The organism is Myxosarcina sp. GI1(2024) (assembly GCF_053543375.1).
Map to the genome: position 1 here is coordinate 483,426 of NZ_JBKGTY010000001.1, position 115,343 is coordinate 598,768.

The window sequence follows — 115,343 nt, forward strand, 5'->3', positions numbered from 1 at the left end:
GCATGAAACAGGCAGAACTCTGACCCAGCTAAAACCCAGAGCCATTCTTTGACTCCTTTAACTGAGCAGGGGGTTTCGTCACAATGTAGAGGAGGATGCTCTGAATTAATCGACTTTTTCAACCCTTCAACACTGTTGATACTCGCTTGTTGTACTCGTTCGTTCATTGGTGGCAACTAAAGTTCCCCTACTAATTTCTATTGCTCCCAGTTCCCACAACAGTTCTTGCTGTTTAGCATAGGACATATGAGCATAGTTTCCCAGCCAGGAAAGTAACCCCTGTAGTCTGACTCCCAAGTCTTGACCTGGAATCATTGTGGGAGACCGTCGAGCTGCCTCTATTGCTCCACACTTGCCGCATTGACAGTGATGACGTTGGTACTCTACGACTTGTATCGGTTTTGCCACCAACTGGGCTACCTGTTGAGTATCTACTCGTACCCCCTTAGTCTTCCATTGTTGATTTCCACAGTTGGAGCAGATGGTCGGTTTCAATACTTCGTAGCGGTCTACACGCCCAAATCCTTTTCTCGTCTTCCCTTGATGTCCTGGTTGTCCTCCTGGTTTTCTTTTTGTCTCTTTTTTGGCTTCTTCCAACCCTACTTCTGGTTTTCTCTCGCTTTTTTTCAGCAAGTCAGTTGAAGGGGGTTTCGATGAGGTTTGGCTGTCGAGGTTGAGGCTCTGTTCCAGTTGTTCTATTCTTTTTTCTAGCTTCTCAATCAGCTTTTGTTGGGTAGTCACGATTTCTGCCAGTTTCTCATTGGACAACTGGCGCAGTTCTTCGGCTTTGAAGGGGTGATTAGCTTCGCTCATTATTGGCTACTTTAATCTCTTTTTCCTTTTTGTCAACCCTGATACCTGAATCCTTACGACAAAACGATAAGATATACCTGTACGAAAAGCTTCTAACGGTACTTAAACAATTTAAACAGACAAAATAAGATAGAATACCTTTGCTGATTAACTTTAACATTATTCTAAAGCCCGATCGCACTTTATGAAAGAAACTACTCCCGCAGCCATGCCTCCCTGTTTCGATAGATGAGATGGTGTCAAAAGTTTGATGATTTACTGAGAACTAAAGCGCAAAAAAGGGAATTCAGACATTATTTAGGAGGATTATTAGGGGAAAGTGAGCGAAAAAATGTATCTCAAATGGCTAAAGACGCAGTAGAGGTCACATACCACAAATTACACCATTTCTTAACTGAAGCAACTTGGTCAGCGAACAAGATAAATGAACGTCGCTTAGAAGTGATGAACAAGTGTAATCAAACGAGAATCAGTAAGGGATTTAGTCTAATTGTTGATGACTCTGGGCATAGAAAAAGTGGTAACTTTACCGCAGCAGTAGGTCGTCAATATATTGGGGAAATTGGGAAAACAGATAATGGCAATGTTGTAGTAACAACTCATCTATATGATGGCCAAAAAAGCTTACCTTTAGACATAGAACTATATCAACATGGTAATTCGTTGCCCGAAGGAAAGAAAGACAGAGAATTCAAGAAAAAACCCACCTTAGCCTTAGAATTAATCGATAAAAGTTTGAAGAGGGGATATCGACCAGGACTAGTATTAATAGATTCGTCCTATGGTAACAACACAACTGTTTTACTCGAACTGGAAAAAAAGAAATTAAAGTATATAGGAGGAATCGCTAAAAATCGTAATATTTTGGTTAAAACTCCATCAAATCAATTAGAAAAAATCAGAGTAGATGAATATGCTCAATGGTTATCTGATGAGGAATTTAAGGAGATTCAAATCCAGGGTGAAAAACCTAGAACCGTCTGGGTAGCAATAATAGAAGCAGAAATATCAAGGCTAGAAGGAATCAGAAAAATAGCTATCGTCATGAGTGCACCAATCTTTGAAGATGCTGAAGATATTGACTACTTACTCACAAATGTTGAGGGAGAAATAGTAACCGAGCAATGGATAGTTCAAACTTATGCTCAGAGAAACTGGATAGAAGTTTTCTATCGAGAAGCCAAGGGATGGTTAGGATTAAAAGAGTATCAAGTTAGAGATAAGAAGAGTTTGGAAAGACATTTTATTCTAGTTTTTTGTGCCTATACTTTTATCCTTTGGCATAAGCTTACTGGAGGTTTAAGAAGACGTTGGGCGAACAAACCTTTGGAGACATTTCCTGAAGCATTAGAAGCTTTTCGTACAGGTATATCTTATCGTTTTGTCCAATGGTTGAACCAAAATCGCGACGTATTCGTAGCTTATAAAGCTAGTTTGGGCTTTGTTTGGTCTTGATTTTTGTTTAAGTACCGTTAATTAACAATGCAGGTATCTATCCAGATGAAGGAGTAAATATTCTCACTATCGAGCGCGAGTTATTAGATTTAACCTTCAATACCAATACCTTTGGGGCAATTCGGATGGTGCAGACATTTTTACCGCTCTTAGAAAAATCCACCGATGCCAGGGTAATTAACGTTTCTAGTGGTTATGGTGCGTTAGATGGACGGCAATTACAGGTAAATGGTGGCAAGGAACTTTTGTAACCACTATTCCTCATGCTTATTTAATTGTGAAAGCGGTTAATAGCCCTGCAGTAAAGTTAATCTTTGATACCTTTCAAGTGCAGATGGAAACTGGCAGTGTTATCGAAAACATCGATCGTGTCTGGGATGAAATTGCTATTTTTCAAATTGCCGATGCACCCTAGCGAACAGAACCGACCAGCGGAGAAATGAATTACGCAGCTATCCTCAAACATATTGAATCTAAAGGATATGACGGACTAATCGAGATGGAACATTCTATTTCGCAGTCAGGAGAATCGGGAGAAAAGAAAGTTATAGAAATTTACGATGGTTTCAAGAAGCTGTAGAAAAGTAAAAATAAACTACAACTTAAACAACCCAAATTTCGAGCATCCGGTCACAATCTTAATCACTCGTAGTCCCCGTCAAGGTAGCCAGAGAGAATTTGAACGAGCTTTATCGGATACTATCGATGCTGCGCTACATTTCCCTGGCTGACGGGGTGACAACCCTGTGAGAAGTCAGACAGTGTAGGGAACAGAGACAACCTATGGTAAAAAAGATTCGGTCAGTTATTGAGAATCCGACCGAACCCTAAAAAATGTTAAACCAATTGTACCGCAATCATCTTTCACGTTATCTGAGTGATGACCAACTAATTACTTTGGAAGTGCTGGTATACCTTATCCAGACCTACAAACAAGTAAAGATAGAAAGACTAGCTGCATACTTCCCTTTACCAATTAAATATGAGAGCCGTCGTCGCCGAATCCAAAGGTTTTTGAAGTCCTCAGCTTTATCAGTTTCGTTAGTCTGGTTTCCCATAGTCAAAGAAGTAGTTCAAAAGAAATTCTTGCCAGACCAGACAATTTATCTAGTCTTAGATAGAACTCAATGGCAAGATAAAAATCTGTTCATGGTTGGAGTAGTGATGGCGAAAAGAGCTTTGCCTATATACTGGCAGTTTCTAGAGAAGAAAGGAGCCAGTAACTTCGCTCAACAAAAAGCCATATTACGTCCAGTATTGAAGCTGTTTAAACAACACCAAATCGTTATTTTAGGAGACAGAGAATTCCAGAGTGTTGAACTAGCTAAGTGGCTGACCCAGCAGCAGGTCTACTTTGTGCTTCGACAGAGAAAGAGTACGAAGATAATGGTAACTCAATTAGGTTTTACTCCCTTAAAAGACCTAGACGTTAATCCAGGAGACCAACGGTTTTATCAAGAAACTAAAGTCACTCAACTGCATCAAGTTTCGGGGATTTATTTAGGGGTCTATTGGCGACGTATTTACCGAGGCATGGGGGCAAAGGAACCCTGGTATCTGCTGACAAATTTACCCAATTTACCTGAAGCTGTCAAAGCCTATAAAAAGCGCGTAGGGATTGAGGCGATGTTTAAAGATTGCAAGTCAGGTGGCTACAATCTCGAGGGGTCGCAAGCTCAGATTGAACGCCTTACTCGTCTAGTTTTGCTCATCGCCATTGCTTACACTCACTCGGTGTTCAAAGGACATACTCTTAGCCTTCGAGGTCAGTCTAAATACATCGGTCGCCATCGAAAAATTAAACAATCTTTGACTCGCAACAGCTACTTTTGGCTTGGTTTATATGGTAGTAGCTGGCTGGTTTCATTTACCTTGATGAAGGAATGGATAAACAAATTGATGTGGCTCAATCTCAATAAGCTGCCTTTTTACCAGAGGGGTCTACGAGCTATGTTTATTATCCAGCAATCTTTCTAGCTCCCTTGTCACCCCTTCAGTTTCCCTGGTCATCTTGGCGTAACTGTCCTCAAGCCACAAAGAGGCGAATCAAACGATTATCAAATTATAGTCAAATTTGCTTCTGATGCAGACTATCAAAGATGGTGTCGCTCGCATGAAGCCGCTCATTGGTTTGAGATCTTCAAACGTTTAGAAGAGAAACCGCCTAATCTGGAAATAATGAGGGGGTTGGAAACTTGGTTTGCCGTCAATAGTTCTGCATCTCAACCAATAATTCCTCCTCCTCGTTATAAAATGGCGATCGTTACTTGGATAGCAATTTTTGTCTTGATTGTCATAATTAATTTGCTTTTCGGAAGTTTTTTAGCTTCTTTACCAATGCTGCTGCGTAGCCTGGTTCTTACGGTTGGATTGGTTGGTTTAATGACTTATATTGTCATGCCTCGAATGACTCGATTGTTTAGCTGGTGGTTATATCCCAAGAAACATTTATCCTAATTACCTAACCTACAACTCCTAATAATCATCATTGACCTAACCTCTTTCTCGCTCCACGTACAGACCCAAGCTGTTTGAATGCCATATCTGTAAACAAACACCACCAGTAATATAAAGTCCCTTGTTTCCAGTTCCCATACCCACAAAGCGCACGATACCAAAAGCTATCAGTGCCTTAATAATCACTGGCATAATCACCACATACTAAACGCGATTTCGACACATATTTTTATCTCTCAAATCAAGCTTGACTGAACACGGGTTCGGATAAAAGCGATAAGATCGAAGTAGAAATAAACTAGGGGGAAAAGCAAATTCTAAAACTTTAGAAATTAGAACTGAATTGAACGAGACCGATTCAGTTAATCAAAATGAGTGAGAAGAAGGTAGCATCATGTTGAAAAACCAACCGAAAAAACCATCCCGTAAAAATGGTGTAGATGCGATCGCCAATTCCATTCCAGATCCTTGGTCAATTCCAAACCAAGGGCACAAAAAAGCTCGGGAGTCAAAAATCATTCCTGAAGCTTGGCAGTTACCCATAGAAACTCATCTGTCGCTCTGCCCAGCAGGAATTCTGGGAGCACCGAGTTTGGCTAGTCATCAACTTACAAGTGAAGAAATCATCCTAGAAGATGAACTCAAGCTTAAAACTATTGCTCGCAGCCTAATCGAACAGCTCGAAAAAGCTTTAGCTTTAATCTACTGGGTAAAAACCACAAAAGCGCTCGAGTTGTAATTGACAAAGATCGTCATCCTAAATCTAGGAAAATAGAGACAGCTATGCTTTGACGAACCGACGTAATTCAAAGATGATGTCAAGTTTAGAATCGCTTCTAGGAAACAACTTTGAAGAAATCGAACATACTGCTGATTGGGCTTATCGAGTTAGGGGGAAAAATTTAGCGAAGTTGTTTGTTCGAGCAGCGGTGGGGCTTTATACTCTGGTCGGAATGCAGTTGGTATCGGGAAAACGAATAAGGCGATCGATTCAACTTAAAGCCATCGACCGTGAAAGTCTCTTGGTTGCATGGTTAAATGAATTGCTTTATTTCCATGAAAGCGAAGGTTTGGGGTTCGAGTCACTAGAAATCCAACACCTCAATGCAACTAGCCTACAGGCAAAAGTTACTGGCGCGTCTACTCAGCAATGGCTCAAAGATATCAAGGCAGTAACCTATCACAATTTAGCAATTCACGAGATAGAATCGGGGTTGGAAGTCACGTTAGTATTAGATGTATAAAAGAAAAAAGTAGTTAGAAACATCGTTTGACTTTGCCCCACTAAACATAGCAGGAGGAGGGGCAATGGAAATAAGAAAACAAGATTTACAACGCATTAACGATTATATCTGGGCAATTCCCACATCTTTTCATCCAGAGATGAATGTATCCGTCTGGATCTTTGCCGATGAAGAACTATTGGAAGAGGCTCTGGGGGATTTATCTCTTACCCAAGGAGTCAACGTTGCCCGTTTGCCTGGTTTGGTGGGTCATGTAGCAATTATGCCCGATGTTCACCAAGGATATGGTATGCCTATAGGCGGCGTAATCGCTGCCAAAGTACCAGAGGGAATTATTTCCCCAGGGGCAGTCGGCTACGATATTAACTGTGGTGTCAGGGTTTTAACCTCGTCTATTGAATATCAAAGTGCTATCCCCTATTTAAACGATCTAGCTAGCACCTTATATCGCAATTGTCCTAGTGGAGTAGGAAAAGGCGGTAGTCTGCCACTATCTGTTGAAGAATTCGATCGCGTCTGTCGTCAAGGAGCGCGTTGGGCATTAACCCAAGGATATGCCACTCCAGAAGACTTAGAGCGCACCGAGGAATTTGGCTGCCTAGAAGGAGCAGACCCAGAGCAAGCCAGTCAAAGAGCCAAACAAAGAGGAAAAGGACAATTAGGAACTTTAGGAGCGGGCAATCACTTTCTGGAGGTAGATGTAGTTGAGGAGGTGTTCGATCCTAAAGTAGCAGCCGTGATGAGCTTAGAGCCTGGGTGTCTTGCCGTACAGATTCACTGCGGTTCTCGTGGGTTCGGACACCAAATTTGTACTGACTACGTTCACGATTTTCAGTGGGCAGTAATTAACTATGGCATCAAGTTAGCCGATCGCGAATTAGTCTGCGCTCCTTTTGATTCTCCTGAAGGACAGGCATACCTAGCAGCCATGAAAGCGGCGGCGAACTATGCTTTTGCCAACCGACAAGCATTAGCCTATCATGCTCGTCGCAGTTTCCAAGAGGTATTTGGTACTCAAGCAGGAGCGGAACCATTACGCCAAGTTTATGATATTGCCCACAACATGGCGAAGATTGAAACCCACGAAATTGAGGGCAAAGAACAGACCGTTTGCGTCCATCGTAAAGGAGCGACGCGAGCCTTTGGAGCGGGATTTGCAGGACTCCCAGTCGAATACCGTCCTTTGGGTCAACCCGTTCTGGTTCCAGGTTCGATGGGAACTGAAAGTTGGATTCTCTTGGGTACGAAAGCCAACGAAGAACTAACTTTTGGTTCGAGCTGTCACGGTGCGGGACGGGTAATGAGTCGTCGTCAGGCAAAACGCATCATCAGAGGCGATCGCCTGAGAGCCGAACTCGAACATCAAGGAGTTAATATCCGCGCTGGTTCAATGTCTGGACTAGCAGAGGAAGCTCCCCAAGCTTATAAAAATGTCAGTCGAGTAGTGGAAACAGTGAGCCAAGCTGGTATTGCTCATAAAGTTGCCCGTTTGTGCCCTATAGTGGTGGTGAAAGGCTGAAGAAGGTGTGTGTGAAGGCGCAAACCAGAACAAAGCATTGCCGATTTGAAGTATGAAACCAAAAAGTTATCCGTTCGTAGCTTTTAGCTGTTAGCTTCTTACGCGGTCCTACAAGGTCGGGAGACCCGACCCCTATCCCACGAGCTTTTCAGTCGAGCTGCTCGACCGTGAAAACGCTCGAACTATATCTTTATAAAGCAATGCCAAAAATCAATCAAGAGTAAGGAGGAGAGTATCATGCTTACCAAACAAAAAAATCGACATTTTCACATCTTTGACTATTTTCTAGATGGACAGTTTCTCAAGTGGGAAGAATGCCAGGGCGATTTGCCAGTCTGTGGACAATCTTGGATAGTCAATCTTGAAAATGGGACTAAAGTAGTGACTCAAGTCGTCGAAATTGAGCAAATTAGTGAAACCGAACACAGAATCTTGCTCAGTTCTCGTTAAGCGAGGAAATTACCAATACATCCCCTCCTTACCCTTTAAAGCGATGGGTAAAAAGATTGCAACAGGTGCGCCTACTGGCAGGGCAGCAAAAAGACTGAGTGAGATGACGGTAATTTGAGCTAAGACTTTACAACGCTTATTAAAATTCGACCCCAGTATCCCAGTATCATGGGTTTCAAGCGCGATGCCGACAAACCTTTAGAGTGCGATGCGATCGTAGTCGATGAATGCAGCACGGTCGATCTGTTTATGGCTCATTCGCTGCTAAAAGCCATACCCGAAGACGCTTTCATGCTAATGGTTGGGAATATCGATCGTTATACTAATTCCACGATATTGGCTCTGCCAGTGCGCGACGCAATCGCTATGTAGTGCTCCAAGTATAGTATTTTCCCTTTCAATACGAGTCATGTAAGTTTTGCTAACTAAATGGTCACAATCATTATTTATTTATAATAAAGCGGCGATAAACTTTCCATCCATCGGTTACGTACCACAAGATTAGATTGCCATCGACAAATTAATTTCCACAAGGGTTCCAAGATTTGAGCAGAACCTGTTCCTAACACCCGAGCTAGAATCCCTAATTTCCAGCGATCGACGGTTGTCCAAATCCAGATTTTGTTTTGTCTTGGTGCGCGTTTCCTTGCAGAGGAAACCTCCGCGGATTCGCACCGCTTTTTGTACCGACATGGGTTTGTAACTCATCGATTTCAGTGATTTCTGGAATTTCTTCAACTTCAGGGCTATTGGGTAATGCGATCGCGCTTTTCTCGACCCATCTAACTACAGTATTAGGATTCACTCTCGTGATTCTTTCTATGGCTCTAAACCCCAAAGCGTTAACATACATTTTCAGACAATTTTCTTTCACCGATGAAGGATATGCTCTTTGAGAATAGATACTTTCTGAAGATATACGAGCAAGACTGATAACCGTAAGGTTTTTTATCCAACGATAACTATTAAAGTATGCTTTAATATGCCAGTTCCACTTGACTGCTGAACAATTCTGGTATCTGTACCCAAAAGGGCTATTTCTATTAGAGATAGACTAGGAGAATATGAGGCTAAGATCTCAATAGTGTTCTTGCCGATCGCCAAATAGGGAGATAAATCAAACCGATCGTCGTTGATGTTTAATTGTTTAATTACTTTCCCATTTACTAGTATTTGACCAGTCAGTTGAGTGGCTGAGCTTTTAATACTGAGAATATAAGGCTGTTCGAGATTCTTTGGATCGATATTGACACTCGCTTGTTGGTATGAACTATTCTGAGTAGACCTGCCGTAGCTTCGATTATGGTACCGCCGACCAGCAATGGTCGAGCTCCTGCTACTTTTTCTACTACTAGAACTATTAAAGTTTCTCATCTTTGTTTTCTCCTTACTTTTAGAAAAAAAAGATTAGCCTGATAATTGCAAATTAATTATAATACTTTAGTGGTTTTTATATCCTGACTCTTTTTAGTCTAGGAGGAATCGAGATAATTAAGTTAACCTCTAAATAAAATCTCGAAAAGCTTGCCGATTATCCTCCTAAACTTTGATTCTATAAAACTACCCTAACTATACTAGAAGCACGACCGAAGATTCTATTTTCATCTACAAAAGCATCCGATACAGTGAATACTGTAGATCTACTAGAATCGCCTAGTGTTCCAGTTATGTCTACCGTAGCTGTTGCATCTGCGTTGACTTCTGCAGAACCAGCAAGACCGCCGCGACTCTCAGGTCCGCGGCGACCACCAGAAAGATTGGCTTCTTCGCTAGGATTGATTTCGGCAAATAATGGTTCTTGATTAGACATGGTTGTCTCCTAAAATTGTGTTGTTGAATTAAACCTGAAACAGATGCTCTATTTGAGATAACGGTGCCGTCGAGTCAGAGGCTCATTGCCGCGAAGACTTGGGAACTTGTGGGACAAGACTCGACTTGTCGACAGTTCAATCATTCACGATTAATTATCTCGACTCGACAACAACCGAGAGAGCAAAAGGACTTAATTTATCCGGCAGCACTAGCGATCGAGCTAGAAGTAGAAGAGGAACGCACACCCTCGACCACAAAAGCATCAGTGAAGGTTTGGGTAAAAGTGTTCAGACCAACTGCATCGGCGATCGCATCAGCACGAGCGTCGTTAATTCCACGGCGACCACCAGAAAGATTGGCTTCTTCGCTAGGATTGATTTCGGCAAATAATGGTTCTTGATTAGACATGGTTGTCTCCTAAAATTGTGTTGTTGAATTAAACCTGAAACAGATGCTCTATTTGAGATAACGGTGCCGTCGAGTCAGAGGCTCATTGCCGCGAAGACTTGGGAACTTGTGGGACAAGACTCGACTTGTCGACAGTTCAATCATTCACGATTAATTATCTCGACTCGACAACAACCGAGAGAGCAAAAGGACTTAATTTATCCGGCAGCACTAGCGATCGAGCTAGAAGTAGAAGAGGAACGCACACCCTCGACCACAAAAGCATCAGTGAAGGTTTGAGTAAAAGTGTTCAGACCGATCGCATCTGCGGTAGCATCAGCAAATGCAAGGTTAACGCCAGGAGGGCGACCGCGGCGGCGACCACCAGAAAGATTGGCTTCTTCGCTAGGATTGATTTCGGCAAATAATGGTTCTTGATTAGACATGGTTGTCTCCTAAAATTGTGTTGTTGAATTAAACCTGAAACAGATGCTCTATTTGAGATAACGGTGCCGTCGAGTCAGAGGCTCATTGCCGCGAAGACTTGGGAACTTGTGGGACAAGACTCGACTTGTCGACAGTTCAATCATTCACGATTAATTATCTCGACTCGACAACAACCGAGAGAGCAAAAGGACTTAATTTATCCGGCAGCACTAGCGATCGAGCTAGAAGTAGAAGAGGAACGCACACCCTCGACCACAAAAGCATCAGTGAAGGTTTGGGTAAAAGTGTTCAGACCAACTGCATCGGCGATCGCATCAGCACGAGCGTCGTTAATTCCACGGCGACCACCAGAAAGATTGGCTTCTTCGCTAGGATTGATTTCGGCAAATAATGGTTCTTGATTAGACATGGTTGTCTCCTAAAATTGTGTTGTTGAATTGAACCTGAAATAAAATTGTAAGTTCAAGTTTGCTTTCGTCAGCTTGAAGACGATTGAGAGTACTTCGGGAAAATAGGGAATCTTCCGTTTCATCTCGACTTGACTGCTGACATTTTCTAGATATGTCGGTTCTCGATCTTTTATGCAAAATCAAATTAGAAATTATTTAAAATTTCTCTCCCCAAATACTCGAGCTTGACTATTGCAGCGTTAGCACTAGCTTCTTGCCTAATTTTATTCACCCATCACCAAAGAAATTAATTTAGGAGCGATCTCAGATAGGGGTAAGATAAAATCTACTATGCCCGTCTTTATTGCTGCATCGGGCATTCCAAAATAATCCGAAGTAGCTCGATCTTGGGCGATAACCTTGCCACCCATTTTGTGAATTGTCTGTACTCCACTGATGCCGTCCTCACCAGTTCCCGTGAGTACTACTGCGATCGCTTTTTGACCATAACTGGCGGCTACAGAGTTGAAGAGTAAATCTGCTGAAGGGCGCACGAAATGAACTAGTTTAGTTTGACTCAGAGAGACTATTTTATTAGCACTAATTAGTAAATGGTAGTTGGGTGGGGCGATATAAACGGTTCCTGCTTCTAAGCGCTCTCCTTCTACTGCTTGTTTCACCGTCAATGAAATGCGCCGCTTGAGAATATCTGCCATATATGAGCGGCTGTGGCGATCGAGATGCTGGACGATTACTACACTAGCAGGAAAATCAGTAGGTAGCTCTGAAAGGACTCTTTGGATAGCACTTAATCCACCTGCCGAAGCTGCGATCGCAATAATTTCAAATCCAGTGTAGTTCATTATAATATATACATATATATATAGAATACCTATTTATTGTCTCTGGCTATCAATTTTTTCGAAGCAAAAACTAAGTAAAAACTAGCCAATTGTATAGCGGTTTGCGATCGAGACTATTGTTTACAACAAAATGCAGCTAGGTTGTTACAGAATTTAAACTTATCTGAAATTTTGCCGATTTGGGATCGTAGCATGAGGTAAACTAGCTTTGATTCGATAAAGAATACGATAACTAAATAATACAATAGACTAGGAGTCGATCTTCTCATGTCACATAGCGTCAAAATTTATGATACTTGTATTGGCTGCACCCAATGCGTGAGAGCTTGTCCTACCGATGTACTAGAAATGGTACCTTGGGACGGTTGTAAAGCAGGTCAAATTGCTGCTTCTCCTCGCACTGAAGATTGCGTTGGCTGTAAACGCTGCGAAACTGCCTGTCCAACAGACTTTTTGAGCATTCGCGTTTACTTAGGCGCAGAAACTACCCGCAGTATGGGACTGGCATACTAGAAAATTATCTGCACATCATATTAATTAAACTAATTTTATCGATTGAGTGTCGTTTTAGCGATCGGTCTAACTGTTATCCAGCGATCGCGCTACCGAACGGCACTATTTTTTATTACCATCGAATTAAGGCAATAGCGATAAGAGAGCATCGGCAACGGGGAAGTTTTGTCAGCCGAGGTACGCCAGATGCCGAGATGGGGAGAAGCAATTAAGTTAGAATTGTTGTCCCCTTGCTCCCTCCAGCCTCTTACCTTCCACGAGCCTTCTACCTTGCTACCAATGATGCCCAGACGCTGGTTACGAAAATTTTTAGTTATTACTCCCGTTATCTTGGGGTTGTGGTTAATTTTAGAATTAGCTGCTCGCATCTTTGCAGAAATTCTCTGGTTTGAAAAAGCTAATTATCTCTCGGTACTATTTATTAAATGGCAAACTCAAGGTGGTTTATGGCTGGTATTTAGTTGTATTTCCCTGGTATTCCTCTGGGGCAATCTCTGGCTGACTAAAAATTTGCAATGGCGTTGGCTAGCTCAAAAAAAATGGTATGAGAACGGCATTTCCTATACGGATCGCGATTCACGGATGCTAATTGGTGAGTTGGAGAGTACTCCTAGCTATCGCTCTTATTTAGCTAATTCTTCCTACGATAATTCAGTTACAAAAACTAACACGCCGAAATTCAGGCTCCCGGTACTGATAGCTTTAGCGGTAATCGGTGCTGTAGCGATCACCTCAATTACGATTTATTACAGCGATATGGCTCTGGCAGTCTGGCAGTCTAGCTACCGTTTGCCCAAAATTGCTGTCGTTCTCAGACCGCCAACAGATGTTTCTCTTTGGCAAAGTTTGTCTGGCTTTATCTGGGAGTATCTCAAACAGTTGAGCCTAATTATAGTTATCGCTGCGTTGTTAATTTGGCAAAATAAATATCTAAGTTGGGCGAGTGCGGCGATAATTAGCCCGATCTTTGGGTTTATCTGGGCGGGAAATTGGATGTCATTACTCAAGTTTTTTCAGCCCACGCCGTTTAATTACTTAGATCCGCAATTTTATCGCGATATTGGTTTCTATATTTTTCGATTTCCTTTGTGGCAGATACTGGAAACATGGCTGCTGGGTCTATTTGCTTTTGGTTTATTTACCTGTTTTTTAACTTATGTCTTATCGGGTAACAGTCTTTCTGAAGGTCAATTTCCCGGTTTTTCCCGTCCGCAACTGCGCCATCTATCTTTCTTGGCGGCGGGATTAATGCTCAGTCTGGCATTTCATCACTGGCTCAATCGCTACCGCTTACTGTATGCTTCTAGGGGAGCAGTCTATGGAGCGGGTTATACAGATATTCAAATTCAGCTACCGGTAGAAACAATGCTGACTGTAGTATCTGTGGCGACCGCCATCTGGTTTCTAATTAAAGCATTTACGGGCTACTCACTGCCCAAAATCCTCAAACAGAGATATTCTAAAATAATTTTAATTGCGATTCCCTTTGCAACTTATTTGTTAATCGTACTTTTTGGCAACTTGGGAAGCGTGTTCGTCCAAAGAGTGGTAGTTCAACCCAATGAATTAGATGCAGAACGTCCCTATATCGAACGCAGCATCGCTCTAACCCGACAAGGTTTTAACCTCAATGCCATTGAAGCCAGAACTTTTAATCCCCAAGGAGGCTTAACTGCCGAAGATATTGAAGAAAACGATCTGACCATTGAAAATATTCGTCTTTGGGATACTCGTCCCATTCTCCAGACCAATCGTCAGCTACAGCGAATCCGACCCTACTATCAGTTCCCCGATGCCGATATCGATCGCTACTTCTTTGAAGAAAGAGATCTCGAAACTGGTGGAATTATTGATGAATACAAACAACAGGTAATTATTGCCGCGAGAGAATTAGATTACGAAACGGTGCCCGATCGCGCCAAAACCTGGGTTAATAAACACTTAGTTTACACTCACGGTTATGGCTTTACCATGTCTCCAGTCAATGAAGTAGATGAAGGAGGATTGCCGTTTTATTTCGTTCGAGATATCGGCACCGATACTGAAGAAGAAGGGGAATTAACCGTAGCAAGCGAAGCGATCGAGGAAAATATTCCCATCGGCAAACCCCGCATCTATTACGGCGAATTAACTAACCCCTACGTCATGACCTCTACTGAAGTTAGAGAACTAGACTATCCCAGCGGTGAAGACAACGTCTATAACACCTATGACGGTAGTGGCGGCATTCCTCTCAATAACTACGGCAAGCGGTTGCTCTTTGCCCAATATCTCAAAGATTGGCAGATGTTGTTTACCCGCAACTTTACCCCCGAGACTCGCTTATTATTCCGCCGCAATATCCGACAGCGAGTTAAAGCGATCGCGCCTTTTCTCAACTTCGATCGCGATCCCTATTTAGTAGTAGCAGAAACCGACAACCCCGAAGACGAAAGTGAAGACAATTATCTTTACTGGATTATCGATGCCTATACTACCAGCGATCGCTATCCTTACTCCGATCCAGGGGAAAATGCTTTTAACTATATTCGCAACTCGGTCAAGGTTGTAGTCGATGCCTATAACGGCAATGTTGACTTTTATGTTGCCGAACCTAGCGATCCGATTATCCGAACTTGGGAGCGAGTGTTTCCCGACTTACTCAAACCTTTAAGTGCGATGCCACCGGATTTACGCCGTCATATCCGCTATCCTGAAGATTTCTTCGCCATTCAGTCAGAAAGACTGTTAACCTACCATATGGAAGATCCCAGAGTATTTTACAATCGAGAAGACCAGTGGCAAATTCCCCAAGAAATTTACGGTACGGAAGCTCAAGCAATTAACCCCTACTATCTAATTATGAAGCTTCCCACCGCTACTAATGAAGAATTTATCTTACTGCATCCCTACACCCCTATAAGTCGTCCCAATTTAATTGCTTGGTTGGCAGCTCGTTCTGATGGTGAGAACTACGGACGCTTGTTACTCTATAAGTTCCCCAAACAAAGGCTAGTTTACGGACCCAATCAAATTGAAGCTTTAATCAACCAGGATCCGGTAATTTCCCAACAAATTTCGCTCTGGAACCGCGAAGGATCCCGCGTCATTCAAGGTAATTTGTTGATTATTCCCATCGAACAGTCTTTGCTCTATGTCGAACCGCTATACATCGAAGCCGAAAGAAACAGTTTGCCCATCTTAGCTAGAGTAATCGTAGTTTATCAAAATCAAATTGTCATGGCAGAAACGCTAGAAGGGGCATTAGATGCGATCTTTACCCAAACCGACTCTGAGGGAACGATTATTCGACCTTTCAACGAGCTAGCTCCTACCGCACCGGAGGTAGAAGAAGTAGAGTAGACTTCTGGCACGAGCTTATTAGTGACTATTTTAGTAGTAGTATTAAATTAAATTTTTACCAATCATCATCAAAGCGAAGGCTTTCAGCTTCAGCTTGTAATTCTTGAAAGTAGTCACTTTGAGTAATTTGAGCTACATCTTTTTCTCGTTTGTTTTGGTCGATTTCGATTCTCAAATCTTGTAGTTGTTTTTGGAGTTGCTCTTCCTGTCGTTTGCGATCGCTGATATCGCGGACAATTCCTTCGTAATAAAGTAAATTACCTTGAGAATCGGATACAGCTCTGGTATCTTCTTCAATCCAAATAACAGTTTTATCCCGACGATAAACTAGATCTTGCCAGTTTTTAACCTCTCCATTTCGTCGCCGCAATTGAAATTCAAATTGCTTTCGTCGCTGGGCATCTACATAAACTTGACTGCTAATATCGCCAATACGATCGATCATTTCTTCTGGAGAATCATAGCCCAAAATTCTCGCCATAGCAGGATTGAGGCTGATATATTTACCTTCTGGCGTAGATTGAAAAATACCCTCAAGGGCGTTTTCAAAAATTCCCCGATATTTTTCTTCAGCAATACGTAAAGCCTCTCGTGCCTGTTTGGTTTCGGTAATGTCAAAAATTGCTCCGTCAATATATAATATAAAGGTTGGTTTTGGGAATTAAAAACTCCTCTACCTTGCTCGTAAACCCATTTTAAATCGCCATTTTGATGAATGATGCGGTATTCAATCGTAAATGGTTCTTTGTTGTCTAAAGCTCGGTCGATTGTTTGTCGAACTAATTGGCGATCTTGGGCATAAACTAAGCTGGTATAGTTTCTAGTTCGATTATCGAGCAACTCTGAGGCTGGATAAACAGCAATTTCGGAGATTGCATCGCTAATAAACTGTATCGTCCAGTTAGCATCGCAACGACAACGATAAATTGCTCCAGGAATATTAAAGACTAGATTGCGAAACTTGGCTTCACTGAGCTTTAAAGCCTTTTTAGCTTGCTGGCTTTCGCTGATGTCAATACCTACCGAAACTACTGCTTCGCCACTGCTGTATTTTTGTGCGGCTAGGAGATAATACTGCCGCCGCTGGTTGATTTGTAGTTCGATTACTTGGGAAATAGTGTCTGTATCGCTAGCGAGAAACTGACGGATAAATTGTGCTAGGCGATCGCTTCCCCGCAAAAAGCCGACTTCTTTGCCTACCAATGCCTCTGGAGATACATTCCAATCCTCTGCTAAATGGCGATTAACTCCAACAAAAGTAGCGTCCGAATCAATCCAGGCGATCGCTCCGGGAACTGCATCTAAAACTGCTTCTAATTGCTCTTTCGATTGAGCCAATTCTTGAGAATTTTGCCGTAAGTTTTTCATTGCCAATGTCAGTCCGGCAATACCGACAGCGGATAATCCTCCTAACATGACAAAGGTGTCTCTCAGACTATTTCTGGTTTCAAGTTTAAAAGCACCTAAAGGTTGAGTAACTTCAAAAATACCTCTTACATCACCAATTTTCCAGTCAGTTTTGGGTGTACCTGGATAGGTGTTGTGACAAGATACGCAGCTTGGTTTGAGGATATCGGCTTCTGCATATTTGAGAACGGGAAGTCCTGCAACTTTTTCGATTCGATAGAATGGGCGATCGGGGTTATCGCGCAGCTGATTTAGTGCTTCCCACTCAAAGCTGTTTTGTGGTCCTCCCTCATCCTTGCGCCAGGGAAAAGGATAATCGCTATAAAGTCGTATTGACATCCCTGGATTTTTGTCGCGAATTTGACGACTGAGTTCTAGTAGATAGGTAGCGGGAAGTGGTATGGCATCTTCACGACTGACGTAATCGTGAGTAACAGTCACGTTTTCAATCTCATCTACATGATTGACAGCTTCGGAATTATAGACAGATCTCGCTTCTTTAATAATTTCAGCTGACAAAGCCGCGTTTTGTAGTGCCTGAGACACGATTAAGTTGTCAGAAAGTCGCGATATATTAGCTAGTACGCCAATAATTCCCAGACAAAACAAGACTGTTAGAACCGTAATAGTTTTATTGGCAAATAAATCGACCAACTGTCGCCAGACTCTCGAAACAAAAAACATAATTTCAACTCAAGAGAATAGTGAGATGGATGAATCGGGATCTAGGAAAAATGGAAAAAATGATAAGTCAGTTGTTAGTTATACTCTCTAGTCTTCCCGTCTCCGCATCACTCACTCGCACGAAATAAGTTAGTGTTTGCGGGAGTGATCGCCGAGCAATTTCAAGTCATCAGCGTATAACATAACCAACCGATCTTATCTCTTATCACCAGGCATCTACACCATTACCACCTTCAAGCCATTCATTTAAATTCCGCTTCGGCGAAGCCACGTTGAATAAGTGCAAACCAAAGTCTTTAGAGATGTCTTGACAGACTTTGATACCTCTATAGCTATTGCCTTTAGCATCTAATGGAGGAGAAAAAGTTCCTATACCTAATTTCTTGGGAACGACTGCGGTAATTCCGCCACCGACACCGCTTTTAGCAGGTATTCCTACTTTGTAGGTCCATTCTCCTGAATAGTCGTACATCCCGCAGGTAAGCATAACGCTGATGACATCCTGTACGTAATGTTCGTCGATCGCCCGAACTCCCGTAACGGGATTGATACCCCCATTAGCTAGAGTAGCTGCCATCATTGCCAGATCGCGACCGTTTACCATAATCGAACACTGCTGAAAATAGAGGTCTAGAGTTTCTTCGATGCGGTCTGTTACCATACCGAAGTTGAACATCAAATAGGCGATCGCTCTATTTCTATTTCCCGTGGCTTTTTCAGACAAAAATACTGGAACGTTGACATCCAATTCTCTTCCCGTATAGCGGTTAAACATATCGAGGATGCGTTTGAGTCTTTCAGTAGCATCATTACCCTTAATTAAATCGGTAGTGGCGATCGCGCCTGCATTAACCATCGGGTTGTAAGGACGGTTAGTTGCTTCATCGAGAACGATTGAGTTAAAGGCTTCTCCTGTAGATTCGACGCTTACTTTGGAATTAACGTATTCTCTTCCGTTGTCTTCTAATGCCAAACCATAAACGAAGGCTTTAGAAATAGACTGAATAGTAAATAATTTATCGCAATCTCCTACTTCAAATTTCACGACCATCAACCGTCACCACGCAGATACCAAACCATTCGGGTTTAGCTATTGCCAATTCAGGGATATAATCGGCTACCGCACCATGTTTTAGCGTTTGATATTTTTCATGTAAATCTAATAAATAAGACCGAAATGGTGAGGCTGCTGCTTGAATCGAATTAGCCAGGGAAGTTAAATCGTCGTTTGCCATATTTACCTATTTAAAATTTATCTAGAAAACTGTTGGTAAGATCGACGATCGATCGCTGAGGATTAATGATTAATTATCTTGTCTGCTACTTTTCTAAATTCTTGAGACAGAGGATGTTCGGGATATTTGACACAGAAAACTCCCTCACTAGCTAGCTGCATGATGTCTTCTGATAAGGGAAAAATCCCCGCTACTGGCGCACCATAGGTTTCTTCGACTTTTTGCTTGAGCGCGTCCCGATTTATACTGCTGAGTACTTTATTAATGGTTAGCAGCATTCGGCGTACTTTTAACTGCTTAGCTACATCGATCGCTACTGCGGTTCCCTGATAGTCTTGTTTGTCTGGACGCAGAACTACAATCAAAACATGAGAAATCGCGATCGACAAAAAGGTTTCTTTTGATAAGCCAGGATGAGTATCGACGAATAAATAATCTAATTGTAATTTCTTAACTAGTTTACGAAAGCCATCGTTGAGTAATTTGACATTGTATCCCTGCTTGAGGATTCTCGCGATGTCGTTGGCTTTAATACTTGCAGGAACTAAATAAATCTTGCCGTCATCTTTAATACCTACATTATCACTAACATCATAAGCAGCATCATGTATGTCGGCTTGACCCCAAAGATAACTGTTTAAACTATGCTCGATTTGTTCTGGTTCGAGTCCAAACAACATATGTATCCCCGGAGAAGGTACATCCGTATCGACGATGCCCACTCGGTTTCCCTGTTGGGCAACAGTAGTAGCTAAATTAGCTGTAAAGTTGGATTTTCCCGTTCCCCCTCGATATGAATGTATTGAGATCACTTGTGGCATATGAATTTTTTGTCAATTTGCTTATAATTAATTTCAGTAAAAGACTTTATGGTTAAAAACATTTGTAGCAAGTCGAACATATTTAGAAATATTTAACATAATTCTCAATTTCACAATGCTCGAGTCATGTGAAATGGAAGCAACTCAACCAAGTCGTAGGCAGAGATCGCAGGGGAGTTAATCTAATAATGGTTACGTCTAATGTGAATTAAAATTAGCCTTGCTAGATCGAGGTTTTCGCCAATTTTGTAAAAAAAACATTCCGATCGTTTTAAAGAAACTGCAAGCTTTCAGCATCTAATTCATAACAAGGATTGGAGTGCGATCGAAGCAATAAGCAACCTCTCAACAAAGCCAAAAACATGCTACTTTTTACTTTTATAACTGGTTAATGTTTATTTCCTTTATAGAAGTTATAGGTATGATGTTCGGCAAAAATACCGTCGAGATAAACTCGGCTACAGATTCGAACGTCATCTGGCTCGATCGCTCGTTCGCCGTTCCAATGTTGCAGCATAAATAGCGACAAAGAAACGTTAAATACCTTGTTGAGATCCCAATAGGGATGACTATCTAAATATCTCGACAAGGATTGATGCAGTTCTGAATTGATTTCTGCTACTACGCTAATAGGTTGTTTTTTATTCATTCGATCGTTTCTCAGTAAAATTCTTAATTACAAACAACAGTAAAATCTAGGCTAAAAATTAAATATATTATTGACCTTATATCTCTAATGCAAACTAATATTTATATTTAAAAATATAATTAATTATGGCAAACAGTTATCAATTTGAAGACAAACAAGTCGATCCTCCAAAGTATAAAGTCAAATCGCTCTCTCTCTTTTATTTTCCCAATTTAGATTATTTTTGTCAATAGGTAAAAACTCGATTTATTTTTAGGGATTGCAACTCGGAGGAATCCTTATTACAATTGCTTTTGAGAAGATTATTGAATCGTGAAAAAGCATTTTTTGCTCTTAAAATACTCGTTTTTTTTATGGTATGCAAGGCAGTTTTTTTGAGCTCATTGTCTTGCAGCAATCGAGCAAAAAATTGCCTTGCAGCTTAAAAAACTGTTGAAAACTTGTGGATAAACTTTTGATAAATATTTTAAAAACCCATTGAAACTATTACCAAATTTAAGCTTGACTTTTTTAAAAAATAACCATTTAGTTGATATAAGAATTTGTATGTTGTCCTTGACTAAATTTGCAAGTTTATTTGTGGTATATTTCGACCCGATGAACGGTATAAACTGGCAAGCAATACCAAATTTGTGGCGATTTCAATCTAGGCAAGGGGAGGCTCCAGCAAGCAACTCTTTCCAATTAAACTTATATTTAGATACGAGCGAAATTTTTCTCAGAGCGAACTAAATTGAAAATGCACTTAATACTCTACAGCAAACCAGGTTGTCATCTCTGTGAGGGGTTACAAGAAAAACTAGAACGAGTTGAAAATCTCGACCTCCAGCTAGAAGTACGAGACATTACCACTAACGAAAACTGGTTTGCGGCATACCAATACCAAATTCCCGTACTCTGCCAAAAACTACCTCAAGGAGAAAAACCCTTACCTCGTGTGTCTCCCCGCACCTCAGTATCGAGGTTAGAGCAAATGCTACAGAAATTTTTAATCATTTAAGCAATTTTTAATCATTTAAGCGAGAAAAAATCTCCACAATACAATGTAGCTAAGTCCAAAATCTATCGCCTTTATTACTAAAGACAAAATCAATGAAGCTGCGGGAACTACTAGCAAAGATCGATCTATTACCCGACGAACATTTAGCATTAGATCGAAAAGTGACGGGAATTAGTACTAATTCTCACGCCTGTCGTCCAGGAGATTTATTTGTCGGTATGCCCGGCACCAGAGTTGATGGTGGGGAATTCTGGCAAAGCGCGATCGATAGCGGGGCGATCGCGGCAATCATTACTCCCCAAGCTGCCGCCAAACAGCCACCGACTGCCAATGCTTGCATCATTCAAGCCGAAGATCCCATCGCTGCTGCTGGCGCGATCGCTGCTGCTTTTTATGACTATCCCGCCCAGAAATTAAACTTGGTAGGCATAACCGGAACCAATGGCAAGACTACCACGACTCACCTGATCGAATACTTTTTGTTGCAGGCAAAACGTCCTACTGCCCTATTTGGTACTCTTTACACTCGCTGGCAAGATTATCGACAAACGGCGATCCACACCACACCTTTTGCCGTCGAGTTACAGTCACTCTTGGCTAAAGCAGTAGCGGCGGGCAATGAATATGCGGTGATGGAAGTTAGTTCTCACGCTTTATCTCAGAGTAGAGTTAGCGGTTGTAAATTTAAAGTCGCCGTATTTACCAATCTCACTCAAGATCATCTGGACTATCATCCAGATATGGAAGCCTACTTTCAAGCCAAATCTTTGCTTTTCAGTCCAGAATATTTGCAAGGAAAAGCAATTATAAATCTAGATGATGTTTACGGACGGCGTTTACTCGAGCGACTAGATAAACCTTGGAGTTACAGCGTCAATAACTCAGAAGCAGATCTCTATTTGAGTGAGTTGAACTATCAGCCTACTGGTGTAAGCGGTATTTTACATACTCCTGTAGGAGAAGTTTCATTTGATTCTCCTCTAGTAGGACAGTTTAATTTAGCCAATCTTTTGGCGGCTGTCGGCACGGTGTTGCATCTCGGCGTAAGCTTGCCGATTATTTCTGCAACTCTGCCTCAGTTTGAAGGAGTACCAGGCAGAATGGAAAGAATTCAAATTTCCTCCACACAAGATATCAGCGTCATTGTCGATTACGCCCACACCCCAGACAGTTTGGAAAATTTACTTAAAGCTGCCCGTCCTTTTATTAGCGGCAAAATGATTTGCGTATTTGGCTGTGGCGGCGATCGCGATCGCACCAAACGCCCGCTGATGGGCAAAATTGCGGCACAACTTGCCGATGTGGCGGTAGTAACTTCCGACAATCCCCGCACGGAAAATCCTCAAAGAATTTTAGACGATGTGGTAGCTGGAATTCCCGATACAGTCAGCCCGATGGTCATTGGAGATCGCGCCACTGCGATTCACACAGCAATTGCTAATGCCCAGCCAGGAGATGGAGTGTTAATTGCTGGCAAAGGACATGAAGACTATCAAATCTTAGGAACGGAAAAAATTCATTTTGACGATCGCCAACAGGCTAGAGAAGCTTTGAAGGCACGTTTGGAAGGTTAATATGAAGGTTAATATGAAGGTTAATATATTGTAGGGGATTTTATCATTAAATATCCCCTACTGCTGTCCTTACCCCTCTTCATCCGTATTGAGAATCTTGGGAACGCGGAAATATTCTCCTTGGGGTTCTGGTGCGGCTTTAATTAAAGCTTCTTTGTCGGCAAAAGGAGCTAGCTTGTCGGGGCGAGTAATATTGCTGGTTTTAATCGCTCTCGTAGTGGGTGGTACGTTCTCGGTATCTAACTCGCTCAACTGGTCGAAGTATTCTAAAATATCGTTGAGTTGCGTAGTAAACTGTTCTTCTTCTTCATCAGTAATTGACAATCTGGCCAAATTAGCCACTTTTTTTACTTCTTGGCGATCGATTTTCATTGGTCAATTGTTAATGGTTAGTGGTTAGTGGTTGCTCTTGAATAAAATATTGGCTAAATCATCACCTAAGACTCAAAGGTTAAAAACTTGCCGTTCTCTACTTTCTAGTGGCTAGTGCCTAGAGCCTAGTGTCTTCTTATTAAAAGAACACGTCCATTTCCGATCGCCCCGTAGTCTTGAGCCAGTTTTGTGCTTCCATATAGTTATTAGGGGCAAGGCGAACTGCTTGCTTCCAGTACTCTGCTGCTTTATCGTAAAAAGCTTCGGCTTCGTCAATGTTTCCTGCTTCTTTGGCTTTATCTCCTTGATGGTGGTAAATTACCGCCACATTATTGAGAGACTGAGGCATTCGGGGATTGAGTTCGATTGATTGGTTATATAGCTCTAGAGCTTTATCTAATTCGCCGTTGCTTGCATAAATCAAGCCCATATTATAGAGAATATAGCTGCGATCGTTGGGATCTTCTTCTAAAGTGAGAGCCTCTTGATAATTTTCTAACGCTTCGGCATATTCACCATCAGCTTGTGCCGACATTCCATCGCGATAGTAGGCAAATGCTTCTTTAGCTTTCTTATTAGCTGGCAGAGCTTTCAGAATGATATCTGCCATAACTGTAAAAGTTTTATCGATAAAATTATCGTTTCTCTGGCTACGTGGCATAGTTAAATAATTAAGTTATAAAAATGGCTGAAGTAATTTTACTGTTTCGATCCTATCGTTATCGGCACGAAAGAATAGCAATTGTTAGCTTAACTTAAACAATCAAATCAACCTAATTCACAGGTTATATCGCCGGCTTTTTGAGAGAAACGCAGATTTTCCTCATAGTCTACGGGACAATCGATCACTGCCGGCACTTCAGATGCTAATGCTTCTTTCAAAATGGGCACTAGTTCGGCAGCAGATTCAACTCGATAGCCTTTTAAACCCATACTTTCGGCAAACTTAACAAAGTCAGGGTTGCTAAAATCCACAAAAGCGGGATGACCGAATTGACTGATTTGTTTCCATTCAATCAAACCGTATCCATTGTCGTTAAAAATCAGAGTTACGAAAGGAGTTTTAGCTCTCAAAGCTGTTTCCAATTCCTGACAGTTCATCATAAATCCCCCATCTCCGGTAACCGCTACCACTTTTTTATCGGGGTGCACCAACTTAGCGGCAACTGCACCAGGAATTGCAATCCCCATCGCAGCAAAACCGTTGGAGATAATACAGGTATTAGGACAATCAGAGTGATAATGTCGCGCCATCCACATTTTGTGTGCCCCGACATCGGAGATCGCGATATCCGAAGCTCCCATTACCTGACGCAAATCGTAAATAATCTTTTGAGGTTTAATCGGAAATCCAGTATCTTCAGAATAGCGTTCGTAATCCTCGCGAATTTGGGGACGCAATCTCACTGCCGAAGGTGTCGGTTTTCCTTGGCGATCGCAACGTTTCATGATGTCCGTCAGGGAATCGGAAATATCGCCAAAAACTTCAACGATCGGAATATAGCTACTGTCGATTTCGGCAGGAGTCACGCCAATATGAATGATGGGAATCTTGCCCTCGGGATTCCATTTTTTCGGGGAATATTCAATCAAATCGTAACCGACGGCAATGACTAAATCGGTATCGTCAAAAGCACAGCTAATCAAATCTCGCTGTTGCAATCCTACCGTCCACAAGGATAGAGGATGAGTATAGGAAATTGCTCCTTTACCCATAAACGTATTGGCAACGGGAATATTTAACTGCGTGGCAAATTCGGTCAAGGCTTCGCTGGCATTAGCCCGAATCGCCCCATTACCAGCCAAAATTAAAGGATTTTTCGCTTTAGAAATTGCTGCCGCTGCCGCATTGATGCTGCGATAGGAAGCATAAGTTCTTTCGCGATCGTCGATGCGTAATGGCTCTCCCGTAACTTTCATTGCCGCAATATTTTCGGGCAGATCGATATGAACTGCACCGGGCTTTTCAGTTTGAGCGATTTTAAAAGCTTTGCGAATAATTTCTGGGGTGTTATTAGGACGAACGATTTGAGTATTCCACTTGGTTACAGGAGCAAACATCGCTACCAAATCGAGATATTGATGGGATTCGATATGCATCCGATCCGTACCTACTTGTCCCGTAATTGCGACCAGGGGCGCACCGTCTAAATTGGCATCTGCTACACCAGTCATCAAATTGGTCGCCCCGGGACCCAAAGTAGAAAGACAAACCCCTGCTTTTCCCGTCAGGCGACCATAGACATCAGCCATGAAAGCCGCTCCCTGTTCGTGACGGGTGGTAATAAATTGAATTGGCGAATTGATTAAAGCTTCGAGAATGTGGAGATTTTCTTCTCCCGGTAAACCAAAGACGTACTCTACTCCTTCATTCTCCAAACATCGAACTAATATTTCTGCGGCATTGTATTCTCCCACGATCGTTCTCCCAAACTTATCCCTGTTTGTCACCCTGTACTTCTGTAGATTCTAGACACCTTACACGAGAGTAGCAACCCGAATTTGATTTCGGTTTTGTTAGTTGCCGGTGGTTTCTCAAACTTGTCTAGCATCACCACCTTTTGTGCTACTGAGACCTTACAAGCACCTGAAGTAAAACAACTCGCTATTTCTTATTTGCTACTTCTGTTTCTAGTCTCGATCTCCTATTTCTATTATCTCTCTTCCGCCAAAAATTGCCTCTTCGTGTCGATAGTATTTGAATTCGAGCAGATTATGAAAAGGGTCTTCTAAAAAAAAGGTTCGATGTTCGGTTAATTTTTCAGGGAAACGCAGCTTGGGTTCTTCATAAAAAGTGAGTTGTCTATCTCTGGCTCGCTCCAAGAGCCCCTGCCACTCAGATTCTGTAGGTAGGATCAAGCCCAAATGTCTGGGATAAATCCCTGCTTGCTGAGTCAATGGTTGTTTGGTTACATGAGCGACAACTTGAGTGCCGTAAAAATTAAAAATTACTGCATTTTTGTTCTCACGACCAACCTGACAATTCAATCCATCTCGATAAAATTGTTTGGCTAAAGATACATCATTAATAGGAATAGCAAGGTGAAAGATGGGTCGCTCGATTGTCACTGCAAATACTCCATAACTCGGTCATCTGGATCGATTCTAGATAAATCAGACTCTGCAAGCTAAAAATATTGCCTTGAAATCATGATTTAGATCGGTAAAATACAGAGGTATTTAATAATTTTAGTGAAAGATCGTATGAAGCAACGAGGAGTAGCGGTTTGGTTTACTGGATTTAGTGGTGCGGGCAAAACCACTATTGCTACAGCCCTGACTGAAAAATTAAAGTCTCAGGGTTATCAAATTGAAGTTTTAGATGGCGATGAAATTCGCGAAAATTTGACTAAAGGATTGGGATTTTCTAAAGAAGATCGAGATACTAATATCCGTCGTATTGGTTTTGTAGCCAAATTGCTAGCTCGCAATGGAGTAATCGTACTAGTTCCCGCAATTTCTCCCTACAAAGCGATTAGAGACGAAATGAGACAGCAAATCGGGGATTTTGTTGAAGTATTCGTTAATGCTCCCCTAGATGTTTGTGAAAAACGCGATGTCAAGGGACTTTATAAAAAAGTACGTGCCGGACAAATCAAGCAGTTTACTGGAGTCGACGATCCTTATGAACCTCCAACCAATCCTGAAGTTGAGTGTCGAACCGATCTAGAAGATTTGTCGGAAAGTGTCGGTAAAATATACGGTAAACTCCAAGCAATGGGTTATATCTCTTGAATACATAGAGAGAGCAAAATCGTTCGATCGCTGGGTTATTAGACTATAGTGATTTTTGCCAAATTAAGCTAGGGCTAGTAACCCTATTTTCTCACTACTTTCTATCTATATGAACGAGTTATCTTTGCCACCACGTCAAATTCTTAGTTTGCAAGGGCAACGCGATCGCCTCTATGGCGAGGTGATTCAGGCGATCGCCCGACGAGATCTTTATTGGTTCAGACCGTTATTTTTAATCGAGGATGTTACTAGTAAGACTGAAAATATAATCGATTGTAGGCTTATCGATTTACGGTACAGTAGCGATCTACTCTTGCCACAAAACTGGTTTGCCAGTTGTTTTGAAACAGAAATAATTCCTTTACTCGCTAAACTCTACAGCCACAATTGTTTTCCAGCCGAATCCGTAAATCGTGGTTATTTACATAATTTTATTCACTCTCTCTGCCAGAGAAATCGCCAAACTGAGATTTAATCGTTTTACGCGCTTATTTTGGGATAATTTTGGCTCGCTTATCAAATTTTTTACTTTTATTATTTATATTTTGCTAGCCTAACCGACCGAATTAAAGCAGGGCAAACTTTTGTAATTGGAGATACAACAAATTTTTAGCTTGCGAGCATAATTTTAAGTAATAGCTCAGAAGAATTGAGTTTAATTGAGCGATCGAGACTAAATATTTCGGTATTTATCCCGATATTAGTTTTAAAAAAACCGATCGTATACTTAGAGTAATTTCAATCCGATCGATGCTAAAGATCGGGAATTCTCTTGGAGAATAATTTGGTGACTTTTGTTACTTTAAACTAGATCTAAAGCTAATTTGTTAAAAGATTGAGGCTGAAGTTAATCGGGTCTTCATGTTTGAATTAAGTTTTGGTAAACATTAGTGGTAATCGCGAGAAACACGTTATACTACAAAATGTTATTTTAACGATCGAGCTAGAACATTAAGTAATATCTAGGGTGGTACAAATAGATTATGAACAACACAAAACTATATACTGAATTCGCTACTTTTCAACCACAAGGATATCTCAGCGCGGCTAATGCTAAAGAATTTTCGGAGCGATTGACGGTTTCTATTAGAGCTTCAATGCACTCTACTTTTCTTATCGACATGTCCCATGTGGAATTTCTCGATAGCGCAGCGTTAGTGGCTATAATCGAAGCTTTTCGTTTGTGCCAAAGTTTGGGCAGAAGGTTGGCTATTTGTTCGGTCGCTCCTTCAGTAAAAATGGTGTTTGAGTTGACTCAGCTAGATAAAATCGTCGAAATTTTTGAAAACCGCAGCAGTTTTGAAGCGGCAATAAATTAAATAAAATTAGATAGCAGACTTTAGCAAGAGCCAAAATGAGTGCTGCAAAGTTAGAGTAACCTTAGCTATAGTAAGAAAACTAGGAGTGTTGCTCGTTATATAGATTGCAGGAGAAGTTCATTTTGACCTTTGTCTCTCAAAGTTCTGCTAATAAAATGACAGAAGCTAGTTCGTTACCCGCTCGAGATGGTGGCGAGATAACTTTAGATGGAAATATAGCTAAACCGGCTCGTTATTTGGGTAACGAACTAGGAGCAAGGCACAAGCCCTGGAAGGATGCCGAAGTACGCTGGGTACTGACCTATCCCGAGATTTATGAAGTAGGTGCTTCTAATTTAGGACATATTATTCTTTACAATATCATCAACGCTCAGCCCCAGCAATTGTGCGATCGCACTTACTTACCCGCACCAGATTTAGCTGCTAAGTTGCGCTCGTCCAATAAATCTTTATTTGCTCTCGAATCTCAACGCCCTTTACGAGACTTCGATATTTTGGGTTTTAGTCTCAGCTACGAACTGGGAGCGACAAATATTTTAGAAATGCTAGATTTAGCGGCAATCCCTCTAACTTGGCGTGAAAGAGCTGGAGGAGACTATCCGCTAATCTTTGCCGGGGGACAAACCGCAACTTCCAATCCCGAACCCTATGCCGACTTTTTTGACTTTATCGCCTTGGGAGACGGAGAGGAACTATTACCAGAAATTGGCTTGGTCATCAGAGAAGGCAAAGCCGCAGGCTTGAGTAAGGCAGAATTATTATTAGATTTGGCGCAAGTTCCGGGGATATACGTTCCCAGGTTCTACGAAATGGCAGCAAACGGTTCGGTATATCCCTCGCACCCCGAAGTTCCTCCCAGAATTCTACGTCGAATAGCAACACCGATCCCCGCTTATTCTGTTGGTTTAGTCCCCTACATTCAAACGGTACACGATCGCTTGACGGTAGAAATTAGAAGGGGCTGTACTCGTGGCTGTCGCTTTTGTCAGCCAGGAATGTTAACTCGCCCTGCTACCGATGTCGAACCAGAACAGGTAGTAGAGGCGATTGAAACAGGAATGCGGGCGACGGGATACAACGAGTTTTCCTTACTTTCTCTCAGTTGTTCCGACTATTTGGCGTTACCGGCAGTGGGTATGGAAATCAAAAACCGCCTGCAACGGGAAAATATTTCCCTTTCCCTACCCAGTCAGCGAGTCGATCGCTTCGACGAAAACATCGCCAATATTATCGGTGGCTTGCGTCAGTCGGGTTTGACTTTTGCTCCCGAAGCGGGAACGCAACGGATGCGAGACGTAGTTAATAAAGGCTTGACCAACGAAGAACTACTTAGAGGAGTTAAAACCGCCGTCGAGCAGGGCTGGAACAAAATCAAACTCTACTTTATGATTGGTTTACCCGGGGAAACCGATGTAGATGTCATCGGTATTGCCGATACCGTGCGCTGGCTGCGTCGCGAATGCAGTCAAATTGGCAAAAAAAGGCTTAATTTTAACATCACTATCTCTAATTTTACCCCCAAACCCCACACTCCCTTTCAATGGCACTCGGTTTCTACGAGTGAATTTCAACGCAAGCAGGAATTACTGCGTCGTGAATTCAAACGGATTAAAGGCACCAAGATAAACTATACTGATGTTCGCATCTCGGCAATGGAAGATTTTGTCGGTCGTGGCGATCGCCGCCTCTCGGCTGTAGTGCGTCGTGCCTGGGAACTAGGAGCGGGAATGGATTCCTGGTGGGAAAACTTAGATAAAGCTTATGGTGCCTGGGAAAAAGCGATCGCTGAATCTGGTTTGACTTGGAAATACCGTCAGGTAGAAAACGGCGAGTGGAATGTCTTCGATACTGACAGAGAGAAACTCGGAGCATCACCCCAGGATGCTACCAATGCACCTTTACCCTGGGATCATCTCAATACGGGGATCGACAAACAATGGCTCAAAGAAGATTTAAACCGCGCTTTAGAAGCAGCTACCGTTCCCGACTGTGCGTTTGAAGGCTGTTCCCACTGTGGAGTTTGCGGCACCGATTTCGGACATAACATTGTCATTCCTCCCCTACCCATACCAGAATTTAAAGGACATTTTCAACCCATCCAAAAGCGCGAACAGAGAATTAGAGTCTGGTTTGGCAAACAAGGGGATATGGCATTGGTCAGTCATCTCGATCTGGTTAGGTTGTTCGATCGCGCTATACGACGGGCAGCTTTGCCGATTTCTTTTACTGGTGGTTATCATCCAGGACCGAGAATTTCCATTGCCAATGCTCTATCATTAGGTATTACCAGCAGTGGGGAAATTGTCGATTTCGAATTGACGGAAGACTTAGAACTGGCAGAATTTCGCAATCGCTTGGCAGCACAACTACCGGATAATATTCCGATCTATGCAGTCGAAGAAATCGGACTTAAAGTTAAAGCGGCGACGCAACTTTTAGATCGAGCAGAATATCTAATAACAGTAGAGACTGAAGCAGATAATTTTACACAAGATAATTGGCAACAGTGGCTTGCCGCAGTGGAAAATAGCCAGGAGATTTTCTGGGAAAAAACCACCAAATCGGGGAAAAAACAGCAGATTAACTTACGCGATCGCCTGTTTACTCTCAGTCTAGAATCCGATCGTAGCAATTCTGCCGTGCTGCGCTTTATTGGTAGCTGTCGCAACGATGGGACGAATTTAAGCCCCGAAAATCTAGCTTATATGCTCGAACGAGTAACCCACAAAGAATTTCAGATCCTCAAGGTTCATCGTCAGAAATTAATTTTGAAGGACTAAAATTAATCCAGACGCGATTTATATAGGTTTGAGATAAAAATGGTAAAAACGGCATCAACTATGTTGCCTTTGGGCACCAGCGCGCCAGAATTCGAACTGCAAGATGTGGTTTCTGGTCAAAAGATTTCTTTAGATACCTTTGCCGATGCTGAAGCTTTATTGGTGATGTTTATCTGTCAGCATTGTCCTTTTGTCAAGCACGTCAAAGAAGAAATAGCCCAAATTGGTAAAGATTACAGCGATCGCCCGTTGGGGATCGTGGCAATCAGTGCTAACGATGTGGAGAATTACCCCGACGATTCTCCCGAACACTTACTCAAAATGGCCAAGGAATTAGACCTTAACTTTCCCTTTTGCTATGACGAAACTCAGGAGGTAGCCAAAACTTACACTGCTGCCTGTACTCCCGATTTCTTTCTGTTTGATGGCGATAAAAAATTAGTCTATCGCGGACAATTAGATGATAGCCGCCCCAGCACTGACATTCCGGTAACTGGTAAAGATCTGCGGGGTGCGATCGATGCAGTCTTAGCAGGCAAACCAGTAGATCCCAATCAAAAACCCAGCATCGGTTGCAACATTAAATGGAAACCTGGTAACGAACCCGATTACTTCGGATAAACCAGCCCCAAGTTGGTGTAAGACGTGGCTATGGCTTCAGTCCTACTAAACGCTCAATCTTAAGTCCTCAGTGTATAGTTTAGTAGGTCTGAATTCCCGCGTTTGCCTTCCATATGAAATACTTGGATGTTTGCTACAGATGATGGCCATTACTCATTTGGCGATCGCCTGAAGAAGTCACACGAATGCTCGAAAACAAAACGAGCACCCGCTTAGCAGGTGCGAGGTTTCTTAAATAAAGACCAACTATCTATTAGGCAGCTTTTTCCGTAGCAGGGTAAACGCTTACTTTTCGTTGTCCTCTGGTTCTATATTCAAACTTGACGATGCCGTTTATCAAAGAGAATAAGGTATCGTCTTTGCCGCGACCGACATTATTACCAGGATGATATTTGGTTCCTCTCTGACGAACTAAAATGCTGCCGGCAGTTACTTCTTGACCGCCATAGCGTTTGACACCCAGTCGCTTAGAATTAGAATCGCGACCGTTTCGGGTACTACCAGTTCCTTTCTTGTGAGCCATTTGATTCTCCTTGATTATTTAATCGATCTTTTTGATATTTTATTACTCTGCCCCAGTTTCTACAGGTTCTGCGGGGGGGTCCGCTGGTTCCGATGCAGTCTCGCTTACTGTTACCGCTTCGCTTTCGGCAGCTGCGATCGCCTCACCATTGAGATTAATCGAATTAATCATCAAACGCGTTAATTCTTGGCGGTGTCCGCGTTTTTTGCGAGTTTTCTTTTTGGGCTGCATTTTGTAGACAATTACTTTTTTGCCCCGCCGATGACGCATGACCGTACCTTCGACTGTAGCACCTTCGATATAAGGTTGACCGACGGTTACGTCCTCACCATTATGTATTAATAAAACTTTGTCTATAGTATAATTTGAGTCTGGTTCTACGGGCAGCAGATTGATGTCGTAAAAACGACCTGGTTCGACCCACATTTGTTTGCCGCCTGCTTCAATAATTGCGTAAGTCATTGGTTTGTCTAATGATAATGTTGCCGTAAGGGTAGCCAAGATTTAAAAAATAGGATCGAAACTTGGCTTTTTTTAAGATTCACCCGATCCGAGCAGTCGTCGATCGCCGCTCTCAGGTTGCTCCGCCTCAAGATGACCGAGCACCTTTGACGCACAATCTCTAATTATACATCAAATTACGATTTCAGTTTTTATATTTTAGCCGTCTTTAACGAGGTACAGGAACTAAGATTTTTTTTATTTTTATGTATTTTCCTTTTCTAACCACAGAGTTACGGGACCGTCATTTTCGATTTTAACCTCCATCATCGCACCGAATTTACCAGTCGCTACCTTTAAGCCACTTTGTTTTAGTTTAGCCACAAAGCGATCGTATAAATTCTTGGCGATCGCCGGAGATGCCGAACCGCTAAACGAAGGACGGCGACCCTTACCACAATCACCATAGAGAGTAAACTGGCTGACTACCAGTATTTCTCCCTGAATGTCCAAAACCGAATTTGACCACTTGCCGTTCTCTGAATTTTCAGAAAACAAACGTAGTTCTAAACATTTACGACTCATCCAATCGAGTTCGACATCGGTATCGGTGGAGGCAATTGCTACAAGTAAATTTAAACCTCTACCAATTTCGCCGATAATTTGTCCGTCAATGCTAACGGAAGAAGACTTAACTCTTTGAATAATTACGCGCATCAAATCAACTTGCGATTGAGGTTAGCAATCTAGGAAAAGCAAACAAAGTATCGGAGGTAGAGTGGGAACTACTAACTCCAAACTACTGGTTTTGTTTTACTGTCCAAATCCCTTACCGCGATCGCTACTAGGCAGACAAAGACAGTTTTCAATTTGTTGGCGTAGGGTATCGTGGTCTAAGTTTTGACCGATTAAAACCAACTGATTTTTCTTGTCTCCCTGCCATTCTTCATCCTCGATGCTAAATCTCTTACCGCTTAAATGAAAAATATGGCGTTTGGGACTCTCATCAAACCACAAGATCCCTTTAGCGCGAAACACATTTTGAGACAATTGGTTATCTAAGAAGTACTGAAATTTTCTAATCGCTAGAGGTTTGTCAAATTGCAGTGACAGAGAAGTAAAACCATCATTGTCTAAGTGATGAGAACGATCGTGGTGTCCGTGGTCGTGATGGTCGTGGTCATGGTCATGGTCATGATGGTGGTGTTCGTGGTCATGATGTTCTGACTCTGCTTCGGCGAAATACTTATCCGACTCGAACAAACCAACGCTCAAAATTAAAGGTAAAGCCACCTGAGATTTTTGAGTACGCAATATTCTCGCGTCGTTTTTTAAATCTCTCAGTCTGACTTCTAAAGCGTCTACGTCTGCTTCTTCAACTAAATCTGTCTTGTTGAGTACAATCACATCGCCATATTGAATTTGGCTTTGAGCAGCTTGAGAATTAAATAAATCGAGACTGAAATTGGCGCAGTCTACCATAGTGACGATCGAGTCCAAACGAGTCATATCTCGCAATTCCGTACCTAAAAAAGTTAGTGCCACGGGCAGCGGATCGGCAAGTCCCGTAGTTTCCACCACTAAGTAGTCAATTTTTTCATCTCGTTCGAGAATTTTATAAACGGCGTTGACCAAATCTTCATTAATGGTGCAGCAAATACAGCCGTTATTTAGTTCGACCATGTTGTCATCGGTGGTAACGATTAATTCGTTGTCAATGCCGATTTCGCCAAACTCATTGACCAACACGGCAGTTTTCAGCCCCTCTTGATTAGTTAGAATGTGGTTGAGAAGGGTTGTTTTGCCGCTACCGAGAAATCCGGTAATGATGGTGACGGGTAAACCGCGTTTGGGTGCATCCATGCTAGAGGATTGAGGAGTTTGAGTATTAACAGAGGTCATAGCGATCGCTTCTAACTAGACTATCTTAAAATAAATAACAATAGTTTTTTGTATCCACATTATTATTACGTATTTACGATACAGTTTTGCCGATAATTGCTATGGCTGAGGCAGTTGGATGATAATAAAAAATCAGCAAAATTTATCCTTCGATTAATACGCTATAATTCAATCTGCCCCTGTGCTGTAGAAGTAGCAAACGCTCTAAGTAACAAGAAGTACGCTCGCTTTTAGTCAGTAAAAAATAATCAGCCTTATCGATAGTAATTTATTTTAATTTAAAGTTTTAGCGATCGATTACAATGACAGCCAATCAGTTCCCAGACGACCGACCCAACAAATCTAATTTAGACGAAATTCGCGCCACCAGAATTGAAAAGCTACAGCAATTAAAAGATTTGGGATTAAATCCATATGCCTACAAGTGGGACATAACCCATCATGCTGCGGAGTTACAGAAAAAATATGCCGATTTAGCCGCCGGAGAAGAAGTTGACGATGAAGTGGCGATCGCCGGTAGAATTGTCGCACGACGGGTATTTGGCAAGCTAGCCTTTTTCGAACTACAGGATGAAACGGATAAAATTCAGCTTTACCTCGACAAGAAACGTATTAATAACACTATGTCCGATCTGGTAGGTGCTTTCAATCATCTTAAAAAGCTATCAGATACGGGAGATATTTTAGGTGTTAAAGGAACGATTAAAAGAACTGAAAAAGGGGAACTTTCAGTATACGTCAGTGAGTTTGCCATCTTAACTAAATCTTTATTGCCTTTACCAGATAAGTGGGCTGGTTTGACCGATACTGAAAAACGCTATCGCCAGCGATATGTCGATCTGATTGCCAATCCCCAGGTAAGACAGACTTTTCGTCTGCGAGCTAAAATTACCGCTGCTATTCGTCGCTATTTAGAAACTAGAGATTTTTTAGAAATCGAAACTCCAGTCTTACAAAGTGAAGCTGGTGGTGCCGATGCTCGTCCTTTTGTTACCTATCACAATACCTTAGAGATGGATTTATATCTCCGTATTGCTACGGAATTACATCTCAAAAGATTGATCGTAGGTGGTTTCGAGAAAGTATTCGAACTAGGCAGAATCTTTCGTAATGAAGGGGTTTCTACACGCCACAACCCAGAATTCACCTCGATCGAAGTCTATCAGGCATACGCCGACTACAATGACATGATGGCATTGACTGAAAACTTAATTAGTTTCGTTGCCGAAGAAGTTTTAGGAACGACGAAAGTCAATTATCAAAGAGGGACAATCGATCTTACTACTCCCTGGCCTAGAGTTACCATGCACGAGTTAGTTAAAGAGGAGACGGGTATTGATTTTAGTAGTTTTACTGACTTTGAAGCGGCAAAAACAGCAGCCCAAGAGGCAGGAATTGCAGTACCATCAGACTTTAACAGCATCGGTCAGCTACTCAATGAAGCTTTCGAGCAAAAAGTAGAAGAAACCTTAATTCAACCAATTTTTGTAGTTGACTATCCCGTAGAAATATCGCCTTTAGCCAAACCTCACCGTAGTAAACCGGGTTTAGTAGAAAGATTTGAATTATTTATCGTCGGCAGAGAAATTGCCAATAGTTTTTCTGAGTTAACCGATCCTTTAGATCAAAGACAGAGACTAGAAGCCCAAGCAGCCAAAAAAGCAGCAGGAGATTTAGAAGCTCATGATGTAGACGAAGACTTTTTAGCCGCCTTGGAATATGGGATGCCTCCTACTGGCGGTTTGGGTATTGGTATAGACCGCTTGGTAATGTTGTTGGCAGATTCTCCTAGCATTCGGGATGTAATTGCTTTTCCTTTACTTAAATCTCAGAGCGAAGCGATTAAATCTTTTGATTACGATGAGAATAACCAAATTCTGAAAATTGTCTTTGCTAACGGCAGTGTCTACAAGTATCTCGATGTTCCTCAATCAATTTATCAAGAATTAAAGCAAACTTCCTCTATCGGACAATATTTTAATTCTCAGATTAAAAATAAGTTTGGATTCGATCGCGAGGTTTAAAGCAATTTAATTTCTCGCTCGCGTCAGTTGACAAGATTACTCAGAGGATATCTGAAAAGTTTTCAGGTATTCTCTTAGATTGATTTTGCCAGCAGCAGTATTTTCATTTAAATACAAGAAAGTTAACACTCGGTAATTAACTAAGTGATGTTTGCTACGATCGCAAAAGTCCTTTGTCATGGCAAATACGAAAAATGGCTCTGAAAATTGTCAAAAATTATGATACTAGCTTAAATCTCAAGCCAGAAGCTAGAAATATTCTCTTTAGCCTACTCACCAATGAGACCTTTATTGAGCAGATTACTCAAAGTCTGAAAGAAAACGCAATTGAGTTTACCAATCTGTTATTTCAACCCGTACCTTACAGCCAGCGAACTCCTAAAGGAATGCCCGTCGAGTATGAAAGGTATCATGCTTCAGACGATTACATAATCATCAACGTTCCTCCCAGCTTCATGTTTCAAGCTAAGATTTTTCAACCCAATCGTCTCTGTGCGATCTACCGCAAAGTCAAATAAACCTGGAGTTTTTAGCTTTTGGAGTTAAATATAAGATTAGGCTCTTACTAATTGAAAAATTCCGCTAAGTTCAACCAGCTACAGGAAAGTTAGAAGTAAATCTGGATCGATTATTGTTTTATGACTGCACCAACGGTAAGTCCATCTCTGTCTGATTTGGAATACATAGAATACTTAGATGGCAACGGTAGAATTAACCAAGAGTTGCAAAAAACCATCGGCGTATACGCGATCTTCGACCGCCACAAACAATTACAGTTTGTTGGTTTTTCCCGAGATATCTATCTCAGTCTCAAACAGCATTTAGTCCGTCAACCCCAAACCTGCTATTGGTTGAAAGTAAAAGCGATCGATCGCCTCAGTCGCAAAGTACTCGAAGAAATCGTCGCCGCTTGGATCGCCGAGAATGGTGCAACTCCAATGGGCAATGGAGAAGCCAAAGCCATTTGGACTCAGCCCATTGATACCAAACCAAATATGACAGAGGAAGAAAAGGCACAATATCAGGAAAATGACGAACTGGGACGGGCTAAAATTCTAAAACGGGTAGCTAGACGGGTTGAAGCTGAGGTTAAGCAGCGCTTGAGCGAGCGTGGAGTTACAATGGATATCCGTTTTAATCCCAAACTAAAGGAACGAGGTTTACTCGATCTAAAGTGATAATCATTTAGTCGTCTGCGATGGAACTATTATCTACAATAACCATTGCCATCTATAAACACATGAAAGCTGGACTTCTGAATAACCGCTATCGCATTTTTAAAACTCTCGGTAGAGGAGGGTTTGGCGAGACTTATTTGGCTGAAGATACTCATATGCCATCGAGACGAAAATGCGTCCTCAAACAGCTCAAGCCAGTGGTCAACGAGCCACAAATTCCTCTGTGGATGAAACAAAGGTTCCAACGAGAAGCGGCTATTCTAGAAGAATTAGGGGAAGAAAATCGCCAGATCCCCAGGCTTTACGCCTATTTTTCCGAAGCAGACAAATTTTATCTAGTTCAAGAATGGATTGAAGGAGTAACCTTAGACGAGTATTGGCAACGAGAAGGTAATTTACACCGAGAAGAAGTCAGACAAATTTTGTCGCAGCTTTTACCCGTACTCGATTATATTCACAGTCGCCGCATCATTCATCGAGATATCAAACCAGAAAACATTATTCTCAAAGGTAAAACTCCTTTTCTGATCGATTTTGGTGCAGTCAAAGAAGCAATGGTAACTGCAGTCGAGCGCAGTTCTAGTAGCATTTACTCTGCTTCTATCGGTACTCCCGGCTATATGCCCTCAGAACAAGCTGCAGGTCGTCCGGTTTACTCCAGCGATTTGTACGCTCTGGGACTGACTGCCATTTTTCTACTGACTGGTAAATCTCCTCAGGATTTAGATACCGATCCCCGTACTGGAGAAATAATCTGGCAAGAATACGCTACCGATCTCGATGAAGAACTAATTGCCGTACTCAACCGCGCCATTCGTTTCCATCCCCGAGATCGCTTTGCTAGTGCCAGAGAAATGCTAGCCGCTTTGCAGCCTGCAGCTCCAACTGGCAAGATTACCAGTCCTACTCTGAGAGTTGCTCCTGCCCATACTGGTGGTAGTGTAGGGGTTCCTGCTCAAAACCAGAGTCATACTGTAGGTATAGACCTTCCCAAGCGCAAAACATCTGGCAAGAGCAACTGGTTAGTTGGTGTCTTCTGGTTTATTCTAATTACCGTAGGAGTAGCAGTCGGTACCTTCTCGGTAGGATTTTTCGCTATCTCTAGCTGGTGGCGATCGCGTCCCGCAGCGACATCACGAGTAGAAGTAGAACCAGCAGATACCGAACCAATTCTCTTTCCTCCTCTAGAGGATCTCGAAACAGAAACAGAAGCAGAACCGGAAGCAGAAAGCGAGGAAGCGAAGGCGAGAGAGGAGATGGAGTCTGGAGAAACGGAACAAGAGACAGAAGAATTGGCGGAAACTCCAGAAAACAATTTAGAAAGACCTAAAATAAGCAAAAATAAATCCAAACCGCCAGAAGTAGTAGTCGATCTTCAACCAAAACCAGCAATCAACGTTCCCATCCCGACGACGGGAACATCTGAAAGTCAACTAGTCAGTACCTTGGGAGAACCAACTTTTCAAGAGCAAGACCGACGGGGTAAAAAAGGCAGTCAAGTTTTAGTTTATCGCGACATCGTCCCCGATCGTGTCAATCTCAGCTATCGCTCCGATAGTACGGGCAAAATACATCAAACTGACATTACCTTAAATCAGGAGTTAAGTTTAGGTGCAATGCAGGAAACTCTGGCTCAACTCTTGGGCGGTCAAGCACCTGCAGGTGTCAAAGATAAGCTTAGAAGCGTGTATTCACGTCAAACCGACTTGACTTCCTTTACTGTAGGCAATCGTAGCGGACAAATCAGACGGGATTCTAAAGATCGGGTAAATATTTCAGTCTGGGAGACAAGAGCTTAGCCAGCAGTCAAGACAGCAAAAGTTCCTAAAATTATTAACCTAGAGCTATTGGAACTTGGAACTCTACCATAGCGCAGTAGGTAGTTAGTTAAATGCTTTGAAGTCTTTGTTTGAGTATGATAGTTGAAAAGATCGCAATAATTACCCCCTAGGATGAAGGATCGCTTAAACTCCACTCCCAACGTTGATTTGGATAATACCCAAGAAAAAACAACAGAAAATGGCAAAACAGATTCAGCAGAGCGAGACTCTCAATCTGTTTCATTAGTCAAATCGGAATCATCAACAGCTTCCTCAAGCGATCGCCAAACCCCTAAAAAAATCGTCGTTCCCGCTCCCACTAACAAATTGCGCTTTACCCAATCGCAATTAATTTTAATTTCCATCGCGATCATGGGAGTTGGCTTGTGGCTGAATCTTGCTTGGCTGGGACTAACTGGGGCGATCGCTGCTTTATTGTTTTCTTTGAGTGTAGTTCTCAACTCGGTTCGAGATTGGATTCTCAAATTTTTAAATCCTCAAGAAAGAAAAGCGATCTTGGCATTTATTGGCTTTACTGCCGCTCTTGCCGGATTATTGAACTATCTCGGTGTCTATCGTAGAGTCGGAGATTGGTTGACCCGATTCAAATATGACGAATTTGGTTCTTGGGCAGAATGGATCGGCGCTTTAGGACAAATATCCATTGCGATTCTTGCCGTATATGTCGCCTGGGCGCAATATGTAATTTCCAAAGATTTAACCATTCAGCAAAATCGCATTACTCAACAGCAAACTATCGACGCTTATTTTCAGGGAATTTCCGATTTGACTCTTAATGACGAAGGGTTGTTAGAAGATTGGCCTCAAGAAAGAGCGATCGCCGAAGGCAGAACGGCTTCAATTTTTTCCAGTGTTGATGAAAGTGGAAAAGCTAAAATAATTCGTTTTTTATCCCAATCTCGCCTGTTGACTCCTCTAAAACGGGATAATCGCCTAGGGAGAGCGATGCTAGACGGAAGTGGTGGCTACTCTGAAGACCGCCCCTACGGAATTAGAGTAATTGATTTGGGGGTGATGTTAGCTGGAGCGAGTCTGATCGGTCAAGATTTACGCTGGACGGATTTAAGCGATGCCAACATGGTCAGAGCCAATCTCAGTCATTGCGATCTGGTCAAAGCTAATCTAGCCCGTACCGTACTATACGAAGCTAATTTGGCAGGTGCCGACCTCAAAGGCACTCGTCTATATTATGGCGAACTAGAAACTGCTACTCCCCGCAGCATTAAAGCATCACCTAACTACGAAACTGGAGAAAATACGGGAGTAGTAATCGAAAAAGCCAATCTTTCAGGAGTTAAAAGACTCAGCGCCGAACAAAGATATTATTTTTGTGCCTGGGGTGGAGAAAAAACTAGAGCAACGATCCCTGGAGGTTGTGAAGGAATTCCTAATAAACTAGGTAGATAAAAAGAGTAGAAAACTAATACTTACGACGTACCGTAATCCGTTCGAGACGATTATCTTCGGCAGCACTAACAATAAAATCGAGGTTATCGTAGTGAAGCCTCTCCCCTTGAACGGGAATTTTTTGCCATTGATAGAGTAAAAAACCGCCCAAAGTATGATATTCCTCTGCCGTAGGTAGATTTAGCTGTAGCTGTTCGTTAACTTCCTCTAAATTCATCTGTGCGGGAACGATAAAAGTATTTTCATCGATTTTAATCGGAGCATCTGTGAGTGTTGCTGCCGGAGCTCCTACGTTACCGATAATTTCGTCGATCATGTCTTGTAGAGTAATTAATCCAGACGTACCGCCAAATTCGTCCACAACAATGACCATTTTTTGGTACGAGCGCTGCATTAATGGCAACAATTCGTACAAAGAAGTAGATTCAGAGATAAAGCTAACTGGTTCGACCCAAGATTCAATAGTCGAATCTTCGATTGAGTGACTTTTTGCCAGAGAAGCGGCTAAATTTTTATAATCGATGATGCCGCGTATATCGTCTAAGGATTCGCCGATAGCGGGATAGCGAGAATATCCTTTAATAGCTACTGTCTGGAGCAATTCCCTAATAGTAGTATCGACAGTTAAAAACTGGATATCGGGACGGGGAATCATCACTTTGACGGCGGTATCTTCTCTAAATTCAAAGACGTTTTTAATTATCTGCCTTTCTTGAGCTTCCAAACCGATAGATTCTCGCTCGGTGGCAATGATTAACTGCAATTCTTCAGAGGTTAGTTGGTGATACCATCCCTGTCCATTATATTCGATGCCACCCAGACGTAAAAACCAGCGAGTCGACCAATTCAAAATGGCAATAAAAGGTCTAAAAATTCGGGCAATTACCAAGCTGGGCGGACCGAAAAACCGTGCTAACTGTTCGGGATAAAGTAAAGCGACGGATTTGGGGCAAAGTTCTCCCAAAACTATCTGGAGATAGGTTAAAAGTAAAAAAGCGATCGGAACGGCAAAAGAATGGGCGATCGCTTCAGACAATCCCAGTGGCAATGCTAAATTGCGAATTATCGAGGCGATTGAAACCGCCATCGTTCTCTCTCCCACCCACCCCAAAGCCAAGCTAGAAAGAGTAATACCTAATTGGGTAGTAGATAGCAAGCGCTCGATGCTTCTTTGTAGGGATTGAACGGTCTGCGCTTGAATGTCTCCGTCTTTGACTAATTGACTGATGCGCGATCGTCTGACAGAGACAATGGAAAATTCTGCGGTAACGAAGAAAGCATTAATCGCGATTAATAGGAAAACACCAAAAAAAGTAAGAAAAAAACTGCGATCGACCATCGATTAATTAGCGATTGAAAAAATTACTCGTACCACTAACATCAGACTTCTCATACAAGATTCATCATTAACTACCTTAAACCCGAGGGCAAAAGTAAACAAAAAAGCGGTTTCGTTGCTCATTCTGGCATGAGGTCAAACAAATATTCTCAGCATGGTTCCAAGTAACACAATAGTTGTCTATCTACCAATGGGAATGTTATTTAATTGTAGTTTTATTTCGCGTTCGGGATAGTCAGTCAAGGTCAATGATATCTTTTTGCTATTTTCTAGCAAAGCTGAGGGAATTCTCAGCTTACCCCGATAATTTTGACTGTCGGCTGGTAGTTCTGATGGTAAACCTTCGGGTATGGCACTCAGAGGTAGGTGGTGCTCGTCTCTAATATCGATAAAGCTATACAAAAAGCGAACTGAGTGGGAATTTTGATTTTTAAGTTGTAATTCTAGTAATAAAGAGTCTGCTTCATATAGAGCATTAGATACCATTAAAGTTACTCCTCGAGATTGAGTAGTTAAAGGAGTAAAATTAGCAATATTTACCGCTTTTGGATTAAATTCGATTAGTTCGGCAGATTCAGCGGTTTGAGATTGCTCCTCTTCCTTATTTTTTCGCTCTTGTGGATGAGTGCGATTGTAAACCTCTGTTAATATTTCTTTTTCTGCAATCAAATTTAACCCTTTATGATTTCCCAGGGGCTTTTCATCTCGAACTCGAGCTTCAGACTGAATGTCTGGCTGAGTTACGACTTTAAGTGCTTCTCGTCCCATAAGATATCCCACATAAGCACTAGCGACACTAGCACTTAGCATCAGGGAAAAAAAAGTCAGGGTTAGTAGCAATGTTTTTTTGGGCTTCATCAGAGCATCAACTTTCTACAAGAGCGATCGGTTTTGTCAAAATTACTGTATTTATCTAATATAGTGATTGGAAGAGAAAAAAAGTACCAGGGTTGGCCGAGCGGTTGAGGCAACGAACTCATAATTCGTGCTAGGCAGGTTCAACTCCTGCACCCTGGATGAGATTTACAAGTAGTTAAAAATAATCGCAACAGTTTATTCCATCTCGACAAACTCGATTAAATCTATTAAAGATGTTTCATAAGGACTGGGGAGATCTGGGGTTCTGAGAGGCATTCCTACCCCCACCTGCTGTTGAAGAGCATCTCGATATAGATTATCTACTGCTTTGCCATCTAGAAGAATTTGAGTTTCGGGAAATCGGTTAAAACCAAAAATAGTATTTAATTGTCCGAGAATACCGCTTTCATAAAAGGCATTTTTTGCATGGGCAAAATAAGCTGCTCTGAAAGCTTGCTCTAGAGAAATAGGTTTCTCGATCGCAGTCGTTTCGGTTTCTGTTTGAGCCCTGACTTCTAGTGAAAATAGACTGGCAAGACTAGCTATCGCCAAGATTTTAGTCAATTTAGTAAACTTAATAAACATTAGAATTAGATAATTTCTGTAAACTTCTGCTCGATCCTAGCCGAAGATCGAACGAAAGCCCACTATATAAATCTTATTGAATGAATCTAGATAAAGTAAAATCAACCTCATCCCTTTTAAGTGTCGATCGCCAGCGTTTACGTCAAATTTTATTAGAATTGCTCGTCAAATATGCCTATACTGAAGGTGATTTCGTTCTCTCTTCAGGAGTGCGGAGTTCTTATTATATTAATGGCAAACAGGTCACTCTCAGAGCTGAAGGAGCCTTAGTTATCGGTCGTCTTTTGTTGCCTCTCTTACCGGCAGATACAGCCGCAGTTGCCGGCTTGACTTTGGGAGCCGATCCAATTGTCACTGCAGTCAGCCTAGTTTCGGCGATCGAAAATCGTCCCCTTCCTGCTTTAATCGTTCGCAAACAAGCTAAAGGGCATGGAACCCAAGCCTATATTGAAGGCTGTCAACTGCCCGAAGGAGCGAAAGTAGTCGTTCTTGAAGATGTAGTCACTACGGGAGGCTCTGCTCTTACTGCTGTAGAAAGGTTGCAGGCGGCTGGTTATCGAGTAGAACGAATTATCGCTCTAGTCGATCGCGAGCAGGGAGGAAAAGAATTGTATAAATCTAAAGAAATTGCTTTTCAGGCTATTTTTTCAATCTCAGAAATACAACAATACTCTACTTAAAATTACTTTACTTTTTGTGATGTTTTATACCAAAATTATTAGTTAAGCTGGAAATGCAATAGTAATAGATTATTTTTTTGAATTTATGAATTCTATATCTTCTAGTCCTTCGAAACAAATTAATTGGCAAGCAATCGTAATGTTTGCCTTAGGTTTCTGGCTCAGTGCGAGTTTAGTTTTTGATTGTTTAATTATCCCTGGATTACTATCGACAGGTATGATGAATGAATCTGGTTTTGCTGGTGCTAGCTATATAATTTTTGGTTCGTTCAATCATATCGAATTACTCTGCGCTGCAATAGTTTTGGCTGGATGTTTGGTATTTCGCTATGGCGATCGCTCGATAGTTCACATTCCCAACAGAGGTATTTTTCTAGCGGTTACTTTATTCATCATTGCTTTAGTTTACACTTACAATCTCACTCCTCACATCAGCGCGATGGGATTATCTTTGAATCAATTTGAAACTGCTCGAGCCGCTTCTAGTTCTATGGCTTCGATGCACGTAACTTATTGGATTTTAGAGGTAGTCAAACTGGTTTGTGGTGCTACTTTATTACGTAGTTTTTATCGTAACTCTTGCAGTCTGCGTTAGTAGATAGTGGTAAAAATAAATAATTGTTTGTTTTGGGGCGTGGGATTTACCGTGCCCCTATTTTGCGTGCGATTTTTCTCTGACAGATGTACCAAAAATAAACCGTAAGATTAATCAAACCAATCAATTTAGTACCATCTTCTAACATAGCCCGAACACCCCGACCACCAAGAGGAACGAGATCGCTCGCACTAGAAAACCCAAACAGCAAACAGGCAATTAATAAGGGAACGTAAGGAGTTTTTTTAATCGTATGGCGAAATACACTAGCAGTAATAATCAGGATCGAGCCATAAATGGAATAAACCGCAATCTCAACTATCAGATAAGCATTAAAAAAAGCGCAGAGTATCAAAGTTAGACGGAAACGATCGTCAAAATAGAACAAAGCCATTAACAAAGCACTAAAAGATAGAAATAGTTTAAACCTGTAATCCGAACGGGGCAATAAAGCAATAGTAAAGCTACAAATGGCAATCGCCATACACCACATAATTTCTGAAATACTAGTTAACCACCCTAAATAAAAAATACCAATATTAAAAGGATCGCTAAATAAGTTTTCGACACCCTGTCCTTTACTGCGAACTTTGGCATAGATGCTGAGAAGCCCCAAAAAGACAATCGTGAAAAAATTCAACCGAATTAATAGGGGAATGCGAGCAAAATCCTGACGGCTTTTACGAAACCAGGAGACAACAATAGGAAAGTGGGTGAATATGTGGTGATTCATCGAGCGTTTTTAAGCTCGATCCTAATATTTCAACTAGATAAATGACAACTTAAATTAAAGTCCAAAGTCACAGGATATTATAAACTTAATTTTTCCCCGATGTCGATCGCCAAATAAATTCCTATGAACCTCAAACGCTTTGTCTCTCTGGTCATCAGCGTCGCTATTTTACTAATCATTTACTCGCAAATAGATTTTGCCAACTTGCTAAAAGTTTTTCAAAATTGCGATCGCCTGTGGCTGACGATCGGTTTGGCGATGGTAATACCCATAACCCTATTTACCTCCTGGCGACTACAACAGTTGATGCCTAAAGGTACGAGTTTGGAGTTCGTCGAAGCCAACCGTTTGATTCTCGGTGCGAGCGTTCTCAACGCGGTTTTGCCTTCTAAAATAGGAGATATTGCCAAAGCCTATTTTATGTGCGATCGCCACAATCTAAGTGCGACATTGGCTTTAGCTATTTCTATCTTCGAAAAAGCTTGCGATCTACTCTCTTTATTGTTCTGGTGCGTCTTTGGTTTACTTCTCTATCCCAATAAGGATAGTTTGTTTGGGGCGATGACTTTGGTGGTAGGAACTGGACTAATTTTGGGCTTACTATTATTGGGTTCGCTAAAGTTTGCCAACCTATTTTTCAATCTCTTTACCACGAGAACTCCCAAATCTATCGGTCAAAAGTTAGAGCAAATGCAGGCTTCTTGGCAACAGATGCACGATTATTTTTGGAGCGATAAAAGACAGTTATCGATCGTTACCCTAACCTCTATTTTCATTTGGTTTTTACATCTACTGCAAATTTGGCTATTTATCATCGCTCTCAAAGCTCAGACACCGTTTATTGTAAGTCTGGCTCTTTCACCTCTATCAATTTTAGCGGGGTTACTACCTTTAACCTTTGCGGGGATAGGTACTCGCGATGCGGCTCTAATTTATTTTTATCGAGATTACTTTAGTGAAGCGACAGGAGCAGCATTGGGTTTGTTGTGTACTTCCCGTTATTTTATCCCCGCCTTAATTGGTTTGCCTTTTTTGGGACAAATGTTGGCAGCACTGAAAAAAGCTAAGAAGTTAAAGGTCGAAAGTTAAGGGAAAGTGGTGTAGGCAGTTTCTAAAATAATTTTGCTATAGAGATTTTTGGATTAAAAAAAATAGCTGCTTCAACCAGAAGCAGCTACCGAAAAGCGAATTAACGATTAATTAGTAATCGAAGTCACCACCAGCAGGAACGGCAGGCTTATCTTTTTCTGGTTTGTCTACAACGATACATTCTGTAGTTAGAACCATTCCGGCGATCGAAGCTGCGTTTTGTAAAGCAGAGCGAGTTACTTTAGCAGGATCGACAATACCAGCATCGAACATATTGACGTACTCGTTAGTAGCAGCATTAAAACCGATGTTGATGTCTTTTTCCTTAACTCGTTCGGCTACTACCGCACCATTTAAACCGGCGTTTTCAGCAATTCTTTTTAGAGGTGCCGTTAGAGCGCGAGCGACGATAGTTGCACCAGTTAGGGCTTCGTCTTTGAGGTTGGCATTTGCCCACTCTTCTAAGCCATTAGTCAGATGAGCCAAAGTAGTACCGCCACCGGGAACGATGCCTTCTTCAACCGCAGCTTTGGTAGCGTTGATCGCGTCTTCTAGGCGAAGTTTGCGGTCTTTCATTTCAGTTTCGGTAGCCGCACCGACTTTAATTACTGCTACGCCACCACTCAGTTTAGCCAAACGCTCTTGCAGTTTTTCTTGGTCATAAGAAGATTCGGTTTCTTCAATTTGACGGCGAATTTGATGACAGCGAGTTTTAACTGCTTGTTCATTACCTTCGGCGACGATAGTGGTGTTGTCTTTGGTCATGGTAATGCGACGAGCTTTACCAAGCATCTCGACTTTGGTGCTTTCTAGCTTTAATCCCGCATCTTCGGAGATAACCTGACCGCCAGTTAATACGGCAATGTCTTCTAGCATTTGTTTGCGGCGATCGCCAAAACCGGGAGCTTTAACTGCAGTAACATTGAGTACCCCCCGTAGACGGTTGACGACGAGAGTTGCTAGAGCTTCTTTTTCGATGTCTTCGGCAATAATTACCAAGGGTTTGCCCTGACGCGCTACCTGTTCGAGGATGGGAACGAGGTCTTGAACCAGGGTGATTTTCTTATCGGTAATTAAGATAAAGGGCTCGTCAAAAATTGCTTCCATGCGTTCGCTATCGGTAACGAAATAGGGAGAAATATAGCCCTTGTCGAAACGCATCCCTTCGGTGATTTCTAATTCGGTAAACATGGATTTTCCTTCTTCTAAGGAAATAACTCCTTCCTTACCGACTTTATCCATTGCTTCAGCGATCATTTGTCCGACTTCTTCGTCGTTACCTGATGAAATCGAACCAACTTGAGCGACTGCCTTGGAATCTTCAACCGGTTTTGCTTGCTCTTTGATTTTGCCGACCAAAAACTCCACTGCTTTGTCGATACCACGCTTAATGGCAATGGGGTTAGCACCTGCAGCAACGTTACGCAAACCTTCTTTAACGATCGCGTGAGCCAATACTGTTGCCGTAGTGGTTCCGTCTCCAGCCACGTCGTTAGTTTTAGAAGCGGCTTGACGGATTAAGGATACACCAGTATTCTCGATATGATCTTCTAATTCAATTTCTTTGGCGATCGTTACCCCATCATTGACAATTTGGGGCGCGCCAAATTTTTTTTCGAGAACTACATTGCGTCCTTTAGGTCCGAGGGTGACTGCAACTGCCTCTGCTAGTAGGTCGATGCCCTTTTCTAAAGCGCGACGAGCTTCAGCATCGTAAATAATAGATTTAGCCATAGGATCTACTTATGCCTCAAAACTACAGAAAAAATTGGTTGAGTTAATGTTGTTAAAAAAAATCGTGCCGCGATTGCCTATAACTTCAGCAGCGACTGAATTACTGCTGAGGTGCATGGCAATTTAAGCAACTGCAGCGAGAATATCTTTTTCTGATAAGAGTACGTAATCTTCGCCGCCGAGCTTGATGTCAGTACCTGCGTACTTAGAGTAGAGTACTTTATCGCCTACTTTGACTTCTAAAGCGGCATAGCTGCCGTCATCGTTGCGTCTGCCAGGACCTACACCGACTACTTCTCCCACTTGAGGTTTTTCTTTAGCCGCATCGGGTAGATATAGTCCGCCAGCGGTTTTTTCTTCGGAAGCACTGACTTTAATAAATACGCGATCGCCTAAAGGCTTGACTGTGGAAACGTTAATCGTAATAGCTGCCATACAAAATCCTCCAAATGATTGGTTAGACCTCTATGTCTGATAAAAAAATTGTTTTGCGAAGATGTCGATTTTTAACTTAGCACTCTCACCTTCCGAGTGCTAATTTAGCTAAGAAACGACTGAGATTGCAACTAGTTTCGTAGTGTGGTTTACCGTACATTGAGGAAAAGAGTTTGATATCAATATCTAGTAACGATTGTTACTTTTTGTAAGTAATTGGTTGCACTAAGAAGCGATCGCCACAATCAAGTTTCAACTCGCTTGCAGCGATCGCTACTCTGACATTTTATTTGCTTTTAACGAGAAGAAAAAACCAGCCATGTTGCCTCTTCCTTCTCCTCAAAGCCTAGTACCTAGTGCCTAAAGCCTTCTTTAAACCGAAACTTCACCGAGTTCGCGAGTCATATAGTCAAAAGGTTCATCTAAGAAAGAGGTATCTTCAATTCCTTCTGCCGCTGCCATTTCTTTAATGGTTTCTTTCATGATTTGGATGCCTAAAACGGTAGGTCCGATGGGAACACCCAACGAATTGTAGGTTTCACGTAAACCCTGTAACACCCTTTCGTCTAAAACATCCATATTGCCTGCAACTAGAGCATAACTTGCATAGCGCAGATAATAGTCCATATCCCGCAGACAAGCAGAATAGCGGCGAGTAGTGTAAGCGTTACCACCAGGGCGTAGTAATTCGGGGACTTCTTCAAACAGCTTAGTCCCAGAATTTTTAACGATTTCGGCGGCATTGCCACTAATCATGGTAGCCACGGTTACTCTGGCTTTACCCGATTCAAAATAGTTTTTTAAACTATCGAGTGCGTTGCGATCGAGGTAACGACCGGCAACATCATAGTTTTTAATTAAGTTGGTAACTGCATCGCGCATCTGATTTGATTTCTCCCAACAGCAATATTTTTATAAAGTCGGCTGATAAACAATAATTAAATCTTAGCCAATCATAAGTTCGTATTTATCATATAATCCCATAACTCGTTACCCAGACTCCAAATTCAATTACAAATGTTAAGAGTGCGATCGCCGTACCGATAACAGATGCCAACCAAGCCAGCCAGGGAATTTTGAAGTTTTTGTTAATTTGGCTACATTTTTTTAAAATCTACGGATTTACAGTCTTGTAGAACCTGGTAATTCTGTTACAGACTTAACAAAACTTTGATGCTACTGTTTCTTAGCATAGTTCGAAGTTACAAAAATTAATTAGTAAGGAGCTATTTATATGGCTAAGACCGCACAAGAAATCTTAAAAATGATTGAAGATAATAATATCGAACTAATCGATTTGAAATTTGTCGATTTATTTGGTATCTGGCAACACTGTACTTTTCATCGCAGCCTCATTGATGAAGATACTTTTACTGAGGGAGTTGCCTTTGATGGCTCTAGTATTCGCGGTTGGAAAGCAATTAACGCTTCAGACATGGCAATGGTTCCCGAACCATCTACCGCTTGGATCGATCCCTTTATGGAAATACCGACTCTCAGTATGATTTGTTCGATTAAAGAACCCCGTACGGGAGAATGGTACGATCGCGACCCCCGTTCGGTCGCTCAAAAAGCGGTAGAATACCTTCGAGGTACCGGTATTGGCGATACGGTATTTTGCGGACCAGAACCAGAATTTTTTGTCTTTGATGACGTTCGCTTCGACCAAGCCGAACATGAAGGCTACTATCATATAGATTCTGTTGAAGGAATTTGGAATTCTGGCAGCAAAGAAGAAAAGGGCAACTTGAGTTACAAACTCGGTCACAAACGGGGTTATTTTCCCGTTTCTCCTTCCGACACCCTCCAAGATATTCGGAGTGAAATGTTGCTGACTATGGGTAAATGCGGCGTACCGATTGAAAAACACCACCATGAAGTGGCTTCTGGGGGACAGTGCGAACTGGGAATTAAATTTGCCGACTTGGTTCACTCAGCAGATTACGTTTTAACCTACAAGTACGTGGTCAAAAACGTTGCTAAAAAATATGGTAAAACCGCTACGTTCATGCCCAAACCGATGTTTAATGACAACGGTACCGGGATGCACACTCACATGTCGGTCTGGAAAAATGGAGAACCATTGTTTTATGGTGATGGCTATGCCGATTTAAGTCAGACGGCACTGTACTTTATTGGTGGAGTTCTCAAACACGCACCGGCAATTTTGGCATTTACAAATCCTTCAATTAATTCCTACAAGCGTTTGGTTCCTGGTTTTGAAGCACCAGTTAACCTCGCCTTTTCTCAAGGAAACCGTTCGGCTTCGGTACGTATTCCTCTTACTGGTGGCAATCCCAAAGCTAAGCGTTTTGAATTCCGTTGTCCCGATGCTTCTTCCAATCCTTACTTGGGCTTCTCGGCAATGTTGCTAGCGGGAATCGACGGGGTTAAAAACCAAATCGATCCGGGGGATCCTCTAGATGTGGATATCTACGAACTTTCTCCAGAAGAATTGAGTAAGATTCCTTCTACTCCTGGTTCTCTAGAAGGTGCTTTAGAAGCTTTAGAAAAAGACCACGCTTTCTTAACCGACACGGGAGTATTTACCGAAGACTTCGTACAAAACTGGATTCAGTATAAGTTAGATGCAGAAGTCAATCCTCTGCGCCTGCGTCCTCATCCTTACGAATTCGAGCTTTACTACGATTGTTAGTAATAAAGCCGCGTAGCGAAGCTTCTCGCTCTAGAGATTGACCGTAAGAGGTTGTCTGAAAAGTCTAATTTATTACACTAATGCCCCCTAAATCCCCCGCCCTTCCTACCCCTCCCCAATTCTGGGGAGGGAACGATTGGTCTCCCCCAAAGTTGGGGGAGATTAGAGGGGGCGGGGACTTTCGGTTGTTCTCCCCCAGATTTGACGAGCGACCCAGGCGGTTGCGAGCAAGTCGAAGACTCGGTTTCCTCGCCCAAGGAACGCGCGAGTTAGGGGGCTGGGGGGCAAAACCGAGAACTCGAACGTTAAACAAATAACTTTTCAGATGTCCTCTAATTAAAAATTGAAGCTTAAATATCGGGATGTTGAGTTAGATCGACATCCTTTTTTGATTGGTTGATTATTTATTTTTTGCGTTGTTTGACTCGCTGTGCTCGAAGTAAGAAGGAAGAAGTAAAAACTCATTACTCATTACTTAAAACTTATTACTTCTTCCTTTTTTTCTCCCACACCTTTTTTCGTTTACCCCCTCAGCAGCTGTCTTTTTAACAACTTTAGCGATCCCCGAGAGTAAATCTTGCATGACGATTGGCTTGGTTAAGAAGTCGATAATGTGAGGATGGTCGGCTAGAGAATACTCAGAAGCCAGTCCACTGAGGGCGATGACTTTTACTTCGGGAGCGATATTTACGAGGTGGTCGATAGTAGTCGAACCATCCATATTGGGCATCATCATATCCATCAAGACTAGTTCTATTTCGCCGTGATGTTCTTCAAATAGGGCGATCGCTTGCTCGCCGCAGTTGGCACACATCGTTCGATAACCAGCCATGTCTAACATAATCTGAGCCATCTCCAGATTATCTTCTTCATCGTCCACCACTAAAATTAACTGACCATTACTACTCGGCAGAGATTTATCTTCGTCGGCGGAGTGTGATTTTGCTTCCTCCTCAGTTCCTGCCGTCTGGATTGCCTCGGAAAGAATTTGAGCTTCTGTAGCCGGCAGGAAAATTTCAAATTGAGTTCCTACACCGACTTCACTGATGACATTGATGAAACCACCGTGACTTTTAACAATTTCTATAGCGGTGAAAAGACCCAGACCGGTGCCTTTGCCGATATCTTTGGTAGTGAAAAATGGCTCGAAAATTCGCCTAATGGTATCTGGCTCAATGCCAATTCCAGTATCGGCAACGGTTAGGGTTAGGTAATTGCCCACGTCAGCATTTAGGTTTTGTCGAGCGTAGCTTTCGTCTACGAAGCGGTTTTCCGCCCTGACAGTGAGTGTACCGCCATCGGGCATGGCATCGCGGGCATTAATACACAGATTGAGCAATACCTGATGAATTTGGGTGGGATCTGCCTCGATCGCCCACAAATTTTCCGGGGACTCGATTTCGATCTCGATATCTTTAGAAAACAGTTCCCCAGTCATCTGTTCGATTTCTGCTAGGACTTGGCTGATATCTAGCGGTACTGGCTCTCTTTCCTTTGACCTGGTATAGGCTAAGATTTGTTTGACTATAGCGGCTCCTCTGAGGGCATTTTTTTCAATACTTTGGAGTAAGTTGAGATTCGATTGCTCTGAGTCTGCTAACGATGCCAGCAATAACTGAGTCGAGCCGAGAATGGGATTGAGAATATTGTTGAGGTCGTGAGCGATCCCTCCGGCGAGAGTACCGAGGCTTTCCAAGCGTTGTGCGTGGTGCGCCTGTAGCTCTAAGCGTTTTTTCTCGGTGATGTCCGTATCTACCATCATGATTTCTCGGGGTTCTCCGGTGCGATCGCCTACTATTGCCCAATGAGTTTCTATCAGTAGTTCTTCCCCAGTTTTAGTGAGTTTCCTCAACTCTCCTCGCCATTCTTCGCGTTCTAATAAATATTTTTTGGCTGCCTCTAGTTCTGGTACGATTTTTTCTCCCCAAAGTTCGTCTGCATTGCGCTCTAGAACTTCTGGTTTCGTCCAGCCATATAGTTTCTCGGCACTGCGATTCCAAAAAGTCACTCGGTTGTCTAAATTAACTACGACGATCGCATCGGTGGTCACATCTAAAAGTTCGGCTTGTTGGCGTATTTTTTGCTCCGCCGACAGGCGATCGCTGATATCGCGAATCGTCCATAACACTTTCTCTACTTTTCCCCGACTATCTCGCAATATCCCCAAGGAAACGTCTGCGTAGAATGGTTTGTCGTTACGGGGCTGTAATTTTAGTTGAAGTTTTTTTGTTGGTTCGCTTTTGGTTAGATTATCTAGTAGCCAAAAATAGTCTGGACGAGAAGATTCAGACAGGTAAAGAGTTAACGGTTTTTCGCTCAGGCGATCGCGCCATACTCCCAGTAGAATTTCTGCAGCTTGGTTGGCGTTTTGAATGATGCCCTTCACGTCGGTGGTAATATAGCCATCTGGAGCTAATTGGAACAAGTTGCGATATTGCTGGCGTTCTTTTTCTAGTACGTGGCGAGTTTCCAACAATTCTCTGTTTTTGACCATTAACTCTTCTGCCGTTACGTTTAACTCTTCCAAGGCAACGGCGTATTCAGAAATTAGCTTCGCTTTCTCTTCGCTAGAAAGTTCGGTTTGACTCTCGTATAATTTAACTAACCCCTCTTGAGCCGCTTCAATTTGTTTTTCAAAATTCAAAAAATAGCGATCGGAATGTTCCATATATACTTAGGAGATCGTAGTAGTATACTAGTACTGCATATTTGAATATTTATTTTATATTTGATACGTCTGATGTGAATTAACTTGATTTAGATTAAAAGGTTTGAAGCTCTAAGCCATAAGCTCTAAGCTTTTTTAGTTTAAACTCTTTATCTAAACAGAGAAAAAAGTGTTTCATAGCATTACGCATTCACCAACACCTATATTTTTAAGTCGATCTTGAGAGCTAAAAGCTAAAAGCTACGAACTAATAACTTTTCAACGAAGCTAATACAAATTAAGCGTATTTGATAACTTTTAGTAAATATCGATAAACAGATTAAATATATATTAAATATTGTACGAGTAAAGAGCGATAATCAGATTAACCCCAGACCAAAAGCGACATTGAGATACATTCAGATAATTATAAACTGTTCGGACTAAGTCATTTGTACGCTTTTTGGCTTAACTAAACACTACTGACTTACTGACTATCGAGTTTTTCCCGATTGTTGTCAATTACTTCTTGAAGATAGTCACTATATTCTTTAACCGCTTGGATATGTTCTCTGGTTGCTAGTCTCCGCTGCCGAGCCGCTGCTTCCTGAGACTGGTATGCTGCCGCTGGTTTTTCTTCTGGAGATTGTCGGTCTTGTTGGGATTCTTGTTGAGTAAATTGGCTAATTTTTTCTCCATGTTCGATCAGGGATTTGCCCACTTCTGCCCCTGCGTTTCCGTGCTCTTGCAGAGAATTGCCCAATTTAATCAGTTCCTCACCACATTGGGTAGCAATCTCTACATGCTGCCTGGTGATTGCTGCTTGCTGCTCGGTGTAATTATCCTCGTTTTTTGATGGCTTGTCTGCAGGCATAACGATTTACCTTTCGTTTGGCGATTTGGTTAATAGTTATTTTCTACAGATTATCTAATTTCAGCTTCAACTACTTCCATCGTTAGAATGACTCCCACACACTCTTGTCGAAATCCTATTAGAGGGTTAAAGGTGATGCGACAGGTAATTTGTTGACCCCGTCGATTGATCGCTTGCAGGGTTAATTCTTCGCTGGCTCGGTTTCGATTCAGACAATTGCGGATTGGATCTCGCAGTTGTGCTACCGGCAAACCAATATCGAGACTAAAAAAAGATTTATTCGTAACCTCATCGGCTCGCAAACCCCAGAGATTTTCTGCTTCGTCGTTCCAACTGAGAATATTAAATTCTTTGTCGAGCACCACCACTCCAGCCTGCATACTTGCCAAAATGGAGGCTAAAAAAGCATTAGTCTGATTGAGTTCTAGAGTCCGCTGCCGTAACTCGTCATTAATGGTCTGCAATTCTTCGTTAGTCGATTGGAGTTCCTCGTTCATCGTTTCTAATTCTTCGTTAGTCGATTGGAGTTCCTCATTGGTAGTTTCTAATTCTTCGTTAGTTGACTGGAGTTCCTCGTTAGTAGTTTCTAGTTCCTCATTGCTAGATTGCAGTTCCTCGTTTGCCGTTTCTAGTTCTTGAGCGATCTGACTTCGTTCTTGCTGAAGTTCTTGATAGTGAGTCTTGTCAATAAAAGTGACACTCGTACCTAAAATTTCCCCGTTTTCATTTTGCAGTAGTCTAAATTGGATATTTAGATATTGTTGGCGATCGCTGGGAAGATGGCGTACTACATCATCGATTTCGATTGGTTGAAGTTTTTGATAAATTTGCTCTAAATGAGAGCGTAACTCCAGTGGACGATAGGAAATTTCCAAGTCTTGGAGGGGACGACCGAGATCGAGGACATTGAGTCCGAACATAGTTCGAGCTGCAGTATTTGCCAAGATCAGATTGCCGTTGAGATCGATGACAATTTGAGCTTCAGAAACATTGTTATAAGCTAGTTCGAGCAACTGGAAGTAAGCAGAATCGTTATTGGCAGAGAAAATTCTGTTAGCATTCAAAACAGATCGACTGCGGCGTTTGCCTGTAGCTACACGGCGAAAGATCCGATATTGCAAATTAATCGGACTGAAAAGATCGGTATGGGTCAGCAACATCTCAGCTTTGCCTAAAAATAGCACTCCCAGGTCATTGAGGGCGAAGTGAAAGCGATGCAAGATTTTAGCTTGAGTTTCGGCATTAAAATACATCAGGGTATTGCGGCACACTAACAAGTCGAGGCGGGAAATGGGCGCGTCCTGAACCAAATCGTGACGACCAAAAATTACGGCACGGCGCAATTCAGTACTAAAAATATAATCATTTCCCGTCGATTCGAAAAATTGTCCCCTTAACTGGGGACTGAGGGATTCTAGTTCTCTAGCGCCGTATCTTGCCAAACGTGCTTTAGCTAGTGCTTCTTCGTCTACGTCAGTGGCATAAATTTTAACTCGCTGACGAAACTGTTCTACTCCCAAAAACTCTGCCAAAATTATCGCTAAAGTGTAAGCTTCCTCGCCAGAGGAACAACCGGCAGACCAAATGCGCAGTGGCGATCGCTCTGGTTTCTGGTCGATTATTTGGGGTAGGGTTTGTTGGCGCAAAAATGCCCAAGCATCGCGATCGCGAAAAAAAGAAGTAACGTTGATTAAAATCGTGTTAAACAGGGGTACAAACTCTTCTTGATGAATTTGGAGATAGTCGAGATAAGTTTCATATGTCTCGATATTGAGAGTTTGCATGCGTCTGAGTACTCGACGTTTGAGGCTAGAGCGTTTGTAACCGGTGAAATCAAAGCCCCGCGCTCGCCTTAAATACTGTAAAATTTCTTCAAAAATACGATCCGATTCTTGCTCGTTCATTGATTTAGATTAATTTGGCTGGGGTACCCGCAAGTTTGGAGAGAACATAATAAACTTTCGCTACCGCTGCCTTCTGCTTGTCACCTATTGCCAATTAATTCAGTTTAACGTCCCGCATAGCGCTCTTCCGCCCAGGGTTCGCCGCGATGATGATAATCGTTACGTTCCCAAAATCCCAGGCGATCGCCGCTCATAAATTCAATCCCGTTAATCCACTTGGCACTTTTCCAAGCGTAAAGATGGGGCACCACCAAACGCATCGGACCGCCATGTTCGGCGGGTAAAGGTTCGCCATCTAGAGTATGAGCGAAAAAGTTTTCTTCTCGGATAAAATCTTCTATGGGTAAATTGGTGGTGTAGTCGCCATAGCAAGTTTGCAGGATATGAGTTGCCCGTTCGTCGATGGCAAGTTCCTTGACAAAATCGGTAACTTTGATTCCCCTCCACTTGACATCTAGTTTTGACCAGCGAGTTACGCAGTGAAAATCGGCGGTAAACTCATGTTGGGGCAAGTTCATAAAGTCCGACCAGGTAAAAGTTTTGGCTTCAACTAAGCCCCAGACGCGAAATTGCCACTCGTCGGTGCTAATTTGAGGCGTTTCTCCGTAGGTGAGAACGGGAAAACCTTTGGCTAAATACTGTCCTGGGGGAACGCGATCGTTCTGAGCGGGTTCTGGTTTTTGAAAAAATTTTCCTGGCATAGTTTTCTATTGTTAATTGAATTTTGATAATTATTTATTCACTGCTGGTTTATTGGTAACCGTGGGTTTGCCGTTCAGACTCTGAAAATAAGCCGTACCCATAATGGCTAGAAATGAAACATAGGCGATAACCTGTCCTAAATACAGGGTTTGTCGATAACCAAATAAACTCTTGAGCAGAATACCTGGAAATTTTTTATCTGGTAGTATTTGAGCGCCGTCCCAAACTCGAGCGCCTAAAATACAGGATGTACTGTTAGGAAGACAAAGATCGATCGTCGATAGCTGAGATAACATCGCTAAGGCGGAATCAAAATGTTTTAAGGCACCTACAACTAAACCGCCGACGATTAATAGTAAGAAAACTCCCATCACTTGGAAAAACAGACGCAGATCGATTTTTACTCCCAGAGCAAATAAAGCTATTCCCATCGCCGCAGCCAAACTCAAACCAGCGATCGCTCCTAAAGCCGGCATCGTCCATTGTTGTTGAAATTTCGCCAGAATAAACAAGACAGTTTCAAAGCCTTCTCGCAATACGGCGATAAAAATTAAGATAAACACCCCACGTCCGGCATTATCGGCTGTTAAAGCCCGTGCGATCGCGCCTTCTACTTCGCCTTTGACCGATTTTGCCTGTTGCGTCATCCACAATAGCATCCAACTCAGCATAGCGATCGCAACCAAGCCAAAAATTCCCTCTAAGAACTGCTTGACAATAGGTGCATAAACTCCCCCTGCCGCTTCTGCTCCAGTTAAGGTACCAGCTAAAATAAATCCTACACCGATGCTGGCAATAATCCCGCCGATGATGCCCAAATAAACCCAACGATAGAGTTGAGTTTGTGAGGCTTTTTGCAAACAAGCCATGACGATACCGACGACTAAAGCCGCTTCAAATCCTTCTCTGAGAGTAACGATAAACGTCGGTAATGCAGCAGTTAAGTCCATAGATGATAGATTTGAGAAATTGTAAGAGATAATCTAAATAAGTATTTACGTTCATCTTAGAACTTAAAGCCAACCGATCCCAATACTGATGCGATTTACTTGGAAATTAGCGATCGCTATAAAACCAAAAATCATACCTCATTAGAACTTACTCACTTGCCCCCTATCTCCCCCAAACCTGGGGGACTTTTAAATATATGCTCTTCATCTTTTTGAAGAGTTAGGGAGGCTAAATCAATTAAAATGCGTAAGTCCTGTCGATAATTTACTCAGAAATTTATTGACATATTTGCCGTTCTTGCTGGCTGAGATTGGGATTGTTTTGCAAATAGTCTGACAGGCGATCGCATCCTCGTTCTAATAAATTATTTAGCTCTAAGTTCCACCAGAATAAACCTTGTTGTTCTTCGGCACTGATAATAGTTTTATCGTCATTACTAAAGGCAAGACTGTTAATTTGACTCGAATGTCCTGCTAAGTTTTTAATTAACTCACCGTTATTTAAATCCCAAAGTTTTATAGTGCGATCGCCACTACCGGAAGCTAAGATCGTTCCTGCCGAATTAAAGCTAAGAGTGGTAACGCCGTCTTGATGTTCGCTTAAAGTTCGGATCGGTTCTACTTGTTTACCACCGCGATCTATTTGCCACAATTTGATGGTATTGTCCCAACTGCTAGAAGCTAAAGTTCGATTATCGGGCGTAAACTGTAGCGAAGTTATGACTAAATCGTGTCCCGATAGAGTGTTAATTAATTCTCCCTCTAAATTCCAAAGTTTAATCGTGTTATCGTAACTTCCCGAAGCGATTAGTTTGCTGTCGGGACTAAAGACAACGCTTTTAATACTGTCTTGATGTCCTTCGAGAGTATTAATTAGTTCGCCACTGCGATCGTTTATATTCCACAGTTTGAGAGTTTTGTCTTCGCTTCCAGATACTAAAACATAACTCGTTACTTCTGCCTGTTTTTTACTTTCGCGAGCTATGGCAATGCTATTAATTCCCTGTTGATGTCCCGAGAGAACCTCAATTAAATCGCCAGTTTGAGCATTCCAAAGTTTAATCGTTTTATCCTGACTTCCCGAAGCAAGTAGTTTACCGTCGGGACTATATTGCAGTTGGGTAATTGGTAACTCGTGACCTGGTAAAGTGCGAACTAGCTGATGACTACCGTGAGGATTTTCGCGCCAAATTCTGATTTTGCCATCCCAGCCAGCAGTAGCAAAAAGATCTGGAGAAGTGGGAGAAGTAGCAATAGTATAAACTCCACCGCGATCGCTGGCATAATTATCGCTGACTTGCCAAATTCTAACGGTTTTATCTACTCCAGTGGAAACCAGTTCCAAACGATTCTCAGACAAAGTCGGGGGTTTAAAATTGACATCCAATACTTCTCCCGTATGTCCGTTATAGGTCTGCAATAAAATACCATCACGACTCCACAGATTGAGTTTACCGTCTGTGGTTGCGGTTGCCAGTAAATTTCCCTTGGGACTGAAGCTCAAGCTATTTACTTGGGCGTTATGAAGGTAAGAATTAATTAGATTGCCATTACTTACCTGCCATAAGTTAACGACTCCATCGCCGCCAGCGCTAGCAAAATATTTATTGTCGATAAAACTAACCTCGGTAACGCGATCTTGGTGTGCGCGAATCGTTCTAAGTTCCCTTGCTCCATTGCCGCTGCGCCGCCATAATTTAACGTTGCCTGCTTCGTCCCCAGAAACCAGTAGCTGACTATCGGGACTAAAGCTCAGTGAATTTACCCAACCCTGATGACCGACGAGAGTAGCGATCGCCATACCGGCTTCATTCCACAATTTTATCGTGCCATCACGACTGGCAGAAGCCAAGATCTTGCCATCGGGACTAAAAGCCAGCTTGACAATTCGGTCTTGATGTCCGACGAATTTGGGTATTTGAGTGATGCGATCGCCTTCGATTGCCCAGAGAACGATGGAGTTGTCTGCACTAGCAGAAGCAAGTAAGTAGGGACGCTCGCGCTGGGGATTAAATACGAGATCGGTTACGGAGTCTTGATGACCTTCGAGAGTGCTAATTAACTCACCGCTTTTAGTCCACAGTTTAATCGTCTTATCGTCACTGGCAGTAGCGATTAGTTGGGCATCGGGACTATATGCCACGGCGTTAACTTGTTGAGCGTGACCTGCCAAACGATTTAGTTCTTGAGTGCCGTAGATTGCCTGTTGTAAAGTTGCGGCAGTTTTGACTTGAGTTTCTTGCCAGCGGTTTTTACCGATTAACTGCCGTCCCCAGCTACTAGTTTGCTGTAGTTGTTTTCCTGCCTTGACGCTAGTAACTAAAGCTTCCAATTGTCGATCCGATAAGAGTAGCGCTTCCGAAGAAGTGTTCGCCGTAGCGATGTTTTCCATTTGAGCCAGTAATTTTTGTCTATAGGCGCTCATACCCAAGGCAGTGGCGGTTATTCCCAACACTCCCAAAGCTGCGGCAGTTATTTGTGTCTTTCTCAACCGTCTTTTAGCTGCTTTTTGTGCTGCCATTCTGGCATCGATGCAGGCGGCGACGAATTCTTGGGCGACGGGGCTGAGTTCGTCGGTATATTTAATATAAATTTCTTCGGCTTCTGCCAAACGCACTCCCTGAAGTAAGTAGTCTGGCTGTTTGCCTTGCTGTTGCCAAAGAGTAGCGGCTCGTTCGATTTGCCGTTGCGATCGCAGTCTGGTGCGATTTTCTTCGAGCCACCAGCGCAGGGTAGACCAATGATGGATTAAAATTTCGTGAACTACTTCTATGGTGGCTTGTTGCTGCATTGCTTCGAGGAATAATTCGTCATCAGCCGGAGGGGTAGCGGCACTCCTACCTTGTCCTGAGATGCTGCGATCTAGATCGATCACTAGCAGCTTAGCCGCAGTCAAAATTTGCAGAGTTCGTTCTACTAGAGGAGCAGGATATTTGGCAACGATTAAATCCGATTTAGTAATGCGGCGGCGCGTATCTTCCGTACCATCTCCCAACTTAGTCAGGCTGAGAAAAATCCAGCGAGCGCATTCTCGTGCTTCGGGGTCTAGACTTTCATAAACCGCTTGTGCCTGTCGTTCTAATGCTCCTTTGATTCCTCCCAGTTGCCGATAGGCAGCAAGAGTTAACTTTCCTCCCTGACGGCGTTCCCATAATTTTTGGAGGACAAATTGTAACAGGGGTAAATCTCCTGCGGAACGGTCTAAGTCTTGCAATAGTAGTTCTACTAAGCCGGGTTCAACTTTCAAGCCTACCTGTTCGGCAGGTTTGACGATCGCGCTGCGATAGTTGGCTGCGCTGAGGTAGGGAGGAACTAAAATATTATTCTGCTGAACGATTTGAGCCAGTTCGGGGTTTTCTAAGCAGGAAGCGATAAAATCGGCTCTAATAGTGAAAACCAACTTAAAGCGATCGCCTGCATATTTAACCGCACCCAAAATTAATTCGAGAAACAGTTGTCTGTCGTTAGCATCGGCGAGAGTAAATAATTCTTCAAACTGATCGATCGCCAATAAAACTAATGGTTCTGGGCGGCTGCGCAACCAGCGCACCAATCCTTCTACACCCTGATAGAGTAAACCTTCAATTTGTAGTTGCTGCTGCGCCCTAAATTGCTTGTTCCCAAGATCGGTCAGTCTTTTAGCCAGCGCCTGGAGCGGTTTACTGCCAGGACGAAAACCACCCAACCACCAGCGATCGCTTTGGGGAATGTGCTTGCCCTGTTGCAGTTGTGCCATCAATCCTGCCTGCACTACCGAAGATTTACCGCTACCGGAGGCTCCGACTACAGCCAAGCATGAGTTGTGGTGAATTTGATTGAGCAATCTTTGAACCAGATCTTCTCTGCCGTAAAAATACTGAGCGTTGTCTAGATCGAAAGCTTTTAAGCCCATGTAGGGACAGAGATTGAGGTCGTAAATTCCTGAATCTTCATCCACCGCGCTTTTAGTGGGTAAAACTTCGATTACACCCCGAGTACCCGACAACCAAACTTGAGGAACGATTTTAGTCTCGGCTAAGGCAATTTGCAGTTGAGTAATCCAAGCCGCTACGGGAAAACCCGACTGAGTATCGGCGTTTTCTAAAGTAGTTAATAGTACCTGAGTAAATTTTTCTGATTCTGTTTCCGAAGCATTGGCAGCAATCAAACACTGTCCTCTTTCTGCCTCTAGTCGCAACTCTTCAAACCACTCGCCGGGGTCATTGTCTCCAGGACAGTCTAAAATGACTATTTGATGAACGGCGCGAGAATTTTTTAGTACCTGACGCAACCAGGAACGAGAGAGACTTACGCCATTTTTTAAAACTAAGCGAGCCTCTCCGGTTTCGCTAGTAGTAATTTTTCCCTTGAGATATAGTAAAGCCGTGGCAACTTGAGCGGAAGACTCATCGGCATTGAGTCCAACTGTGATCGCTTTGCGTACTGCCGACCATTTCCAATCAGCTTGAGGAAAGTAGTTGAGGGTAAAACCACCTTTGCCCTGCAGTAACTTACTTAAAGCCAGAGTAGTACGGTTGTCTTGACAACCATCGACGACCACAGCCTGACGGGGATTGATTTGTCGCTCTACAGGCGATCGCTTGCCTAAAACTACCTTGCCAAATCCTTCGACGATCCGTTTGGGTGTCTGTAGGGGAAATTCAGACTGGAGCTTGCTTTCACCCCTACTACTTTTTTGCTGATTGATCAGACGAATCTGCTGATTGGTTTTATCGATATAGCGTAGGGTGTGATGATAGACGTATTGGTACAAAGCATCGGCTTCGATAATTCCTTGAGAGTCGGCGGCTTCTCCTCGCAAACCGCGCATCAAGTAATAAGTAAATACACCATGTCCTAATTCGGGAAATTCCCAAGATTGTTGTGCTCGATCGCAAGAAAGCAAAGCATAGAAACCCTGGCTCTGAGAAGCTTGGCGCCGTAAGACTCTAACCAATTGTTTGCTGGGATCGTTCAAAGCTGTTGTGGCGGAACGTCGTAGGGTCATCCCTCCACTATGACAGGCATCTAACCAGACTAACTGTTGATTAGCGGCACAGTTTTCTAACTGCTGTAGGAGTTCGTTTAGGGGCAAACCCGTTGCTAAGAGTCGGTCTTTTTGCGTATCTGCCAAACACAGAATTACTTGCTGAGTGGTAGTTTCTAAAATTCCATGTCCCGAAAAATAAAATAAAATTGTATCTTCGGAGCGAGCAGAAGTGGTAATCTGCTTGAGACTATCTCTAACTGATGCCGTATCGGGAGGTTGGGTGGCAAAATCGTGATGGACGATAATTTCTTTTGCCGCCAAGCTAACTGTAGCTTCTTTTAAGGCTTCTCCCAATCCCTGACAGTCTAGAGCAGAATATTTGAGAGATGGTAAGTTGATTTCATCTTGATATCGATTTACTCCTACCAATAAAATCCACAGTTTGGCTGCTGTCGATTTGGGAATTACTCTGGGGGTACGAGTTTTAGCGCGAGGACACATCGATGTTGGTAAATCTCTATTTTAAAAGTCAGTATATCTGTTGTACGTTTGACTTTCTAGATTTATGCAACGATTTGAAATGCTGAGTCGATCGGTCGTGAGGGCGATCGCCAAAAATTTTTTTCATAGTTTATTGACATAATTTAGCATTTAATGCTTATAATAAAATTCAGGTTTAATAATTGCATTTAATTCTCAATAAGTTCATAAGAGAAAACTAAACAATCAATACTAGATAAAATTAGCTAGAGTAGAACTAATGAGTCAAAGCGATCGCTTTGGTCGAGACAAGACCCAATTTAGCCTGAAAACGGACGAGCGAAGAGTCGTAGATACGATTTGGATCGATAGATGGCAAATATTCCATCGTTTGCAGGCATTAGAAATAACTTGTGGCTGTGCTACTAATCAGCCTTTATGGGCGCGATTGGATAATGTTAAAACCGCGATTCAGATTTGGAGTGTGGTCAAACAGCACAGCGCATCACGTCTGGAGTTAGTCGACTGGTTAAATCGCTGTTGGCAAATAGAAAACTATCGCAACAATTGTTAGATAGTCAAATACAAGCAGATAAATAAATACGCGCGATGGCAAAAACCAAGTATCGAGTCTCTGAGTTTAATCTTACAGGCGAGCTACAACAAACCTCGAAGAAAAAGGGGAAAATTAAGTATCTCGAATTAGCTACCGATAACGACAAACATTGGATTAAAGTAGCCAAAAAAATTCGCGGCGATCTAGACCCAAACATATCAGCAGGATGTCGCTTAGAAGTAGCAGGCGAACGCAAGAAGTATCTTAAAACGGGACAAGTTAAGTTAAAGGCAAAGACGGTAAATTTACTTGGCTGCAATCTCAAGCCAGAAGGACTAGAGGTCAAAGAAAAAGAAGTTTCTCTACAACCAATTTTCGATCGCCAGAAAAAAGTCAAAGCCAAAGTATTAATCTGTCAAAAGAATAACTGTTGGAAACATGGCGGTAGGGAAATCCACGAGCGACTATCGAGTATTTTTCAAGACTGCGGCTTGGCAAACGAAATAGAAATTAAGAAAACTGGCTGTTTGAAAAAGTGCAAACAAGCTCCCAATATAGTTATGATGCCAGATAAAAGCCGCTACAGTAAAGTAAAAACCAAACAACTACCGGAACTAGTAGAAAAACACTTAATCGTTTGAGCGTGGAAAAATTATTTTTTGCGTTGTTTAACTCGCTGCGCTCGAAGGAAGAAGGAAGAAGTAAAAACTCAAAACTCATTACTTATCAGAGTGAGGGACTGGTGATTCAACCAATCTGTTCTTGGCAGCGATCCTTGAGAAAATCCAGCCAAGCCCAAACTGCGTGAGGGAGAATGCTGTCTTTTAACGTGGCGGCTACTACAGTCCGCTCTAAGGGTAGGGGTAATTGACCGACCTTTACTCCTTCGGGAAGATGGAAGACAGAAAGCTGTGGTAAAATCGCCGCACCTTCACCTGCAGCCACTAATTTCACGATTGTATCGCTTTCTTTGACTTGTTCCCTCGGTCGGAATGAACAGCCAGCCCGTTGAAAATATTCGGCGATCGCTAGATAACAGCTATTGCGATCGGGATAAGAAATTAGGGGTAAAGAAGTTAATTGTTCCCAAGTCAAGCTGGTTTGGGGCGGTAAGGGCGAATTTGGTGGTAACAAGACTATGTAGCGATCGCGAACTACTTCTACTGCCTCCAAGTCTTCGGCAATTGGTAAGGTAGTAAAACCGATATCGGCTTTACCCTCGCGAAGGGCGCATTCTACTTGAGGACAATCTACTTCTTCGGCAATTTTTACTTCAATTTGCGGATATTTAGCTTTAAAATCCGCTCTAATTTTGGGCAAAAGCTGTGCTGCTGCGCCCCTAAAGGTAGAAATTCTGACTTTACCTCCAGTTAAGCTTTTATAATTCGCGGCTTCCTGACTTATAGCTTCTAGAGATTCCAAGATGCGATCGCAGTGCACTAAAATACTCTCTCCGGCAGGTGTCAGTTTGACTCCTTTGCTACCGCGATGTAGCAACTGTATTCCCAGTTCGGTTTCTAAGGTAGCGATGGCATGACTGACGGTCGGTTGCGCTAAATCTAGTTCTTCGGCAGCTTGACTGAATTTGCCGCATCTAGCAACCGTAACTAAGGAGCGGATTTGGGAGAGCTTAATCTTCAAAATTTAGTTAACTTCTGAATTTTCTCAAAATAAACCATCTCTACTTTTCTCTTAATTTATCATTTGCACTTGCAAAAAGACGCAACCATCAATTAATTAATTCCATCGGCTGTAGTTCCAGCGATCGCCTAATCATTACCTATTCAGCAACGCCGGAACTCCAAATTCCCAATCATTAAATTCTACAGCCAGTTACCTACTAAAACGAAAGGTGCCCAGTAGTAAGGATGGCGATATTCTGAATCTGGAGTTTCGAGCAGATTTTTTTGTGCTTGACGCAAAGCTTGAGCTTTGTTAATTTGAGTATCGCTCGCTAATTGCCGATAAAATTCGCCCATCAAAGTGGCAGTAGCTTCATCATTAGCTCCCCAAAGAGTAGCGACAGTACTACGAGCCCCCGCTCTTACCGCTACACCAGCCAATCCCAAAATAGCTTGGTCGTCACCTTGAGCGGTATTGCAGGCACTGAGAACTAAGAGTTCGATTGGCTGAGAGCGTCTCAAACTGCCCACTCATAGTAAATTGTCGAGTTGATTGACGTTAATTAGGGGACTACCTGATTCTGCGCCACTGAGAATAAACGTTTGGTCGGAAGTCGAGCTAAATTGACCGTGAGTTGCCAGATGAACCACGGGATAATAAGATTCTTGGAGTTTTTGCTGGAGAGTATCTTGGGTAAATTCTTGGTTGAGTAAAATTTCAGAATTGCCAAAAATTGCTTGAATTTCTTCTAATTCGTCTTTTACCTTCGGAATTGGTGGAAAGCGGTACTCGGGATATTCTCTGGTAACTCCTGCAGCTAGAACTCTAATTTCCTGCCTTTCTAATGGTTGAGGATTGGTTAGCTGCAAACCAGAACTAAGAGCGACATTGTAATCCTTTTCGATTAAATACTTCCCATCTTGAGGATCGTATAATATCGACATCGGAATGTTACGCAAAGAGTCATCCAAAACGAATACCAGAGTTTTTACTTTGCTGGCTTCTAATTGAGCTTCAACAGGCTCGATTAGCCAACTGTAAATTTCTGTGGATAGAGGTAAAATATCTTCTTCAATAGATTGCTCTACGGTTTGCTGGATTTTTTGAATTTGGGGTTCTGGTTCTTCGTTACCTCTAGCACTACGTACGGCTTCGGCAAAACCAGGATTAGTTAGAGAGCGACGACGTAATTGTTTGATAGTAGCTTCTACTTGCTGGCTAGAAACGTTGGTAGAATAGCGTTGCAGTGGTTTTCCTGGTAAAGTTAGGATTACTTCCAAGCGATCGGGTAAAACTATCGGGTAAATCACAGCGGCTTCAGGATCGACATCGTCGATAATCACTGGCTCTTCGGCGACTTCCGAACAGGGATCTCGGAAAAAATTATCCAATTTTACTACCTGTAGAGATTCTAGAACATCTCGTGCTTGTTGCAGTTGGGCTGGAGTCGGTTCTTTCTCCAGCAGCAAACTAATGTAATCTCGAAAAATTGGTTCTACAGGTGTAGTTGCCAAATCGCTACGTAAAGCTCTAATGGTATTAAACGAGGCTTCATATGCAGTTAGCGCCTTATCTGTTTCACCTTGAAGGGCGAGAATTTTACCCAACTGAGCATTCCAACGATAGGCAATTTCGGGATATTCGGTAGTCGGTGCTAACTGCAAAGAGGCTTCTGTAAGGCGGCGAGCTTCGGGGTACTGCTGTTGCTGTTCGTAGAGGTACCCCAAATAACCCATAGCTTCTGCTTCTGCGGTTACGTTATCGAGCTGATGAGCTTCAGCGATCGCCGATGCTAAAATTTCTGCCGTCTCTTCATTAGTACGTCCCTGACGAATCAAACTTTGAGCGAAGTTAATCTTGCTGTAAATGCCTCCGCGAGTAGTAGGCAAACTGGCTATTTGTCCTTCGAGCTTTTGGGTTAGAGCGAGGATTTGCGGTTGCAAATCTCTAGCTAATTCGTAGTTTAACTCCACCGCACCATTTTGAATGCGATTGAGAAATTCGCGATCGGTAATATCCAAATCGTTGATGTCGCTCTGAAGTTCAGTTGTAGCTTGCTGCCAAAATTCCCAAACGTCAATTAACATACTGAGGTGATTGAGTTCGGCTTTGACAGTATCTATGGGAGAAGTGGCTGTTGCTGCGGTTCTTTGGTAGTAATTAAAAGCTGGCTGATATGGTTCTAGAGCGCTGGCACTCGAGCCATCTTGATTGGCAACGATATCGAGAGCAATAGTCTGGGGTGGAAAGCGATTTTGACGATTTTCGGCGATCGCTCTGGCAGTATTGCCCAGACTGAGTAAAGCAGCGGTTTGTTGAGTCGGCTCATTCAGCTCAGCAGCGGTTTTCAAACTGAGTTTTAAAGTGTCAACGGCAACTTTAGCGTAGCCGCTCTCTCTCAAGTAATCTCCAAAACGCAATAAGCCTACTGCTTTATCTGTCGAGTTACTTTCTGCCACAATTGGCTGGAGTGCTGAAATTAACTCAATCTCGTCGTCGGATCTAAATAGTGAATCTGTCTCTAACTCTGATTCAACCGCTTGAGCCCGAGCTAAAATTTGAGTGCAATCAGTTTCTTCAGACAGGTTAAAAGCTAAAAGTAAACTCTGGCATGATTGAGAATATAGACCCAAAGCTTGCTGTGCAGTAGCAGTATTGATCGCACTCTCTCGAGTATTAACTGGATCGTCTTGTGCTCGATAAGCAGCAGTAGCCTGCTGCCAAGTTTGAATAGCTAGATCTAATTTACCTGCTTCGTAAAATTCTTTACCCTGCCGAACCAATTCTGAGGGTTGGGGATCTGGTTGTGTCTGAGACAAAACGGGCAGACTGGCGACGGCAACTAATCCCAAACTGGCAAACAAAATTAACCCGATAATTCTTCTGCTCCATCGAGAGGCGAGGGTGGTTAATAACCCGTACGAACGATAAAACTTTGGCTTCATAATCTTTTGCGAGCTTAACTACATAACATAATTGAATTATTAAAAGTTTAAAAAGGGAAGTATTCTACAGAAAAATAAATACCGTCTTCCTGTAAAGTATTATCCCGATCTTCAACTTCAATCAAAGGAATACCCCAGTCCAAACGGGCACGAAGAGATTCGTTCAAGGCTAGTTGTAGTCCGACACCCAAAGATACTAGAGTATCTTCATCGCGATTGAAGTTATCTTCTGAGTCTCCCCAAACCGTACCGAAATCGGCAAAAGGAATAATTGAAAGACTATTAAAACCATTACTCCAGCGGTAAATCGGAACTCGCAGTTCTGCCGAGACAAATACGCCATTGTTTCCCAACAGCGCATCTTGACGATAGCCGCGAACGCTGTCAATCCCTCCCAAACTAAACTGTTCTAGGGGTACTAGATCGCTGGTCGTTAGTTGAATATCGGAACGCAGCAGCAGATTGATATTCGAGCGAGAATTGAGTTGACGCAACCACTGTATTTGTCCGCGCCAGCTAACGAAACTGCTATCTGGCGCATTTTGATTAATTGTGGCATCGAATAAATCTACACCGACACTAAACTGCGATCGCGCTGCCAAGACTTGGCTGCGGGTACGTTGCGTCCAGTCTTGGAAAAAACGTAGTGCCGAGATCTTCGTCTCGCCGATATCGTCTCCCATCTCGCCTGCACCGGGGGACAGGGGAAAAGGCTCATCTTCCAAAGTAGTAGAGTTAGCCTGACGGGAAAATTCTACCCCTACGGCTAACTCCTGAGTCGAGCGCGCATCGGCAGTGACAATTATTGGCTGACGCAGCACTACTTCATATTCATCGGTTTCCGATTCGATATCGAGTTCGTCGAATGGCTCTTCGATGATGTCGCTTTCTACGTAACGATAGCGCAGACTAATCGTGCCATCGAGAGAGTTGAAGGGGATGACGTAGTTGGTATCGAAATCATTACTACCATCGGTATTTTTATAGATAAAGCTGAAGCGATCGCCTTCTCCGGCAAAGTTATTGTGAGTGATATCTACTCCTCGCTGAAAACTCCCCACGCTGGGAGGACGACTGTTATTGATAAATAGCGAGGGACGAAAGGCATTGGCTTGATTGACATCGACAGCTAGAATCCAGCGTTCGCGACTCGAACCCACCGCCAGTTCGGCATTTAAACTTTCGATGAGGGGATTGAGTTGGAGTAATTGCAGTGCTTCTTGCAACTCGTTAATATTTAATGGTGCTTTGGTTCCTCTACGCAAACGAGAACGGATGTAATCTTCACTCAGTCTGCCATCGACATTAATTTCTATTTCTTCGATCGTACCTTCAATAACTCTAACTACGATGACCCCATCATTGACATCCTGGGTGGGAATTACTACCCCAGAGTTAATATAGCCCCGGTCTTGATAAAGTCTGGTTAATCTCGATTCGATTTCTAATAAATCGGCAAAGGTAATCGGACGAGCGCGATATGCAGCGAGTTCTGCCTGTAGCTCTTCTTCCTCGATCGCTGTGTTGCCCTCAATTTGGAATTGTTCTACTGCAAAAGTTGTGGTTGAATCTGGTTCGGTACTGTCCGGTAAGAGCTCTGGGGGCGATTCTAAAAAGTCTTCAATTGGCGGCAGTGGCGTAGTTGAAGGTGGCGGTGCTGATGGTTCTTCTAAGAGGAGAGGTGTTTGTGGTAAATCACTATCTGGTGGTACGGTAGGTGTCTGCGATAGGGGAGCTTGGGCTAATTGAATGTTCCACTCATTGGCTGCAATTGAGGTTTCACTAGCTACGAGTAAGCTCATTGTAGCTATTAAAGTAGGGAGTATTGGTTGCGGAAAAATTAGAAAAGTTTTATTGAATTTAAATTTTAAGTTATCTTAAAAAATAATATTAAAAACCGTACGATCTCCGACGATAAATACGATCGTGCAACTTGGCAAATTAGCACTAAAAAGTATGCGGTGCATTTAACACTAGCGCCAACTCTGGATTTCCGCTGGCGGTATCGCCGATTAACGCAAAACATCAGAATTATTCTTCTCTTTTGGTTTGTAGATACAGATAGGAACTACTACTAAATCGATTGACACATGAAAAACTGTGAAGGGATTGGGATGTAAAAACAAGAAGCGGTCAACTCCCAATACTCCAAAAAAAGTCCAGGTCATACTACTGGCAGATAGAGGTTTTGTTCATACTGAGCTCATGACCATGTTAACCACTGAATTAGTGTGGCATTACCGTATCAGAATTAAGAGCAATACTTGGATTTGGAGAGGCAATTTGCTTACATAATGTACGAATACATAAAGGAGAATATTATGGTGTTATTAATGTAATTGTTGGGCGTAACCGTGTCAATGGTGAATTGTGGGCAATTGTTAGCGAGGAAAAAACTACTCTACAAACCTTTGCTGAGTATGGATTGCGTTTTGACATCGAAGAAAACTTTCTGGATGACCAGTCTGGTGGCTGGAATCTTCAACGCTCTATGATACGCGATGTCTGTGCCTTGTCTCGGTTGTGTTTTATCTTAGCTATTTCAACTCTCTACGTCAGCGCACAAGGTGTCCAAGTTGTTGATAGTGGTAAACGACGATGGGTTGATCCCCATTGGTTTCGAGGTAATAGCTACTTCCGTATCGGTTGGGATTGGGTCAAGGCTGCACTTCTCAATGGTTGGAAATTGCTACATTCTGTCGCGTTTTCTAGCAGTCAAGATTCTACACCCACCATCGCATCACTCAAGCAACATGAGCGAAGGCTTTATCAGTTTGAGTTTAAGGTGCAACTTACTCTTATACTGTTTTATAAGTTTTGTCAGTCAACCAGGCTCAGGTTACTGCAAGCCAAATACAAAATACCAGTACTTCCATCTTTGTTTGTAAAGACTTGACGGTGAAGCAGAACAGGAAAATCCAGCCCTTTCAGCCACCCTCTGACTGACTTTTGTGATGACCATTGGAGTGAATCAATTCTTGTAAAACGTCCTCGCCTCTTGTCTTTTTCACTCACCGCTAATGAGCTGATAATATAGTCGCTATATAGTTCCAAAAGCTTTGTATCCATCTCAATATGATAGCTTTTGCGTAACATCAGTTATTAAGGTTTGATTTGAGCAACGCCAGCAGATTTTCTCATTAATTCTCCAATTACAGTGATTGAAGACTTTCATAAGTACGTGTCTCATCAGCCCATTGAGTCTCTTGAAGAAACTCTCGAAATGAAGTTAATAGGTCGGGAAACTCTCGTCGAAGGTATTTGACATCAGCCTGATAGCCGTCATTTCGATACCATTGGATCAGCTTAAATAGTTGCCAACGAAAGACTAGTAAAAATAGCCAAGCTGAAATTTCTTGATGAACCACTGTTTTTCTCTCACAGCGTGAAAATTCCTCAGCTATCTGTTGAGGAGTCAATACATCTCCAGCCAACTCAATTTTGCGATCGAGATATTTCTCTCGATGAGTCATTACCCAAGCGGCTACACGGCCTAAATCTTTTACGCACAGTAAATGAATCGGATGAGAAGATGGCAGTGAAAAAGGAAAGCGACCTTTTAAAATTGAGGGTCGAGTATACTTTTTCCAAAACTCTTCCATAAATAAACACGCTCTCAACATCGTGGTTGGCAAACCAGTTTCCCGAAAAACTGTTTCGACTTCATATTTTTGTTGGATGTGTCTGATTCCCGATTTTCTCTCGGCTCCTCCTGCCGAATTATAAACCAAGTGCTTAATTTGAGCTTTCTTGGCTACTATTGCTAGTCTTTTAGCCCTTTCTACTTCGCGGGGATCGGCTTGAGTATAATCTCCAGATGTAGCATGGCAGTAGACCCCTGACACTCCCATAAAAGCTTTTTCGAGCGAACCCTCGTCATCTAAATCTGCTTCAACTAACTCGACTCCCGCACTTGTTAACTGAAAAAGAGAGAATCTCTCTAGATCTAGATGGCGTGTAATCGCTCGTAGCTCAGTTTGTTTCTGCTCTAGAAATCCTCGAACGACCCGAATTCCAGTTCCTCCAGTCACTCCAATTAAGAGAATTTTTCCCACTGTCAATTTTTTCTTTTAAGGTAGCATCTTCAACGTAGTAGGAAAAACGAATCGAAGTCAACTCAAATTTAGGCTAATGAAAATTCATTGGATAGTAGTTAGGCGAAGAATTAAAGATTTGGTTGTATCGAGCGATTTACAAATAATCTAAATAGGGTGCGACGGCTAAAGAATCATAATCTGCTTGGAGTTTGGGATTACTTTTTGTAACTAAATTACCCAATTCCACTTGTAATCTTCCTAGTAAAGTGCGAGTTGCGGAAAAACAGGTTTTACTTATTTGTTAGAATACTATATGGTTATATAAACTATAAAAAACTATTTTTATTTTATCCATGCCAAAAACTGACTCTCGCGACAAGACACCCAAACCACCCGAATATCTTGCTCCAGTTGCCGATTATTTTAAAGTACTTTCAGAAATTAGTCGATTGCAAATTTTAAGCTGCTTGAGAGAGGGAGCAATGAATGTCAGTGAGATAGGGGAAGCTACTGGTTTGGGACAAGCAAATTTATCCAAACATCTCAAAATGCTCACAGAAGCAGAAATTCTATCCCGTAAACCTCAAGGGGTAGCTGTCTATTATGAAATTCAAGATCCAATGATTTTCGAGCTATGCGAGTTAGTTTGCGATCGCTTGTATCAAAGAATGCAACAAAAAGCAGAGAAATTCAAGCGGTTGAGTGCTTTAAGTCCTTCTACGAAGTAAAATTTAAATACTAAATACTTTGTTTCCAATCTAATAAGACAGCGCGACATTGAAGACAGGTTAAATCCTGAAGTAAATTTTCGATGCCACTGGCAGTATTGAAATAACTAGTTGAGGCTAATTTCTTAGGATTAACGATAGTTTGAGAGTTAATTTCGGCGACAAAACCGAAAAGTTTTTGGTTGGAAAAAGAACTATTAATCGCCCAACCAGTTTGATTTAAGGGTTTAAGACTACTAATGTCTGATTCTTCAATATCTAATTCTCGCTTGAGAACAATTTTGGCAACCTCAGCGGTTGTTTGTTCGGATAAAACTCTACCCCCTGAAAAATCAAGGGTAGCCTTTCCTACACCAGGACGATAAGTAGGTTTGGGCAAGAGAAAGCGACCGCTTTGTATGGTAATAATTACCACCGAATCAGCCTTTTCAACTCGCCAGTAATCTAATATTCGTTGTTGTTCGTCTTGTAGTTTTTCACCGATTAAAGTCAGCCAAGACGAACGAATTTCTACAAAACGTTCTAGAGTTTGCCAGTCATTTTGAGAATTTACCATTAGATTTAATTGGAATCGGCAATCAATTCTGCCATTAACTCTTTGACAGGGACGATCTTTTTCCCACGTCCGGCATTAGTACCAGCAAAAATTAAACCTTCTTCTACATTACCGCGAGCAGCCCGATCTAAAGCGCGAACAATGCAGTAGGTTTCTTTAGTATCTCGGCAGCGACATACTTGCAAACAGTTAGCCAGACATTTCTTATCTAAATCTGGAGAATTTTGTAAGACTTTTTCCACAAATTGATTGTGTAAAACTCTGCCTGGCATTCCTACAGGAGAAGGGACAATGGTCACATCTTCGGGATGGGAATTGAGATGAAATTCTTTATAGCGAAGAGCCGCATCGCATTCATCAGTAGTTATAAAGCGCGTACCGATTTGGACTCCCCTAGCTCCCAAAGCTAGGACGCGATCTATATCACGGCGATCCCAAATCCCTCCCGCAGCAATTACAGGTATGTCTTGTCCCAATTCATTTTGGAGATAGTTGACTAATTCAGGGATGACTTGTTCGGCTTCTATTTTGGAACTGGCTAATTCTCCATATTTCGCTCCTAAATGTCCCCCTGCTTTTTGAGGATTTTCCATTACAAAAGCATCGGGTAAACGGTTGTATTGACGTTCCCATTTACAACAGATGATCTTAGCAGCACGGGTACTGGAAATAATCGGTACTAATGCCACATCAGGATAGTCAGCAGTATATTCAGGCAGATGCAAGGGTAATCCCGCACCAGAAATAATTAGATCGATGCCAGATTCGGCAGCAGTGCGTACCAAAGTTTCATAATCTCTAACCGCTACCATGGCATTGATACCGATAATACCTTGGGGACTGAGTTGACGAGCTTTTGTTATTTCATCGATTAGTGCCAAACGATTGGCTTTAAACAAATTACTTTTTGGGTAATATGGAGAATTGAGTCCCAGGCAAACTGCCGAAATAATTCCAATACCGCCAGTATTGGCTACAGCACTGGCAAGGTTCGCCCCAGAAATCCTAATCCCCATGCCTCCTTGAATAATTGGGTAGGGAGCAAGATGTTTACCAATACGAAGTGGTGGAAGTGTGGTCATAATGTTGTTATTTAACTGTTGAATAGCAGTATTAAAAGCGCTCGGCGATCGCCGCTTCAAATAATACTTTAAAAAAGTATATAGTCAATTAGTGATAAAAAAACAACTCAAAGCAATTAAAACCTGGGTTGGGTTGCTTAGATTATTTGAAGGAAGTTAGAAGAAAACTAGTATGAACGCAATTGAACATCAATTAGCTGTGAATAGCAGGGGTAACTAAAGCTACAGGTTGGCTCTCACCGCTAGCTAGATCTAGAGAAAAGTTATGAACGTTACGTTTGTGCATAGCTTCGATACTCAAATTAGCGCAGTTTAAAACATCAGCCCAAGTGGGAACTACACGACCTTGAGACTCAAGAACAGATTGGTTAAAGTTAAAAAACCATTGAGGTTCAAGCAAAGCAAGATACAGCCATCGCAGCTAACCAAATACCAATTACGGGCCAAGCAGCTAAAAAGAAGTGTAAGGAACGGCTATTATTATTATTACAAGTATAAAATTATTTTTTTAGCTTGATAAGTTTGCGTATTCATCAAAAAATCGCTTGGATGCAGCGAGCGTTGAGATAAATTTAACTCAAATTTAGCGATCGCCCGATGTAGAAATGATTAAGAGCAGGTGCGATTATGCTTCGCGTAGCCTTCGGATCGCTCTATTGTAGATATGATTGAGACTAAGTGCGATCGCTCTATTGTAGATATGATTGAGACTAAGTGCGATCGCTCGATTATAGAGATAATTGAGAATAGGCGCGATCGCTTTTTGAAGTTGAGAACAGGCGGACACCTAAGGTACGCTTTCAGCGAGCGTTTTACAGATAACGACCGAGTTAATCTCCACTAATTTCCACTAACTTTTCACCAGAACGTAGTAGCTCTAGTGCTTCTGATAAAACCGAACTCAAAATCTCTCGCAACCGAGCATTTGAAGTATTTCCACAAGTCAACCAAATAATTTGCGGTGGTTCTCCCAAGCGATCGACCAAATCCACAAAATCACTGTCTTTGGTCATAAAAATAACTCCTTGAGCTTTTGCAGTCTCAAAGATTTCCGTATCTTCAGCATCTCGCAACCCAAGATCGCGTAAAGCTAGGTCTGTTACCCCAAATGTATTTGTAATCCAAGTTGCAATTGTAGGTGACAGGTGTGTGCATCGATCCAGATCGTTGTCATGCGACTAACACAGGATGATTAAGTTTACGTGACGCATAGGTAAGTGCTGCTCTCAAATCATCCATCTCAAGATCGGGTAGTTCCTCTAAAATCTGTTCGGAACTAAGCCCTGCTGCAAACAGGTCAAGAACATCAGATACTCGAATTCTCATACCACGAATACAGGGACGACCACCACACTGTCTGGGATTGACTGTGATTCGTTCGAGTAATTTTGACATTTGATAAAACCTCCATTGTTCCAAGATAGATCGGTCTGTTCTATTTAATTGTAAATCTTAGTAAATGGTAGTTTTTGCTAGTGCGATCGCTCGATGGGAGAAATGATTTAGAGTAGATGCGATCGCCCCCTTGCAGAGATGATTGAGAGTCAATGCGATCGCTCCCTTGTAGAAATGATTGAGAGTCAATGCGATCGCCTGATTTGATTTGGGATTGAGAATAAGTGCGATCGCTCTTGGAACTTGAGAACAGGCGATCGCTTTACAGATAACGTTTCCAATCAGCAGCGACAGATATGATTCAAATGGAGCGAAAAAACTTTATTATGCGCCGATTTTACCTACGCCAAGACTAATATACTTTCTGATTCTCGATCTCCAAACTGAATAATCGTGTCAAAATTGTCTCTTAAAATCTGAACAATTTTTGATGTTGGACAATTACCAACCTTAAGATAGATAAACTTGGGTGGATGACCATACAGCAAACTACGTTGATGGAAGTCAGAATCTTTTGAAACAATCACAAAATTGTTTGCTTTTGCATATTCCCAAATGATGTTATCGTCAGTATTTGTAAGTGCCAAGGTTTTGACATGGTCAGAACTAGGATACAAATCGATAATCCTGTAAACAATCCGATCTGAGAGATTTTCATCAAAAAGCAGTTTCACAGCGATGCCACAAACAACTTCTTCTCACGATCTGCTGCAAAAGCAAGACAGGCTTTGATATCTTCTGAGGTAAGTTCAGAAAAATCTTCCAAAATTTCTGCTTCGGTCATCCCACCTGCGAGATATTCCAAGATATCGTACACGGTGATTCGCATTCCCCGAATACATGGCTTACCACTGCGCTTTCCAGGTTCGATCGTAATAATGTCTTGGTAGTTCATAAAACGCAATGAGGAAAAAATATTTATCTACCATCAATATAGTAGCAAACTAGATGTCAATGGTATTTTTTGAGCGTGCGATCGCCCGATGTAGAAATGATTAAGAGCAGGTGCGATTATGCTTCGCGTAGCCTTTGGATCGCTCGATGGGAGAGATGATTGAGACTAAATGCGATCGCCCGATGTAGAAATGATTAAGAGCAGGTGCGATTATGCTTCGCGTAGCCTTTGGATCGCTCGATGGGAGAGATGATTGAGACTAAATGCGATCGCCCGATGGTAGAAATGACTGAGAGTCAATGCGATCGCACTTTTTTGTAGAGATGATTAAGAGTAAGTGCGATCGCGTTTAGAAAAAAATTGTTATTTTAATTTCTTAAATCTGTTCTGTTAGAAAAACTACCCCTCTGGGAATACTTTTAGTAACTCTTTATACTAGCTTGTTGGTCATATATCTAAGGGTAATAATTGTCCAGCATATAGCTAACAAAAACTGTCAGTTAATAACTTGAAGAGTTAGTAAATAAGAATCATCCCAAATAATTACTATGAATAATTCTTCTCAAAAATATAAGCTAGGCTTTTTCTTCGGTGCAGGTGCAGAGGTAGGATATGAGTTGCCTCTAGGGGGACGTTTTGCTCTCGACATATTCCGTCAAGAAACAAAAGAGGAAAAAGAAAAATTCAATAAAATTCTATCTAATATACAAATTAATTCATCTTATGCCGAAAACTGGCTACCTAAAGATTTTAGAAATAAAAACATTTACACTCTTACTAAACGTGATTTTAAAAGCTTGCTTGAATCAACCATTGAATATAATAAAGATAAGATAATTAAATTTTTAAATAATTTTGATAACGAGGTAAATCAGGTGTAAGGATTCAGGTATCAGGGTTGACAAAAAGGAAAAAGAGATTAAAGTAGCCAATAATGAGCGAAGCTAATCACCCCTTCAAAGCCGAAGAACTGCGCCAGTTGTCCAATGAGAAACTGGCAGAAATCGTGACTACCCAACAAAAGCTGATTGAGAAGCTAGAAAAAAGAATAGAACAACTGGAACAGAGCCTCAACCTCGACAGCCAAACCTCATCGAAACCCCCTTCAACTGACTTGCTGAAAAAAAGCGAGAGAAAACCAGAAGTAGGGTTGGAAGAAGCCAAAAAAGAGACAAAAAGAAAACCAGGAGGACAACCAGGACATCAAGGGAAGACGAGAAAAGGATTTGGGCGTGTAGACCGCTACGAAGTATTGAAACCGACCATCTGCTCCAACTGTGGAAATCAACAATGGAAGACTAAGGGGGTACGAGTAGATACTCAACAGGTAGCCCAGTTGGTGGCAAAACCGATACAAGTCGTAGAGTACCAACGTCATCACTGTCAATGCGGCAAGTGTGGAGCAATAGAGGCAGCTCGACGGTCTCCCACAATGATTCCAGGTCAAGACTTGGGAGTCAGACTACAGGGGTTACTTTCCTGGCTGGGAAACTATGCTCATATGTCCTATGCTAAACAGCAAGAACTGTTGTGGGAACTGGGAGCAATAGAAATTAGTAGGGGAACTTTAGTTGCCACCAATGAACGAACGAGTACAACAAGCGAGTATCAACAGTGTTGAAGGGTTGAAAAAGTCGATTAATTCAGAGCATCCTCCTCTACATTGTGACGAAACCCCCTGCTCAGTTAAAGGAGTCAAAGAATGGCTCTGGGTTTTAGCTGGGTCAGAGTTCTGCCTGTTTCATGCCGGCGATACTAGAAAACGCAGAGAATTGGAAGCTGTATTAGGAGTATTCTATGATGGAGTTTTGATTAGCGACGATTTTAGTGTCTACAACGGCTATTCAGTAGCAGGACAACAAAAGTGTTTGGCTCATCTACGTCGTCATTTTCAAAAACTGTTAAAGACTAAAGGGGTAGATAACCAAGAAATTGCTACCACCTTTCTGTCTCTAATTGATGAGGCATTTAAGCAACATCGGGTTTGGCGACAGACCCATCAGGAAAGCCACTATCGAGATTGGGCAGAGGATTTCCGAAGGCGAGTGACTAGCGCAATTAAGACTTGGCTCAAGAATGCTGGTCATGAAGCTGGAAAACTGCTACGTTCGCTGCGTGATAAGGCGGAGCAATGGTGGTATTTTCTGACACATCCTCAGATACCCCCCGACAATAATCTAGCTGAACGATGTTTGAGAACTGCTGTAACCAAGCGGAAAGTTTGTGGTGGCTCTCGTTCCATCGAACGGTTTCAACATACAGCCAACCTGCTGAGTGCAATTCAATCTTGTCGTTTGCAAGGACGTTCGGTGATTACTTTTTTTCAACAGACTTTACAAGCTACAGTTGGACATTGTTCTTATCCTTCTCTTATTCCTCATGCTTGCACCTGAATCCTTACAATCAGGTATTAAATAATTTTGATTTAACAGTAACACAAATAAATGATAAATTTAATCAGGCTGTAGATAAAAATATTAAACAAGTTAACTACAATCAAGAAATTCAAATTAACCCTGCTTTTCAAGCAGAAACAAGTCTATTTGAAAGCAATTATTTTAGTGCTTTGCTTGAAACTTATAGTAAAATCAATCAACCAAAAGATACAAATTTATCAAAAGCTATAGAAGCATTTTTACAGATATTGATTGGATGTTATGGTAGCAAATTAACCTCTAATTTGAATGAAATTTTTACTAAATCGCCACCAGGATTACCTTTATTTAACAATTTTTATGGACTATTCCATATTGATTTTTCTCGTGCTGGACTGGCTGCTGTTGAATTAGCTCTCGAAATGACTCTGAGAAAATATTTTTGGATATTCATAGTGAACTAAAAGATATTTTTGGAAAACTTGGATTGAAAATTATTGAAAAATTATTTGAACAAACATTAGATTATAAACAATTAGTTGACAGTCATTTTAGGTATCTTTATAACCCTAAAGTTGAATGGGCTAAGTTTACCAAAATGGTGCTTTTTTTGGAGACAGTTCGAACTTATATAAAAAATCAAATGCAGAAAGCAAAAAATATAAATAATGGCTATTATCATGATTTATTAAAAGTAAAAAACAATATAGATATTTCAGGAATAGGAACAACTAATTATACTAATTTAATTAATTCAATAATTGACGGTGTTAATCCTGCCTATTTAAATGGTAGTATTGATGATTTTTACGATCCTTATTTAAATAAAATCATCAAATTTAATTCTGAACAAGAACGTCTACAACATCCTCATATAACAGTTCCCTTGATTTTTACACAAAGCGGTATCAAACCTTTGACCTCAATCGAAATGTCTCGTAGATATGTCAATCTTTATGATCAATTTTGCCAATCTAATGCCATTGTAGTAGTCGGCTATGGATTTAATGATGATGATGGACATATTAATGGATTTTTTCGAGATCTTATCCAAGACAAAGAGAAGGAGTTATTTATAATTCGCAGACAAAATGATAAATCTAAGGAAGATATAAAAAAAGAATGTGCAAGTCAACTTAGAATCGATTTAACATTAACAGACAAACTTAATATTATTTTAGTGGATAACAATAGAAAAGAAGAAGATATACTTTGGTGTGATAAAGTAACCAAAATTCTTTTTGAAAAGCAAAATAAAAGCAGTTAATAACAAAAGAATTTTGGCTGCAAGTACTTTGAGCAAGCAAATTATTTCAAGTTCGTTTTTCTGCTTGTTGTTTGATTAGGCGAACTTGGATAATAACTGTATAACTATAAATTTTAATTGGCATTGCCACCCTACGACTACACCAAATTTAAAGCTTTAACTGAATTTTGAGTTAGATCGCTGATACAAACTCGATTGATAATATTAGCGATATAGGTATTGACGGTTTCTAGTTCGATTTGCAAGGAAGATGCTACTGCATCATAATCAGTACCAATGGCAATTAATTCTAAAACTACTAATTCTGTTTCGGTCATCGGTACTCCGTCTTGAAAAGACGGAGCCTGCGATGACTTCGTTAAAATTGCTTCGTTTTGAAGCCATTTGATTTTCGCCAAAATGAGATTGGCGATTACAGGATCGAGATATAAGTAACCTGCTTGGGTTAAACGGATGGCTTCCGCTAACTGTTCGATGGATGCATTGTTGAGGATATAGGACTCTGCACCAGCAGCAAAGGCAGCTAAAATTTGGGCTTCGGAGTCTGGCTGTAAGAAGAGACAGATTTTTAGGCGGGGATTGTCCGATTGTGCCTGAATTTCGCGGAATCTTCTGGTTAATTCTACGGCATTTTTATCGGGTAAGTTGAAATCGATTAGGGCAACATCTGCACCAGCAACGGAGTTGAGTAAGACTAAACCAGTTTCCGCGTTGGTGGCTTCGCTGTAAACATCGATTCCTGTTTGGGCGCGTAAGGCTTTTCTTAAACCCACTCTTGTTTGTTCGTCGCTGACAATCAGGAATACTTGAATATCGCTGTGTTGTTCTTCGGGCTGGTATGCGGGCAAGTCATTCGGTTCGCCACAGGCGGAGATGGTAGTAGGGGTAGTTTCGGTTATCGTACCTGCAAAATTAACGTCTGCCCCTAGTTTTTGGTTACGTTGGGCAATTTGTTCGGGAGTGAGAATTCTCGATTCATCGAAGCCAAAGTCAATTTCGGTATGGAATCCTTTTTGTTTGACGCGCTTGAGGTTGTAGAAGCGTTTATTGAGGGTAGTTTGTAGGAATGCCCAGAGACAGCCGAGTAAATAGCGACGTTTGAAAGGATCGCGCACGAACCAATATTCCAGCGTCTTCCATATATAGAAACGGGCATAATTACGCAGTACCCCTTGCAACAATTGTTCGCGGCTAATGGCGTTGGGCTTCATAATGGGAGTGACAAAATTGTAGTGGGAATAGTCCCGCACCTCAACCTTATCTCCTAAATCTTCAAACAACTCGGAAAAAGGCCAGGGCGTAAACATATTCCAGTTGGTCATGTCCGCTTGCCAATCCCTTGCTATGCGATAGGTTTCTTCGATGGTTTCTAGGGTTTCATTTTCCAACCCCATAATGTATTGGACTTCGGCTACAATGCCATTTTCTTTTAACAGACGAACGGCGCGTTTGTTATCTTCAATGGTGGTTTCTTTGCGGAAAATGTTTAAATTCAATTGGGCAGCAGCTTCTGTTCCTAAAGATACGTGAACCAATCCCGCTTTGCGATACAGGGGTAATTCCTTTTCATCCCGCAGAATATCCGTCACCCGCGTATTAATACCTCAGTGAACATCTAAATTGCGATCGATTAATTCCCTACACAGGGCAAGAAATCTGGGTTTATTAATGGTTGGTTCTTCGTCTGCCAGAATAAAAAAGCCGACTTTATACTCTTTAACTAGATGTTCGATTTCATCGACGAATAATTTAGGAGTGCGAGAGCGATATTTACGCCAGAACTTCCATTGGGAACAGAAGCGACAACGGAAGGGACAACCCCTAGCATAGTTGGGAACAGCAACCCTAACATTCAGAGGAGTATAAATGTATTTATCCCAATCCAACAAACTCCAGTCTGGGCTTAAGGTATCCAGGTTTTTAATCGGCGGATGGGCAGGAGTAGCGACTACTTGACCGTCTTCTAAGAAAGCAATACCTAAAATATTACGACGTTCTTGTAAATCCGTACCATTGGCGATCGCTCTCAACAAATTGACGGTAATTTCTTCTCCTTCCCCACGAATAATATAATCTACCCAAGGAGCTTCATTGAGAACTTCATTGTACATATAGGTAGGATGAACCCCACCCATAATTGTCTTAGCGTTGGGACAGACTTCTTTAACAATCTGGAGAGTTTTCTGGGATTGATAGATCGTCGGCGTAATTGCCGTTGCCAACACTACATCGGGCCGATTCTTAGCAATAATTTCTGCCAGAACATCATCTTCAATATAATTAGTCATGGCATCGACGAAGCGAATATTGTCAAATCCCGCCTGTTTCAACGCCCCGCCGACATAAGGAACCCAACTAGGAGGCCAATTTCCCGCAATTTCTGCCCCGCCGGAATGGTAATTGGGTTGGATTAAGAGAATACGCATAAGTCACTCGAGCAAATTTAAAGTTAGCAAAGATCGGGGTAGGGGCGAAATACGTTTCGCCCTTACAAAATTCAGAATTAGCAAATTATTTAAATAGATTTAGAAAAAACGCGATCGCCATGTCTGGTGAGATAGGTATCAAAAACCGAGGCGATATTTCTAATTAATAATCTTCCTGTGGGTGTTACTTCAATACCATCATCAAAAACTTTAATTAAGCCATCCGCTTCTAAAGCTTTTAGTTCGGCAATTTCGGCACTAAAATAGCTATCGAAATCAAGATCGAAACCGAGATGATATTTTTCCTCTAAGTCGTATTGGGAAAGGCGGAATTGACACATCAATTCCATAATTACGGTGCGACGGAGAATGTCATCGCGACTTAGACTAACACCCTTTTCAATGGGTAATTTTCCTTGGTCAATTACTTGATAGTAATCTTTAATGCCCTTCTGGTTTTGGACGTAAACATCATTCAGCATACTGATGGAAGTCATGCCAAAACCAAATAAATCTGATTCGGGTTTGGTAGTGTAACCCTGGAAGTTGCGGTGTAGTTCGCCTTGGCGTTGTGCCACTGCCAGTTCGTCATCGGGTTTGGCAAAGTGATCCATTCCAATATAGACATAGCCATTATTGGTCAACTCTTCAATGGTCATGTGGAAAATTGCCAATTTCTCAGCAGCAGAAGGTAAAGCTTCTACAGGCAGATTTTTCTGGACTGGTTTCAACCAAGGTACATAGGCAAAATTAAAGACAGCGATGCGGTCTGGATTGAGTTCGATCGTCTTGCGGATGGTTTCTCTAAAGGTGTTTAAAGTCTGATAAGGTAAACCATAAATTAAATCCACATTGACACTTTCAAATCCCGCAGATCTAATGGCATCCATCACCTCAAACAACCTCTCTTCTGGTTGTACCCGATTGATGGCTGCTTGCACTTGGGGATTAAAATCTTGAATACCAAAACTAATGCGATTAAAACCTAGACTTCTCAGAACATATATATAGTTGCGATCGATAAATCTGGGATTGATTTCAATAGAAACTTCCGCATGGCGATCGATACTAAAATGTCGATTAAGAGTATTCCATAAAAACTCAATTTGTTCCAGATTCAAATAGTTAGGTGTACCACCACCCCAATGGAGTTGATGTACTGTTCTTTTAGAATCGATTAAAGATGCAGCCTGTTGGATATCGCGAGCGATATATTCTAAATAAGCTTGGGCAAATTCTTTTCTTTGGGTAATAACGGTATTGCAACCGCAAAAATAACAGGGAGTTTCGCAAAAAGGAATATGACAATAAAGAGAAATTGGAGTTTGCGTATAATTACTAATAGCAATGCCAGTACGAAATTTGTGTGCGGAAAAATCAGAACTTAATTGAGTCGCAGGAGGATAATTGGTATAGCGAGGTAGGGGTTTGTCGTATTTTTGTAAAAGAGTGGAATTAAATTGAACTTTTTGTTTGGAAACTTTCATACTTGTAATATTAAGGGAACAGGGAACAGTTAATAGATAATAGGTAATAGGTGATAGGTAATAGATATTTTGAATTATTAGGAAAAGCGATCGCCCGTTGATTCGAAAATTAAACAGTGATTAACAGAAAATTAGGCGCAAACAAGCACGAGGAAAATAACCCGATTACAAGGTAAACATTGCTCACCTTACAATGGTGTTTTTGCACTTATTTTGTTTTGGATTAGGTAAGTGCGATCGCTCTTAATCGTAATTTACTCGGCAGTAATTAATTCAACAGAACTGTTGCCTGGAGCCCGTTCTGTACTACCGGGAATATCTTGTCGAGTAATCAGATCGAATACATGCTCGCCAATAGCAGCTTTCACTTCAGGTTCTAGAGAGTGCATCACATCGCGATTGAGAGCAAATGCAGCGTTAGCTTCAGCGACAATTTTTTCGATTAACTCATTATCGACTGGCAAGGAATTCAACGCATCGCGATATCTGCCTTTAAATCCGCGTCTTGCTTCTACAGAGGGAAAAGCATCAAATTGATGGAAATTAGTTCCCCGATCTGGTGGTAGACTCAGGGCAGAACGGACAATATTTTTTAATGCCTGTCCCCCAGACAGATCCCCCATGTAGCGCACATAGGAATGGGCAACTAATAATTCCGGTTCGCTGTTCGATACTTCCTTAATCCGAGCTACGTAAACTTTTCCTGCCTCGGAAGGAGCAATTTCTTCTTGCCAATTATCTCCATAATAAAATGCTAAATCTTTTTCTAAGCTGGCTTTGCGGTTTAATTCGGGAAAATAAATTAAACCAACTACAGGATGATCGCGATGTCTTAATAATTCTGCTTCAAGGGTAGTGTAAACAAAATATAAATTAGCAAGTAATTTACGGAAAGGCTCTCTTTCGACAATTCCTTTGAGAAAACACTTCATATATGCAGTATTTTCTGCCATAGTGTGAGACTGTTTTGTACCTTCTCTTAATTGACTAGCTAGATCGCTACACATAATTAATATCTCCTGAATTTAGTCATTAGTTATTAGTCATTGGGCCTTTATTACCTATTACCTATTACTTTTCTCTTACTTTCCTCATCTCTCATCATTCATAATTCATCCTTTATAGTTAACCCAATCTTGAGGCTTGAGAAACACTTCTGTTAACTTGGCTTCTGGTGTTCCTGGTTCGGGTTGATAGCAATATTCCCAACGTACCAATGGAGGTAAAGACATTAAAATTGATTCGGTACGTCCGTTGGTTTGTAAACCGAAAATCGTACCGCGATCGTAAACTAAGTTAAACTCCACATAGCGTCCGCGACGATACAATTGGAAATTTTTTTCTCTGTCTCCGTATTCAGTATCTTGTCTTCTTTCCACAATAGGAACATAAGCAGATAAGAAAGAATTACCGCAACTCTGCACGAAAGCAAATAAATCTTCCCAATTACGAGTTACTTTACCTACTTGATTGCTATATTTGGCAGCAGCACCGTCGGGATCGGGACCACAATAGAGGGGACTATTGCCATCTTGATAATCGAAAAAGATCCCGCCAATACCCCGTGCTTCCTGACGGTGTTTCAGATAAAAATATTCATCGCACCAGCGTTTGAAAGCGGGGTAATATTCGGGATGATGAGCATCACAAGCATGCCTAATCGTTTGATGAAAATGTACCGCATCTTCTACAAAAGGATAGTAAGGAGTTAGATCGACACCACCACCAAACCACCAAACGGAACCGGCTTCAAAATAACGATAATTGAGATGAACGGTGGGAACATAAGGATTACGGGGATGCAGCACCATCGATGTACCGGTAGCATAAAAACCATGTCCTGTTGCTTCGGGGCGTTGGACTAAAATTGATGGAGGTAAAGTATCACCCCAAACTTCGGAAAAGTTAACCCCACCTTGTTCGAATACTCTTCCGTCTCTAATGACGCGAGAACGTCCGCCTCCTCCGGCTTCTCTTTGCCAACTATCTTCTCTAAAGCTAGCTTTACCGTCGAGTTGTTCTAAACCATTGCAAATATTATCTTGTAATTGCCGAACGAATTTTTTGACCCGTTCCCTAGAATCTGCGGGAGGCAAATTTTGACTTTTGGTTTCGACCCGAGCTGTTGCTTGAATACTCATTACAAATTTTCGATTAATTTTAATTTACGTTATTTAACTATATAAGAATATATTGAATATAAAATCGAGATTTACAAAACTTTATTGCTTTTTGCCTCATCTTATTGGATAAATATAGTTCATAACTAATTAGCTATACATCCAAGCAATTATGACTAGTACTGTTTCTCAACCCGCTACTAAAAAAACCTCTACAGAAGAAACCTTGCTGACGCCGCGCTTTTACACTACAGATTTTGACGCGATCGCTAATATGGATATTTCCTCCCAGGAAGAGGAATTAAAAGCAATGATTGCCGAAATGCGTACTGATTATAATCGAGATCACTTTTTACGGGATGACGAGTTTAAACAATCTTGGGATCGCATTGATGAAAAAACCCGTCGGGCGTTTGTCGATTTTTTGGAACGTTCTTGCACTTCGGAATTCTCTGGTTTTCTCCTGTTTAAAGAATTATCCCGCAAACTCAAAGGTCGAAATCCACTTTTAGCCGAAATATTTCATTTAATGGCACGAGACGAAGCGCGTCATGCAGGGTTTCTCAACAAAGCCATGAGCGATTTTAATATTTCTCTAGATTTAGGATACTTAACCAAACATCGCACCTATAGATTTTTTAAACCAGAGTGGGTAATTTACGCTGTTTATCTCTCGGAAAAAATTGGTTACTGGCGTTATATCCTGATGTATCGTCATTTAGAAAAACACCCTGAATATCAGTTTTATCCCCTATTCAAAAAGTTTGAAAGTTGGTGTCAAGACGAAAACCGTCACGGAGATATCTTTAAAGCCTTATTGCGATCGCAAAAATCGATGTGGCAATGTTGGCAAGGCAGATTATGGGCGCGTTTCTTCTTATTATCTGTATTTGCTACCCATACCCTAACCGTACACGAACGGGCGGACTTCTACACCAGTATCGGTTTAGATGCTCAAGAATACGATCGCGAAGTAATTCGCAAGACTAACGAAACTTCAGCACGGGCATTTCCTGTTATTCTTGATGTCGATCGTCCTGAGTTCTTTAAACGGTTAGAACGCTGTGCAGATCGCAATGAAGAGTTAAAAGCGATCGAAACAAGTAAAGCACCGAAGATAGTTAAATTTTTCCGCAAGTTACCTTTAATTACTGGTATCTTTTGGGATTTGTTAGTTTTGTATTTAATTAAACCTATTGATGCAGAGGCTTTACGGGGTACTGTACGTTAAGAAAAAAACAAAAAATCTACAATGGTTAAGGGTTTGGGAATACCGAACCCTTTATAATATCTACTGCTAAGATCGAATTATTTAGAGTAAAGTTTACAGTCATGGATTCTACCCAAGAAATTACGATTAAAGTCAGTCCAGAAGTTGCTGTTGCTTACCAAAATGCAACCGAACAAGAAAAACAAAGGCTTCAAACCATTGTTACTCTATTTCTCGATCGAGATACTTCTAATAACAATGATTTATTAGGAGTAATTATGGATCAAATTAGCGATCGAGCGCAAGAGAGAGGATTAACTCCAGAAATTTTAGAGTCTATTTTAAATGAGTGAGCCACGAAGATTTATTCTAGATGCTAATGTCATTATCAGTGCTTTACTTTTCAAGAAAAGTTTACCTCGTCAGGCATTAGATAAAGCAAGAAAGCAAGGAATAGTCTTGATGTCACAATCGATTTGGTCAGAAATAAGCGAAGTTGTAGCAAGACCCAAATTTGATAAGTATCTCTCTAGTCAAGAAAGACAATTGTTTTTATTAGTTTTTGAGCAAGCAGTTAGATTTGTTGATATTAAAGAAACTATAAATGCTTGTCGCGATCCCAAAGATGATAAATATTTAGAGTTAGCAGTGAATGGAAAAGCTGAATGTATTGTGACTGGCGATCGAGATTTATTAATTTTACATCCATTTCGAGAAATTTCGATTATTACAGTTACTCAGTTTCTAAATAATTAGACAACATAATATTTACTTAGATTAATTTTATATTGGCTATCCTTAAAGCATCATCAATAGGATAGTATTGCCAAAAAATTTTAGCAATTTTATAAGCAAAATTATTTTTTTTAATAAAATACTTGTTATCTGAATTTGATGGATCGCTTTCAGGCAAAGGAATTTGATAACGACCTCCATCACACGTTACAAAAGTTTCCTTGTGAATTAATGTTTCAAAATATCTAAGTTCGACTTCAAAACTATGAGCATTAGGATTTGGAAATTTGTATGTCCATGATTCTTGGAAATCCTCCTTAATTATTTCACCTTGACGGATTGTGAATTCTGGAAATATTTTATGATAAATTTGATTATCTTCATCAATGCTAACCCAATGTTCAACATCATCTAGCAATCTTTTGATTCTTTCTAAAGGTGGCAAACCAAATCCAAAACGTTCGCGCCACATTAGTTCAATTTGTGCTTCGGGCGCAGACTCTTGAAGTGGAATATTTGTATCACCCAAGCGTGTATATATAACTCCTGCACGAATTGTTTTACCTCTATCCGTATAATCTTTCGTGAGAAAAAAGGGTTTGTCTGGTCGATTTTTAATAACTAAAATATCTATTTCAATATTAGATTGGGGTGTAATAGTTTCAATTTTAATAGTGGGAATGCGATTAAAATTTGCTTGACGAATAAAGTCTTGAATCTTAGCATTAGTTTTACGATTAATATCGGACTGCACACCTATGAGATTTTTGTCATCTGTAACCCCAAAAACCAAATATCTATCCTCTTCTGTATAGGCATTTGCCAAACAGAGAATGTCATGTAAAAATTTTAATTTATTTTCATGAAACTGTTCTTTGAAATCTAAATTTTCACACTCTTCTCGACTTAATAATTCCTCTACATTAATCATGAAATTTCAGCAATCGATCTGAAGACTAACAAAGCACTATTATAAACATCGCCATCAAATATAGCCACTTATTTTCGATTATAGCGATCGCCTTTCTAAGTAAGATTGAAAACGGGCGATCGCCATATAGCTAACAGGACAAATACATAACTAAGCTACAATCAACCTACTAAGATTATTCGACAAATACTGGTGTGAGAATTGAAGAAATTATTTGGCTCGATAAAATTATTGATAAGCTGGCAGTAAAACATCGTGTAAATACCAATGAAGTGGAAGAGGTTTTAAGCAACAAACCAAAATTTCGATTTGTGGAAAAAGGCGATCGCGCAGAAGAAGATGTTTACTTAGCCTTGGGACAAACTGATTCAGGACGTTATAAATTCTCTAATCAAGCTCTAATTTTAAGTGCCAGAGATATGCCAAAAAAAGAGAGGAAATTATATGACAGAAAATAAATCTCAAAAGTTACCTAAATTTGATTCTACTGAAGAATTAGTAGATTTTTTCGATACTCACGATCTAGGAGAATATGAAGAAAATCTGCCAGAAGTAGATTTTGATGTCGATCTCAAACGCAAACATTATTTAGTTTCTGTTGAAGGCAATTTAATGAACAAACTTTTAGAAATTGCTCAAGAACAACAAGTTTCGGTTGAAATGCTGGTAGATTCTTGGTTAAAAGAAAAGATTATTAAAGCGAGTTAATTTTAATTGAGATTATCAATGCGATCGCCCTTTTTCAATCTTACTCGGAGATGCGATCGCTCGTTTTCAATCCGACTTATAAACACTACCGTCGGGCATAATCGCTTCTGTTAAATCCGCATTATCAAGATTTATTCCTGTTAAATCGGCATCTCGTAAATTAGCTTTAGACAAAATCGCTCCACTAAAATTGGCATAACTCAAATCTGCACCTTGTAAGTTAGCCTCTGTCAAATCGGTGGTCAATCCCATTCCTGCGCTAAGATTAGCGCGACAAAGTTTAGCAGCCTCTAAGTTAGCTTGATATAAAATTGCCATACTCAAATTAGCGTAGCTGAGATCGGCATGACTGAGATCGGCACGACTTAAGTTAGTACGATAGTCGGTAGTAGGACGCAGATCTACTTCTAACATTGAAGCAGAAGCAAGTTTGGCGTTGCTGAGATTCGCCCCTTTCAAAATTGCTTTGATTAAATTGGCTTGGTTTAAATTGGCTTTAGTTAAAATCGCGCCACTGAGATCGACTTCTCTCAAATTGGCTTTTTTTAAATCAGCTTGAGTTAAATCAGTACCCCATAATATAGATTCACTCAAATCTGCCTTACGCAAACACGCACCACTTAAATTTGTTCTTCCTAATCGTGATTGTCGTAAATCTGCTGCGGTTAAATCTACTTTGCTAAGGTCGATCTTGACTAATTCTGCTTCTCGTAGATTTATTTTGGCAAAAGCTCTTTCTCCCGCACTATATTGTTGTAAAAATTGATTGACTTCCATTGATTTTAATTGAGGATTTGTGGCGTATATATTTATATATATTTACTGTTACTGTCTGCTAGCAATTGTTGAAGGTACGGCAAATAGACTTTATTCTCCACCAAGTAATAATCACAAAATACACTGATGAGGGCAATAATTGTCAATTGTCTCTAGAATTAGCTATTTACTCTCGCGGATTAAAATGAATTAAGTAGCAATAAAGGCAACTACAAAGGCGATTGAATAGTAAGGAAGCATTAAATCTCCTTAATTTTAGTGAAAATTAAACTCTACTGCATATCAGTATATTACTATATCGTAATGTATTTATATTAAAACAATGAAAAAATTTATTCTCCCTCTATTTACTGAGTTTTGTCGCTGCGAGCTTGCTCGGCGTGCCAGCGAAACCAAGCGATCGCCACTGCTGCTCTATTCCAAGGCGTATTTAAAAATGACGAACCATTTATTTTAGAGAGTATCTATTTAATATTTTATTTATAGTTACTTTATCAAAAGCGAAAATTAATGAAATATAGAACTAAACCACTTTTAATTGCTTTTAGTGGTGGTATTTTAATGGGACTAACGCCAGCTCCTACAAATGCCTGGTATTTAGCCTGGTGCAGTTTAGTTCCTTTGTGGATATTAATTAGAACGGAAAAAACCTTAACTCAGACCATCTTAAATGCTCTCGTTTGGGGATGTGGCTATCATGGTTTGAGTTTGTTTTGGATTACGGGAGTACATCCGATGACTTGGATGGGAGTTCCCTGGCTGGCGAGTTTATTAATTGCGATATTTTGTTGGTTATTTATTACTCTTTGGGGAGCTTTATTAGTTGCTACGTGGTCGATAGTATTTAAACTTATTACTAAAAGACTAAATAGAAAAACTGCCAATAGGTTTATCTTTAATTCTTTATTAATAGTTGGGATTGGTCTAGCTCTCTGGTGCGGCTTAGAAACCTTATGGAGTTATGGTTCTCTCTGGTGGACTTCATTAAGCTATACTCAAAGCCCGAATAATTTGGTAATTTTGCAATTAGGTAAAATCTCGGGATTTAGCACGATTACTGCAGCAATAGTGGCGGTGAACGGTTTGTTCGCAGAAGTACTGTTATACTGGCGCAGCTTCCGCCAAAAACCTCCATTGTTGTGGTTAATCTCGCCGCTGTTAGTCTTTATTACCTGTCATTTTCTAGGATATTATTTATATCAATACCCTGTAGCGAAAAATGACTCAGACGCAATTAAAGTAGGAATTATTCAAGGTAATATTCCCAATCAAATCAAACTTTCTCCCGTAGGATGGCGTAAGGCGAGACGGGGTTACACTGACGGTTATCGACAACTGGCACGTCAGGGAGTTGATGTGGTGCTCACTCCCGAAACGGCTTTGCCTTTTTACTGGGATAATATTATTAATAATTCAGAATTTTATCAAACCGTAGTTACAGAAAAAGTTCCCGTTTGGGTTGGAGCTTTTGGGGAGAGCGAGCGCGGTTATACTAACAGTTTGTTTACTCTTACTGCTACGGGAGAAACTTTTAGCCGCTATGACAAATACAAGTTAGTTCCTTTAGGTGAATTTATTCCTTTCGAACCAATTTTGGGCAAAATAGTCGAGCGCCTGTCTCCGTTAGACGCTCATTTAATCCCGGGAAAACCAGATCCAGTTTTTGACACTCCTTTTGGTAGAGCAATTGTCGGAATTTGTTACGAGTCAGCTTTTTCAGAACATTTCCGCCGTCAGGCAAAAGAGGGAGGCGAGTTTATCATTACCTCATCGAATAATGCCCACTATAGTACCACGATGCCAGCCCAACATCATGCCCAAGACGTGATGCGCGCTATAGAAAGCGATCGCTGGGCGGCGAGAGCCACCAATACGGGTTATTCAGCGATCGTCGATCCTCGGGGACGTACTTTGTGGATTTCCGCTCTCGAACGCTATGCTATTCATTCGGGTACTATCTATCGCCGTCAGCATCAAACTTTGTATGTCCGTTGGGGAGATTGGCTGACACCAACCTTATTAGTATTAGGTGGGATGAGTTTGGTAATCTCGATTAGGAGCTAATTTTTCACAATCGCGCCAAAGTCGGCTAAAATCCTGGCATGATTGCGTAATAATCCCAGTAAATTGAGACGGTTTTGCCGAATATCGGAATTTTCTGCCATGATTAAAACACTATCTTCGCCATCGAAAAAGTTACTAACGATGGGGGCAATTTCAGTTAAACTATCCACTAATAATTGATAGTTGCGCTGTTGTTGTGCGGCTCGAGTTTTGGGAACCAATTCTAGCAGCCGCTTGTAAAAGGCTCGTTCTGAGGAACTTTCCAATAATTCGGGATTGATTAAATCTTGGGGATCTAAAGCCTGGGTATCCAAATCGCCTTTTACTGCCAAACGTGCCGAGCGATTGACGGTTTCATAAATTGCATCTAGCTTACCATTTTGGCGAATTTGTTGTAAAAATGTAGCGCGATCGCGAACGTCTAATAAATCGCTTAAAGCTCGCTTGGTATATTCAGCATCTGTGTCTCCCAATACGGCATTAATTAAATCGTAATCGATATTTTTTTCGTCTTGTAGTAAAGTCCGCAACCGTTGCATGAAAAATTCCTGCAAGGCAGCAACCGGCGATGGACTTTCGGGATGGGCGGCTAAGAAATCTGTAGCACCTTGAAGAATTAATTTCTCGAGATCGATTACTAAGTTTGCTTCCCAAATAATTGCAATGATGCCATTAGCAGCGCGGCGCAAGGCAAAGGGATCGGAGGAACCACTGGGAATCATTTCCAAGCCAAAAATGCCGATTAAAGTATCTAGCTTATCGGCAATTGCAACTACTCGACCGTTTAAAGTAGCCGGCATCAGATCCTCAGCACCTCTAGGTAGATAATGCTCGAAAATTCCCCTAGCAACCGTAGCTGATTCGCCGCTTACCAAAGCATATTTTTCGCCCATAACTCCCTGTAACTCCGGGAATTCATAAACCATCTGAGTTACCAAATCGGCTTTACAAAGTAAAGCGGTACTTTCAACTTCGCTACGCTCTGCTTCAGTTAACTCTAGCTGTTCGGCAATAGAATTAGCTATTTCGATGATGCGATCAACTTTATCGCGCATTGTACCCAAATTTTCTTGAAAGGTTACTGTTTCTAACTGGGGTAAATAGGTTTCTAGATGCTCGTCACAGTCAGCTTTGTAAAAGAATTGAGCGTCGGCAAGTCGTGCTTGAATTACTCTTTCGTTGCCCTCGACAATCAGCTCTCTTTTGGCTGGATCGCCGTTTGATATGGTGATAAAGTAAGGAAGTAAAGTATTTTGGTTCTTTTCTTGCTTAATGGGAAAATATCGCTGGTGAGTTACCATCACGGTGGTAATTACTTCAGTAGGCAGTTCGAGAAAGTTAGCTTGAAATTTACCCGTAACGGCAGTGGGATATTCGACTAAATTTACGACTTCTTGCAGCAAATCGGGGTTGACATCGGCAACGCCATTAACTTTACTCGCTTCTGCTGCAATTTCAGCGAGTATTTTTTGTTGGCGTACTTCTGGATCGACTTCGATATATGCCGATCGCAAAGCTGTTACATAATCACTAGCCTTGTCAATAGATACGGGTTGGGGATGTAAAACTCGATGTCCCCAAGAATGGCGATCGCTCTCGATAGTTTCGGAACCATTAACTAGCTTGAGAGCTAAAATAGCGTCGTCTAACAAAGCTACCAGCCAGCGAATGGGACGGGGAAAGCGCAACTCTCCATCTCCCCAACGCATAAACCGCTTGCCTTCTAATCCAGTAATCCAGTGGGGACACAAATCCTGTAAAATCTCAGCCGCATAACGTCCTACAATCTGCTTGCGAACGAAAACGAATTCTCCTTTAGGGGTATCTCTAAGTTCTAAGTCTTCTACGGCAACTTCTTGCTTGCGGGAAAAACCTAGTGCGGCTTTGGTAGGACGACCATCTTTAAAAGCAGCTTTAGCTGGCGGACCTTTAATTTCTTCGACGCGATCGCTCTGTTTTGGGGGAATGTCTTTAATTAATACCGCTAAACGTCGAGGAGTTCCATAAACTTCAATCGCCTTGGGAGTCAAAAATACCTCTGATAGAGTTTGAGGAATTTTAACTTGCCATTGAGCGATCGCGCTACTAACAAAATCTGCGGGTAGTTCTTCTGTACCTACTTCCAATAAAAAATTAGCCATAAATAATCGACTTTAGCGATAACCCTCTAGATTAAACAGGATAACAGTTATCGGTAGCTAGATGGAACGTTTTTTTGTTTCGACTCGAGTTCTCCAGGCTGGATAACTCTCGACGCGCGGCAAAACCAGAAGCTGAAAATTATAATTACTCTCCAGCTAAAAATTCCCTAATGTATTGATTGACTAAAACTGGTCGTTCTTGCTGTACCCAGTGACTACAGTTAGGAATATATTTAATTTGTAGATCTCGAACGTAAGCTTCCGTACCATAGGTCAATTCTTTTCCCAAGGCGGCATCTTTTTCGCCCCAAATCATTAGGGTTGGTATTTCCAACACCCCCCAAGAAGTTCTCCTACCGCTTAATACCTGGTTACCCAGACAACGATAATAATTAATCATTGCCGTCAAGGCACCGCGTTTTGCCGCCGCATTTTTAAAAGCTTCGAGATCTTCGGGACTAAAAGCCAACTTATCCACTGCCATTTGTTGCAACATTGTGGCGATCGCTTGATAATCATTGGCTTGTAAAACCAATTCCGGTAGCCAAGGTAGCTGAAAAGCAAAAATATACCAGCTTTTTAATAATTGTTGGGGAGTTTGTATCCCGGCGGCGAACTTAGCTGGATGGGGAACATTCAACACAATTAGTTTTTCAACTAGTTCGGGATAGGCATAGGCAAAATTCCAGGCGATCGCTCCTCCCCAGTCGTGTCCGATTAAGATACATTCTTCATAGCCCAAACCCCGAATCACGCCTCGCACATCTTCAATGAGTTTGGATATAGAATAGGCTGCCACACCTTGAGGTTTATCGCTGTCGTTATAACCGCGCAGATCGGGTGCTACCGTACGATAGTCTGAAGCAAATTCAGTTATTTGATGTCGCCAAGAATACCAAAATTCGGGAAAACCATGCAACATAAGCATCAGCTTGCCCTCTCCCTGGCTGACGTAATGTAATTTAACTCCATCAGTAGAGATAAACTGATGATTCCATTCATTAATAACCGACATAATCTAAAACTTATTAACGAATAAGAATAATTTAAATTCAGTCAATTTAAAAATCAGTATTATTTCTGCCAAAAAATTAAATTTTTAAGTTTTGAGTTCTAAGCTGCGAGCTATGCCAATTTTATCTTAGCGTTTTCGACTAAATTTAAAACATCACTGCGACTGAGCTTAATTTTCCCCAGAGCGATCGCATCTAAGGTTCCGTTAGCCAGAATATAAGGAATCTGACAGAAATCTAAAGCAGGGCTATTTTGAGGTAGTGTATTGATGTACAGTTCGGCTAATTTTAGCTGGCGACGAGCATAAGCCTGCATATCGTGGCTAGTCCATTGCCGGGGAAAAAAATCAACTCCTCGCTTTAAATCGTCACGATGATTGCGAACGATATTAACCGCCTGTAAACCTCGTCCAAAACCGATAGCATGAGCGCGATTTGTCTTAGTGCCATCGTACCAAGCCCAAAGATCCGATAGTAAGAGACCTACCGCACCAGCTACGCTAAAAGTATAGCGGTCTAAATCTGCTTCGGTTTCGATCTGCCAATTGTTTTCCGCCCAATAAGCCATCCGATCTGCCATTGATGCGGTGGCATCCCAAATACGAGGAGCGATAGTTTCAGGAGCCAAAATTGCCCATTCCCCGATTCGAAGAGATACTTCTGGTATGACCTGTCTGTAAAGTTCTAGCTCAGAATTAATACGAGTGTAGCTGGTAAAGTCTACAGTTTCTTGCAGTCTGAGACTAATACTCCGCAATAGCTTGGCTTTAGTCTGATTATTCAGTCCTTCGCTATCTTCAATTTCATCAATAGCACGCATACATAAGTAAGCCGATGCTACTGCATCTTGTAACTTGCCAGGCAAGCAGGCAATGGGAATATAAAAAGTTCTACTGTTTTGTTTTAGGATTTCTAAAGCTTCAGTTCGAAAATCCATCAATTTAGCTCCTCACACTGACCAACGGTTAAATAAGCCTCGTCTGTTTGAGACGAGGTAATCTCTGACTTCTCGATAGCATACAACGAATATTCAGTCTCAAGATTAGATTTTAGTTAAGAACTAAAATTTATTCTCCAGGTTAGCCAATATTTGAAGCTTAGATCGGAAATATTAAAGGCGAGCGATTAAATTAATTAAATTAAATCCCACTGACGGCAGACTACGGCAAACAGTGCGGCAATAATCGTAATCGCCAGCGCGATCGCCGGGTGCTGACCTCTGCTAACCGCAAATGATGTTACTACACCGGCACCAATACCTGCAGTTAGAGCAGCTTCGATCAAATCTCCGTGATTATTTCGGTCGTACATAGTTAATGTTTATTTTGTGAAATGAGTTTTATTTAAATGCGTAAGTCTAACTAAAGTATCATCGACAAGCCGAATTGACCTATGACAAACTGAAATATTGCAATTAAGCTTTAAAATAAGCTAATTTTCTTAACAAAATTGGCTCCGAAGGTGAGAAGATAATAGACCGAGTCGAATAAAGTAAGAGTAAGAGAGTCAAATTTTGTAGCTTAATGTCTAAAACTTACGCTGTTGAGATAAAACATCAAGATAAAATTCAAACCATTCAAGTTTCTGAGTCCCAAACTATTTTGCAAGCTGCTACCGAAGCGGGAATTGATTTACCATTCTCTTGTAGTGCTGGAGTTTGCACCACTTGCGCCGCTCAAATTATTAGTGGCGAAGTCGATCAAAGTGAAGGCATGGGAGTCTCCCCAGAATTACAGGCTGAAGGTTACGCTCTGTTGTGTGTCGCTTACCCTCGTTCGGACATTAAATTAGTCTCTCAAAAAGAAGAAGAAGTCTATCAAAGACAGTTCGGACAGTAGTCCCATAGTACTGCTATGAAATATAGTTATTGGAGCAAAACAATCTTAATCGTACTGTTGGTTAGCTTATCATTCCTAGCGGGCTGTAGCGATCGCCAACTTGCGAAGGATAACCAACCGCTCAAAATAACTTTTTGGCATGGGATCAATCCGCCAGAAAACCGCGATATTTTTCAAGAATTAGTCAATAATTTTAATCGGCAACATCAAGATGTTGAAGTAGAAGCTCAGTATGTCGGACAGCCAGATGCTCAGTTACCGAAAATTTTTGCTGCTACCGTTAGCGGACAACCGCCAGATATGTTGTGGTTCGTACCCCAAATTACTGGTAAATTGGTACAGTTAGATGCTTTGTTACCATTAGAAACTTGGTTGAATAATTCTACTATTAAAGCTGAAATCGATCCGGCAATGTTGCCTTCGATGAAGCTAGAAGAACATATTTTTTCAATTCCTTTTGCTACTAATAATGCTGCTGTTTTCTATCGCCCTAGTTTGTTTGCCGAGGCAGGAATTACCGAACTTCCTAAAACTTGGTCGGAATTTAAACTGGTGGCTAAAAAACTGACTCAAGATACCAACGGCGACAATCGTTTAGATCGCTACGGCATCTTGTTGTCTTTGGGTAAAGGAGAATGGACGGTATTTGTTTGGCTACCTTTTATTTATAGTGCCGGAGGTCATCTACTATCGGGAAACCAGCCCGACCTGGTTAATAGTGGTACGGTTTCAGCTTTGCAATTAGGAGCCGATTTAGTCCAAGCTAATTTAGCCGTGCTCTCTTCTCCCGAACGAGGTTACGAACTAGATGATTTCTTGTCTGGCAGAGTAGCGATGCAGATCACGGGACCTTGGACTCTGGCGCAGTTACAGCCAACTGGCATCGACTATGATGTCTTTCCCATACCCGTAGCAGAAACTCCTGCTGCGGTTCTCGGTGGTGAAAACGTCTTCGTGTTTAAAACTACTCCAGAACGAGAACGGGCTTCTCTACAGTTTTTAGAATACATTTTAAGTGAAGAGTTTCAAACCGCTTGGGCATTAAAAACGGGATATTTACCGATTAATTTAAAATCGCAACGAAGCCCAGAATATCAAAGTTTTGTCGCTGAAAATCCCGTATTAAAAGTATTTTTAGACCAGATGAAAATAGCTAGCTCGCGCCCCATCATAACTCAGTACACTCGTCTATCAGAAAACTTAGGTCGAGCGATCGAAGCTACGCTTTTGCAACAACAAACACCACAAGCAGCTTTGGAAAAATCGCAACAGCGTTTGAAATTAATTTTTAATAATTAAATTGGTGGCTTTTTGCGTTTAGAAAATTACTGGTTCAACACGGGCATCAGTTAGTATCAAGCAAAATCAGCACTGTCCGAGAGGCGGTGCGCTCTTATGGGGGTTCTCTTGGTTAACAACTGCGTAACTCCTGATATCGATCGAGATTTTCTACAAGAACGGTAAGATTTATTAAAAATATTGAAATATTTAGTTAGTCATACAAAGAAACTAAGGCTACGATATTACCATATAGTTGTTTAGTAGAATTAAAATTAGACTTATTTATTTATGACCGAAGTTAATTGGATTGCAGCTTTAGCTGGTGGAATACTGATTGGATTGAGTGCAACTATTCTACTGGCTTTTGATGGTCGGATTGCTGGTATTAGTGGCATAGTCAACGGTGCGATCACATTTAAGCCAGAAGAGAATTGGCGGTGGCTATTTATCTTAGGGATGTTAGCAGGGGGGGTGATTTACGAATATATTTTTGCTTCAGAACCTACTCCTGTATCTTCTTTTGCACCAGTAGCAATGATTGTTGGTGGTTTTTTAGTCGGTGTCGGTACGCGAATGGGTAATGGTTGTACCAGTGGTCATGGTGTCTGTGGCTTGGGTCGATTATCTTTTCGGTCTTTGGTTGCAGTGATTACCTTTATGATTACTGCCATCATTACGGTATTTATTACTCATCACGTGATTGCTTATTAGTGATTTGTCATTGGTTATAAAAAATGAAACAGAAATTAATTGCTCTTTTATCTGGACTGCTATTTGGTTTTGGTTTAAGCCTCTCTCAAATGATCGATCGCGATCGCGTGTTAGGATTTTTAGATGTTTCAGGAGACTGGGATCCTACCTTACTATTTGTCTTAGGTGGTGGGGTTGGCGTTACTGTAATTGCTTTTCGCTTTGTGCTGCGTTTGCCGCGACCAATTTTTGGCGAGAAGTTTTACTTACCGACGCGAAAAGATATCGACCTTCCTTTAATAGTTGGTGCTGCGATTTTTGGTATTGGTTGGGGTATTGCGGGCTACTGTCCTGGTCCTAGCATTACTGCTTTAGTTTTGAGCATACCGAATCCAGTTTTATTTATCATGGCGTTTATTCTCGGTTCACTTGCCTATCAATGGTATACAGGGTTGTTTGTAAAGAGCAACCGCATTGAACAAACACGGGTTAAATAGTAGCTTTTATATGATTCAAACCATAGCTATTTAAATGAATCATTTTGCTTTGGGCAGTCGTATCTATCTTAACGCTTTGTAACAAGCTATGTTTCAATTACATTTATTCAAAACTGTGTAACGTCAGATATTAAGGCAATAACCTATCTATCAAGTTTTGGATCGAGCGATCGTTTTAGCTTATGCTCAAATTTTTCCGAATAACATTTGTAATTGGTTGACACACTGTTGCTATTCCACCTCATCCAATTGAGACCTGCTATAAAGGACAAAGTTAACAAAACTTTACCTCCAAACATGAGCTACCTCAGAGACGGAACCAAAACTTGATGGGAAAGTAAGAGTATCGAGTTTGGATATGACTCATGACAACTACTCTCAATTTTACCACTGCACCAGGTCATCAAGTTTTAGCAGCAGCAGGGAAGAAGATCCTACGTCCTGGAGGAAGAAAGGCAACGGAACAACTGTTTGCTTGGGCTAATTTTCAGTCGGAAGAGACGGTATTAGAATTAGCAGCAAGCTTCGGCGAAAGTGCCATAGAACTAGCGAAAAGATTTAATGTCCGGGTTGTAGGGGTAGAGAAAAACCCAGATAGCGTAGCCAAGGCTAGAGAAAACATCAAAGCTGCGGGATTATCAGACAGAGTAACCATTGTTGAAGGAGATATCTTTCAGTTAGATAAGATTACGGACAAATTTGACTATGTCCTGGCTGAAGCCATCCTCAGCATGCAATCGGATATAGGGAAAGCCAAGATATTAGCAGCAATAAAAAATCATCTCAAACCAGGGGGTAAGTTTCTTTCCCAGGAAATGCTAGTTCGCAGTAATGAGTCACTCGGTCACCTGAAAATTGCTTCGGGCACTGCGAGTGACCGTCGGTCAAAAGTGCGTCGAAGTCTATCTCAAACTATACGAGTAAACGCCAATCCTCTAACACTAACAGAATGGTCAACTGTCTGCAAAAAAGCTGGTTTAACCATACAGCAGCAGCAAACAGGGGCGATGGGATTACTTAGTTTGAGTCAGATGGTACGAGATGAAGGATTATTCGGAACGGTTAAAATTGCCTGGAATATTTTAGTTAACCCCCATTTACGCCAAAGAGTCTTACAAATGCGCCGGGTTTTTCAACAGCAGCGAAATAATATCGGTTACATCGTTTTTATTAGCCAGTAGTTAGCAGACATTGGTCATTAGTTAGAAAAGACGAAGGACGAAGGATAACAAAAGACAAAAAACCAAGGAGAAATTATGACAGTCGCAACACCCAACAATTCTTTCACCACTACCTTACAAGATTTAATTGAATATCCTACCAGTGGCATTCTCAGTAAAGTTTTATTCAAAGATAACAACACTCAATACAACTTATTTTGTTTGGCTGCGGGTACGGAAATCGACGAACACACTTCCACTCGTAACGCGATAATCACTGTAGTAGAAGGAAAGGGAAACCTCAATTTACAAGGAAAAGATATTGCTTTGGCACCAGGGGTGTTCGTATTTATGCCTGCTAATGCACCTCACGCTTTACAAGCACGAAAAAATCTGGCTTTTGTTCTGACTTTGTCGGAGCATTCTCCAGCAAAAAAAGAAATTAGCCAGCAAACCATCGAAATTGTCAAATCTACCGCCCCCATTCTCAAACAGCACGGGAAAAAAATTACTACTCGAATGTACGAAATTATGTTCGATAGATATCCAGAAGTGAAAGCACAATTCGACATGTCTGCACAAGCTAACGGTACTCAACCAGCTAAACTTGCTGCTGCAGTTTATAGCTATGCCATTCATATCGACAATCTCAAAGCATTAAAAGCAATGATAGATCGAACTGCCCATCGCCATGTTGCAACTCACGTCTTACCAGAACAGTATCCTATAGTCGGGGAATGTTTGTTACAAGCAATTAAAGATGTATTGGGAGATGGGGCAACAGAAGCAGTAATGATAGCTTGGACTGAAGCCTATCAAGCATTAGCTAAAATTTTTATTACTCGAGAACGACAAATATATCAAACTGTTTCTCATCTCTCCTAAGAAACTCAACTTTTTAAGTTCACACGAACCAACAATCTGGCGAGTTTCTTTGATTCATTATTAGCGATCGTCTATGAAATGCTTCTGTCACTTTCGGATATTTCCTATTAATAATAAAGTTTTCAAGGGAAACGAGAAAGTTTAATGGTGCGATCGCCCCTATCGATTGAGATTAGTTATTTCGATAGGCAAACTCTACTTCGAGGTAGATTAACAAAGTTTCGATCCTTCCTAAGATATCGATCGGAATTCATCCTGAAATTTGTTGGTTTAAACGAGCCACAGCAGGAAACTGCTCGAAATTAGAGGAAAGATTTAACCATGGAATTTGAAATCAAAGGAAAAGTTGCGCTCATTACTGGCGGTGATTCGGGTATCGGCAAAGCTACGGCAAAATTACTCGCCGATGAAGGGGTAAAAATTGCTTTACTCGACAAAACTACTGAAAAGTTACAAAAAACTGTTGATGAAATTAATAAAATTTGTGAAGCGATCGCCGTTAGTGCCGATTTAACTAAACTCGAAGCAGTAGAAAATGCCAAAAAACAGATTGTCGATCGCTTCGGTACGGTAGATATTTTAGTCAACTGCGCGGGAATTACGGGCGCGACCGACCCATTTTTAGAACTAACCGACCAAGACTGGTACGAAACGATTGAAACCGATTTTATGGCAGCAGTAAGAGTTTGTCGGGCTTTTATTCCTCTGATGCAAAAGTCTGGTTGGGGAAGAGTTATTTTGATTGCTTCGGAAGATGCAGTTCAGCCTTACACTGATGAAATGCCCTACTGTGCCGCCAAAGCAGCAGTATTAAATTTATCTAAAAACCTATCTAAAGCTTTTGCTAAAGATGGCCTTTTAGTTAATGCCGTCTCTCCTGCTTACATCGCTACTCCCATGACTGATGCGATGATGGAGAAAAGAGCTAATGAAAATAATTTGAGTTTTGATGAAGCGATCGCCACTTTCTTAAAGGAGAAACGACCTCACCTAGAGCTACAAAGACGCGGCAAGGCACAGGAAGTAGCAGCAGTAATTGCCTTTTTATGTTCTCAGCAGTCGAGTTTTGTCGTTGGTGCTAACTATCGTGTCGATGGCGGTTCGGTTGCCACGATGCATACCTAATATAAGGACAATTGGCAATGCCCACCCCCATATCAGGGCGAACGGCGGTTCGCCCCTACAACAATTACACTCCCACTTCAGCTAACGCCATACTGTTTTCTCAAGTCACGGGCGATCGCACCTAAAACTTCTAAATCTTCATCTATTTAAATTTAATAGTGAATGTACAGCTCTTCTAGAGTTCTTCGCGTCCTCTCATATCTATTTCCCTGTTTTGCGCTAACTCGCAAGTCATCAACCGTCCTAAAAAAAAGTTGGTCATCTTAGAACCATAAGGAGAATTCCACCAACGGGAGGGATGACAGCCTTCAGGTGCGTTCAAGCTAAAATCCAAATCTTTGCACTTAAGCCAGCGGTTATTTTTACGCCAGCCCAAACTCTCTCCCCATTTTTCGATTAACTGCCGATCTTGTTCGACGGTAGTGTCATAATTACCCCCTAATTTTTGATACGCTTTGAGTTGGACGCTAAAACCGAAGCGATCGCCGCTGTATTTACTCCACAACCGATCGATTACCATCAAATCGTTACAGGGAAAATGCTGGATATCTTCGGGGGTTAATTCTTCAATTTCTCTTTTCGATACTGCTAGAATTAGCCTGATGGTTTCTTTATCCGCTTCGAACCAGTTTTCTTCAGCTAAATATTGCTGGAGGTTTTGGTACCTATAGCGATCGCCAAGTAGCATTAGCTCGTCTTCTAACTGAGTAATTTTATTAGGTAGAGGCGACAAGGCTTCTAAGCGTTCGTCGACGCGATCGAAACGACTAGCCATATTAAGCAACTGTTCTTGAATCAGAGCTAGTTGCTCTGTAATCTGAGATGTAGTTATTTCGTGGCTTTCACTCATCGGTATTTCCACTTAAGACTTTACTCAAGGGTAACAAAATTAGCAGCTGATTCGATCTTGCTAAATTTTAATCAGGATGTGTTTGGATATCGAGTAACAATCCCAACAGTTTCTCAGTTGGGTAATTTGCTAATACAACTAGACTGAGATTTTTATTGGCAAAGGGGTCAATCTATAAACTGTCACTCTAGCTCAGTCATGACTAAATGAATTGCATATACTAATAAGTGTGTGTGAGGAGTAAGTGTAAGAGAGAAAAGTTTTGGGGTCGAAACACGGCAAGACTCCCAAAGCTTTTTTCTTTTGTGGCTTTTTTTAAGTTCTATAGCAATCTTTCTGGAGAAACCGGCGAGTTAGACTTACTCTCGTTACATTTTTTTAGGTTTCAGCAAGGGATGGAATTGATTTTAAAAGTGAGCGATCGCCACGGTTAACGCGCGATCGCTCATTAAGTAGCAGTCGATTAATTATTATCTTCTGCGTCCAGTTCTAAAGCTTCTAGTTCTGGTTCTCACTCGATTGCGACTACTGCCAAAGCTACTAGGTCTTTTGTATTTCGTGCGAGCTTTGTTAGAAGAACGTAGAGTGCTAGAACCAACACCAGAACCAGTAGCACGACTGCTGTTATTACTGGCTCTGCCAAAATTATTTCTATTGTTAGTCGCATTTCTAATGCTGCCGGTAGTACGCAGAATGCGACGGTTTTGAACCGCTGCGGGAGGTGCATTGTAACGAGCTTGATAGCGCTCGACCGCTTGAGAATAGTTACGCCCATAACTACCGTAACCAGTCATAATTCCTCCCGGCTGATAAACTGGCGGTACGTAGTAATGAGGTGTAAATAACAAGCTACCTAGAGCTTGCCCTGCTAAAGCACCAGCAAAAGGAGTCCAAAAGTTAGATTCTCGTCTAACTATTACCGTTTCAGGTTGACCAGTTTGAGGATTTTTAACGGTTTCAGTAACATTATGAACGTATTCAATTTTGAAGTCTTCCGTTAAGTACATCACAGGTCGATCCCCCTCAACTTTAAGATAAGTTTTTTCGTCTTTGGCAAGTTCGTCATCACTCAGACGCGCCATTTGCAGCTTGTCGGTTCGCAATACTGGAGAAGTTCCAGGAGGGGTATCGAGCAACATCAGACTATATTCCCCAGTAGCATCATCATAAGTAGCTTGCTGCACTGGATATTTACCGTCACTTATAGATGTAGGTGCCGAAAAAACATCAGTATTGCTGTTGAATGAGGGTTGAGATTGGGATAGAGAGATTGGGGTTGAAGTTGTCGCGCTACAACCTACCACAGTCCAACAAAATGATAAAGACATTAAGATCGCTATAAATTTTCGCAACATAGGTTACACAGTTATTTTTTTTTATATAGATATAGATTCAATTGTAAAACTTCCTGTCAAATGAAGATTTACGGGAATTACCATAGCTTGAAAAAAGGTGGCTTAAACGCAGAGAATGAGAAGCCAGAGTAAGGCGATTGCCGTTTAAAACTTTATTCGTAGTTCTATTGATAGATAGTTAATTTGTTGAGTAAATAAAATCCAATCTTTAGTCTATCGAAAGATAGTATTTTTTAGGTTATAAATTATCTATTTCATTGGTTAGATGAAGCAAAAAATAAGTCAGTTTTACAATAAAAATATAGTTAAGCAAAAATGTATAGTTTTTGAGAAATAGGAGTCATAATTAATGGTTTTAACTAGAATAGCAGATTTATATCCTAATTATAAAGAAGACATTTTTGGTGGCGAAGACATCAAAGATTTCTCTGTATATGCCGATAATAATGAAAAAGTAGGTTCGGTACGCGACATCTTAGTAGATGAAAGCGGACGTTTTCGCTATTTAGTTGTCGATACGGGATTTTGGTTTTTAGGTAAAAAAGTTTTGCTGCCAATCGGTCGTGCTAGCATCGATTATTCTCAAGAGCGCGTTTATGCCGAAGGTTTGACTAAAGATAAAGTAGAAAACCTTCCCGAATTTAGTGACGACATGACTGTCGATTACGACTATGAAGAGAGTGTTAGAAATACCTATAGAAGTGGTGCTGCCTATAACACTATGGGTACGACTAACGATATGGGTACCGCCAACACGATGAATGCTACCTATGATAATACGACCTACACTTATGATCGCGATCCCGGACTCTACCGACTGAACGATCGCGATCATGAAAATTGGAGAGGTTATCAAAATCGTCTAATTGATAACAGAAATCGCTTTAGAACTACTCCTAATAAAAATCTCTACAGTATCGGCGAGCTCTATCCCAACTATGACAATATCTTCGGTCAAGATCGCATAACTGACTATTCTGCCTATAGCGACAATGACGAAAAGCTAGGCTCGGTACACGATGTTATAGTCGATCGCGAAGGTAATTTCCGTTACTTTGTTATCGATACTGGTTTTTGGATCTTTGGCAAAAAAGTTCTACTTCCCATGGGTCGCGCCAGAATTGATCGCAACCGCAATCGAGTTTATGCTCGAGGTTTGACTAAAGAACAGGCAGAGCATCTGCCCGAGTACAATGAAAACATGACTCTCGACTTCGACTACGAAGAAAGAGTCAGAAACACCTACAGAACTTCTGATGTTGGGGTAGGTACTTACAATCGCGATACTTATTCTTACGATCGCGAACCAGAGCTATACAATGTCAACGAACGAGCTCATCAAAAGCTCAAACTTTACGAAGAACGGTTGCTTGCCAACAAAGACCGCTTTAGAACGGGTACGGTTAGCGTAGGCAAACGAGTTGAAACTGAGACTGCCAGAGTATCAGTTCCCGTCGAAAAAGAACGAGTAGTAATCGAGAGAACTAATCCTACCGATACTGATGCCGTAGAAGTTGGAGAAGCTAACTTCCGTGAAGGCGAAGTAGCTAGAGTCGAAGTCTACGAAGAAGACGCAGATATTAATAAGCAAGCCTTCGTGCGTGAAGAAGTAGATGTTAGAAAAGAAGTAGAACGCGATACTGTAAGTGCGGAAGAAACTATTCGTCGTGAAGAGTTAGATTTAGACACTGATGGTAAACCTAGAGTCGATCGCTAATTCGGTCGCGCGAATCTTTCGGTAAGTCAGGGGGGAGTAGGATTTAGTTGTCTATTCCCCCCATATTTAAATAAATATAATATCTAATTTAATTACGATCTTATGGCTAATCTAGAAAATCAAAACCAAGCAAATCTCAAGCATTTAATCAATCAATTAGACAAACAATTGACTTCTTATCGAGTGAGCGACTCTCAGGGCAGAGTTAGAGGTCAAGTTGCCGATATTTATCGTGACGCTCAAAACAATCTCCAGTTGTTAATCGAGTTGGGCGAAAGAACTTCAAATTCAAATTGGTATCGGTTGACTTATAACGAGATTTCTGAAATTAACTTAGAAACTCAAACCATAATAACTAAGCTATCCCCAACAGAATTATCCCAATTACCTTTATACAAACCCCTACCTTCAGACCTAAAAATGGCAGTAGCCGATACAACATCGGAAACTCTCGCCAATCACAGCATTAGTTCCTCCTCCGATGTAGAACGACCGGTAACTACAGAAACCGAAACTATCCCTTTATTAGAGGAAAAATTAACCGTCAAGCGTTATCGACGCAAAGTAGGCGAAATTGTAGTTCGCAAAGAAATCGAGACGCGAATGGTACGAGTTCCACTCAGAAGTGAAAAGCTAGTTGTAGAGAGAGTTGGAGCAAATCCCGAAGTATTAACCGAAGTCGATTTAGGAACGGAACAAGCTATTATAAATGATGTTCCCGAACTAGCTATAGCTGTCAAAAGCAAATTGGTCAGCATCCCAAATGCCATGAAAATTTTACAAGCCTTAGACCGAGAAACTGAACCCGATACTAAAGTAAGGTTAGAAATAATTACCGACGATAAAATGCAACAAGATGCTTATCAGGCTATTTGCGATCGCTTTTCTTAGTTGGACTTTGGAAGCTGAAAATAGTTTTTAGCGATTGCCTGGTTCGAGCTTAGGCAAAACTACGGTAAAAGTAGAACCCGCTGCAACTTCTGAATCGACCCAGATTTTTCCCTTCAACATTTTGACCAATTGTCCCACTATTGCCAGTCCCAGTCCTCTACTTTCTGAGGGATAGCTATCTTTGGGTTTCACTTGGAAATAAGGTTCGAAAATACGGGAGTGATACTCTTGAGGAATACCGATACCAGTATCGGCAACTATAATTCTCAGTCCGCCTTCTTCTGTCGTCTGACAAGTAACTTCAATTTTTCCCGATTCAGTGTAGCGAATTCCATTGGTGACGAGATTAATTAAGATTTGCTGCAGCCTGAGAGAATCGGTGGTAAATTTTAAGGTCTTAGGATTGCAGGTAACAATTAACTGTAAATCTTTAGCCGTCGCTAGCGGTTCGAGAGTCAAGACAATATCGTCTAATAAAGAACCAACATCAACCGTTTCCCACTTAAGCTCTATCGTTCCTGCTTGATAGCTAGCAAATTCCAAACTATCGTTAACCAGCCTTAAGATTTTTCTACCTTGGGTTAAAACCTGCTTAATATGGCGTAAATTAACGGTGGAATTGTTATCGCTATTTTGTTGGGTTTGACGTAGCAGTAATTCTGAATAGCCCAAAATCGAAGTCAGGGGGTTTTTAATTTCGTGAGTGAGATAGGAAAAACCGTTTTTGTGTACTTCAACCAACCGAGTCAATTCTTGATTGGTTAAGAGTAGCTGATGCTGTAGCTGCTCTAGCTGGTTCAATTTCTGCTGAGTATAAGTTTTAAAACTTTGGGCTACGAGATAATCGAGAGTTGCATCGATTGAGGCGATGGTATCGACTACTTCTAATGGTGAATAGTCAATTAACTCGTCTTTAATTTCTGCAATTATGATTTGCCGTAGTAAGAAAAATTCACGGGCAATTTCTTCGGGATGGAAATTTTGTTGGGCACACAGAACGCCATGTACGTCAGCCTTTTGCGTCGACAACTCTGCAGGTTCGATTGCGGGATAGGTTATATTTTTAGCGATCATCTCGACGATTGAAGGAATGCTGTCTTGCAATTTTTGGCGATTTAATCCTGCCGTACTTTCAATGGTTAGATCTTGTCGTACTCTCTCGAGCCATTTTTCGATAATTCGATCGGTTTTGGCAACTAAAACTCGTTCTAATTCCATGCAATAATTGATGCATAGCTTACGCTCTTACTTTGTTTATTCTATTTAAGAAATGCTAATCTTAGACTGAAGCGAAATAAACCTCAGTCTAATTTATCATCTTTTTCTTTCAAATCCCGACCTATAATCTCTAGATCGCCAAAGGTGTATGAGTTGCCTAAACTAATTCCTAGCATTGTCGATTGTTTCTCATTGAGACAAAATACATTGGGTAGCTAAGACATCGAACTTGCCATCGGAAAAAACCGAACAGCGATCTTTAAGTCCTACGAGAGCGGGAATATTTCCTCGTTGCAAACTAGCAGTGACTTGTCTAACAATTTGCTGGTGTTGAGCCAGCCAGCGATCGCCTTTGAGATATTCTGGAGAAAAACTAGAGCTTTCTATCAGCCACAGATCTACATCATATTGACGAATAAAATTTTTTACTACTTCGATATCTGGACTATATTGAGCGGCAATTGTAGCGATCGCTCTTTGTCGAAAAGGAAAATAATAACCCGTATGATAGGGAATGGCATATTCTCGACTGGCTAAGATCGAACGTTGAGTAAAACTGGGAAGATTATCGGTTTCTGAAGTTAAAGAGGCAATTAAAGTATTTTTGGGTTGCTGCTGCAAAAATTGATATAGTGCTGTGGCATCACCCCTAATATACTGCGTCCAAATAAAGCTTTTGGCAAAATGAGGATAAAAAATTAGTAAACCAGCTAAACAGCAAGCCAGCGCGATCGAGATAAATGAGGCTAGTTTATTGCTTTGGCTAATAAAAACTCTAACTAAAAATTCGCTAATTAAAGTAGTGACGATACTGGCAGCTAGAACGATAACGATTTTAAGAGTATGTTGAGTGTAGCGACTAGGTAGATGTAGTTCGAACAGTAATCCATGAGCGATAAAAAACATTAATAGGGAAACTATAATTAATTCTGGCAAAACTTTTATTTTATAACTTACTTTTGAAACCAAAGGAAAAACCCGTGGAAATTTAAGTACTAAGGGTAGAAATACTGCCAAATAAGTTAAAGGCGGCATTAAAGCTGCAGCTAATTTAATTCCACTACGACTGCCATTAAACCAAAAATCCCAGGTATTAGGATCGAAAAAAGCTGCTCTGCCGCCTACCATAAATTCTGGTAATTTTTTAGCTTGGGCTATAGTAATTGTCGGACTATATTCCGAACTAGAAATAGCGTAGGGTAACAATACTAAAACAGCAATAGCTAAGCTCAAGAAGCTAAAAGTATAATCGCTTTTTTGAGTGGAAAAACTCAATCTGCCACCTTCAAACTTAGATAATCTTATTACTAGCAATCCAGCAGCGATAAAAACTAGGGAAGGATAAAACAGTCCCAATAGAGCAATGGTAACTACAGTTCCCCATCGCGATCGCTTTAAATAATAGTATAAAAATGCTAGAAATAAAGGAATCAAAAAAGCTTTTGGAGTACCAGAAATCAATCCATCCTGCAACCATAAATTTTGATTGAGAATTAAGGTGGCGATAAAACCTGCAAAGGGAACTGGAAATAACTCTAACGATAGAGCAAAACAAAAACCTGTAGAAATTATCCCTAAAATAGTAGGAAGAAATTTATTAACTAAAAAAGGTTCGATGCCAAAAAAAGCCGGTATGGCGTAAACGAGTTTGTATCCCCAAGGCGCGACAGATTGAAAATAATCGGCAATTAAATTGTTAGAAAAAAGCTCCCGATCGAGAAAGCGATACATCCAAAAAACGTGTTGTCTCGCGTCATCTTGAACTACATACTCACCGCTAAAAGCTTGAGTTAAAGCGATCGCACTATAAAATATACTAAAGGCAAAACTTAACAATAGCCAAGCTACTAAAATATTACGAGATTTTATTAGTTTTCTATGCTGTGGATCTCTGAATTTGTTAACAGCTATTTTCTTGGTAGATTGATGATTACTGTTAAAAAAAATTCGATAAATAGTCTCTTGATTCATACTGAAAGCTTTTAGGCTATGACTAATGATAAATTAAGACATGGAGTTGGGAGCTAGATCTAGCGATTCTCGTTTTAAAGAAGTATACTTCAGTTATGTTCGATTGAAAGAAAAATATCTCTACTTCACAATTTAAACAATTGCTATATAAAAACTTTAATTTTAAAAAACTCGCAACTCTCTTGCCCGAGCGAAACCAAAATTGTTTATATATTAGCTAGATCGTCGGTCTAAAGTTTATTTGAATTTTATTAAACTTGTCTATGGCTACAGGTAAAATTTTTAGGAATGTCTCTACTTCTCGACTTATTCTTCCCAAACGTTTAGGGGAAGTTTTATGTGAAGCTGACTTGATTTCTCGGGTTCAAATCGAGAAAGCTTTACAGTATCAAGATAAATATCCTTTTATGCGCATCGGAGAAATTTTAGTCGCCCAGGGTTGGATCGAACCCAAAACCGTTGATTTTTTTGCTGAAGAGTGGCAACCGTTAGTCACACAAGCCTACAGAAAACCTATAGGACATTATTTGCAAGAAGCAGGACTGTTAACGGCAGAACAAATCAAGTCGATCTTGGAAGAACAAAAACTTACGGATTATAAGTTTGGTTCGATTGCAGTTTTACGAGGGTATCTCAAGCCAAAAACTTTAAATTTCTTTTTAAAATATTTATATCCCGAAGAAGTAAATCAATCCTATTTAAGAACTAAGAAAAGTTTAGCTCAAAGCCGACGCAGACAAAGACAGCTTTTGTCGCAAATTTTAGACCGCAAGCATAACCCGTGGAAACAACCCAAATAGCCATAAACATCGATGAAGTTTAATTAAAAAAGCACCAGAACTAAAATATAATATCTGATGCTGCTCGAAACTAACATTTAAATTAAATTGTAATTAAATCGTAGTATTAATAACTATGGTGCTAGAGCATTGCCTCTTAACAAACTACCGATGGTTTTAGCGGTAATCTTCAGTTGAGTCAAAGGATTGGCAGGAACTACAGTTTTGTAGAGGTAGCTATCGAAAGTCATTTTTTGTACGTCTAGATCAGCGCACATTTCTACAAAGGCTTCGCGAGTTGCATCGGAGCGATAGAAAACTCGTTGTAAGATATCTAATACTCTGTAAGTTGCACCGTATTTCTTATTCCAACGTTTGAGATAGATTTTAAGATCGTCTTCACTAGGAACTTTCAGTCCGTTATGAGAAGTCTCGACAATTACTTCAGCACACATCCGCGCTGATTTTGCTGCAAAATAAATACCCTCACCAGAAGATTTGGTAACGGTACCCATGGCATCGCCAACTAACACTACTCTACCGCGAAGTGGACGAGGACGGGGATGTTCGGGGATGGGATGGGCTTCAACTTTGATAATTTCTCCCCCTTCCAATCTCTTGGCGGCGCGAGCGCGAATGCCAGCTTGAAGATTTTTAATTAGGGCTTTATTAATTTTCATCGTTCCCGTACCAACTGCTACGTGGTCGTATTTGGGGAATACCCAAGCGTAGAAATCGGGAGAAACATCATTGCCGACATACATTTCTGCCAAATCTTCATAGTATGCCATCTTGTCTTCTGGCAGACGGATTCGTTCTTGGAAAGCAATGGCATAATTATAATCGCCAGCATCGATCGCTTTAGCAATGCGAGAGTTGGCACCGTCAGCACCGATTACTAGGTCTACCTTCAGGGTTTTCATTTCCCCTTTCGCCTCACCTCCAGAATGATCGGCATAGTGAAGCGTGTAAGGATCTCTGTCACTATCGGGTATATCTAACTGATATACAGTACCATTGATTAATTTAGCACCTAATTTAGCCGCGCGATCGCGCAAGAAGCCATCTAGAACTTCTCGACGACACATACCGATATATTCGTTATCTTTGAGTGTGGCACCGATATCGACTTCAATATTAGATGGCGAGATCATCTTCATGTTTCTAACTCGCCGGTCGATGATTTCCGGGGGCAGATCGAATTCATCTACCATGCAGAGAGGAATCGCACCCCCACATGGTTTGGCGTTATCTAATTTGCGTTCGAATAAATAAGTTTCAATACCAGCTTTAGCTAAGATTTCGGCGGCAGAAGAACCGGCCGGTCCCGAACCAACAACAGCAACCTTTAATCCCAAGGTCTTTCTCCTATAATCTTATTGTCGCTACGGATCGCATAGTATCATGTACGCTGGCTAATTTTTCTGCCAATCGCCTCAATTGGCTAAACTTGCAATACTGCTTAACAACTTAGTTACACAAGTTAACTATTTAACGATTTTGCAGAGTGCTATCAAGTGCCAAAAACCTAAAATGTTAATAATAAAAAGAGGACATCTTATTCAAACATTCTCAAGAGCA

111 protein-coding genes, 1 tRNA gene and 9 pseudogenes are annotated in these 115,343 nt (G+C 41.4%); 55 read left to right on the plus strand and 66 right to left on the minus strand.

Annotation, left to right across the window (positions count from 1 at the left end; all coding sequences use genetic code 11):
* Positions 1-813 (minus strand): annotated as a pseudogene (locus ACLFKQ_RS02380) (DUF6444 domain-containing protein); the annotation flags it as partial.
* A 184-nt stretch (positions 814-997) separates the two neighbouring features.
* Between ACLFKQ_RS02380 and ACLFKQ_RS02385 the strand changes: the two are divergent.
* The 6 genes and pseudogenes from ACLFKQ_RS02385 (at position 998) to ACLFKQ_RS02410 (ending at position 4,725) form a co-directional block, all read left to right on the plus strand.
* Positions 998-2,268: pseudogene (locus ACLFKQ_RS02385) on the plus strand (IS701 family transposase).
* Between the two features lie 68 nt (positions 2,269-2,336).
* Positions 2,337-2,519, plus strand: coding sequence for an SDR family NAD(P)-dependent oxidoreductase (locus ACLFKQ_RS02390; RefSeq protein ID WP_448999437.1), 183 nt, complete (start codon positions 2,337-2,339; stop codon positions 2,517-2,519).
* 26 nt (positions 2,520-2,545) lie between these two features.
* Positions 2,546-2,683, plus strand: a complete 138-nt coding sequence (locus ACLFKQ_RS02395) for a hypothetical protein (protein ID WP_448998309.1) — start codon at positions 2,546-2,548, stop codon at positions 2,681-2,683.
* Between the two features lie 24 nt (positions 2,684-2,707).
* Positions 2,708-2,848 carry a hypothetical protein gene (locus tag ACLFKQ_RS02400; protein WP_448998310.1) on the plus strand — a complete coding sequence of 47 codons (141 nt, stop codon included), beginning with the start codon at positions 2,708-2,710 and terminating at the stop codon, positions 2,846-2,848.
* 254 nt (positions 2,849-3,102) lie between these two features.
* Entirely contained in the window at positions 3,103-4,245 is a 1,143-nt protein-coding gene (locus ACLFKQ_RS02405) for an IS4 family transposase (RefSeq protein WP_448998311.1), read from the plus strand.
* Between the two features lie 201 nt (positions 4,246-4,446).
* Positions 4,447-4,725: a hypothetical protein gene (locus ACLFKQ_RS02410; RefSeq protein ID WP_448998312.1), complete on the plus strand. Its 279-nt coding sequence runs from the start codon at positions 4,447-4,449 to the stop codon at positions 4,723-4,725.
* Positions 4,726-4,761: 36 nt separating this feature from the next.
* Here the strand turns inward: ACLFKQ_RS02410 and ACLFKQ_RS02415 are convergent, their stop codons facing one another.
* Positions 4,762-4,917, minus strand: coding sequence for a hypothetical protein (locus tag ACLFKQ_RS02415; protein WP_448998313.1), 156 nt, complete (start codon positions 4,915-4,917; stop codon positions 4,762-4,764).
* A 202-nt stretch (positions 4,918-5,119) separates the two neighbouring features.
* On the opposite strand from ACLFKQ_RS02415, the gene ACLFKQ_RS02420 reads away from it, so the two are divergent.
* The 5 genes from ACLFKQ_RS02420 to ACLFKQ_RS02440 all read left to right on the plus strand — a co-directional run bounded on the left by ACLFKQ_RS02420 (position 5,120) and on the right by ACLFKQ_RS02440 (position 8,310).
* Positions 5,120-5,464 carry a hypothetical protein gene (locus tag ACLFKQ_RS02420; protein ID WP_448998314.1) on the plus strand — a complete coding sequence of 115 codons (345 nt, stop codon included), beginning with the start codon at positions 5,120-5,122 and terminating at the stop codon, positions 5,462-5,464.
* A 73-nt stretch (positions 5,465-5,537) separates the two neighbouring features.
* Complete coding sequence (locus ACLFKQ_RS02425) at positions 5,538-5,969, plus strand: archease (protein WP_448998315.1); 432 nt, start codon at positions 5,538-5,540, stop codon at positions 5,967-5,969.
* Positions 5,970-6,033: 64 nt separating this feature from the next.
* Positions 6,034-7,488, plus strand: coding sequence for an RtcB family protein (locus ACLFKQ_RS02430; protein ID WP_448998316.1), 1,455 nt, complete (start codon positions 6,034-6,036; stop codon positions 7,486-7,488).
* Between the two features lie 237 nt (positions 7,489-7,725).
* On the plus strand, positions 7,726-7,938 hold the full coding sequence (locus ACLFKQ_RS02435) for a hypothetical protein (protein ID WP_448998317.1): 213 nt from the start codon (positions 7,726-7,728) through the stop codon (positions 7,936-7,938).
* 168 nt (positions 7,939-8,106) lie between these two features.
* A complete protein-coding gene (locus ACLFKQ_RS02440; protein ID WP_448998318.1) occupies positions 8,107-8,310 on the plus strand; it encodes an AAA family ATPase in 204 nt (67 codons plus the stop codon).
* 211 nt (positions 8,311-8,521) lie between these two features.
* On the opposite strand, the gene ACLFKQ_RS02445 is transcribed toward ACLFKQ_RS02440, so the two are convergent.
* The 7 genes from ACLFKQ_RS02445 to ACLFKQ_RS02475 all read right to left on the minus strand — a co-directional run bounded on the left by ACLFKQ_RS02445 (position 8,522) and on the right by ACLFKQ_RS02475 (position 11,836).
* Entirely contained in the window at positions 8,522-8,743 is a 222-nt protein-coding gene (locus ACLFKQ_RS02445) for a hypothetical protein (RefSeq protein WP_448998319.1), read from the minus strand.
* Between the two features lie 143 nt (positions 8,744-8,886).
* On the minus strand, positions 8,887-9,312 hold the full coding sequence (locus ACLFKQ_RS02450; protein ID WP_448998320.1) for a hypothetical protein: 426 nt from the start codon (positions 9,310-9,312) through the stop codon (positions 8,887-8,889).
* A 178-nt stretch (positions 9,313-9,490) separates the two neighbouring features.
* Positions 9,491-9,748, minus strand: coding sequence for a hypothetical protein (locus tag ACLFKQ_RS02455; protein ID WP_448998321.1), 258 nt, complete (start codon positions 9,746-9,748; stop codon positions 9,491-9,493).
* A 197-nt stretch (positions 9,749-9,945) separates the two neighbouring features.
* Positions 9,946-10,158 (minus strand): hypothetical protein, encoded by a 213-nt coding sequence (locus tag ACLFKQ_RS02460; RefSeq protein ID WP_448998322.1) that lies wholly within the window; start codon positions 10,156-10,158, stop codon positions 9,946-9,948.
* A 197-nt stretch (positions 10,159-10,355) separates the two neighbouring features.
* Positions 10,356-10,583: a hypothetical protein gene (locus ACLFKQ_RS02465; RefSeq protein ID WP_448998323.1), complete on the minus strand. Its 228-nt coding sequence runs from the start codon at positions 10,581-10,583 to the stop codon at positions 10,356-10,358.
* Positions 10,584-10,780: 197 nt separating this feature from the next.
* Positions 10,781-10,993, minus strand: a complete 213-nt coding sequence (locus ACLFKQ_RS02470; RefSeq protein WP_448998322.1) for a hypothetical protein — start codon at positions 10,991-10,993, stop codon at positions 10,781-10,783.
* A gap of 264 nt (positions 10,994-11,257) precedes the next feature.
* A complete protein-coding gene (locus tag ACLFKQ_RS02475) occupies positions 11,258-11,836 on the minus strand; it encodes a chemotaxis protein CheB (protein WP_448998324.1) in 579 nt (192 codons plus the stop codon).
* Between the two features lie 267 nt (positions 11,837-12,103).
* Here ACLFKQ_RS02475 and psaC point away from each other — a divergent pair, with 267 nt between their 5' ends.
* Positions 12,104-12,349, plus strand: coding sequence for a photosystem I iron-sulfur center protein PsaC (gene psaC, locus ACLFKQ_RS02480; RefSeq protein ID WP_026102542.1), 246 nt, complete (start codon positions 12,104-12,106; stop codon positions 12,347-12,349).
* Between the two features lie 186 nt (positions 12,350-12,535).
* Positions 12,536-15,691, plus strand: coding sequence for a UPF0182 family protein (locus ACLFKQ_RS02485; protein ID WP_448998325.1), 3,156 nt, complete (start codon positions 12,536-12,538; stop codon positions 15,689-15,691).
* Positions 15,692-15,746: 55 nt separating this feature from the next.
* On the opposite strand, the gene ACLFKQ_RS02490 is transcribed toward ACLFKQ_RS02485, so the two are convergent.
* From ACLFKQ_RS02490 to ACLFKQ_RS02510, 5 genes and pseudogenes are all read right to left on the minus strand, one after another.
* Complete coding sequence (locus tag ACLFKQ_RS02490; RefSeq protein WP_448999438.1) at positions 15,747-16,244, minus strand: PAS domain S-box protein; 498 nt, start codon at positions 16,242-16,244, stop codon at positions 15,747-15,749.
* The gene (locus tag ACLFKQ_RS02495; RefSeq protein ID WP_448998326.1) at positions 16,133-17,782 is read right to left on the minus strand and encodes a c-type heme family protein; all 1,650 of its coding nucleotides are present in this window, start codon (positions 17,780-17,782) and stop codon (positions 16,133-16,135) included. Before ACLFKQ_RS02495 ends, ACLFKQ_RS02490 begins: the two co-directional genes overlap by 112 nt.
* 205 nt (positions 17,783-17,987) lie before the next feature.
* Positions 17,988-19,017 (minus strand): annotated as a pseudogene (gene glsA / locus ACLFKQ_RS02500) (glutaminase A).
* A 62-nt stretch (positions 19,018-19,079) separates the two neighbouring features.
* A complete protein-coding gene (locus ACLFKQ_RS02505; RefSeq protein ID WP_448998327.1) occupies positions 19,080-19,838 on the minus strand; it encodes a MinD/ParA family ATP-binding protein in 759 nt (252 codons plus the stop codon).
* Between the two features lie 388 nt (positions 19,839-20,226).
* A complete protein-coding gene (locus tag ACLFKQ_RS02510) occupies positions 20,227-20,487 on the minus strand; it encodes a DUF2811 domain-containing protein (RefSeq protein ID WP_448998328.1) in 261 nt (86 codons plus the stop codon).
* Positions 20,488-21,226: 739 nt separating this feature from the next.
* Here ACLFKQ_RS02510 and ACLFKQ_RS02515 point away from each other — a divergent pair.
* Positions 21,227-21,487, plus strand: a complete 261-nt coding sequence (locus tag ACLFKQ_RS02515) for a glutaredoxin family protein (protein WP_448998329.1) — start codon at positions 21,227-21,229, stop codon at positions 21,485-21,487.
* A 92-nt stretch (positions 21,488-21,579) separates the two neighbouring features.
* Entirely contained in the window at positions 21,580-23,061 is a 1,482-nt protein-coding gene (locus ACLFKQ_RS02520; protein ID WP_448998330.1) for a UDP-N-acetylmuramoyl-L-alanyl-D-glutamate--2,6-diaminopimelate ligase, read from the plus strand.
* Positions 23,062-23,130: 69 nt separating this feature from the next.
* Here the strand turns inward: ACLFKQ_RS02520 and gatC are convergent, their stop codons facing one another.
* The 4 genes from gatC to ACLFKQ_RS02540 form a co-directional block, all read right to left on the minus strand.
* On the minus strand, positions 23,131-23,433 hold the full coding sequence (gene gatC / locus ACLFKQ_RS02525) for an Asp-tRNA(Asn)/Glu-tRNA(Gln) amidotransferase subunit GatC (protein WP_448998331.1): 303 nt from the start codon (positions 23,431-23,433) through the stop codon (positions 23,131-23,133).
* A 139-nt stretch (positions 23,434-23,572) separates the two neighbouring features.
* Positions 23,573-24,094, minus strand: a complete 522-nt coding sequence (locus ACLFKQ_RS02530) for a photosystem I assembly protein Ycf3 (protein WP_448998332.1) — start codon at positions 24,092-24,094, stop codon at positions 23,573-23,575.
* Between the two features lie 107 nt (positions 24,095-24,201).
* Positions 24,202-25,851: an acetolactate synthase large subunit gene (locus ACLFKQ_RS02535; RefSeq protein WP_448998333.1), complete on the minus strand. Its 1,650-nt coding sequence runs from the start codon at positions 25,849-25,851 to the stop codon at positions 24,202-24,204.
* A gap of 213 nt (positions 25,852-26,064) precedes the next feature.
* A complete protein-coding gene (locus ACLFKQ_RS02540) occupies positions 26,065-26,496 on the minus strand; it encodes a VOC family protein (protein ID WP_448999439.1) in 432 nt (143 codons plus the stop codon).
* Between the two features lie 141 nt (positions 26,497-26,637).
* Between ACLFKQ_RS02540 and cysC the strand changes: the two genes are divergently transcribed.
* The 5 genes from cysC (at position 26,638) to ACLFKQ_RS02565 (ending at position 31,888) form a co-directional block, all read left to right on the plus strand.
* Positions 26,638-27,168 (plus strand): adenylyl-sulfate kinase, encoded by a 531-nt coding sequence (gene cysC, locus ACLFKQ_RS02545; RefSeq protein ID WP_448998334.1) that lies wholly within the window; start codon positions 26,638-26,640, stop codon positions 27,166-27,168.
* Between the two features lie 109 nt (positions 27,169-27,277).
* Positions 27,278-27,643, plus strand: a complete 366-nt coding sequence (locus tag ACLFKQ_RS02550) for a hypothetical protein (protein WP_448998335.1) — start codon at positions 27,278-27,280, stop codon at positions 27,641-27,643.
* A 508-nt stretch (positions 27,644-28,151) separates the two neighbouring features.
* On the plus strand, positions 28,152-28,487 hold the full coding sequence (locus tag ACLFKQ_RS02555) for an STAS domain-containing protein (protein WP_448998336.1): 336 nt from the start codon (positions 28,152-28,154) through the stop codon (positions 28,485-28,487).
* Between the two features lie 155 nt (positions 28,488-28,642).
* Positions 28,643-31,267: a TIGR03960 family B12-binding radical SAM protein gene (locus tag ACLFKQ_RS02560; RefSeq protein ID WP_448999440.1), complete on the plus strand. Its 2,625-nt coding sequence runs from the start codon at positions 28,643-28,645 to the stop codon at positions 31,265-31,267.
* A 39-nt stretch (positions 31,268-31,306) separates the two neighbouring features.
* A complete protein-coding gene (locus ACLFKQ_RS02565; protein WP_448998337.1) occupies positions 31,307-31,888 on the plus strand; it encodes a thioredoxin family protein in 582 nt (193 codons plus the stop codon).
* Between the two features lie 253 nt (positions 31,889-32,141).
* Here ACLFKQ_RS02565 and rpmA read toward each other — a convergent pair whose 3' ends face one another.
* The 4 genes from rpmA to ACLFKQ_RS02585 all read right to left on the minus strand — a co-directional run bounded on the left by rpmA (position 32,142) and on the right by ACLFKQ_RS02585 (position 34,754).
* Positions 32,142-32,411, minus strand: a complete 270-nt coding sequence (gene rpmA, locus ACLFKQ_RS02570) for a 50S ribosomal protein L27 (RefSeq protein ID WP_448998338.1) — start codon at positions 32,409-32,411, stop codon at positions 32,142-32,144.
* Positions 32,412-32,453: 42 nt separating this feature from the next.
* Positions 32,454-32,873 carry a 50S ribosomal protein L21 gene (gene rplU, locus ACLFKQ_RS02575; protein ID WP_448998339.1) on the minus strand — a complete coding sequence of 140 codons (420 nt, stop codon included), beginning with the start codon at positions 32,871-32,873 and terminating at the stop codon, positions 32,454-32,456.
* Positions 32,874-33,116: 243 nt separating this feature from the next.
* Positions 33,117-33,569, minus strand: coding sequence for a D-aminoacyl-tRNA deacylase (gene dtd, locus ACLFKQ_RS02580; RefSeq protein WP_448998340.1), 453 nt, complete (start codon positions 33,567-33,569; stop codon positions 33,117-33,119).
* 96 nt (positions 33,570-33,665) lie between these two features.
* A complete protein-coding gene (locus ACLFKQ_RS02585) occupies positions 33,666-34,754 on the minus strand; it encodes a CobW family GTP-binding protein (protein WP_448998341.1) in 1,089 nt (362 codons plus the stop codon).
* Positions 34,755-35,056: 302 nt separating this feature from the next.
* Between ACLFKQ_RS02585 and lysS the strand changes: the two genes are divergently transcribed.
* From lysS to ACLFKQ_RS02610, 5 genes are all read left to right on the plus strand, one after another.
* Positions 35,057-36,778 (plus strand): lysine--tRNA ligase, encoded by a 1,722-nt coding sequence (gene lysS / locus ACLFKQ_RS02590; protein WP_448998342.1) that lies wholly within the window; start codon positions 35,057-35,059, stop codon positions 36,776-36,778.
* Positions 36,779-36,972: 194 nt separating this feature from the next.
* Entirely contained in the window at positions 36,973-37,296 is a 324-nt protein-coding gene (locus tag ACLFKQ_RS02595) for a hypothetical protein (protein WP_448998343.1), read from the plus strand.
* 120 nt (positions 37,297-37,416) lie between these two features.
* Positions 37,417-37,956 (plus strand): GIY-YIG nuclease family protein, encoded by a 540-nt coding sequence (locus ACLFKQ_RS02600; protein ID WP_448998344.1) that lies wholly within the window; start codon positions 37,417-37,419, stop codon positions 37,954-37,956.
* Between the two features lie 20 nt (positions 37,957-37,976).
* Entirely contained in the window at positions 37,977-39,755 is a 1,779-nt protein-coding gene (locus ACLFKQ_RS02605) for a protein kinase domain-containing protein (RefSeq protein WP_448998345.1), read from the plus strand.
* Positions 39,756-39,908: 153 nt separating this feature from the next.
* Positions 39,909-41,204: a pentapeptide repeat-containing protein gene (locus ACLFKQ_RS02610; protein WP_448998346.1), complete on the plus strand. Its 1,296-nt coding sequence runs from the start codon at positions 39,909-39,911 to the stop codon at positions 41,202-41,204.
* A gap of 13 nt (positions 41,205-41,217) precedes the next feature.
* Here ACLFKQ_RS02610 and ACLFKQ_RS02615 read toward each other — a convergent pair whose 3' ends face one another.
* Both ACLFKQ_RS02615 and ACLFKQ_RS02620 read right to left on the minus strand, forming a co-directional pair.
* Positions 41,218-42,543: a hemolysin family protein gene (locus tag ACLFKQ_RS02615; RefSeq protein ID WP_448998347.1), complete on the minus strand. Its 1,326-nt coding sequence runs from the start codon at positions 42,541-42,543 to the stop codon at positions 41,218-41,220.
* 180 nt (positions 42,544-42,723) lie between these two features.
* Positions 42,724-43,401, minus strand: a complete 678-nt coding sequence (locus ACLFKQ_RS02620) for a hypothetical protein (RefSeq protein ID WP_448998348.1) — start codon at positions 43,399-43,401, stop codon at positions 42,724-42,726.
* A gap of 86 nt (positions 43,402-43,487) precedes the next feature.
* Here ACLFKQ_RS02620 and ACLFKQ_RS02625 point away from each other — a divergent pair.
* A tRNA-Ile gene (locus ACLFKQ_RS02625) sits at positions 43,488-43,560 on the plus strand.
* Between the two features lie 36 nt (positions 43,561-43,596).
* Here ACLFKQ_RS02625 and ACLFKQ_RS02630 read toward each other — a convergent pair.
* Positions 43,597-43,986 carry a serine/threonine protein kinase gene (locus ACLFKQ_RS02630; protein WP_448998349.1) on the minus strand — a complete coding sequence of 130 codons (390 nt, stop codon included), beginning with the start codon at positions 43,984-43,986 and terminating at the stop codon, positions 43,597-43,599.
* 80 nt (positions 43,987-44,066) lie between these two features.
* Between ACLFKQ_RS02630 and pyrE the strand changes: the two genes are divergently transcribed.
* A complete protein-coding gene (gene pyrE / locus ACLFKQ_RS02635) occupies positions 44,067-44,666 on the plus strand; it encodes an orotate phosphoribosyltransferase (protein ID WP_448998350.1) in 600 nt (199 codons plus the stop codon).
* Between the two features lie 85 nt (positions 44,667-44,751).
* Positions 44,752-45,261, plus strand: a complete 510-nt coding sequence (locus ACLFKQ_RS02640; protein ID WP_448998351.1) for a hypothetical protein — start codon at positions 44,752-44,754, stop codon at positions 45,259-45,261.
* A 46-nt stretch (positions 45,262-45,307) separates the two neighbouring features.
* On the opposite strand, the gene ACLFKQ_RS02645 is transcribed toward ACLFKQ_RS02640, so the two are convergent.
* On the minus strand, positions 45,308-45,994 hold the full coding sequence (locus ACLFKQ_RS02645; RefSeq protein ID WP_448998352.1) for a hypothetical protein: 687 nt from the start codon (positions 45,992-45,994) through the stop codon (positions 45,308-45,310).
* A 123-nt stretch (positions 45,995-46,117) separates the two neighbouring features.
* On the opposite strand from ACLFKQ_RS02645, the gene ACLFKQ_RS02650 reads away from it, so the two are divergent.
* Positions 46,118-47,083, plus strand: a complete 966-nt coding sequence (locus ACLFKQ_RS02650; protein WP_448998353.1) for a lysylphosphatidylglycerol synthase transmembrane domain-containing protein — start codon at positions 46,118-46,120, stop codon at positions 47,081-47,083.
* A gap of 111 nt (positions 47,084-47,194) precedes the next feature.
* On the opposite strand, the gene groL is transcribed toward ACLFKQ_RS02650, so the two are convergent.
* The 3 genes from groL to apcB form a co-directional block, all read right to left on the minus strand.
* Positions 47,195-48,817 carry a chaperonin GroEL gene (gene groL / locus ACLFKQ_RS02655; RefSeq protein WP_448998354.1) on the minus strand — a complete coding sequence of 541 codons (1,623 nt, stop codon included), beginning with the start codon at positions 48,815-48,817 and terminating at the stop codon, positions 47,195-47,197.
* A gap of 123 nt (positions 48,818-48,940) precedes the next feature.
* Positions 48,941-49,252, minus strand: a complete 312-nt coding sequence (gene groES / locus ACLFKQ_RS02660; protein ID WP_448998355.1) for a co-chaperone GroES — start codon at positions 49,250-49,252, stop codon at positions 48,941-48,943.
* Between the two features lie 372 nt (positions 49,253-49,624).
* Positions 49,625-50,134 (minus strand): allophycocyanin subunit beta, encoded by a 510-nt coding sequence (apcB, locus tag ACLFKQ_RS02665; protein ID WP_448998356.1) that lies wholly within the window; start codon positions 50,132-50,134, stop codon positions 49,625-49,627.
* Positions 50,135-50,486: 352 nt separating this feature from the next.
* Here apcB and glnA point away from each other — a divergent pair, with 352 nt between their 5' ends.
* On the plus strand, positions 50,487-51,908 hold the full coding sequence (glnA, locus tag ACLFKQ_RS02670; RefSeq protein ID WP_448998357.1) for a type I glutamate--ammonia ligase: 1,422 nt from the start codon (positions 50,487-50,489) through the stop codon (positions 51,906-51,908).
* Between the two features lie 475 nt (positions 51,909-52,383).
* Here the strand turns inward: glnA and ACLFKQ_RS02675 are convergent, their stop codons facing one another.
* From ACLFKQ_RS02675 to ACLFKQ_RS02700, 6 genes are all read right to left on the minus strand, one after another.
* Complete coding sequence (locus tag ACLFKQ_RS02675; protein ID WP_448998358.1) at positions 52,384-54,576, minus strand: PAS domain-containing hybrid sensor histidine kinase/response regulator; 2,193 nt, start codon at positions 54,574-54,576, stop codon at positions 52,384-52,386.
* A 466-nt stretch (positions 54,577-55,042) separates the two neighbouring features.
* Positions 55,043-55,429: a hypothetical protein gene (locus tag ACLFKQ_RS02680; protein WP_448998359.1), complete on the minus strand. Its 387-nt coding sequence runs from the start codon at positions 55,427-55,429 to the stop codon at positions 55,043-55,045.
* Between the two features lie 50 nt (positions 55,430-55,479).
* Positions 55,480-57,333: a CheR family methyltransferase gene (locus ACLFKQ_RS02685; RefSeq protein ID WP_448998360.1), complete on the minus strand. Its 1,854-nt coding sequence runs from the start codon at positions 57,331-57,333 to the stop codon at positions 55,480-55,482.
* Between the two features lie 104 nt (positions 57,334-57,437).
* Positions 57,438-58,034 carry a sulfite oxidase-like oxidoreductase gene (locus ACLFKQ_RS02690; protein ID WP_448998361.1) on the minus strand — a complete coding sequence of 199 codons (597 nt, stop codon included), beginning with the start codon at positions 58,032-58,034 and terminating at the stop codon, positions 57,438-57,440.
* Positions 58,035-58,064: 30 nt separating this feature from the next.
* Positions 58,065-58,985: an FTR1 family iron permease gene (locus ACLFKQ_RS02695; protein ID WP_448998362.1), complete on the minus strand. Its 921-nt coding sequence runs from the start codon at positions 58,983-58,985 to the stop codon at positions 58,065-58,067.
* A gap of 277 nt (positions 58,986-59,262) precedes the next feature.
* Positions 59,263-64,455 (minus strand): nSTAND1 domain-containing NTPase, encoded by a 5,193-nt coding sequence (locus ACLFKQ_RS02700; protein WP_448998363.1) that lies wholly within the window; start codon positions 64,453-64,455, stop codon positions 59,263-59,265.
* Between the two features lie 259 nt (positions 64,456-64,714).
* Between ACLFKQ_RS02700 and ACLFKQ_RS02705 the strand changes: the two genes are divergently transcribed.
* On the plus strand, positions 64,715-65,008 hold the full coding sequence (locus tag ACLFKQ_RS02705; protein WP_448998364.1) for an Asr1405/Asl0597 family protein: 294 nt from the start codon (positions 64,715-64,717) through the stop codon (positions 65,006-65,008).
* Positions 65,009-65,043: 35 nt separating this feature from the next.
* Positions 65,044-65,631, plus strand: a complete 588-nt coding sequence (locus ACLFKQ_RS02710; protein WP_448998365.1) for a (2Fe-2S) ferredoxin domain-containing protein — start codon at positions 65,044-65,046, stop codon at positions 65,629-65,631.
* A 106-nt stretch (positions 65,632-65,737) separates the two neighbouring features.
* Here ACLFKQ_RS02710 and ACLFKQ_RS02715 read toward each other — a convergent pair whose 3' ends face one another.
* From ACLFKQ_RS02715 to ACLFKQ_RS02730, 4 genes and pseudogenes are all read right to left on the minus strand, one after another.
* On the minus strand, positions 65,738-66,631 hold the full coding sequence (locus ACLFKQ_RS02715) for a LysR family transcriptional regulator (protein WP_448998366.1): 894 nt from the start codon (positions 66,629-66,631) through the stop codon (positions 65,738-65,740).
* A 182-nt stretch (positions 66,632-66,813) separates the two neighbouring features.
* Positions 66,814-69,558, minus strand: a pseudogene (locus ACLFKQ_RS02720) (CHAT domain-containing protein).
* 47 nt (positions 69,559-69,605) lie between these two features.
* Positions 69,606-71,360 carry a ShlB/FhaC/HecB family hemolysin secretion/activation protein gene (locus tag ACLFKQ_RS02725; RefSeq protein WP_448998367.1) on the minus strand — a complete coding sequence of 585 codons (1,755 nt, stop codon included), beginning with the start codon at positions 71,358-71,360 and terminating at the stop codon, positions 69,606-69,608.
* A gap of 210 nt (positions 71,361-71,570) precedes the next feature.
* A complete protein-coding gene (locus ACLFKQ_RS02730; RefSeq protein ID WP_448998368.1) occupies positions 71,571-71,726 on the minus strand; it encodes a hypothetical protein in 156 nt (51 codons plus the stop codon).
* 200 nt (positions 71,727-71,926) lie between these two features.
* Between ACLFKQ_RS02730 and ACLFKQ_RS02735 the strand changes: the two genes are divergently transcribed.
* Positions 71,927-72,454 (plus strand): hypothetical protein, encoded by a 528-nt coding sequence (locus tag ACLFKQ_RS02735; RefSeq protein ID WP_448999489.1) that lies wholly within the window; start codon positions 71,927-71,929, stop codon positions 72,452-72,454.
* Here the strand turns inward: ACLFKQ_RS02735 and ACLFKQ_RS02740 are convergent.
* Together ACLFKQ_RS02740 and ACLFKQ_RS02745 are read right to left on the minus strand one after the other, a co-directional pair.
* Positions 72,394-72,579 (minus strand): annotated as a pseudogene (locus tag ACLFKQ_RS02740) (IS701 family transposase); the annotation flags it as partial. The gene ACLFKQ_RS02735 and the pseudogene ACLFKQ_RS02740 overlap by 61 nt on opposite strands.
* A 131-nt stretch (positions 72,580-72,710) precedes the next feature.
* Complete coding sequence (locus ACLFKQ_RS02745; RefSeq protein ID WP_448998369.1) at positions 72,711-73,613, minus strand: NmrA family NAD(P)-binding protein; 903 nt, start codon at positions 73,611-73,613, stop codon at positions 72,711-72,713.
* A 335-nt stretch (positions 73,614-73,948) separates the two neighbouring features.
* Here ACLFKQ_RS02745 and ACLFKQ_RS02750 point away from each other — a divergent pair, with 335 nt between their 5' ends.
* On the plus strand, positions 73,949-74,323 hold the full coding sequence (locus ACLFKQ_RS02750) for an ArsR/SmtB family transcription factor (protein WP_448998370.1): 375 nt from the start codon (positions 73,949-73,951) through the stop codon (positions 74,321-74,323).
* Between the two features lie 10 nt (positions 74,324-74,333).
* Here ACLFKQ_RS02750 and ACLFKQ_RS02755 read toward each other — a convergent pair whose 3' ends face one another.
* The 9 genes and pseudogenes from ACLFKQ_RS02755 to ACLFKQ_RS02795 form a co-directional block, all read right to left on the minus strand.
* Complete coding sequence (locus ACLFKQ_RS02755; RefSeq protein WP_448998371.1) at positions 74,334-74,879, minus strand: NUDIX hydrolase; 546 nt, start codon at positions 74,877-74,879, stop codon at positions 74,334-74,336.
* Between the two features lie 5 nt (positions 74,880-74,884).
* Positions 74,885-75,961, minus strand: coding sequence for an NAD(P)H-dependent flavin oxidoreductase (locus ACLFKQ_RS02760; protein WP_448998372.1), 1,077 nt, complete (start codon positions 75,959-75,961; stop codon positions 74,885-74,887).
* A 193-nt stretch (positions 75,962-76,154) separates the two neighbouring features.
* Positions 76,155-76,446, minus strand: a pseudogene (locus tag ACLFKQ_RS02765) (Photosystem Q(B) protein 1); the annotation flags it as partial.
* Positions 76,447-76,586: 140 nt separating this feature from the next.
* A complete protein-coding gene (locus ACLFKQ_RS02770; RefSeq protein WP_448998373.1) occupies positions 76,587-76,748 on the minus strand; it encodes a hypothetical protein in 162 nt (53 codons plus the stop codon).
* A gap of 43 nt (positions 76,749-76,791) precedes the next feature.
* Positions 76,792-77,135: pseudogene (locus ACLFKQ_RS02775) on the minus strand (DUF5615 family PIN-like protein).
* On the minus strand, positions 77,132-77,356 hold the full coding sequence (locus ACLFKQ_RS02780; RefSeq protein WP_448998374.1) for a DUF433 domain-containing protein: 225 nt from the start codon (positions 77,354-77,356) through the stop codon (positions 77,132-77,134). Before ACLFKQ_RS02780 ends, ACLFKQ_RS02775 begins: the two are co-directional and overlap by 4 nt.
* Before the next feature lie 57 nt (positions 77,357-77,413).
* A complete protein-coding gene (locus ACLFKQ_RS02785; RefSeq protein WP_448998375.1) occupies positions 77,414-77,545 on the minus strand; it encodes a hypothetical protein in 132 nt (43 codons plus the stop codon).
* A gap of 152 nt (positions 77,546-77,697) precedes the next feature.
* A complete protein-coding gene (locus ACLFKQ_RS02790) occupies positions 77,698-78,030 on the minus strand; it encodes a DUF5615 family PIN-like protein (protein WP_448998376.1) in 333 nt (110 codons plus the stop codon).
* Entirely contained in the window at positions 78,027-78,251 is a 225-nt protein-coding gene (locus ACLFKQ_RS02795; protein WP_190909286.1) for a DUF433 domain-containing protein, read from the minus strand. The genes ACLFKQ_RS02790 and ACLFKQ_RS02795 overlap by 4 nt, the downstream gene beginning before the upstream one ends.
* Before the next feature lie 548 nt (positions 78,252-78,799).
* Between ACLFKQ_RS02795 and ACLFKQ_RS02800 the strand changes: the two genes are divergently transcribed.
* From ACLFKQ_RS02800 to ACLFKQ_RS02815, 4 genes and pseudogenes are all read left to right on the plus strand, one after another.
* Positions 78,800-79,132 (plus strand): hypothetical protein, encoded by a 333-nt coding sequence (locus ACLFKQ_RS02800; protein WP_448998377.1) that lies wholly within the window; start codon positions 78,800-78,802, stop codon positions 79,130-79,132.
* Positions 79,133-79,185: 53 nt separating this feature from the next.
* A pseudogene (gene tnpC, locus ACLFKQ_RS02805) lies at positions 79,186-80,644 on the plus strand (IS66 family transposase).
* Positions 80,635-81,090 (plus strand): hypothetical protein, encoded by a 456-nt coding sequence (locus ACLFKQ_RS02810; RefSeq protein ID WP_448998378.1) that lies wholly within the window; start codon positions 80,635-80,637, stop codon positions 81,088-81,090. Before tnpC ends, ACLFKQ_RS02810 begins: the two are co-directional and overlap by 10 nt.
* Entirely contained in the window at positions 81,069-81,893 is an 825-nt protein-coding gene (locus tag ACLFKQ_RS02815; RefSeq protein WP_448998379.1) for an SIR2 family protein, read from the plus strand. Before ACLFKQ_RS02810 ends, ACLFKQ_RS02815 begins: the two co-directional genes overlap by 22 nt.
* Before the next feature lie 137 nt (positions 81,894-82,030).
* Here ACLFKQ_RS02815 and ACLFKQ_RS02820 read toward each other — a convergent pair whose 3' ends face one another.
* From ACLFKQ_RS02820 to hemF, 5 genes and pseudogenes are all read right to left on the minus strand, one after another.
* Positions 82,031-82,666: a response regulator gene (locus ACLFKQ_RS02820; RefSeq protein ID WP_448999441.1), complete on the minus strand. Its 636-nt coding sequence runs from the start codon at positions 82,664-82,666 to the stop codon at positions 82,031-82,033.
* Between the two features lie 48 nt (positions 82,667-82,714).
* Positions 82,715-84,319: pseudogene (gene bchE / locus ACLFKQ_RS02825) on the minus strand (magnesium-protoporphyrin IX monomethyl ester anaerobic oxidative cyclase); the annotation flags it as partial.
* An 89-nt stretch (positions 84,320-84,408) separates the two neighbouring features.
* Complete coding sequence (gene hemN / locus ACLFKQ_RS02830; protein WP_448998380.1) at positions 84,409-85,806, minus strand: oxygen-independent coproporphyrinogen III oxidase; 1,398 nt, start codon at positions 85,804-85,806, stop codon at positions 84,409-84,411.
* 254 nt (positions 85,807-86,060) lie between these two features.
* Positions 86,061-86,813: a biliverdin-producing heme oxygenase gene (locus tag ACLFKQ_RS02835; protein WP_448998381.1), complete on the minus strand. Its 753-nt coding sequence runs from the start codon at positions 86,811-86,813 to the stop codon at positions 86,061-86,063.
* A gap of 105 nt (positions 86,814-86,918) precedes the next feature.
* Positions 86,919-87,947, minus strand: coding sequence for an oxygen-dependent coproporphyrinogen oxidase (hemF, locus tag ACLFKQ_RS02840; protein WP_448998382.1), 1,029 nt, complete (start codon positions 87,945-87,947; stop codon positions 86,919-86,921).
* Positions 87,948-88,098: 151 nt separating this feature from the next.
* Between hemF and acsF the strand changes: the two genes are divergently transcribed.
* The 3 genes from acsF to ACLFKQ_RS02855 all read left to right on the plus strand — a co-directional run bounded on the left by acsF (position 88,099) and on the right by ACLFKQ_RS02855 (position 89,892).
* Positions 88,099-89,157: a magnesium-protoporphyrin IX monomethyl ester (oxidative) cyclase gene (gene acsF / locus ACLFKQ_RS02845; protein WP_448998383.1), complete on the plus strand. Its 1,059-nt coding sequence runs from the start codon at positions 88,099-88,101 to the stop codon at positions 89,155-89,157.
* Between the two features lie 101 nt (positions 89,158-89,258).
* Positions 89,259-89,489, plus strand: a complete 231-nt coding sequence (locus ACLFKQ_RS02850; RefSeq protein ID WP_448998384.1) for a hypothetical protein — start codon at positions 89,259-89,261, stop codon at positions 89,487-89,489.
* On the plus strand, positions 89,482-89,892 hold the full coding sequence (locus tag ACLFKQ_RS02855; protein WP_448998385.1) for a putative toxin-antitoxin system toxin component, PIN family: 411 nt from the start codon (positions 89,482-89,484) through the stop codon (positions 89,890-89,892). Before ACLFKQ_RS02850 ends, ACLFKQ_RS02855 begins: the two co-directional genes overlap by 8 nt.
* A gap of 16 nt (positions 89,893-89,908) precedes the next feature.
* Here ACLFKQ_RS02855 and ACLFKQ_RS02860 read toward each other — a convergent pair whose 3' ends face one another.
* The gene (locus ACLFKQ_RS02860) at positions 89,909-90,802 is read right to left on the minus strand and encodes an AlbA family DNA-binding domain-containing protein (protein ID WP_448998386.1); all 894 of its coding nucleotides are present in this window, start codon (positions 90,800-90,802) and stop codon (positions 89,909-89,911) included.
* A gap of 194 nt (positions 90,803-90,996) precedes the next feature.
* Here ACLFKQ_RS02860 and ACLFKQ_RS02865 point away from each other — a divergent pair, with 194 nt between their 5' ends.
* Together ACLFKQ_RS02865 and ACLFKQ_RS02870 are read left to right on the plus strand one after the other, a co-directional pair.
* A complete protein-coding gene (locus ACLFKQ_RS02865) occupies positions 90,997-91,260 on the plus strand; it encodes a BrnT family toxin (RefSeq protein ID WP_448998387.1) in 264 nt (87 codons plus the stop codon).
* Positions 91,247-91,510 (plus strand): CopG family antitoxin, encoded by a 264-nt coding sequence (locus tag ACLFKQ_RS02870; RefSeq protein WP_448998388.1) that lies wholly within the window; start codon positions 91,247-91,249, stop codon positions 91,508-91,510. Before ACLFKQ_RS02865 ends, ACLFKQ_RS02870 begins: the two co-directional genes overlap by 14 nt.
* 66 nt (positions 91,511-91,576) lie before the next feature.
* Here the strand turns inward: ACLFKQ_RS02870 and hetL are convergent, their stop codons facing one another.
* A complete protein-coding gene (gene hetL / locus ACLFKQ_RS02875) occupies positions 91,577-92,287 on the minus strand; it encodes a heterocyst differentiation pentapeptide repeat protein HetL (RefSeq protein ID WP_448998389.1) in 711 nt (236 codons plus the stop codon).
* A gap of 322 nt (positions 92,288-92,609) precedes the next feature.
* On the opposite strand from hetL, the gene ACLFKQ_RS02880 reads away from it, so the two are divergent.
* Both ACLFKQ_RS02880 and lnt read left to right on the plus strand, forming a co-directional pair.
* Entirely contained in the window at positions 92,610-92,744 is a 135-nt protein-coding gene (locus ACLFKQ_RS02880) for a hypothetical protein (RefSeq protein WP_448998390.1), read from the plus strand.
* A gap of 53 nt (positions 92,745-92,797) precedes the next feature.
* A complete protein-coding gene (gene lnt / locus ACLFKQ_RS02885; protein WP_448998391.1) occupies positions 92,798-94,351 on the plus strand; it encodes an apolipoprotein N-acyltransferase in 1,554 nt (517 codons plus the stop codon).
* Here lnt and glyS read toward each other — a convergent pair.
* The 4 genes from glyS to ACLFKQ_RS02905 all read right to left on the minus strand — a co-directional run bounded on the left by glyS (position 94,348) and on the right by ACLFKQ_RS02905 (position 98,816).
* On the minus strand, positions 94,348-96,492 hold the full coding sequence (glyS, locus tag ACLFKQ_RS02890) for a glycine--tRNA ligase subunit beta (protein WP_448998392.1): 2,145 nt from the start codon (positions 96,490-96,492) through the stop codon (positions 94,348-94,350). The genes lnt and glyS overlap by 4 nt on opposite strands.
* Before the next feature lie 145 nt (positions 96,493-96,637).
* Positions 96,638-97,507 (minus strand): alpha/beta fold hydrolase, encoded by an 870-nt coding sequence (locus ACLFKQ_RS02895; RefSeq protein ID WP_448998393.1) that lies wholly within the window; start codon positions 97,505-97,507, stop codon positions 96,638-96,640.
* 110 nt (positions 97,508-97,617) lie between these two features.
* Positions 97,618-98,442, minus strand: a complete 825-nt coding sequence (locus ACLFKQ_RS02900) for a squalene/phytoene synthase family protein (protein WP_448998394.1) — start codon at positions 98,440-98,442, stop codon at positions 97,618-97,620.
* Positions 98,443-98,639: 197 nt separating this feature from the next.
* Positions 98,640-98,816 (minus strand): hypothetical protein, encoded by a 177-nt coding sequence (locus ACLFKQ_RS02905; protein WP_448998395.1) that lies wholly within the window; start codon positions 98,814-98,816, stop codon positions 98,640-98,642.
* Between the two features lie 212 nt (positions 98,817-99,028).
* Here ACLFKQ_RS02905 and ACLFKQ_RS02910 point away from each other — a divergent pair, with 212 nt between their 5' ends.
* The 7 genes from ACLFKQ_RS02910 to ACLFKQ_RS02940 all read left to right on the plus strand — a co-directional run bounded on the left by ACLFKQ_RS02910 (position 99,029) and on the right by ACLFKQ_RS02940 (position 104,981).
* The gene (locus ACLFKQ_RS02910; protein ID WP_448998396.1) at positions 99,029-99,343 is read left to right on the plus strand and encodes a 2Fe-2S iron-sulfur cluster-binding protein; all 315 of its coding nucleotides are present in this window, start codon (positions 99,029-99,031) and stop codon (positions 99,341-99,343) included.
* A 15-nt stretch (positions 99,344-99,358) separates the two neighbouring features.
* Complete coding sequence (locus ACLFKQ_RS02915; RefSeq protein ID WP_448998397.1) at positions 99,359-100,642, plus strand: ABC transporter substrate-binding protein; 1,284 nt, start codon at positions 99,359-99,361, stop codon at positions 100,640-100,642.
* A 270-nt stretch (positions 100,643-100,912) separates the two neighbouring features.
* A complete protein-coding gene (locus ACLFKQ_RS02920; RefSeq protein ID WP_448998398.1) occupies positions 100,913-101,335 on the plus strand; it encodes a YeeE/YedE family protein in 423 nt (140 codons plus the stop codon).
* Positions 101,336-101,358: 23 nt separating this feature from the next.
* Complete coding sequence (locus tag ACLFKQ_RS02925) at positions 101,359-101,811, plus strand: DUF6691 family protein (protein ID WP_448998399.1); 453 nt, start codon at positions 101,359-101,361, stop codon at positions 101,809-101,811.
* Positions 101,812-102,176: 365 nt separating this feature from the next.
* The gene (locus ACLFKQ_RS02930) at positions 102,177-102,992 is read left to right on the plus strand and encodes an SAM-dependent methyltransferase (RefSeq protein ID WP_448998400.1); all 816 of its coding nucleotides are present in this window, start codon (positions 102,177-102,179) and stop codon (positions 102,990-102,992) included.
* 75 nt (positions 102,993-103,067) lie between these two features.
* Positions 103,068-103,856: a globin domain-containing protein gene (locus tag ACLFKQ_RS02935; protein WP_448998401.1), complete on the plus strand. Its 789-nt coding sequence runs from the start codon at positions 103,068-103,070 to the stop codon at positions 103,854-103,856.
* Positions 103,857-104,177: 321 nt separating this feature from the next.
* A complete protein-coding gene (locus ACLFKQ_RS02940) occupies positions 104,178-104,981 on the plus strand; it encodes an SDR family NAD(P)-dependent oxidoreductase (protein ID WP_448998402.1) in 804 nt (267 codons plus the stop codon).
* Positions 104,982-105,156: 175 nt separating this feature from the next.
* Here the strand turns inward: ACLFKQ_RS02940 and ACLFKQ_RS02945 are convergent, their stop codons facing one another.
* Together ACLFKQ_RS02945 and ACLFKQ_RS02950 are read right to left on the minus strand one after the other, a co-directional pair.
* The gene (locus ACLFKQ_RS02945; protein WP_448998403.1) at positions 105,157-105,831 is read right to left on the minus strand and encodes a GUN4 domain-containing protein; all 675 of its coding nucleotides are present in this window, start codon (positions 105,829-105,831) and stop codon (positions 105,157-105,159) included.
* Positions 105,832-106,301: 470 nt separating this feature from the next.
* Positions 106,302-107,186 carry a hypothetical protein gene (locus ACLFKQ_RS02950; protein WP_448998404.1) on the minus strand — a complete coding sequence of 295 codons (885 nt, stop codon included), beginning with the start codon at positions 107,184-107,186 and terminating at the stop codon, positions 106,302-106,304.
* A 349-nt stretch (positions 107,187-107,535) separates the two neighbouring features.
* Between ACLFKQ_RS02950 and ACLFKQ_RS02955 the strand changes: the two genes are divergently transcribed.
* Both ACLFKQ_RS02955 and ACLFKQ_RS02960 read left to right on the plus strand, forming a co-directional pair.
* Positions 107,536-108,903, plus strand: coding sequence for a DUF2382 domain-containing protein (locus ACLFKQ_RS02955; RefSeq protein WP_448998405.1), 1,368 nt, complete (start codon positions 107,536-107,538; stop codon positions 108,901-108,903).
* Between the two features lie 102 nt (positions 108,904-109,005).
* Positions 109,006-109,794: a YsnF/AvaK domain-containing protein gene (locus ACLFKQ_RS02960; protein ID WP_448998406.1), complete on the plus strand. Its 789-nt coding sequence runs from the start codon at positions 109,006-109,008 to the stop codon at positions 109,792-109,794.
* Between the two features lie 27 nt (positions 109,795-109,821).
* On the opposite strand, the gene ACLFKQ_RS02965 is transcribed toward ACLFKQ_RS02960, so the two are convergent.
* Together ACLFKQ_RS02965 and ACLFKQ_RS02970 are read right to left on the minus strand one after the other, a co-directional pair.
* A complete protein-coding gene (locus ACLFKQ_RS02965; RefSeq protein WP_448998407.1) occupies positions 109,822-111,012 on the minus strand; it encodes a sensor histidine kinase in 1,191 nt (396 codons plus the stop codon).
* Between the two features lie 189 nt (positions 111,013-111,201).
* Positions 111,202-112,983: a hypothetical protein gene (locus ACLFKQ_RS02970; RefSeq protein WP_448998408.1), complete on the minus strand. Its 1,782-nt coding sequence runs from the start codon at positions 112,981-112,983 to the stop codon at positions 111,202-111,204.
* A 263-nt stretch (positions 112,984-113,246) separates the two neighbouring features.
* Between ACLFKQ_RS02970 and ACLFKQ_RS02975 the strand changes: the two genes are divergently transcribed.
* Positions 113,247-113,783, plus strand: coding sequence for a hypothetical protein (locus ACLFKQ_RS02975; protein ID WP_448998409.1), 537 nt, complete (start codon positions 113,247-113,249; stop codon positions 113,781-113,783).
* Between the two features lie 113 nt (positions 113,784-113,896).
* Here the strand turns inward: ACLFKQ_RS02975 and chlP are convergent, their stop codons facing one another.
* A complete protein-coding gene (chlP, locus tag ACLFKQ_RS02980; RefSeq protein ID WP_448998410.1) occupies positions 113,897-115,120 on the minus strand; it encodes a geranylgeranyl reductase in 1,224 nt (407 codons plus the stop codon).
* Between the last annotated feature and the right edge of the window lie 223 nt (positions 115,121-115,343).

Bases quoted from the DNA above. Each gene is read 5' to 3' on its own strand.
- ACLFKQ_RS02400 (WP_448998310.1), top strand. From the start codon at position 2,708: ATGAATTACGCAGCTATCCTCAAACATATTGAATCTAAAGGATATGAC.
- ACLFKQ_RS02405 (WP_448998311.1), top strand. From the start codon at position 3,103: ATGTTAAACCAATTGTACCGCAATCATCTTTCACGTTATCTGAGTGAT.
- ACLFKQ_RS02410 (WP_448998312.1), top strand. From the start codon at position 4,447: ATGAGGGGGTTGGAAACTTGGTTTGCCGTCAATAGTTCTGCATCTCAA.
- ACLFKQ_RS02415 (WP_448998313.1), bottom strand. From the start codon at position 4,917: ATGCCAGTGATTATTAAGGCACTGATAGCTTTTGGTATCGTGCGCTTT.
- ACLFKQ_RS02420 (WP_448998314.1), top strand. From the start codon at position 5,120: ATGTTGAAAAACCAACCGAAAAAACCATCCCGTAAAAATGGTGTAGAT.
- ACLFKQ_RS02425 (WP_448998315.1), top strand. From the start codon at position 5,538: ATGATGTCAAGTTTAGAATCGCTTCTAGGAAACAACTTTGAAGAAATC.
- ACLFKQ_RS02430 (WP_448998316.1), top strand. From the start codon at position 6,034: ATGGAAATAAGAAAACAAGATTTACAACGCATTAACGATTATATCTGG.
- ACLFKQ_RS02435 (WP_448998317.1), top strand. From the start codon at position 7,726: ATGCTTACCAAACAAAAAAATCGACATTTTCACATCTTTGACTATTTT.
- ACLFKQ_RS02440 (WP_448998318.1), top strand. From the start codon at position 8,107: ATGGGTTTCAAGCGCGATGCCGACAAACCTTTAGAGTGCGATGCGATC.
- ACLFKQ_RS02450 (WP_448998320.1), bottom strand. From the start codon at position 9,312: ATGAGAAACTTTAATAGTTCTAGTAGTAGAAAAAGTAGCAGGAGCTCG.
- ACLFKQ_RS02455 (WP_448998321.1), bottom strand. From the start codon at position 9,748: ATGTCTAATCAAGAACCATTATTTGCCGAAATCAATCCTAGCGAAGAA.
- ACLFKQ_RS02460 (WP_448998322.1), bottom strand. From the start codon at position 10,158: ATGTCTAATCAAGAACCATTATTTGCCGAAATCAATCCTAGCGAAGAA.
- ACLFKQ_RS02465 (WP_448998323.1), bottom strand. From the start codon at position 10,583: ATGTCTAATCAAGAACCATTATTTGCCGAAATCAATCCTAGCGAAGAA.
- ACLFKQ_RS02470 (WP_448998322.1), bottom strand. From the start codon at position 10,993: ATGTCTAATCAAGAACCATTATTTGCCGAAATCAATCCTAGCGAAGAA.
- ACLFKQ_RS02475 (WP_448998324.1), bottom strand. From the start codon at position 11,836: ATGAACTACACTGGATTTGAAATTATTGCGATCGCAGCTTCGGCAGGT.
- psaC (WP_026102542.1), top strand. From the start codon at position 12,104: ATGTCACATAGCGTCAAAATTTATGATACTTGTATTGGCTGCACCCAA.
- ACLFKQ_RS02485 (WP_448998325.1), top strand. From the start codon at position 12,536: ATGCCGAGATGGGGAGAAGCAATTAAGTTAGAATTGTTGTCCCCTTGC.
- ACLFKQ_RS02495 (WP_448998326.1), bottom strand. From the start codon at position 17,782: ATGTTTTTTGTTTCGAGAGTCTGGCGACAGTTGGTCGATTTATTTGCC.
- ACLFKQ_RS02505 (WP_448998327.1), bottom strand. From the start codon at position 19,838: ATGCCACAAGTGATCTCAATACATTCATATCGAGGGGGAACGGGAAAA.
- ACLFKQ_RS02510 (WP_448998328.1), bottom strand. From the start codon at position 20,487: ATGAATAAAAAACAACCTATTAGCGTAGTAGCAGAAATCAATTCAGAA.
- ACLFKQ_RS02515 (WP_448998329.1), top strand. From the start codon at position 21,227: ATGCACTTAATACTCTACAGCAAACCAGGTTGTCATCTCTGTGAGGGG.
- ACLFKQ_RS02520 (WP_448998330.1), top strand. From the start codon at position 21,580: ATGAAGCTGCGGGAACTACTAGCAAAGATCGATCTATTACCCGACGAA.
- gatC (WP_448998331.1), bottom strand. From the start codon at position 23,433: ATGAAAATCGATCGCCAAGAAGTAAAAAAAGTGGCTAATTTGGCCAGA.
- ACLFKQ_RS02530 (WP_448998332.1), bottom strand. From the start codon at position 24,094: ATGCCACGTAGCCAGAGAAACGATAATTTTATCGATAAAACTTTTACA.
- cysC (WP_448998334.1), top strand. From the start codon at position 26,638: ATGAAGCAACGAGGAGTAGCGGTTTGGTTTACTGGATTTAGTGGTGCG.
- ACLFKQ_RS02550 (WP_448998335.1), top strand. From the start codon at position 27,278: ATGAACGAGTTATCTTTGCCACCACGTCAAATTCTTAGTTTGCAAGGG.
- ACLFKQ_RS02555 (WP_448998336.1), top strand. From the start codon at position 28,152: ATGAACAACACAAAACTATATACTGAATTCGCTACTTTTCAACCACAA.
- ACLFKQ_RS02560 (WP_448999440.1), top strand. From the start codon at position 28,643: ATGACAGAAGCTAGTTCGTTACCCGCTCGAGATGGTGGCGAGATAACT.
- ACLFKQ_RS02565 (WP_448998337.1), top strand. From the start codon at position 31,307: ATGGTAAAAACGGCATCAACTATGTTGCCTTTGGGCACCAGCGCGCCA.
- rpmA (WP_448998338.1), bottom strand. From the start codon at position 32,411: ATGGCTCACAAGAAAGGAACTGGTAGTACCCGAAACGGTCGCGATTCT.
- rplU (WP_448998339.1), bottom strand. From the start codon at position 32,873: ATGACTTACGCAATTATTGAAGCAGGCGGCAAACAAATGTGGGTCGAA.
- dtd (WP_448998340.1), bottom strand. From the start codon at position 33,569: ATGCGCGTAATTATTCAAAGAGTTAAGTCTTCTTCCGTTAGCATTGAC.
- ACLFKQ_RS02585 (WP_448998341.1), bottom strand. From the start codon at position 34,754: ATGACCTCTGTTAATACTCAAACTCCTCAATCCTCTAGCATGGATGCA.
- lysS (WP_448998342.1), top strand. From the start codon at position 35,057: ATGACAGCCAATCAGTTCCCAGACGACCGACCCAACAAATCTAATTTA.
- ACLFKQ_RS02595 (WP_448998343.1), top strand. From the start codon at position 36,973: ATGGCTCTGAAAATTGTCAAAAATTATGATACTAGCTTAAATCTCAAG.
- ACLFKQ_RS02600 (WP_448998344.1), top strand. From the start codon at position 37,417: ATGACTGCACCAACGGTAAGTCCATCTCTGTCTGATTTGGAATACATA.
- ACLFKQ_RS02605 (WP_448998345.1), top strand. From the start codon at position 37,977: ATGGAACTATTATCTACAATAACCATTGCCATCTATAAACACATGAAA.
- ACLFKQ_RS02610 (WP_448998346.1), top strand. From the start codon at position 39,909: ATGAAGGATCGCTTAAACTCCACTCCCAACGTTGATTTGGATAATACC.
- ACLFKQ_RS02615 (WP_448998347.1), bottom strand. From the start codon at position 42,543: ATGGTCGATCGCAGTTTTTTTCTTACTTTTTTTGGTGTTTTCCTATTA.
- ACLFKQ_RS02620 (WP_448998348.1), bottom strand. From the start codon at position 43,401: ATGAAGCCCAAAAAAACATTGCTACTAACCCTGACTTTTTTTTCCCTG.
- ACLFKQ_RS02630 (WP_448998349.1), bottom strand. From the start codon at position 43,986: ATGTTTATTAAGTTTACTAAATTGACTAAAATCTTGGCGATAGCTAGT.
- pyrE (WP_448998350.1), top strand. From the start codon at position 44,067: ATGAATCTAGATAAAGTAAAATCAACCTCATCCCTTTTAAGTGTCGAT.
- ACLFKQ_RS02640 (WP_448998351.1), top strand. From the start codon at position 44,752: ATGAATTCTATATCTTCTAGTCCTTCGAAACAAATTAATTGGCAAGCA.
- ACLFKQ_RS02645 (WP_448998352.1), bottom strand. From the start codon at position 45,994: ATGAATCACCACATATTCACCCACTTTCCTATTGTTGTCTCCTGGTTT.
- ACLFKQ_RS02650 (WP_448998353.1), top strand. From the start codon at position 46,118: ATGAACCTCAAACGCTTTGTCTCTCTGGTCATCAGCGTCGCTATTTTA.
- groL (WP_448998354.1), bottom strand. From the start codon at position 48,817: ATGGCTAAATCTATTATTTACGATGCTGAAGCTCGTCGCGCTTTAGAA.
- groES (WP_448998355.1), bottom strand. From the start codon at position 49,252: ATGGCAGCTATTACGATTAACGTTTCCACAGTCAAGCCTTTAGGCGAT.
- apcB (WP_448998356.1), bottom strand. From the start codon at position 50,134: ATGCGCGATGCAGTTACCAACTTAATTAAAAACTATGATGTTGCCGGT.
- glnA (WP_448998357.1), top strand. From the start codon at position 50,487: ATGGCTAAGACCGCACAAGAAATCTTAAAAATGATTGAAGATAATAAT.
- ACLFKQ_RS02675 (WP_448998358.1), bottom strand. From the start codon at position 54,576: ATGGAACATTCCGATCGCTATTTTTTGAATTTTGAAAAACAAATTGAA.
- ACLFKQ_RS02680 (WP_448998359.1), bottom strand. From the start codon at position 55,429: ATGCCTGCAGACAAGCCATCAAAAAACGAGGATAATTACACCGAGCAG.
- ACLFKQ_RS02685 (WP_448998360.1), bottom strand. From the start codon at position 57,333: ATGAACGAGCAAGAATCGGATCGTATTTTTGAAGAAATTTTACAGTAT.
- ACLFKQ_RS02690 (WP_448998361.1), bottom strand. From the start codon at position 58,034: ATGCCAGGAAAATTTTTTCAAAAACCAGAACCCGCTCAGAACGATCGC.
- ACLFKQ_RS02695 (WP_448998362.1), bottom strand. From the start codon at position 58,985: ATGGACTTAACTGCTGCATTACCGACGTTTATCGTTACTCTCAGAGAA.
- ACLFKQ_RS02700 (WP_448998363.1), bottom strand. From the start codon at position 64,455: ATGTGTCCTCGCGCTAAAACTCGTACCCCCAGAGTAATTCCCAAATCG.
- ACLFKQ_RS02705 (WP_448998364.1), top strand. From the start codon at position 64,715: ATGAGTCAAAGCGATCGCTTTGGTCGAGACAAGACCCAATTTAGCCTG.
- ACLFKQ_RS02710 (WP_448998365.1), top strand. From the start codon at position 65,044: ATGGCAAAAACCAAGTATCGAGTCTCTGAGTTTAATCTTACAGGCGAG.
- ACLFKQ_RS02725 (WP_448998367.1), bottom strand. From the start codon at position 71,360: ATGAGCTTACTCGTAGCTAGTGAAACCTCAATTGCAGCCAATGAGTGG.
- ACLFKQ_RS02730 (WP_448998368.1), bottom strand. From the start codon at position 71,726: ATGACCTGGACTTTTTTTGGAGTATTGGGAGTTGACCGCTTCTTGTTT.
- ACLFKQ_RS02750 (WP_448998370.1), top strand. From the start codon at position 73,949: ATGCCAAAAACTGACTCTCGCGACAAGACACCCAAACCACCCGAATAT.
- ACLFKQ_RS02755 (WP_448998371.1), bottom strand. From the start codon at position 74,879: ATGGTAAATTCTCAAAATGACTGGCAAACTCTAGAACGTTTTGTAGAA.
- ACLFKQ_RS02760 (WP_448998372.1), bottom strand. From the start codon at position 75,961: ATGACCACACTTCCACCACTTCGTATTGGTAAACATCTTGCTCCCTAC.
- ACLFKQ_RS02780 (WP_448998374.1), bottom strand. From the start codon at position 77,356: ATGTCAAAATTACTCGAACGAATCACAGTCAATCCCAGACAGTGTGGT.
- ACLFKQ_RS02795 (WP_190909286.1), bottom strand. From the start codon at position 78,251: ATGAACTACCAAGACATTATTACGATCGAACCTGGAAAGCGCAGTGGT.
- ACLFKQ_RS02800 (WP_448998377.1), top strand. From the start codon at position 78,800: ATGAATAATTCTTCTCAAAAATATAAGCTAGGCTTTTTCTTCGGTGCA.
- hemN (WP_448998380.1), bottom strand. From the start codon at position 85,806: ATGAAAGTTTCCAAACAAAAAGTTCAATTTAATTCCACTCTTTTACAA.
- ACLFKQ_RS02835 (WP_448998381.1), bottom strand. From the start codon at position 86,813: ATGTGTAGCGATCTAGCTAGTCAATTAAGAGAAGGTACAAAACAGTCT.
- hemF (WP_448998382.1), bottom strand. From the start codon at position 87,947: ATGAGTATTCAAGCAACAGCTCGGGTCGAAACCAAAAGTCAAAATTTG.
- acsF (WP_448998383.1), top strand. From the start codon at position 88,099: ATGACTAGTACTGTTTCTCAACCCGCTACTAAAAAAACCTCTACAGAA.
- ACLFKQ_RS02850 (WP_448998384.1), top strand. From the start codon at position 89,259: ATGGATTCTACCCAAGAAATTACGATTAAAGTCAGTCCAGAAGTTGCT.
- ACLFKQ_RS02855 (WP_448998385.1), top strand. From the start codon at position 89,482: ATGAGTGAGCCACGAAGATTTATTCTAGATGCTAATGTCATTATCAGT.
- ACLFKQ_RS02860 (WP_448998386.1), bottom strand. From the start codon at position 90,802: ATGATTAATGTAGAGGAATTATTAAGTCGAGAAGAGTGTGAAAATTTA.
- ACLFKQ_RS02870 (WP_448998388.1), top strand. From the start codon at position 91,247: ATGACAGAAAATAAATCTCAAAAGTTACCTAAATTTGATTCTACTGAA.
- hetL (WP_448998389.1), bottom strand. From the start codon at position 92,287: ATGGAAGTCAATCAATTTTTACAACAATATAGTGCGGGAGAAAGAGCT.
- ACLFKQ_RS02880 (WP_448998390.1), top strand. From the start codon at position 92,610: ATGAAAAAATTTATTCTCCCTCTATTTACTGAGTTTTGTCGCTGCGAG.
- lnt (WP_448998391.1), top strand. From the start codon at position 92,798: ATGAAATATAGAACTAAACCACTTTTAATTGCTTTTAGTGGTGGTATT.
- glyS (WP_448998392.1), bottom strand. From the start codon at position 96,492: ATGGCTAATTTTTTATTGGAAGTAGGTACAGAAGAACTACCCGCAGAT.
- ACLFKQ_RS02895 (WP_448998393.1), bottom strand. From the start codon at position 97,507: ATGTCGGTTATTAATGAATGGAATCATCAGTTTATCTCTACTGATGGA.
- ACLFKQ_RS02900 (WP_448998394.1), bottom strand. From the start codon at position 98,442: ATGGATTTTCGAACTGAAGCTTTAGAAATCCTAAAACAAAACAGTAGA.
- ACLFKQ_RS02905 (WP_448998395.1), bottom strand. From the start codon at position 98,816: ATGTACGACCGAAATAATCACGGAGATTTGATCGAAGCTGCTCTAACT.
- ACLFKQ_RS02910 (WP_448998396.1), top strand. From the start codon at position 99,029: ATGTCTAAAACTTACGCTGTTGAGATAAAACATCAAGATAAAATTCAA.
- ACLFKQ_RS02915 (WP_448998397.1), top strand. From the start codon at position 99,359: ATGAAATATAGTTATTGGAGCAAAACAATCTTAATCGTACTGTTGGTT.
- ACLFKQ_RS02920 (WP_448998398.1), top strand. From the start codon at position 100,913: ATGACCGAAGTTAATTGGATTGCAGCTTTAGCTGGTGGAATACTGATT.
- ACLFKQ_RS02925 (WP_448998399.1), top strand. From the start codon at position 101,359: ATGAAACAGAAATTAATTGCTCTTTTATCTGGACTGCTATTTGGTTTT.
- ACLFKQ_RS02930 (WP_448998400.1), top strand. From the start codon at position 102,177: ATGACAACTACTCTCAATTTTACCACTGCACCAGGTCATCAAGTTTTA.
- ACLFKQ_RS02935 (WP_448998401.1), top strand. From the start codon at position 103,068: ATGACAGTCGCAACACCCAACAATTCTTTCACCACTACCTTACAAGAT.
- ACLFKQ_RS02940 (WP_448998402.1), top strand. From the start codon at position 104,178: ATGGAATTTGAAATCAAAGGAAAAGTTGCGCTCATTACTGGCGGTGAT.
- ACLFKQ_RS02945 (WP_448998403.1), bottom strand. From the start codon at position 105,831: ATGAGTGAAAGCCACGAAATAACTACATCTCAGATTACAGAGCAACTA.
- ACLFKQ_RS02950 (WP_448998404.1), bottom strand. From the start codon at position 107,186: ATGTTGCGAAAATTTATAGCGATCTTAATGTCTTTATCATTTTGTTGG.
- ACLFKQ_RS02955 (WP_448998405.1), top strand. From the start codon at position 107,536: ATGGTTTTAACTAGAATAGCAGATTTATATCCTAATTATAAAGAAGAC.
- ACLFKQ_RS02960 (WP_448998406.1), top strand. From the start codon at position 109,006: ATGGCTAATCTAGAAAATCAAAACCAAGCAAATCTCAAGCATTTAATC.
- ACLFKQ_RS02965 (WP_448998407.1), bottom strand. From the start codon at position 111,012: ATGGAATTAGAACGAGTTTTAGTTGCCAAAACCGATCGAATTATCGAA.
- ACLFKQ_RS02970 (WP_448998408.1), bottom strand. From the start codon at position 112,983: ATGAATCAAGAGACTATTTATCGAATTTTTTTTAACAGTAATCATCAA.
- ACLFKQ_RS02975 (WP_448998409.1), top strand. From the start codon at position 113,247: ATGGCTACAGGTAAAATTTTTAGGAATGTCTCTACTTCTCGACTTATT.